The 92,870-nt window shown below is 36.5% G+C and carries 88 protein-coding genes and 1 pseudogene (1 of these 89 only partly in view); 13 read left to right on the forward strand and 76 right to left on the reverse strand.

What is annotated here, in order from left to right; genetic code table 11:
* Positions 1–500, reverse strand: the 5' portion of a protein-coding gene (locus TT13_RS04350; protein ID WP_052348535.1) for a lectin-like domain-containing protein. It extends 1,336 nt beyond the left edge of the window; the window shows 500 of its 1,836 coding nt (coding positions 1–500); its start codon is at positions 498–500; its stop codon lies off the left edge, out of view.
* Between the two features lie 283 nt (positions 501–783).
* On the opposite strand from TT13_RS04350, the gene TT13_RS04355 reads away from it, so the two are divergent.
* Both TT13_RS04355 and TT13_RS04360 read left to right on the forward strand, forming a co-directional pair.
* Positions 784–1,251, forward strand: coding sequence for a helix-turn-helix domain-containing protein (locus TT13_RS04355; protein WP_027698866.1), 468 nt, complete (start codon positions 784–786; stop codon positions 1,249–1,251).
* An 11-nt stretch (positions 1,252–1,262) separates the two neighbouring features.
* Entirely contained in the window at positions 1,263–2,129 is an 867-nt protein-coding gene (locus tag TT13_RS04360) for an IS3 family transposase (RefSeq protein ID WP_145912341.1), read from the forward strand.
* A gap of 26 nt (positions 2,130–2,155) precedes the next feature.
* Here the strand turns inward: TT13_RS04360 and TT13_RS04365 are convergent, their stop codons facing one another.
* The 16 genes from TT13_RS04365 to TT13_RS04445 all read right to left on the reverse strand — a co-directional run bounded on the left by TT13_RS04365 (position 2,156) and on the right by TT13_RS04445 (position 14,733).
* Entirely contained in the window at positions 2,156–2,812 is a 657-nt protein-coding gene (locus tag TT13_RS04365; protein WP_027698868.1) for an NAD(P)H-binding protein, read from the reverse strand.
* 30 nt (positions 2,813–2,842) lie between these two features.
* Positions 2,843–3,241 (reverse strand): MerR family transcriptional regulator, encoded by a 399-nt coding sequence (locus tag TT13_RS04370; RefSeq protein ID WP_027698869.1) that lies wholly within the window; start codon positions 3,239–3,241, stop codon positions 2,843–2,845.
* 12 nt (positions 3,242–3,253) lie between these two features.
* Entirely contained in the window at positions 3,254–4,105 is an 852-nt protein-coding gene (locus TT13_RS04375) for an aldo/keto reductase (protein ID WP_027698870.1), read from the reverse strand.
* Between the two features lie 76 nt (positions 4,106–4,181).
* A complete protein-coding gene (locus TT13_RS04380) occupies positions 4,182–5,501 on the reverse strand; it encodes an MFS transporter (RefSeq protein WP_027698871.1) in 1,320 nt (439 codons plus the stop codon).
* A gap of 49 nt (positions 5,502–5,550) precedes the next feature.
* A complete protein-coding gene (locus TT13_RS04385; protein WP_045476621.1) occupies positions 5,551–6,003 on the reverse strand; it encodes a flavodoxin in 453 nt (150 codons plus the stop codon).
* A 316-nt stretch (positions 6,004–6,319) separates the two neighbouring features.
* Entirely contained in the window at positions 6,320–6,619 is a 300-nt protein-coding gene (locus TT13_RS04390) for a hypothetical protein (protein WP_190279620.1), read from the reverse strand.
* Positions 6,612–7,940: a Y-family DNA polymerase gene (locus TT13_RS04395; RefSeq protein WP_027698872.1), complete on the reverse strand. Its 1,329-nt coding sequence runs from the start codon at positions 7,938–7,940 to the stop codon at positions 6,612–6,614. The genes TT13_RS04390 and TT13_RS04395 overlap by 8 nt, the downstream gene beginning before the upstream one ends.
* A gap of 252 nt (positions 7,941–8,192) precedes the next feature.
* Positions 8,193–8,564 carry a DUF4176 domain-containing protein gene (locus TT13_RS04400; protein WP_052348537.1) on the reverse strand — a complete coding sequence of 124 codons (372 nt, stop codon included), beginning with the start codon at positions 8,562–8,564 and terminating at the stop codon, positions 8,193–8,195.
* Positions 8,557–9,054 (reverse strand): hypothetical protein, encoded by a 498-nt coding sequence (locus TT13_RS04405; RefSeq protein WP_027698873.1) that lies wholly within the window; start codon positions 9,052–9,054, stop codon positions 8,557–8,559. Before TT13_RS04405 ends, TT13_RS04400 begins: the two co-directional genes overlap by 8 nt.
* Positions 9,055–9,165: 111 nt before the next feature.
* Complete coding sequence (locus TT13_RS04410) at positions 9,166–9,684, reverse strand: hypothetical protein (protein WP_027698874.1); 519 nt, start codon at positions 9,682–9,684, stop codon at positions 9,166–9,168.
* Positions 9,684–10,859, reverse strand: coding sequence for a T7SS effector LXG polymorphic toxin (locus TT13_RS04415; RefSeq protein WP_027698875.1), 1,176 nt, complete (start codon positions 10,857–10,859; stop codon positions 9,684–9,686). Before TT13_RS04415 ends, TT13_RS04410 begins: the two co-directional genes overlap by 1 nt.
* Before the next feature lie 756 nt (positions 10,860–11,615).
* Positions 11,616–12,506, reverse strand: a complete 891-nt coding sequence (locus tag TT13_RS04425) for an SDR family oxidoreductase (RefSeq protein ID WP_027698877.1) — start codon at positions 12,504–12,506, stop codon at positions 11,616–11,618.
* Positions 12,507–12,551: 45 nt separating this feature from the next.
* Entirely contained in the window at positions 12,552–12,971 is a 420-nt protein-coding gene (locus TT13_RS11725; RefSeq protein WP_052348538.1) for an IS3 family transposase, read from the reverse strand.
* A gap of 238 nt (positions 12,972–13,209) precedes the next feature.
* Positions 13,210–13,392, reverse strand: coding sequence for a hypothetical protein (locus tag TT13_RS04435; RefSeq protein ID WP_027698878.1), 183 nt, complete (start codon positions 13,390–13,392; stop codon positions 13,210–13,212).
* Positions 13,393–13,400: 8 nt separating this feature from the next.
* Entirely contained in the window at positions 13,401–13,781 is a 381-nt protein-coding gene (locus TT13_RS04440) for a hypothetical protein (protein ID WP_145912342.1), read from the reverse strand.
* 55 nt (positions 13,782–13,836) lie between these two features.
* Positions 13,837–14,733: a LysR family transcriptional regulator gene (locus tag TT13_RS04445; protein WP_027698880.1), complete on the reverse strand. Its 897-nt coding sequence runs from the start codon at positions 14,731–14,733 to the stop codon at positions 13,837–13,839.
* Between the two features lie 112 nt (positions 14,734–14,845).
* Between TT13_RS04445 and TT13_RS04450 the strand changes: the two genes are divergently transcribed.
* On the forward strand, positions 14,846–15,805 hold the full coding sequence (locus tag TT13_RS04450; protein ID WP_027698881.1) for an NmrA family NAD(P)-binding protein: 960 nt from the start codon (positions 14,846–14,848) through the stop codon (positions 15,803–15,805).
* A gap of 177 nt (positions 15,806–15,982) precedes the next feature.
* Here TT13_RS04450 and TT13_RS04455 read toward each other — a convergent pair whose 3' ends face one another.
* From TT13_RS04455 to TT13_RS04465, 3 genes are all read right to left on the reverse strand, one after another.
* On the reverse strand, positions 15,983–16,399 hold the full coding sequence (locus tag TT13_RS04455; RefSeq protein WP_145912343.1) for a hypothetical protein: 417 nt from the start codon (positions 16,397–16,399) through the stop codon (positions 15,983–15,985).
* Between the two features lie 22 nt (positions 16,400–16,421).
* On the reverse strand, positions 16,422–16,736 hold the full coding sequence (locus tag TT13_RS04460) for a DUF1310 family protein (protein ID WP_045476628.1): 315 nt from the start codon (positions 16,734–16,736) through the stop codon (positions 16,422–16,424).
* Positions 16,737–17,382: 646 nt separating this feature from the next.
* Positions 17,383–18,687 (reverse strand): hypothetical protein, encoded by a 1,305-nt coding sequence (locus TT13_RS04465; protein ID WP_027698883.1) that lies wholly within the window; start codon positions 18,685–18,687, stop codon positions 17,383–17,385.
* 93 nt (positions 18,688–18,780) lie between these two features.
* Between TT13_RS04465 and TT13_RS04470 the strand changes: the two genes are divergently transcribed.
* Entirely contained in the window at positions 18,781–19,215 is a 435-nt protein-coding gene (locus tag TT13_RS04470; RefSeq protein WP_027698884.1) for a MarR family winged helix-turn-helix transcriptional regulator, read from the forward strand.
* A gap of 808 nt (positions 19,216–20,023) precedes the next feature.
* Here the strand turns inward: TT13_RS04470 and TT13_RS04475 are convergent.
* From TT13_RS04475 to TT13_RS04525, 11 genes and pseudogenes are all read right to left on the reverse strand, one after another.
* On the reverse strand, positions 20,024–20,824 hold the full coding sequence (locus TT13_RS04475; RefSeq protein ID WP_027698885.1) for an alpha/beta hydrolase: 801 nt from the start codon (positions 20,822–20,824) through the stop codon (positions 20,024–20,026).
* A gap of 410 nt (positions 20,825–21,234) precedes the next feature.
* Positions 21,235–21,423 carry a hypothetical protein gene (locus tag TT13_RS04480; RefSeq protein ID WP_027698886.1) on the reverse strand — a complete coding sequence of 63 codons (189 nt, stop codon included), beginning with the start codon at positions 21,421–21,423 and terminating at the stop codon, positions 21,235–21,237.
* Between the two features lie 119 nt (positions 21,424–21,542).
* On the reverse strand, positions 21,543–21,806 hold the full coding sequence (locus TT13_RS04485) for an ATP-binding domain-containing protein (RefSeq protein WP_190279621.1): 264 nt from the start codon (positions 21,804–21,806) through the stop codon (positions 21,543–21,545).
* A gap of 97 nt (positions 21,807–21,903) precedes the next feature.
* On the reverse strand, positions 21,904–22,839 hold the full coding sequence (locus tag TT13_RS04490) for an AAA family ATPase (RefSeq protein WP_027698888.1): 936 nt from the start codon (positions 22,837–22,839) through the stop codon (positions 21,904–21,906).
* 23 nt (positions 22,840–22,862) lie between these two features.
* Positions 22,863–23,285: a hypothetical protein gene (locus TT13_RS04495; protein WP_027698889.1), complete on the reverse strand. Its 423-nt coding sequence runs from the start codon at positions 23,283–23,285 to the stop codon at positions 22,863–22,865.
* A 524-nt stretch (positions 23,286–23,809) separates the two neighbouring features.
* A complete protein-coding gene (locus tag TT13_RS04500) occupies positions 23,810–24,106 on the reverse strand; it encodes a DUF1310 family protein (RefSeq protein ID WP_027698890.1) in 297 nt (98 codons plus the stop codon).
* Positions 24,107–24,636: 530 nt separating this feature from the next.
* Positions 24,637–25,395, reverse strand: a complete 759-nt coding sequence (locus TT13_RS11165) for an MFS transporter (protein ID WP_082816177.1) — start codon at positions 25,393–25,395, stop codon at positions 24,637–24,639.
* Between the two features lie 136 nt (positions 25,396–25,531).
* A pseudogene (locus TT13_RS04510) lies at positions 25,532–26,280 on the reverse strand (SDR family oxidoreductase).
* 20 nt (positions 26,281–26,300) lie between these two features.
* The gene (locus TT13_RS04515) at positions 26,301–26,705 is read right to left on the reverse strand and encodes a cupin domain-containing protein (RefSeq protein WP_027698891.1); all 405 of its coding nucleotides are present in this window, start codon (positions 26,703–26,705) and stop codon (positions 26,301–26,303) included.
* On the reverse strand, positions 26,698–27,036 hold the full coding sequence (locus TT13_RS04520) for a carboxymuconolactone decarboxylase family protein (RefSeq protein ID WP_027698892.1): 339 nt from the start codon (positions 27,034–27,036) through the stop codon (positions 26,698–26,700). The genes TT13_RS04515 and TT13_RS04520 overlap by 8 nt, the downstream gene beginning before the upstream one ends.
* 8 nt (positions 27,037–27,044) lie before the next feature.
* A complete protein-coding gene (locus TT13_RS04525) occupies positions 27,045–27,425 on the reverse strand; it encodes a DUF2255 family protein (protein ID WP_027698893.1) in 381 nt (126 codons plus the stop codon).
* 100 nt (positions 27,426–27,525) lie between these two features.
* Here TT13_RS04525 and TT13_RS04530 point away from each other — a divergent pair, with 100 nt between their 5' ends.
* Positions 27,526–28,401: a LysR family transcriptional regulator gene (locus TT13_RS04530; protein WP_027698894.1), complete on the forward strand. Its 876-nt coding sequence runs from the start codon at positions 27,526–27,528 to the stop codon at positions 28,399–28,401.
* 331 nt (positions 28,402–28,732) lie between these two features.
* On the opposite strand, the gene TT13_RS04535 is transcribed toward TT13_RS04530, so the two are convergent.
* The 11 genes from TT13_RS04535 to citC form a co-directional block, all read right to left on the reverse strand.
* The gene (locus TT13_RS04535; protein WP_027698895.1) at positions 28,733–29,596 is read right to left on the reverse strand and encodes a helix-turn-helix domain-containing protein; all 864 of its coding nucleotides are present in this window, start codon (positions 29,594–29,596) and stop codon (positions 28,733–28,735) included.
* Between the two features lie 117 nt (positions 29,597–29,713).
* Complete coding sequence (locus TT13_RS04540) at positions 29,714–30,700, reverse strand: electron transfer flavoprotein subunit alpha/FixB family protein (RefSeq protein ID WP_027698896.1); 987 nt, start codon at positions 30,698–30,700, stop codon at positions 29,714–29,716.
* Entirely contained in the window at positions 30,700–31,482 is a 783-nt protein-coding gene (locus TT13_RS04545) for an electron transfer flavoprotein subunit beta/FixA family protein (RefSeq protein ID WP_027698897.1), read from the reverse strand. Before TT13_RS04545 ends, TT13_RS04540 begins: the two co-directional genes overlap by 1 nt.
* Positions 31,482–32,594, reverse strand: a complete 1,113-nt coding sequence (locus TT13_RS04550) for an acyl-CoA dehydrogenase family protein (protein ID WP_242868519.1) — start codon at positions 32,592–32,594, stop codon at positions 31,482–31,484. Before TT13_RS04550 ends, TT13_RS04545 begins: the two co-directional genes overlap by 1 nt.
* A gap of 252 nt (positions 32,595–32,846) precedes the next feature.
* Positions 32,847–33,638, reverse strand: a complete 792-nt coding sequence (locus TT13_RS04555) for an alpha/beta fold hydrolase (RefSeq protein WP_027698899.1) — start codon at positions 33,636–33,638, stop codon at positions 32,847–32,849.
* Entirely contained in the window at positions 33,638–34,489 is an 852-nt protein-coding gene (gene citG / locus TT13_RS04560) for a triphosphoribosyl-dephospho-CoA synthase CitG (RefSeq protein WP_027698900.1), read from the reverse strand. The genes TT13_RS04555 and citG overlap by 1 nt, the downstream gene beginning before the upstream one ends.
* Before the next feature lie 2 nt (positions 34,490–34,491).
* Positions 34,492–35,031, reverse strand: a complete 540-nt coding sequence (citX, locus tag TT13_RS04565; protein ID WP_027698901.1) for a citrate lyase holo-[acyl-carrier protein] synthase — start codon at positions 35,029–35,031, stop codon at positions 34,492–34,494.
* A 67-nt stretch (positions 35,032–35,098) separates the two neighbouring features.
* Positions 35,099–36,637 (reverse strand): citrate lyase subunit alpha, encoded by a 1,539-nt coding sequence (gene citF / locus TT13_RS04570; RefSeq protein ID WP_027698902.1) that lies wholly within the window; start codon positions 36,635–36,637, stop codon positions 35,099–35,101.
* Positions 36,627–37,538 (reverse strand): citrate (pro-3S)-lyase subunit beta, encoded by a 912-nt coding sequence (citE, locus tag TT13_RS04575; RefSeq protein WP_027698903.1) that lies wholly within the window; start codon positions 37,536–37,538, stop codon positions 36,627–36,629. Before citE ends, citF begins: the two co-directional genes overlap by 11 nt.
* On the reverse strand, positions 37,538–37,831 hold the full coding sequence (citD, locus tag TT13_RS04580; protein ID WP_027698904.1) for a citrate lyase acyl carrier protein: 294 nt from the start codon (positions 37,829–37,831) through the stop codon (positions 37,538–37,540). The genes citE and citD overlap by 1 nt, the downstream gene beginning before the upstream one ends.
* Positions 37,821–38,873, reverse strand: coding sequence for a [citrate (pro-3S)-lyase] ligase (gene citC, locus TT13_RS04585; RefSeq protein WP_045476634.1), 1,053 nt, complete (start codon positions 38,871–38,873; stop codon positions 37,821–37,823). The genes citD and citC overlap by 11 nt, the downstream gene beginning before the upstream one ends.
* 218 nt (positions 38,874–39,091) lie before the next feature.
* Between citC and TT13_RS04590 the strand changes: the two genes are divergently transcribed.
* Positions 39,092–40,024 carry a sugar-binding transcriptional regulator gene (locus TT13_RS04590; protein ID WP_027698906.1) on the forward strand — a complete coding sequence of 311 codons (933 nt, stop codon included), beginning with the start codon at positions 39,092–39,094 and terminating at the stop codon, positions 40,022–40,024.
* A gap of 39 nt (positions 40,025–40,063) precedes the next feature.
* Here TT13_RS04590 and TT13_RS04595 read toward each other — a convergent pair whose 3' ends face one another.
* The 4 genes from TT13_RS04595 to TT13_RS04610 all read right to left on the reverse strand — a co-directional run bounded on the left by TT13_RS04595 (position 40,064) and on the right by TT13_RS04610 (position 45,593).
* A complete protein-coding gene (locus TT13_RS04595; RefSeq protein ID WP_027698907.1) occupies positions 40,064–41,080 on the reverse strand; it encodes an AEC family transporter in 1,017 nt (338 codons plus the stop codon).
* 11 nt (positions 41,081–41,091) lie between these two features.
* Positions 41,092–42,246, reverse strand: a complete 1,155-nt coding sequence (locus TT13_RS04600) for an NAD(P)-dependent malic enzyme (protein ID WP_027698908.1) — start codon at positions 42,244–42,246, stop codon at positions 41,092–41,094.
* A 585-nt stretch (positions 42,247–42,831) separates the two neighbouring features.
* Entirely contained in the window at positions 42,832–43,728 is an 897-nt protein-coding gene (locus TT13_RS04605) for a metal ABC transporter solute-binding protein, Zn/Mn family (RefSeq protein ID WP_027698909.1), read from the reverse strand.
* A 359-nt stretch (positions 43,729–44,087) separates the two neighbouring features.
* Positions 44,088–45,593 carry an ArnT family glycosyltransferase gene (locus TT13_RS04610; RefSeq protein ID WP_145912344.1) on the reverse strand — a complete coding sequence of 502 codons (1,506 nt, stop codon included), beginning with the start codon at positions 45,591–45,593 and terminating at the stop codon, positions 44,088–44,090.
* A gap of 133 nt (positions 45,594–45,726) precedes the next feature.
* Here TT13_RS04610 and TT13_RS04615 point away from each other — a divergent pair, with 133 nt between their 5' ends.
* Positions 45,727–46,959, forward strand: coding sequence for a hypothetical protein (locus tag TT13_RS04615; protein ID WP_027698911.1), 1,233 nt, complete (start codon positions 45,727–45,729; stop codon positions 46,957–46,959).
* A 425-nt stretch (positions 46,960–47,384) separates the two neighbouring features.
* Here TT13_RS04615 and TT13_RS04620 read toward each other — a convergent pair whose 3' ends face one another.
* The 12 genes from TT13_RS04620 to TT13_RS04670 all read right to left on the reverse strand — a co-directional run bounded on the left by TT13_RS04620 (position 47,385) and on the right by TT13_RS04670 (position 63,522).
* Positions 47,385–48,824 carry a catalase gene (locus tag TT13_RS04620; RefSeq protein WP_027698912.1) on the reverse strand — a complete coding sequence of 480 codons (1,440 nt, stop codon included), beginning with the start codon at positions 48,822–48,824 and terminating at the stop codon, positions 47,385–47,387.
* A 286-nt stretch (positions 48,825–49,110) separates the two neighbouring features.
* The gene (locus TT13_RS04625; protein ID WP_027698913.1) at positions 49,111–49,398 is read right to left on the reverse strand and encodes a hypothetical protein; all 288 of its coding nucleotides are present in this window, start codon (positions 49,396–49,398) and stop codon (positions 49,111–49,113) included.
* 256 nt (positions 49,399–49,654) lie between these two features.
* Entirely contained in the window at positions 49,655–50,674 is a 1,020-nt protein-coding gene (locus tag TT13_RS04630; protein ID WP_027698914.1) for a glycosyltransferase, read from the reverse strand.
* A gap of 375 nt (positions 50,675–51,049) precedes the next feature.
* The gene (locus TT13_RS04635) at positions 51,050–51,739 is read right to left on the reverse strand and encodes a Fic family protein (protein WP_027698915.1); all 690 of its coding nucleotides are present in this window, start codon (positions 51,737–51,739) and stop codon (positions 51,050–51,052) included.
* Positions 51,740–52,078: 339 nt separating this feature from the next.
* On the reverse strand, positions 52,079–52,201 hold the full coding sequence (locus TT13_RS11610; RefSeq protein ID WP_278279336.1) for a hypothetical protein: 123 nt from the start codon (positions 52,199–52,201) through the stop codon (positions 52,079–52,081).
* Between the two features lie 135 nt (positions 52,202–52,336).
* Complete coding sequence (locus TT13_RS04640) at positions 52,337–54,421, reverse strand: InlB B-repeat-containing protein (protein WP_082816179.1); 2,085 nt, start codon at positions 54,419–54,421, stop codon at positions 52,337–52,339.
* 771 nt (positions 54,422–55,192) lie between these two features.
* Positions 55,193–55,702 carry a sugar O-acetyltransferase gene (locus TT13_RS04645; protein WP_027698917.1) on the reverse strand — a complete coding sequence of 170 codons (510 nt, stop codon included), beginning with the start codon at positions 55,700–55,702 and terminating at the stop codon, positions 55,193–55,195.
* A 509-nt stretch (positions 55,703–56,211) separates the two neighbouring features.
* Positions 56,212–57,477: a glycosyltransferase family 2 protein gene (locus TT13_RS04650; protein ID WP_242868520.1), complete on the reverse strand. Its 1,266-nt coding sequence runs from the start codon at positions 57,475–57,477 to the stop codon at positions 56,212–56,214.
* Positions 57,470–57,952 carry a hypothetical protein gene (locus TT13_RS04655; protein WP_045476637.1) on the reverse strand — a complete coding sequence of 161 codons (483 nt, stop codon included), beginning with the start codon at positions 57,950–57,952 and terminating at the stop codon, positions 57,470–57,472. The genes TT13_RS04650 and TT13_RS04655 overlap by 8 nt, the downstream gene beginning before the upstream one ends.
* Positions 57,953–58,197: 245 nt before the next feature.
* Complete coding sequence (locus TT13_RS04660; RefSeq protein WP_027698920.1) at positions 58,198–60,297, reverse strand: cation:proton antiporter; 2,100 nt, start codon at positions 60,295–60,297, stop codon at positions 58,198–58,200.
* A 310-nt stretch (positions 60,298–60,607) separates the two neighbouring features.
* Positions 60,608–61,978, reverse strand: coding sequence for an FAD-dependent oxidoreductase (locus TT13_RS04665; RefSeq protein ID WP_027698921.1), 1,371 nt, complete (start codon positions 61,976–61,978; stop codon positions 60,608–60,610).
* Between the two features lie 161 nt (positions 61,979–62,139).
* On the reverse strand, positions 62,140–63,522 hold the full coding sequence (locus TT13_RS04670) for a Na+/H+ antiporter NhaC family protein (RefSeq protein WP_027698922.1): 1,383 nt from the start codon (positions 63,520–63,522) through the stop codon (positions 62,140–62,142).
* Between the two features lie 508 nt (positions 63,523–64,030).
* On the opposite strand from TT13_RS04670, the gene TT13_RS04675 reads away from it, so the two are divergent.
* Complete coding sequence (locus TT13_RS04675) at positions 64,031–64,585, forward strand: TMEM175 family protein (RefSeq protein ID WP_027698923.1); 555 nt, start codon at positions 64,031–64,033, stop codon at positions 64,583–64,585.
* Positions 64,586–64,669: 84 nt separating this feature from the next.
* Here the strand turns inward: TT13_RS04675 and TT13_RS04680 are convergent, their stop codons facing one another.
* The 6 genes from TT13_RS04680 to TT13_RS04700 form a co-directional block, all read right to left on the reverse strand.
* Positions 64,670–65,614 carry a zinc-binding dehydrogenase gene (locus TT13_RS04680; RefSeq protein WP_027698924.1) on the reverse strand — a complete coding sequence of 315 codons (945 nt, stop codon included), beginning with the start codon at positions 65,612–65,614 and terminating at the stop codon, positions 64,670–64,672.
* Positions 65,615–65,753: 139 nt separating this feature from the next.
* Complete coding sequence (locus TT13_RS11170) at positions 65,754–65,894, reverse strand: LPXTG cell wall anchor domain-containing protein (protein ID WP_145912346.1); 141 nt, start codon at positions 65,892–65,894, stop codon at positions 65,754–65,756.
* Between the two features lie 11 nt (positions 65,895–65,905).
* Positions 65,906–71,989 carry a beta strand repeat-containing protein gene (locus TT13_RS04685; RefSeq protein WP_027698925.1) on the reverse strand — a complete coding sequence of 2,028 codons (6,084 nt, stop codon included), beginning with the start codon at positions 71,987–71,989 and terminating at the stop codon, positions 65,906–65,908.
* A gap of 447 nt (positions 71,990–72,436) precedes the next feature.
* On the reverse strand, positions 72,437–74,242 hold the full coding sequence (locus TT13_RS04690; protein WP_027698926.1) for an adhesive domain-containing protein: 1,806 nt from the start codon (positions 74,240–74,242) through the stop codon (positions 72,437–72,439).
* Positions 74,243–75,011: 769 nt separating this feature from the next.
* Complete coding sequence (locus TT13_RS04695; RefSeq protein ID WP_027698927.1) at positions 75,012–75,266, reverse strand: hypothetical protein; 255 nt, start codon at positions 75,264–75,266, stop codon at positions 75,012–75,014.
* 711 nt (positions 75,267–75,977) lie between these two features.
* On the reverse strand, positions 75,978–76,166 hold the full coding sequence (locus TT13_RS04700; RefSeq protein ID WP_027698928.1) for a hypothetical protein: 189 nt from the start codon (positions 76,164–76,166) through the stop codon (positions 75,978–75,980).
* Positions 76,167–76,492: 326 nt separating this feature from the next.
* Here TT13_RS04700 and TT13_RS04705 point away from each other — a divergent pair, with 326 nt between their 5' ends.
* Both TT13_RS04705 and TT13_RS04710 read left to right on the forward strand, forming a co-directional pair.
* A complete protein-coding gene (locus TT13_RS04705) occupies positions 76,493–77,914 on the forward strand; it encodes a C69 family dipeptidase (RefSeq protein WP_045476638.1) in 1,422 nt (473 codons plus the stop codon).
* 20 nt (positions 77,915–77,934) lie between these two features.
* Positions 77,935–78,510: a TMEM175 family protein gene (locus TT13_RS04710; RefSeq protein ID WP_027698930.1), complete on the forward strand. Its 576-nt coding sequence runs from the start codon at positions 77,935–77,937 to the stop codon at positions 78,508–78,510.
* Positions 78,511–78,574: 64 nt separating this feature from the next.
* Here TT13_RS04710 and TT13_RS04715 read toward each other — a convergent pair whose 3' ends face one another.
* From TT13_RS04715 to TT13_RS04725, 3 genes are read right to left on the reverse strand one after another with little or no spacing between them, the layout of a single operon-like run.
* Positions 78,575–79,285: a B3/B4 domain-containing protein gene (locus tag TT13_RS04715; protein ID WP_027698931.1), complete on the reverse strand. Its 711-nt coding sequence runs from the start codon at positions 79,283–79,285 to the stop codon at positions 78,575–78,577.
* Entirely contained in the window at positions 79,282–79,818 is a 537-nt protein-coding gene (locus tag TT13_RS04720; protein WP_027698932.1) for a GNAT family N-acetyltransferase, read from the reverse strand. Before TT13_RS04720 ends, TT13_RS04715 begins: the two co-directional genes overlap by 4 nt.
* Positions 79,819–79,827: 9 nt before the next feature.
* Positions 79,828–80,280 (reverse strand): MarR family winged helix-turn-helix transcriptional regulator, encoded by a 453-nt coding sequence (locus TT13_RS04725; protein ID WP_027698933.1) that lies wholly within the window; start codon positions 80,278–80,280, stop codon positions 79,828–79,830.
* A 189-nt stretch (positions 80,281–80,469) separates the two neighbouring features.
* Here TT13_RS04725 and TT13_RS04730 point away from each other — a divergent pair, with 189 nt between their 5' ends.
* Complete coding sequence (locus tag TT13_RS04730) at positions 80,470–81,255, forward strand: VOC family protein (RefSeq protein WP_027698934.1); 786 nt, start codon at positions 80,470–80,472, stop codon at positions 81,253–81,255.
* Between the two features lie 88 nt (positions 81,256–81,343).
* On the opposite strand, the gene TT13_RS04735 is transcribed toward TT13_RS04730, so the two are convergent.
* Genes TT13_RS04735 through rbsK form a run of 3 tightly spaced genes read right to left on the reverse strand, consistent with a single transcriptional unit; the run spans position 81,344 to position 83,655 of the window.
* Positions 81,344–82,258 carry a GRP family sugar transporter gene (locus TT13_RS04735; RefSeq protein WP_027698935.1) on the reverse strand — a complete coding sequence of 305 codons (915 nt, stop codon included), beginning with the start codon at positions 82,256–82,258 and terminating at the stop codon, positions 81,344–81,346.
* A 20-nt stretch (positions 82,259–82,278) separates the two neighbouring features.
* Positions 82,279–82,701, reverse strand: coding sequence for a D-ribose pyranase (rbsD, locus tag TT13_RS04740; protein ID WP_027698936.1), 423 nt, complete (start codon positions 82,699–82,701; stop codon positions 82,279–82,281).
* 18 nt (positions 82,702–82,719) lie between these two features.
* Positions 82,720–83,655, reverse strand: coding sequence for a ribokinase (rbsK, locus tag TT13_RS04745; RefSeq protein WP_027698937.1), 936 nt, complete (start codon positions 83,653–83,655; stop codon positions 82,720–82,722).
* 597 nt (positions 83,656–84,252) lie between these two features.
* On the opposite strand from rbsK, the gene TT13_RS04750 reads away from it, so the two are divergent.
* A complete protein-coding gene (locus tag TT13_RS04750; RefSeq protein ID WP_027698938.1) occupies positions 84,253–85,278 on the forward strand; it encodes a baeRF6 domain-containing protein in 1,026 nt (341 codons plus the stop codon).
* Between the two features lie 150 nt (positions 85,279–85,428).
* Here TT13_RS04750 and TT13_RS04755 read toward each other — a convergent pair whose 3' ends face one another.
* A complete protein-coding gene (locus tag TT13_RS04755) occupies positions 85,429–85,914 on the reverse strand; it encodes a phosphatidylglycerophosphatase A (protein WP_045476641.1) in 486 nt (161 codons plus the stop codon).
* Between the two features lie 384 nt (positions 85,915–86,298).
* On the opposite strand from TT13_RS04755, the gene TT13_RS04760 reads away from it, so the two are divergent.
* The gene (locus TT13_RS04760) at positions 86,299–86,514 is read left to right on the forward strand and encodes a hypothetical protein (RefSeq protein ID WP_027698940.1); all 216 of its coding nucleotides are present in this window, start codon (positions 86,299–86,301) and stop codon (positions 86,512–86,514) included.
* Between the two features lie 1,009 nt (positions 86,515–87,523).
* On the opposite strand, the gene TT13_RS04765 is transcribed toward TT13_RS04760, so the two are convergent.
* The 5 genes from TT13_RS04765 to TT13_RS11615 all read right to left on the reverse strand — a co-directional run.
* Entirely contained in the window at positions 87,524–88,000 is a 477-nt protein-coding gene (locus TT13_RS04765) for a universal stress protein (protein WP_027698941.1), read from the reverse strand.
* Between the two features lie 20 nt (positions 88,001–88,020).
* Positions 88,021–89,403: an Nramp family divalent metal transporter gene (locus TT13_RS04770; RefSeq protein ID WP_027698942.1), complete on the reverse strand. Its 1,383-nt coding sequence runs from the start codon at positions 89,401–89,403 to the stop codon at positions 88,021–88,023.
* Positions 89,404–89,707: 304 nt separating this feature from the next.
* Positions 89,708–89,872 (reverse strand): type II toxin-antitoxin system RelB/DinJ family antitoxin, encoded by a 165-nt coding sequence (locus TT13_RS04775; protein ID WP_027698943.1) that lies wholly within the window; start codon positions 89,870–89,872, stop codon positions 89,708–89,710.
* A gap of 252 nt (positions 89,873–90,124) precedes the next feature.
* On the reverse strand, positions 90,125–91,261 hold the full coding sequence (locus tag TT13_RS04780) for an MFS transporter (protein WP_027698944.1): 1,137 nt from the start codon (positions 91,259–91,261) through the stop codon (positions 90,125–90,127).
* 372 nt (positions 91,262–91,633) lie between these two features.
* A partial coding sequence (locus TT13_RS11615; protein WP_027698945.1) for a hypothetical protein occupies positions 91,634–92,870 on the reverse strand: 1,237 nt, incomplete at its 5' end.

A 92,870-nucleotide genomic window follows, 5' to 3' on the forward strand; every position in this document is an offset into this window, starting at 1 on the left:
AATTGTGTCGGATCTGGAGAATAATATTTGTCTGAATCACTATTATAATATGTATCTAATTTAAAGCCAAAAGCTCCTTTAACACCACCTATTCCCATAGAATTTCCGCCGAGGCCAATAACATTGGTATCACCAGGTTGGAAAACAAAACCAATACCGTCTCCACCCCCATAACCTCCACCTTTATTGCCCAAATTTATTTTTCCATTTAGGGTAAAGGATTGTGACATGTCAATTTTAGTATTTAACAAAGTATTCCCAATTTGACCCACAGAATCGTTTGTTAATGTGACCATATTACCGGAAATTGTAGCATTGTGGTTAGCCGTAAAAAATCTGCTAAAATCGTTACCATTAATAGTCACTATTCTCGAATGACTATTCAAATTTTTTATAATTGTGGCATCTGCAACTTCTGATGTCACAAAAAGATTAGCTCCCCCAGTTACTCCAAATACTAAACTTGCTAGAATTAGGTATTTCCCATAATTAACTCTCATTATCTATCTCCCCATGATAAAGATGTCTTATTCCACGTTTAACTTAAGTAAATTATATCATGTTAAAACTACATACAAATGTGAAAATATCTTAATTTAATTCTCTATCTATGATTAAAATCATTTAAATGTCTTGCATACCAAATTGAGCTAACATAATGATTGTTACAAACACCTGCCTATATACTAATGTTTGTGAATTCATCCAAGTTCACAAAGTCTTCTGATGCTGACGTGTACCCCAAAAGTTGTAGTAAATTCTACAAACATTGGAGTATTTACTATGACAAAACATTCAGGACAAGAAAAAAAAGATGTCGTTCATGAATATTTAGAGCACCATAGCACTCTTACAAGTTTATCAAAAAAACATCACATAAGTACTGAATTAATAAAATTATATGTGGCTGTATATAAAGGTCACGGTGACATCGGGTTGATTTGTCCTCCAAAGATTACGCCCAGTCTACGGTTGAAAATTACAGAATGGGCAATTGAAAATGATGCATCATCAGAAAAAATTGCAGAATATTTTGGATATACTGGTTTTGGAACAGTTTCTAAGTGGAAAGCTAAATACCATAAAGACGGTACTGATGGATTGATGAGAAAACAAATAGGTATTAAGAAGGAAATTATGAAATCTAACAAACAAGTTTTTCAAAGTAACGAAGTAACTAAATTAAAAGTGGAAAATACACGTTTAAAAATTCAAAACGAAGCTTTAAAATTACTCGCCTCGATGAACTAAGCAATAAACAGATGGCAAAAATTGTTTACCAACTCGAGGCTCAATTTAAATTGAAAGATTTATTAGACACCTTGCCTATAAGCACTCAAACATACTTTTATTGGAAGAGAAAATTTAAAAGTACTGACCCAAATAATCAGTTGAAAGAACTGATCAAAACAATATGTGGACGGGATATTCATTTAGGTGTAAGGAGAGTTTATTTAATACTACGAAACCAATTTAATCTAAAAGTGAATCATAAAAAAGTGCAAAAAATTATGCACGACCTTAATATAAAAGGTCAAGGCTATTCTAAAAACAAAAGAAAGTATAGTTCGTTTAAAGGACCAGCTGGCCAAACAAATAGGAACCGAATCAATAGACGTTTCTCAACTGACAGACCATGGCAAAAATTAGTTTCAGATATTACTGAATTTAAAGTGCCTCGTTCAAACGAAAAGGTTTATTTAGAACCAATTATGGACCTTTATAACAACGAAATATTGGCTTACGAAATTACTGCTAAAGGGCCTAATCTTTCATTTGCTTTATCTCCTCTAAAAAAGTTAGTAAATAAAATGCCCACTATGCCTTACAGAACTACATTGCATACTGATCGTGGCTGGCAGTATCGGCATAAATCTTGGCGACAATTTTTAAGAAAAAACAAACTAATCCCTAGTATGTCTCATAAAGTAAGATGTTTAGATAACGCCTGTATTGAGAGCTTTTTTAACAAGCTAAAGGTAGAAATTAATGATTTGAAAAAGTACCCAAGTTCTCAGGAATTAATAGAAGACATAAGGAACTGGATTGATTACTATAATAATGATCGAGTACAAGTAAGATTGAATGGCTTTTCTCCAATAGACTATAAAAGAGCAGAGACACATTAATATCTCTACTCTTATTTACTAGGTAATTAATATACTGGTCGGTTTTCCCCCTCAGTATTTGAATCGGCAATACCAACACTATCGTTATTTAAGAAGGTGTTATCTTCGATAATTCGAAGTACAACATCCGCGATACTTTTACGAGATCCTGACACTCCAAGATACTTTTCATCTTTGTGTGTAATTTCGTACTTGATCTCATCACGATCATTCAACCATGGAAGCCGTAATGTTGTGTAATCCAGCTCAGAGTGTTCCATGATTTGGTCTGATTTCAAGGCAGATGGTAGTCCGCTACCAATCATCTCCTTATTCCATGTACCAAATTCTCCAGGAACCTCATTATAAATGCCTAACACATTAGTATAAACTAGACGGTTTACACCAGCTCTTTTCATTGCATTAACAACGTTAGTTGTTTGATGATTATCATTTGTGTGATCGACAACGCCAACAAATACAAGATCTTGATTGAGTACAGCGTCATTTACGTCCTTAATGTTATCTAAACTTCCCTCTATTAAAGTCACCCGTGAATTATTCGCAAGATTCGATAATTGATTTTTTTGCCGTAAGAATAATGTTAGATGAACATCCTTAAACTTGCTTTCATTTAAAATTTGATTCACGATTAATTGTGATATTTGACCGTTAGCTGCCATAATTAAAACATTTTTTGTCATTTTTGAGGATCCCATCCTAACTTCTAATAATTATTTCTGTGGCTTCTGTTCCAATTCGTGTAATTCATCTTCAGTTTGCCGCATATGATCATCATAATGTTCTAGTTTGTAATTTAAATGGTTGATTGCAAACTGAATATCATCACGTCGTTCTTCCATATCTGCAATTTGATCACGTAAAATACTTTTTTGTCTTTCTGAGTTATCATCGGCATCATCAACTAAATCAATATATTCCTTTAATGATTTTACCGATATTCCAGCCGCACGCATTTGTTTAGCAAATGTAATTCTACGGATAATTTTCTCGTCAATTTCTCGATTACCAGAATCATTTCGCTCGATTAATGGAATCAATCCTTCTTTTTCATAGTATCGAATTGTATCTGTCGATACGCCGGTTAACACGCTCGCTTCTTTAACATTCATATTCCTAACCTGCTACTTTTCAACGTGACGGTGTGCCATCCATTTGATCATCTCTGGATCTTCGTGTGAGAAAAATTGGCTTGTATTGGTGTCTAGTGACTTAATTTCTTCCATTTCTTCTTTGGTGAGTTCAAAATCAAGCACATCAAGATTTTGTAACATGCGTTCAATCTTTGTAGATTTTGCCACAACAACAATATTGCGTTGTACTAACCAATGAAGAACTACTTGAGCAATTGACTTATCATGTTTTTCAGCAATCGCTTTGAGCGTAGGGTTTGTAAACAATCCATTCTTTCCTTCTGCGAAAGGAGCCCAAGCTTCAACTTTTACGCCATATTCTTGAAAATATTCTACTGCCTCAGTGTTTTGATTAAAAGGATTAACTTCGATTTGGTTGATCTCTGGTTTGATTCCAGTAAATTCTGCTAGGTTTGTTAGCTGAGCAATCGAGAAATTTGAAACACCAATTGACTTAATCATGCCGGCATCTTTTGCTTCATTCATTGCACGCCATGATCCAAAAATATCCCCGTAAGGTTGGTGAATCAAATACAAGTCGAGATAATCAAGTTGCAAACGTTCAAGAGAGTCTTTGATTGCTTGCTTCGTTGCTTCGTAACCAGTATCTTCAACCCACAACTTCGTTGTGATAAACAATTCTTCTCGTGGGACATTTACTTCTTGAAGTGCTTCACCAACAGCACGTTCGTTACCATAACTAGCAGCGGTATCAATCAAGCGATAACCTTGTTCAATTGCATCAATTACGGCTTGTTTAGCTTCATTTTGATCAGTTACTTGAAATACACCAAATCCTAACATAGGCATTACATTGTTATTGTTTAATAGTGTGGTATTCATAAATCTTTCCTCCAATATTTAATATACTTTTATTCTAGACCTTGGTCTGAACTCCAAGTCAACTACTTTGTTTGAATTAATTTTTACGGTTGTTAATTAGTAGGATAATTAAGCCTACAAACAAGAAACTACTAATAAAACTCATCACTGATTGGTAATAATTTGATAAATCAACAATGTTTGAAGTAAATAATACGACAATTGATAAACCTACCGGTCCGCCCAACTGATGCATAACATTTGTCATTCCAGAAGCAGCTCCAGCTTCTTCCGGTGCTACGCCTGTGATTCCGGCAGCTGTTAGAGGTGCCAGAAGCCAACCTTGTCCGGCGCCAATCAAGATCATTGGTAATCCCATAGTGAATAGATAGCCTGAATGTGGATTAACTAAAGTTGATATAACTACACCTAGTAATAGAATACTTTGTCCTAAGATCATAACTTTACCATTGCCATACTTAACCGTTAACTTAGGCAAATAAAGTGCTGCTGCAAAGTTAACAATAGTCAATGGTATGAAGCCCATACCTGATTGTAAAGGTGTAAAGTGGTACATGTGTTGCATAATCTGTGGCAAAATGAACCAATAAGTTAACATTGCCATCATAAAAATGAAGCGAACAATGTATGAGCTAGAGCGAATCCTGTTCCTAAACAGGCTCATTGGAATTAGTGGGAAATCAATCTTGCGCTCGTAATATACAAACCCCGCACCAATAAGGATTGATAAGAGAATTAGCACTAAATTACTAATTGTAATTCCATATACAAAGATAATTGACATAACAACGGATAACACAGCACCTAGATAATCAACGCGTTGCTTGGTAACTGATGTAACTTTAATGCTGAACAACGACAGTACAAGCAGAAATAGTGCGAAAGGTACATTAATTAAGAAACCAGCTCTCCAAGAGATAGCACTTGTTAACCAGCCACCTAATAGCAAACCAAAACTAGAACCAATACCAGCAGTAGCGCCATAATAAGCAATAGCCTTACTACGCATTTCTCCAGCGTAGTTATCCATCAATAATGCTAGAGATGTTGGCGCAATAATTGCGGATCCGATTCCCTGAATTGCACGTGCAATAATTATCATCGGCGCAGAATTAGATAGACCTACAAACAAACTAGATATTCCAAAAATCAGTAATCCAGTGATAAAAATCTTCTTCCTTCCGATTAAATCTCCCAAGCGTCCTGCTAATAGTAGAAAGCCACCAAAGGTGATTGTATAAGCGTTTGAAACCCACGCTAGCGTTGCTTGATTCATGTCAAGATCATTTGCAATCTTGACAGTACTTGTGAAAATAATTGAGTTATCCATTAAAATCAAGAAATATGAAAATAAAATAATGAATAAAGTTACGCCGAACTTTTTCTTGTTAGTCATTTTGTTTACTCCGCTTTCGAGATGAAACTCTTTATATTGTGGCAAAGAGTTAAATATATTTTTGTAATTGTCTCTTTAAATCTTGTGGTGTGTACCTAAATCCATCTTCCACAATAACTGTTGAATCTAACAGTAACTTTCTAATCATTGCAGTTGAACTGTTAATATCCGTACTCATACTAGTAGTAAACGGAATGATTTTCTTATTCGAAAGATTCATTTGTAATAAACGATGAATAATCATTGGTGGTTGCTGATACCAAGTTGGAAACCCTATAAAGATCGTATCGTAATCCTCTAAGCTGGAGATGTTGTTTTCAATCTTCGCAATTATCTGATGATCAAATTCACTTTTAGCAACTGCTACGTAAGATTCATAATCAGCAGGATATGGATTTAAAGGAACAATTTCGACTAGGTCGCCGCCTACTTGCTTTTGTATGCTTTCAGCAGCTTTCTTAGTTGTGCCGCTCATCGAAAAAAATATTGTTAATGGCTTCATTTTTTAACCCCTTATTTAATTTATGAACTTAGTATATTCTTTGGTGTGGACTCCAAGGCAAGCACTTTTTTGGACAAATTTTTTTAAGTGTCTTGAATAAACCTTCAGAATACAAAAAAAGAGCAAGTAAATTGCTCTTTTTTCGTTAATATATACCAATTATTTGTTAAACTAAAATCACTACAACTTTTAGGGTACACGTCATATAGACCATTGAAAATCTAATCAATTTCACAATCTATACCATTATTTTAAACTAGCCCACATTAACCTTTCAAAGTTAACTGAACTATCTCCAACATACACGTTTTCTTCGTCAAAGCCAAGTACTAATCCTTCTATAATTGGTAGATTCATTCCAGTAATTGTCTTGGACCTGCACCTGGGTATGTTTTGCATATGCTTCAAACAAGATTTTACTAACTTCTTCTAAAGTCATTTCAGGCATAGCTTTCTGTTGCATCTGAGCAGCCCGCTTAGCTGAATATTTACTAACGTCTTCAGTGTGGTCAGATAAATAATAACCTTGCCATTTCACCATGCCACGATCATGATAATCGTGCTCAAAGTAATATTTAGCTCGCTCGAAAGTAAACTGTTCCTCGTCATTATCCATAAGCGTTACCGTCATTGTGTCCACCAACAAGTCCAGCACGATTAATCATCGTACCACCCCGGCCCAAAGAAGATAATTTTACCAATGAGGTAACACCATACTTAGCTCTAATTTCATCAATAGTCTTCTCTAATAAACTAGCTTCAACTTGCTTTTTAGGTGCCACAAATAAATCCATTTGTTCATGGCCGTCAGGCGATAACTTTCCAGCTGATACTCCAAGGTTTCTGACTACTTCATTATCATAATGTGCATCAAATATTTGCCATAGTGCTTGCACAATTGGTTGCGACCTATTGGTGCTTTCTATCTTCATTTGTGCACTGAAGCCTGAACGATTACTATCCTCACTAGCTGCATAAGAAAAACCAACATAAAGCGACACAACACTAGTATTCTTATGCTTGGCTCTCAATCTTGATGCTACTTGTTCTCCAATCTCACGAATAACATTTTCAATTTCTGCACGTTTAGCATAATCCCGTGGTAGGACCTGACTATTAGAAATATTACCATCTTTAACATGGTATTTTTTAGCTACGACACTCCGATCAACACCCCAGGCGAGTGCAAATAATTCTTCACCTCGAATACCTAATTCTTTCTTTAAGTAGTATGGATTCATTTGGGCTAAATCTCTCATACTGAAGACTCCTAGTTTGTTAAGGGTTTTAGCAGTACGTCTACCAATACTCCAAACCTCGTCTATCTCATTTATTGGCCAGAGTTTTGTTGGTAGGTCTTCAAACGCCCATTCACCGATTAAAGAATGATTGTGTTTAGATTCAATATCCAACGCCATCTTAGCCATCGCAACGCTATCACCAATCCCGACCGTAAGGTATAACCCAAGTTCTCTCTTCACATGAAGCTGAATAATGCGGGCTAACTTGTGCATGGTTAAATCATTACCAAATTTAGATTTTAAGTAAGTCCAACTAGGGGTTAAGTCCAATATTGATTCATCAATGGAGTATAACTGTAGATCGTCTTCAGCTACATACTGCCGAAAAATATCATTAACTTTCTTATTCATTGCAATATATAAATTCATACGCGGATTTACAATAATTAGACGTGGGTCTTTTGGTACGTCACGTTGCCGCATTACGTTCTTAACGCCTAACTCTTTTTTGGCTCTAGGAGAAGCTGCTAAGACAAGGCCACCATTTGTATTTTCTTGCCGACTCATAACAACTAAGAATGATTTTAGTGGATTAAGGCCTAGTGACACACTTTCAACACTAGCGTAAAAACTTTTTGAATCAATTAGCATTATTTTACGTCTTTTTTCATTTTGTACTACGTTCAAAAAATCCATAATGCTACCGCCTTAATTAGTTTTAAATTAATAAAACAAGTATAAATCAAATTAAAACGCTAATTCAAGGGTTACATTTTGGAAAAATTATGTTAAACATATTGTGTTCTAGAATAAAGCCTTTGCATTTGAGAGATACTGAACGAATAAAAAAACACTAACAAATTTGTTAGCGTTACTATCACAATATTAAATAATTAATCAACAATTTTTTACTTATTAATTTTCAAAATTTATTAAAAACAAAATTTATTAAAAACCAAATGGTCCCGTTTCAACTTCGTTATTAGTTTCTGCCTTATTATCGTCTAGATCATCAGAATTCGTATCCTCATCAATAATCCCTCTCTTGAACTCAGTGTTATTTTTCAACCAGTCTTGTACACCTTGATTATATTCCACTGTATCATTACCAGCTAAACCATGAAAAATAACATAATTAATATCGTCACTGTTGAAAAAAATACCTTTTTCTGTTGATATACCTTGCGGTAACACTGCTGCTTGGTAATCGAAGTATACAGTTTCACCATTTTGCTCAACTAAAGGTAGTCTAGCGATAATTAAAAAATTATTTTCAACTCCTTTTAATTTTACTATTGCTCCATTTGGTAAATTATTCATTTTTCTTATCTGCCTTTTTTATAGTGTTTAATTCTAATTTTTTACCATATAAATATACTAAATATGACGCCCAAAGAAGTAGAGCTAGCGATAAAATATAGCCCATGGCAATAATAATTACAAAGTTGCTTATACTCTCTTTAATATCTGAGAACATGCCAATAGGAAGAAAATTAATCGCCAAAAGTCCACCATTATAACCAATCTTGAAAAAAGCAGTCACTAAATTATTAGCATCGTCACTTTTCAAAAATTCTGGTGCAGCGATTCCTGATTTTTTATACTTAGCAATTTTTCCCAAATCAAATCCATACTTTGCACCTCTTAGATATAAAAAATACATCATAATAAAACTAATTAATAGGAATCCTGGATACATTAATAAATCGATTATTCCGCTAGAAGAGAGCTTATTTAAAATTCCTGAAATGATTATTGTCACTGATTGAGCTAATATTGCTAAAAAAACTAATATACTTATTTTTTTCATTGTTATTTCCAAACTATTACGGGATACCCTCATTTAGGGTACTAGAAAGCACTATTGTATTTAGCTATTAGAATAGTTCTTTTACGTTTAGCAATCAGGCCCTTTAATAAGTTATTCGTAGCCTTTCTCCTTCATAATCTTATGTGCCTGGACACTAAATTTTTTTGCGCATATAGATACTAAATAACTCGCGAATATTATACAAATACCAGTTAAAATCAAGCCCATCCAAATAATGGTACTGATCAGTATGCTATTTGGTAGTAATCTTGCATCATAATAAGCACCTGCTAATACAATAATAAACACCACAGAACCAAAAATTAATGTAATATAATAACCTATCTTATAGAATGCTGTAGTTATTTTATTGGCTTCTTCATTTTTAGTCCAACTTGGAGCAGACAAAGCTGACTTACTAAGTTTGGCTAATATTGTTAAATCAAAGTCATATTTTGAAAACTGCAAAAAAATTGCGTAAAGTACGGATTGAGCAACTAATAAAAATAATGGAATCAAAAATAACTCCACATTTAGGCTCTCATTTTCCACTAATTGCAATGAAACAATAACCATAGCTATTTCTTGAATTAAGTACCCTGTTATCATTAAACTAATTATTTTTTTCATCAGGAATTCCACACAATCACTGGATATCTTACTGTGCTTTTAAAGCCAACAAGCCAAGCTATATTAAATGTTTGTTCACCTGTATACCAACTAAAATTAGCATTAATTTTATCTGCCTTTTTGAAGTCGTATACATCACCAATAGACGCTTGCGGACCATAACCCGCCTCTACAGTTGCACCCCAATACTTATTTATATTTCCACCAACGGTAAATTTCCCAGCGTAACCAATTGCTTTTGCCTTTAAACCAAATTTAAATTCTTTTCTTGTTTTAAAGGCATCCAAATCTACGATAACTTTGCCAGCCTCACCTGAAAATGCAACATAAAAACTTTTACCGATAATCGCATCTAATCCAATTTCAGTTGTACTATTTTCTGACTTAATGCCTACAAAATCTTTTCCCCAACCAACTTTATTAGTTATTGAACCAACAGCAACTTTTGCAGCTCCATGTAAAAATTCAGAACTGCCATTGTTAGCATCTAATGCGCCATTTTTAAAATCAAAGGAATAACTTTCCCTCTTTTTTGGAATACTGTACGTTCCTGTCCCACTATTTACAACTACACTATTCAAAGTTGTTACAGCACGCATAGCTGATGCTAATTCTTTGAGATTATGATCAAATAATTTACTAGTTGCTTCTGAAAATTGACGTAACTTTTTAATCTTTTTCTCAATCTTCTTAACCTCGTCCTGGTAGCTTTCCGCTACATTTTGCATCTGCTTAGCCTGGCTCTTAAACATACCAGCCCCCATATCCAAAACAGGTAGATGCTCAATTGATTTAGCAAAATCAGCATACATATTAGACATTGAGTGAGCTGAGTCAGCTAATGAACGTTTAATTTGCCGTTCTTGCATCAAAATATCTTCATCTAATAAAGCCTCACCACTAACAATATGTTCCTGTGATTCATATTGTTGTAGATCGCTTTCAACATTATCAAGTGCATTTGAAACCCTAGTAATGGTTGGAATTATCAAATCCCTAAATAACCCTTGACCAGCTGTATAGGCTGCGCCCGACAATGTATGACCATCAACTGCATTGACTAGCCGATTACTACCATTTTTTAATTCTTGAATAACCTCACGCCCTTGCTGCAAGCTTCTTTTCAAGTTGTTCTTCATACCTGCTGAATCCGAACTAAGGTACCTTAAACCCATAACCAATTTTCCTCTCTTTTGTTAAGTGGGTACTCCCCTTCAGTTCCCAATTTTGCCATTCTAAATAACTGCGTAGTTTTGTAACACGTAAGCACGAACATATTTTTAAAAATTGTGATAATCTTAACATACTTTAATTTGTGAAACAATATGATAGCTCATTAATTTCTTAGCATTTTTAATATTAAAATTCAGCCGTTTACAATAACAATCATGTTAAGAGTACAGCTAAAGTTACCAAACAAAAAAAGCAACTAATTAAGTTTCACCACCTAATTAGTTGCTTTTTGTACTGAACATAGTAATTTTACTTATCTGCTTTTTTAAGAAAAGTAATTATAACAATAAGCATAATTATTATTATAACTAATAGTATATTTATGCTAAATAAATTACCTATGGCTGTAGTAGCTAAGCCTGTAGTTTCAAAAGAAGTTGCTATCTTTTTACCCACAAATACGACCGATTTTGTTCGTCTTTGTTAATTTTAGTATAGGAGCACTTTTAATTAGGTATTAAATAACTATTTCATTGTCTAATTTATCCACAGATTTGCGATTATGCCCATTAGACCATGCGCCTATGATTCTATCCTCATTCTCAGACAAGAAGTGAAGAGCCACTGACTTGACATTAAGTTTTTTGATATACAACAAGGCATCAAATTTCGACTCAAATTGTTTTACTTTGACCAGATCTTTATTAAAATAGTCTGTATAATTAACCAGATATTTCCTCATATATTTAGAACCTCTTTTAATTAATTGCTTGACCACCCGTCACGCCATAGATTTGCCCCGTTACATAGCTAGCTTTATTTGATGTCAAGAATACATAAATATGAGCTAATTCAGCTGGTTGTCCAGCTCTACCAATCAAAGAATCTTGTCCAAAATCTGTAATCGCATCGTTTGGTTGCCCGTGATCTAACTGCAGCGGAGTCCAAATTGGACCTGGAGCGACTCCATTCACACGAACACCCTTTTTAGCCATAATCTGTGAAAGATTAATTGTATAGTTAGAAATTGCAGCTTTGGTTGCCGCATAGTCCAATAAATGAGGACTAGGGTTATAGGCCTGGACGGAAGTAGTATTTATAATTGTTGCCCCTGGTTCAAAATATGGATTGGCCGCTTTGACCAGCTCCATCATAGAAAATATGTTGACCGCAAACGTATCCCGAATTTGTTCCAGCGTTAACTCTTGTAAATTATCAACAGAAATTTGTTGTGCAGCGTTCAGAACTAAACCATCTACACCGCCAAATTGAGTGATAACTTGGTCAATTATTTTTTTAGGAGCAGTTTCATCCCGCAAATCAAATGGAAGTAAGAGAGCCTCCCTGCCAGTCTCTTCAATGTATTCTTTTACTTCTATCGCATCGGCTTCCTCACCTGGTAGAAACTGAATAGCAACGTCGGCTCCTTCTCGGGCGAAGGCAATTGCGACCGCACGACCAATACCAGAGTCACCGCCAGTAATTAGAACTTTACGACCCAATAATTCATCATGACCAGTGTAAGAATCTTCACCACAATCAGGCTTTGGCTCCATATTACGCTGTAAAGCTGGTGTATCTTGGTCTTGTTTTGGAAATTTTTCTGAATAGAACATATCTTTAGGGTTCACTAAATTTTCTTTACTCATATATACCTCCATATACCAATTATTAAAACGTTTACATTGTTAATGTTAATAGGGTTTTATGAATGTCATATCACTAGTCCACTTGTGATTGGGTTGTTCAGTAAAAAACTGTTGAGCTAGGATATTTGGTAGTTGTTGATTCTCAAAATTTTTACGGTATCTAAATTTGGGTTTTAGAGTAATCATTTGAGGAAGGTTCATAGATTTCATGAGCCTATAGACGCAACCTGGAGAAATGGCATAGCCATATTCACTGTTTAAGATATGAGTCATTTTAGTGGAGCCAATACGAAAATCTACTTGATAATAAATATCAAAAATAATTTTTCTTATTTTCTGATTCTCAAGAACTTTAGGAGCAACCTTACCATCAAAACACTTATAATAGCTGCTTCGATTAATATTTAAAACATGACATAGTTTAGTGATTGAATGTTCAAAGCGTAAAGATCGAATGGCATTCAAACGTTCTATTCGTGGGGCGTGAATATGGCAATGGCTTTTTTAAATATTAAATTTTCTTCCTCCAACATGGCATTCGCTTCTGAAGTTTTTAAACCTGCTGTGCAGTGAGAACTTGATTATCATCTAGTTTCACCTCAGAGAATTGACGAATCCATTTGGACAATGCCACAGATGAAACGCCATACTCTTTAGTAATTTCAGCTTGAGTTCTACCAGAATTGTCCAAGTTAACTAAATTTTATTTAAATTCATTCGTCACACCGATTACAAGTTCCCATAAAAAGCCTCCGTTTTTGTGCCTACATAAATAATAAAAATGAAACAAAAAATTGTCCACTAAATTAATATAGATCCAATGTAGCTCTTCATCATAAGTATATACATCTCTTGAAATTTCATTCATCGATTCTTCTGTAAACATTTTTCCACCTAATCTACAGTTGTATAATAAATAACATTATATTTATCTAAATTAATATCTTTAACTGGAATACGCTTATCACGTTTCATAGCATTAGATAGTGACGTTTCCTCAATAACATCGTCACCATCGGCAAACCTACCCTTGTCTACACCTTGACCATAGTTATTATAGCCAAGGCTTACTTTATCATCGTTCACACGTAGTTCATACTGACCCATTGCTTCATCACTACTTACACGAGTAAATTCAATTTTTTTAATCCCGTCATATTCAGATATTAATTTTTTAGCAATCTTTTGTTCATTTACGATTACATTGTGTTTAATTGTTTCATTATCCATGTGTTTTTTAACCCCAAATCCTACAACCAATACTAGGATAACCACAATAGCTATCCACCAATTTCTACTAATTTTCACTGCTCCATCCAATCTTTACTACCTAAATTAAAACTGCTCCACTATTGACAATCTCTTTAATTATATCTAACAAACCATGTAACTCTTCGTGATCATTATCAGTCAAATATGCAATTCCATATGTAATTTTCGCACTATAATCCAAAGGAATTGCTATAATTTCAGAATCAGTTCTATCGACAACAAAACTCGGTAAAATACCGACCCCCTGCTTGCCCTTTATTAGAGTAATTAAAATTGCAACTGTGTCAGCTGTAGTTTCTCGTCCCTTTTTAATATGAATACTTAATTCTCTTTGTAATCTATCAATAGCTGGTGGAGATTGCCTTGGATTAAATAATATAATGTCAGTATCACTTAAATCATTAATATCTAGATGGGACCGATTCGCTAATGCACTTGATTTTGTAACTAAGGCTACAAATTTCGAGTCAAATAATGAGTCAAATGTAATTGCTGGATTACCGGCAACGTTCCCCGATGTTGTTAATATAAGATCAAATCGATGACTAATTATGTCATCGATACCAGCGTTTAAATTAAAATTTTTAAGAACAATTTTCAAATTGGGCTCTCTCGTGGACACTTGTTCGAGAATTTTGGGTAAGAAAAGTTCTTCGAAAGGTGTATTAGTATAACCCAACCTAATTGAAGACAAAAAATTATGACTTTTAATCTGTACTATCAATTGCTCAATATTTGACATAATATCACTCATATGTTGATAAAAATACAGCCCTTCATTCGTAAGACTAACTCCCTTTTTCCCCCTATTAAACAATTTTATAGCCAATTCTGATTCAAGTTGCTGGATATTTTTTGTGACTGCAGGTTGCGTCATATGCAGATTTTTTGCTGTTTTAGATAAGTTCAATGTTTCTGAGACATTTAAAAAGACATTTATTTGGATAAAATTCATTCTTTTTCTCCTTATTCTTTTTAGTAATCAGCTATAACTTTTTATGATGTTTTAACATGATTGCATTGTGATAACCTTAATTTGTAAATATAAAATTAAAGAGGTGTTCCATATGCGTTATATTGTTACAGGTGTTGATGGCAAGCTATCAAGTCGAGTTGCTGAGCTTATGTTAGAAAATGTGCCTGGTAATGAGCTTACATTTACTTGTTATAAAATTGATCGTCTACCAATAGATAAGCGTAAGCGTTGGGAAAACGAAGGTGTTCGAATTGTTGAAGCTGATTACAATAATAAAGAATCACTTGTAAAGGCTTTTGAGGGTGGTGACAGATTGTTTTTGATTTCTGGCCTTGATGTTGGAAAACGTGTAGAGCAACATAAAAACGCCATTGACGCGGCAATTGAAAATGGTGTCCAGCATATCACATATACCTCATTCATTGGAGCGACAGATCCTGCATATGAGCATGTATTTGTGACTCCTGATCATACTGCTACCGAAAAATATTTGGAATCAACAGGCATCAAATATGCAGCGCTTCGCAATAACCTATATCTTGAAACCTTTATGACCATGCGAGCAATGCTTGCATTTATGTCAGATGGTAAGTGGGTTACTACAGCTGGCGAAGGCAAAGCAACTTTAGTTCATAAAGATGATTGCGCTGCCGCCGCCGCTGCTGCACTATTAGGCAAGGGTGGTGACCGAAAGGTATTTAACATTGTGGGATCTCAAGCTATTTCGGTACGTGAGATTAGTGAAATAATTTCTAAACGCTCTGGTATTAATCTTGAGTACATTCCAGCTACGCAAGAAGAATATTATGCTTACTTAGAAAAATTAAATATCCCGCATGATATGAGCGGTGATTTCTCGAAGTCTCCAGCCCCATTTAGTGCAAATGATGTCGTAGACAATGATCAAGCTGTTGGTGATGGCCTATTTAATGTTGAATCAAATGACATAGAATTCCTAACAGGACATAAACCAAAAACCGCATTAGATATTGCTAGTAATTTTGATTACATTTGGCAAAATCACATTACTAATTGGCGTCAGATAAAGTAATACAACATTAATAATAATTTTTAAAACTCCGTGAAACGTATGTATACTGTTCCGGAGCTTTTTCATTATAATAAGTTTTTCTCTTATCAATGTCTTCTACTGATTAACACAATCTGTTTAATCTGTCGTCGTAAGAATATATAATTTCTATCCTTAAACATATTATAAAGTCCCCAACTAATCTACAACAGTATAATAAAATACATCATATTTATTGAGGCCCATATCAGATTCTTTTAGCTTATGAGGTCGCTCTTTACCATCAGCAAGGACACTTCCTTCATACATGTTCATAGAACCAGCAAGCTTACCATCATCTATTCCTTGTCCATAATTATTAAATGCTGCTTTTAAAGTATCATTTACGGTAAATTGATATTGCGATGAACCTGTTTCTGAATTTAAACTTACTCGAGTAAACTTAATCTTTTTAATCCCGTCATATTCAGATATTAATTTTTTAGCAATCTTTTGTTCATTTACGATTACATTGTGTTTAATTGTTTCATTATCCATGTGTTTTTTAACCCCAAATCCTACAACCAATACTAAGATAACCACTATAGCTATCCACCAATTTCTACTTATTTTCACTACTCCACCCAATCTTTTCTACCTAAATTGGAACTACACCGCTCTCTAAGAATTTACACAAACGTGCTCTAGGAGTGATATTCGTTCCAATATATTTATTTTCTTCTATGTTTATTCCAGCATTAAAGTTCAAGGCCTCATCATCGTTAATAAATCCTTCAAATAAAACACCACCCGAAAGACTCTTATGTACGGTTTTATCAATAATTTGTATTTTATTGATTTTATGGTTAGGGTCATTTTTAGCCAACTGAGACAGTATAATCTTTTCCGCTTCTTTGCTATTTGCAATCCTTACCATCTCAGTCTGCAGGCTTGCACCTTCCACTTCTATCATCTAAATTTCTTCTCCTAAAACGCAATCAATTAAAATCATAAAGTTAGCTCTATTTTAAGCACACTAGATTGTGATAACTTTAACATTATAAACGATACTACAAAATTAAGCTAGTAAGATATTCATTTACTGTCCAATATATTGTAAAAAAGCATAAAGATATAAATATCCTTATGCCTGTCTTAGTCTATTAATAATGTGGTAATATCAAAAAAATTTCGTCCGGAACAAGTTGCATGTAGCGCTCTCGCTTTCCCTCCATGAGTACAACCTGAGTCGATTCGAGGTAATAAAATAATGGTTGTCCAAATGCAGGTAAAAACTCTATGTTAATGATTTCTTCATACTCTTTTTTTTAAGATTCATGATTATCTTTGTAAGTAAGAACCCATCTTACACGTGCTTGGGTAATAGCTATAAGTTCTAAATTATTATTAAATTGAAACGGTATGTCACCTTTAAAAACTTTATCATCATTTAACTCTTGGTTTATATCATGCAACTATATTCATCCTTCATTTACAGTATTTTATTTAGAAATAAAATTTCGGGAAATTATATTCTAAACAAATAAAAAGTTGCATTTTAAAATGCAACTTTTTATTAACTGTGATATGGACATCATGAACCAGATTAGCTAACCACATTAATTTGCCAAGAAATTCTGTGTGCTTAGACCCCCCTTTTCAATTTTTACGGGTTGCGAATTTATCCCCTTTGCATCAACAGTGCCGCTAACTTCAAGATGATGGACAATACCGCCATTTTCAACAATATAGGTCGTAACATTTGAACCATGGGTTATTAGGCTACCATTAATTTCAATATCATCAACTTCACCAGCATTTTTAATACTTATGGCATAAGCTGGCAACAAAATATTTACTCCCTTAACCAAAGAGTTTCCCAAACCTCCATGAGTTGTTATGTCGTTCTTAATTACAATACTACCAACTTTTTTAGATATTTGAATTCCAATTGAACCATCACCATAAGTGGATATTGAATCAAAAATTCCGTTTTTCAATGTTCCATCGTATTGATTATATCCACGAGCACCTTGACCAAATGTTTTTAATGGTGCATGCATAATAAAGTTATTTACTATACCAAAATTAACAAATCCAATTCCCGATGGACCATAGGAGATGACTTGATCATTACTTTCCCAAGTATCAACTTTACCCCATGTATCTAGAACCATGTCATTAACCCCATAGGTTGCTATTTCGCCATTGTGTGTAATACTTTTAGCAAATGTTCCGTTCACAATAAATACTGCGGCAGTAATAAAATCGGACACACCAACAGGAATTTTCCCATTAGAATATACAGCTTTTGTTTCAAGAGTTGAAACTTCGGTTCGCCCACCTTCATCTCCGAAACCGGCAATGAAAATTCCCGATCCAATAACTGGAGCATTTCGACGACCAATTGATACATTCTTTGCAGCCAGATTGATTTTACTATTCTCATTTGAATTAAAATTATACACAGTCAAAGCCCCTTGTAGAACGTTGACACCATACTTTTGTGGTTGTTCCAAATATCTACGAGCATCTGCTGCTATAATATCAATACCATCGATTTCAACATCAGCTTTCTCAAAATTATTGCGTGCGATAAAAGAAAACTGTCCTGTAAGCATCAAATTTTTAAAAGTAAACTTTCCTAAGTCACCTGATTTATTAGTTAAAAAAATCGCCCGATTTTCAATTGAGGTCTGAATATTCAAATCAGCAATGGTGTTGTTTTTTGTTAGACCTAATCCATCGTTATTTTGGAAAGACAACAGTGGTAATGCACCATCTTCTTGCGCCTTGCCACTAATTGAAACACCTTCAGGTAAGATAACAGGATAAGGAATCAAAAAACTACGCGTAATAGAAATTTTTTCCTCCCTTACCTCGATAGCATTAATAAACTCTTCAAAATTTTTTACACTAACCATAGAACTGCCCCCTCTGATAAAATGTTAATGATACATCTATTATTATACCCAAACTGGTGGACATGTCTACTAGTTTGAAAGAAGGACATTATAATGAATTATTTTTATCTAAGTAAGTTTATTGCTGGAATATATCGCCAAACTAAAAACGATTTTAACAAAGAAATATCCGGCCTTAATGTACGGGCAACAGAAAGTGATTTACTACTATTTATCACTGAACATCCCAATTTAAGTCAACAAGAATTATCTGTACAAATGGTTCTCGATAAAAGTCTTCTAGCAAAGAATTTAAAAATTCTGCAGAAAAAAGAATTAATAAAAAGATGTTCAGATTCATCTGATGGTCGCATTCACAAAATTGTAGCTACAGATGCAGGGCAAGAAACCGCAATTCATCTAAAAATGGTAATGAACGAATGGTGGGAAAAAATCTTCAAGGATAATACCGAGTTGGATCCTCAAATTTTTTACCAACAGCTAGAACTTGGTTATAATCTAATTACTCAAACTAAAATTCAAAATTAATCTGTGAAATATGCTAGATTTCTAAAAACTTTGGTTAGCTCTTAAAATGAGTAATAATACCTTTAAGATTTGGAACCAATATTACAATACTAGAATCAACTATATTATATTTAAATTACTAATAATGCTATCCTATGTTAATTTCACATCAATAAATGTGGTAAAAATAAAAAGACTAGGAATCATAAAGTTCATTACCATTAAACTTTATGATTCCTAGTCTTTTTTCCTACATATTCTACGAGCATGACCATAATACTGCTATTATTGCTATATCTAATGCATTAATCTGAAACCGTACGTTTATTATCAGGTCAATCTATACTATCTCTCCCATTAAAGCCCAACTTTTTTGTTCTGGAATAGTTACTGCTAATTTATTATATATAACATTAGTTTATAGGAGTTCTAAACAGTCTTATAACAAGTCGCTTCCTAGTGTTTGTCAATATTTTTAAAGCTGCCTTGATAAAAGATTTTAGCTAAAGTAAATTAATTAAAGAACTATATATACTGACAGTCAAAACGATAAAAAAAGTCCTTTACTTTGTACCTAGCTAAGGGACTTCTTTTAAATTTTATATCGATTTATTGAACCCATTTATAGCTACATTCTAAAATACTTCATTTAACGTGCAAATAGTGTTAAAACACTAAGCCTTTGAGTGACTTAGTCACTTTAACACTTGCAATTTACGTACTTGTACATGATTATTTACTTATTACCCTCGTAACTACCGATTATTTTTTAACGAACTAGCTCAACCATTATAAAAATCTCTACTTCATTAAATTCAAGTTCAAAAAGTTAATCCGTAAAGTGATCATCAAAAAATGCAAGCATACCAGCCTGCGTATGATTAGCATATACACGCCCATGCCCGTGTCCTTTAATGATTTGTAAGACTGATTCAACACCTGCATCTGTAAGTTCTTTTTGAAGACGTAATACCCCTTCCGTGGGGACAATTTCATCCATTGAATTAGCAATAAACATTGGTCCTGCATTCTTAGTTATCCGATTAAGCAGCGATGCTTGCTTAAGTAAAGCTAAATCATTATTAACATAATTTAAAACAAACCATTTATAATATTCGTTGTTACTACCGGTTTGATCAATTTTCTTTACTGGTGTACCAAAGATTGGAGCTGTCGCATTAGAAGCTACAACTTCTGGATGTGCTGCAATCCAAGTATCCAAATCAATAATTCCAGATAGTGAAGCAATTGGAATGCCCGTACGTAAACTAAGCTCAATCGCTAAGTTTCCACCTGAAGACATTCCAACTGCACCAATTTTATTGCGATCAAATTGGTAATCTGATTGTTTCATCCAATCATAAAGATTAACCAAATCTTCAATTGGAGCTGGATATAGATATTTTGGTGCTAATCTATAATTTGGCACGAAGACTATATAACCAGCTTCAGCAAAACTAGTTGCCCAAGATTTCTCCCCCTCTTTGTTTCCTAACCACCAACCCCCGCCATGAATATCAATTAATGCCCGACGATTGTCATTAACATTATCAAAATCTTGGTAGATATCTACCTTAAGACCATACTTCACATCGTAGTTGACATCACTTTCTACATTGATATTTGTCATTATATCCCCCTTTATCAAAGAAAATAGTGTGCACACTATAATTCAAACCATTTTCATTGAAATTTTATTACTATTGACCCAAACTGTAAAATCAAAAGTTATACAGTCAATATTAACGCACTCTTATTAAAAATATGATTATTCTTTGCAACTTTTATTGCCATCACGAAATAATTTCCAAAGTCACATTAAATTATATTTTTGAGTTTTCTTAGCTACTAGTAAAGTAATCCCTTATTTAACAAAAACCATGGACTGTAAGTAATTTATTTTCTCTTTAAGTAAGTGCGATAATTCCCAGTCGATTATTGATACTATACAGGCTCTCATAAATGCATATTAATATTCATCATTCAAATTACTGACATCCAATAAATGATTACCAGTTCCTTGATTAGAGATCTATAATTTCAGCCTTTGCCAATTGAACTACCCTTACAATCCATAGGAATAATCGTAAAGATATTTAGCACACCCACAGCTAGTTCTAATGTTGCATTAAGATTTTCAGCAACTGCTGTAACATCGTCCAAAACCCAACCAGCTGAAATAGGACATGCAAAAATTGTTAAACCCGGTGGCGGGTATATCTTCGCCATCTTAATCAGTTGTCATAATCACTACATTGTTGCTCTTCTTTGATGTATTACCAAGTGAAACATCAGCATAAAAAAGAAGCAGTCTTGTAAATTATGAATTACTGAACTGCCCTTCAAAATTAAATTTTCTTATTTAACACAGCCCGAAGTAATACGGGCTTAACAATTAATTGAATTGATTTTTTTGCTCGAGTAATACCACTATAAATCAGATTACGATTTAAATGCGGATAATTTTTGTCTATATAGAAAAAAACATTATCAATCGACAATCCTTGAACTTTATTTACTGTAGCTGTATAACCCAGTTCTAAATCCCGATATAATTCGTGAATATCTGGACTATACATACCAGCATTATAACCTGATGATGATTTTTCCATCAGATCAACAATTAGCAATCTATTATCTAAGTCAGGCACGCGAATTTGTATCTTATAAGCATAGGTGGTTGGGGAATACTTTCAAAGATAACCCTATTTAAAGGTTCACCATTTTCATCATTAGGAAACAAGTCAACAATTTCAATTCGAGTTGCACCTCGCAAGTGAAAAGTATCTTTACTTGGGCGACCAGTTGTCCAATCATGGACCAATTGAGGAGATTCATAACCATTACTATTTCACCAGTATGGAGGGTAATTTTTTTGTCCGCGGATAGTCTAAGTTTCTGAGATGTTGGGAATAATAATTGATATTTTATTTGAATTTTTTCTGCAAGGACTCGACGCATCTCATTTGTTGGAACCAAAAGAATACTATCCAATCCGTGATTATTGGATATCTCAACAAATCTTTGTGCTAAATACTCTTCCACCTCATCCTCATTAAGAAAATCATCTTGCGATAAGAGCGCTACCGGCAAAAGCGTTGTCCTAGGTAATGAATAATGTTTTTTATATTCATTGGGGTCATTATTTAAGATTGCTCGTGAGAAATGAATAATATCATTTGAACCAGTTCTCTGTATAATTTCTAATTGTTTACTATCAAACAATATGTTTGCCTGTCGTAATAAATTGAAAAGTCGTTGTGGGGGATTTTGAATAGCTGGTAATTGGTTTGGATCACCAATAAGAATAACTGGTGTTAAAGTTTCCAATGCAAACAGCGCAACATCCAGAAGCGCAATTGCATTTGCCGCAAAAGACTCATCCACTACAATCAAATCATAGTGAGGAATCGTTTGTTGTTCATTATTAATGAGTCGTCCAAATTGAGCAATTTCTAAAGAATCTGCTGCCATTCGAAACATCCAACTGGTCAGGGTACTAACAGTAATCATATCGTCTCGATTACTTGATTGCAGTTTGTTGGCGGTCATGTCTTGATCAAATCGGGTTTCTCGCACTTGGTCAATCAATTGGTTAATATTTGTACTCGCTACATGAGTAGGCGTCAGTACAGCAGTTTGCAACTGATTATCTACTAGATGTTTAATTAATTCGCTGTTAAATATGATTTCCCGCTACCAGCTTGCCCAGTAATTGTTGCAAATAAGAATTGTTCTCCTGCTAATTGATTAAATATTAATTGCTGACTCCCGGTTAATGCTGGATCTTTTGATAAGTTTTGATAAACATAATGAATGTTGTTTTTACTTTCATTTTTAAAATCTATGTTGGCTAAAAGTAACTCTAATCTTTTCAACCAAGCATCTTTACGAGGAATTGTTAAATCGATTTTTGGACTATTCTTAGTATCTTGCATGGCAAGTCTATAAAAATCACTTTGCTTGTTCATACTAGATAGAAGTTCTTGATAACTAACAATGTCAAATAGGTCACGTTTCATCTTATGATGAAAGAATGCTAGATTTTTTTCTGCATCCGTAAATAGCTCTGTATTTAATTTATTTCCCATGTTCTAAATTATATCACCTAACTCTAATCCGCTATAATCAAGATAATGATAAGTCACTATAACTCATTATCAGTAAACTTCACAATATATTAAGTTAGCTATGTTCATTAAAAGTAAAGCAATGTACATCAAATACTTACATTTCTAACTTTATAGCTGAGAAGCGCCGACCGCCTATATTAATTACCAATTATATATATCCTTGAAATCAGGACTCAAATAGCTGATATTCTTAGTATTATTAAATTTTTCATCAGATTGTTCAAATGATTTCAGCCTGTTTTGAAAACTTTCTAAATATCATTTTTTTCATGATTTTATTCTTGTAATCGGCTCGTTCTTATGCATAAAGATCTTTTTATTAGGCATAATTTTTTCTTACTCATTTTTCTTGATTGATTGTTATCCCGTTCTTCAATAATCTTAGCAATTTGAGGAAACTTATTAGGTGCAATCTTACGTATTTCTTATAGCTCGCTTCTTTTATCCATTTATGATTTATTACCCAAATTCGAACCATACCATTACTCTAAGAATTTACACAAACGCGCTCTAGGAGTGATATTCGTTCCAATATATTTGTTTTCTTCTTTATTTATTCCAGCATTAAAGTTTAAGGCCTCGTCATCGTTGATAAATCCTTCAAATAAAACGCCGCCTGCGGGACTCTTATGTACAGTTTTATCAATAATTTGTATTTTATTGATTTTATGGTTAGGGTCACCTTTTGCTAAATGAGATAATATAACATTTTCTGTTTCTTTGCTATTTGCAACTTTTATCATCTCAGTCTGTAGGCGTGCACCTTCTGCTTCTATCATCTAAGTTTCTTCTCCTAAAACACAACCAATTAAAAGCACAAAGTTAACTCCAGTTTAAGTATTTGAAATTGTGATAATTTTAACATTATAAACTATAATACAAAATTATGCTAGTAAGATATTCATCGACTGTCCAATATATATTGTAAAAAGAATAAAGATATAAATATTCTTATACTTGTTTCAGTTTATTAATAATGCGGTTACCGTAGTCAATAATTATCATTTAATTGTAATTTCAGATGAAGTTGACAGTGCTTCCTTTTTTAGAGCTTCTTGCTCTTCAAAACAATAGTTATATCTAACATCAAGCTAAACATTAGTAAACTAATATTTTACTTAGCTTTGCCAAATAATTTTAAAATAGTTTATCTACCAATCTCATAAACTATGAGATGAGTAATCTGCAAAATAATAACTAACTAAAGAGTTGCTTAACTTTAAATCAAAATGTGATTTGAAGTTAAGTAGCTCTTTTAGACTACATTTTAAGTATTAGTTACTAATCAAATAATTTCAAAATTTAAATATCATTTTCGACGCTTGATTCCTAATAATACTAACAACAGAAATAATTCACCAAGCATCTGTACTGATTCATTATTCAACATACCAGTATCTGGTAATGAATCATTATGTGGAAAATTACTCCAATCATTGTTTGAGTCTGAGATTGAATCATTATCTGAGCTTGATTCACTTGCTGAATCAGAATGAAATTCACTAGCTAAAATTGAGTTTGAATCAGATTCTGATTCAGACTCAACATCTGGTAAAGTGCCTAATTCAATTCTATATTCGTCCCCTGAAATCCCACTCTTTAACCACCCTCCAAGCAATAAGCCAAAACTAGACCCAATTCCAGCGGTAGCCCCATAATAAGCAATTGCCCTGCTACGCATTTCGCCAGTATAGTTATCCATTAATAATGCGAGCGAAGTTGGTGCTATTATTGCTGAACCAATTCCTTGAATCGCCCGGGCAACAATTATCATGACAGCTGAATTAGACAGACCAACAAACAAACTAGCCATGCCAAAAATTAGTAGTCCTGTAATAAAAATCTTTTTTCTACCAATTAAGTCTCCCAGCCGGCCAGCCAATAGCAAAAAGCCACCAAATGTAATGGTATAAGCATTTGACACCCAGGCTAATATTGCTTGACTCATATTAAGATCATTGGCAATCTTAACGGTACTTGTGAAAATAATAGAATTATCCATTAAAATTAAAAAATATGAAAATAGAATAATGAATAAAGTTACTCCAAACTTTTGTTTGTTAATCATTTACTCGTCCCCTTAAACAAATTATGAGCTTAGTATATTCTTTGATGTGAACTCCAAGGCAAGCTTTTTTATTATTTCCATAAAAAAACGAGCAACTCATTTGCTCGTTTTCAGATAATTATTAATAAACTAATTATTACCAAGGTTGTGCTGTCGGTCCAACCGTAAATTCACTCACATTGGTATCCTCAGGCTGATCAATCGCAAAGGCAATGACACTTGCAATTCGATCTGCCGAAATACCGTATTGGTCATACACTGCATTCATCCCTTTTGCTGCCTCTTTTGAAGTAATCGTATCTAGTAACTCAGTGTTAATTGCTGCTGGATAAATGGTCGCAGTCCGAATATTATTTCCTTCAAGGGCTGATTCCATGCGAAGGGTCTCCATTAAATCACGTACAGCCCATTTCGTTGCGCCATAAACAGCTCTCCAGCCGGATAAGCCTTTAACCCTGCAACAGATGATGTAGCAATTACTTGACCGCTCTTTTGCTTAATGAATGCTGGTAGGGCAGCAGCGATACCATTTAGCACTCCTTTCAAATTTACATCAACCATTTGATTCCACTCTTCAACTTTTAACTCAGATAAATTTGAACTTGGCATCAAACCAGCGTTAAGAAAAATAACATCAAATCTTCCAAACTCGCTTTTAGCCAAATCAACTAAATGCTGACTATCTTCAGCTTTTGTAACATCAGTGATTGCATATACTGCTTGACCACCAGCATTTCGAATTTCATCAACTAATTTTACTAATTTACCTTCTCGCCGAGCGCCTAAGACAAGTTTGGCTCCTCTGTTAGCTAATAACTTTGCCGTGGCAGCTCCAATACCTGATGACGCCCCAGTAATTACCACTACTTTATTTTTAATTGTCATGTTTCATTACTCCAAATATCCTATAGTTTATTATAAACACTATCGGTTACCGCTTCTAACCATTCAGGTTCCCCAGTTGTGATTGCGATGTGCTCAAACCAACTATCCTTTTTCGCACCATGCCAGTGCTTTATACCATCATTTGTCAGAACCTTATCGCCCTTTTTTAAAGAAATCGCTGTTTTTCCTTCTTCTTGATACCAACCTTCGCCACCTGTTACTAACAATATTTGATACCCATTGTGATGAATATGCCAGTTATTACGAGAACCCGGTTCAAAAGTTACTACACCCACCGATAAAGAATCATCTGGGGATGAAATTAACCCATTTAAAAGTGTCACGCCCGTGAAATATTGACTATAAGGATTCGGCACGCCTGGTCCAAAAATTGTTCCGTTTTGAATTTCACTATACTTACTCATCTTTTGTTACCTCTTCATTAAAAATTGCTTTTGAGATGTTAAAGGCCGACCACGCTTTAGGCCAACCAACATAAAATGCTAAATGCGTAATAACTTCTGCAACATCGCTGGCGGTTAGTCCATTATCCTTACCTTTTTTAATATGAAATGGAAGCTGTTCAAATGCTCCTGTCGCAATTAGGGCTGTTATTGTTATCAGGCTACGGTCTCTTGATGATAATTCTACTTCTCGCGACCAGACTTGACCAAATAATACATCATCATTTAGCTCAGCAAATTTTGGCGCAAAATCACCTAGTGCGTCATGTCCAGCTGTTACTTTATTTTCCATAATCACTCCTACCTTTGAATTATTACTCTAAGCGTTGCATTTTGTGGCCCCTCAGCAATCATCGGCGGCATATACACGCTATCTTGATATTTAGCTTTATATGCCTTATCAATTTTGTGAATCAAACTTTGCTCTGTGCTTGCATCAATATATGTAAAATTCACAGCATATTTTTGACCGTCGATTTGAATTTGACCATTACCTTGACTTAGTGCAGATTTAAACCACCGCGAGTTTTGACCATTCCAAGCTCGAATATAAATATCACGCTCTACCACAACAGACCAAATCCACGTTGGTGTACCCAATGTCTTTTCATCTTGATAGTAAGGTGAAACGTAACAATCATCAGCTTTTGAAAATCTTTCAATTTCTGTATCAAATAGCATCGTTTGCTCCTTCTTTTTGAATATTTTTAATTTAATACAGTCAAACAACCATTACAATTCATTTGATGTAATAGTAAACTATTACACGAGGTAATGCTTTATGGAAATTAGAATGATGAAATATTTTTTAGCTGTTGCTACCACAGGGACGCTTACTGCAGCTGCTAAGAAATTAAACTTGACTCAGCCAGCTCTCTCACGCCAAATCCAAGTTTTAGAAACCGAACTTGGCGTGCAACTACTTGATCGGTCAAAAAAGCCATTACAGCTTACTGGTGAAGGAATCTATTTTGCAAAGCAAGCTGAAAGTATTTTGAATTTAACTGAAAAAACAAGTCAAAATTTGAAACAGAGAAATATTATTGCTGGCCAAATTACAATTGGTGCAGCTGAAACCTCACTATTTACAGTGATTTTAGCAGGAATCAGCAATTTGCAAGATCAATATCCAGATGTGACCATCCATTTAATCTCTGGTAGTTTGAGCGATATGCTTGATAGCCTTGACCAAGGGTTAATTGATTTTCTATTTGCCCTAGATTTTAATTTGAAAGGGCAATATGACTACATTGATTTAAAAAGCACTGACACGCGCGGTGTTTATCTCAATGAAAAACACGTACTCGCAAATCAAAAAGAACTTACCGGTGAGCAAATAGCTAATTATCCAATCGTTATTTCTAGAAACCCGATATGGTTGGACTATCTTAGCTCAATTACGCATATGCCAACTGAAAATCTCAATATCCGGATGACATTTAACTTAATTGGTAATGCGAGTTTATATCCGATTTTCAATCAAGAGATTTTATTAATTGGTATCGAGGGCTTACCAATTAGTTCCGCGGTTAAATTCATACCTATAGCTCCGCAGATTCATTCTCATGCCACATTATTGTGGAAAAAAACTCAATTTCTATCTTCTCTGCATGAAGAATTTTTATATTTTATCAATCACGCAATTCTTGATAACTAATCAAAAAAACGATGTGAGTTTAAAAAGTCACATCGTTTTTTACTATCATTCATTAACAGTTTTTTATTGGCATAAGTAATTATGATACTTAGTAGTCAAAATTAAATGGTCATTCTTTTTTCAATTCAGAACCGCTCCACTAAAGTGAATGATTGTTCAGTAATGGATTTAGAGTTCGAAAATGCTTACGTACCTAGTGGATAATATTCTTTTCATCAGTCACTTAAATTTATTATAGAATCAAGCTAGTTGCTCTGTTGTTCCTTAATTTCCCAATGAAAATACATTAAATAAAAAGAAGGTTGAAACATAATTATTTCAACCTTCTTTATTATTTGCTAAAGGTGCGTTCTGTCAATAAACGTTTTATTGCTGCTATTTCCACAATGTTTCGATTAATTTTTGAAAAGGCATACGCATCCCTAAGTAATTCATTAATCTCATCAACTGATACATTCCGCTTAATTGCGTTTTGTGCCTGTAAATAAACTGCTCTTGCCAGATAGTAAGTTACATGTTGCTCACTAACTAAATCAATTAACGCGTTTAATAGAATGTCACTTGTCTCCAGATCGTGTTCTGAAAAGAATTCGGCTGTATAAAATAAAATTGATAATTTTCGCCAGATTGTTCGTGCATGGTCATTTTTTAAACTCATTACATTTTCAAAGCTTTGCTCAAAATATTGCTCGGCTAGTTCCTCATTACCTTGTCGAGCATAAGCCATGCCAAGACCAGTATAGGCCAGATATAGATAGATTTCAGCATGTTTTGCCGGCTCAAGTACAATTGAATTCAACCGTAATATTGCCTGATTAACATCTTTTTCACTACAAATATCAACATATGACCGAACAAAGACATACCAATCATGTAAATCAGCTTGTTCTATTTTTGTTACATCAAGTTCATTCAAAATCGTATCGGCTGCTGCATACTCAGAAACAATTAACTTATATTCAGCGGCCGCTAATTTAGTTCGAATTATCTTTTCAGTTGAGGTCTCTTCGACTACAAATAAATCAGCCAAACTGATATCTAATCGATTGACCAGTTTGGTCAATATCTTAATGCTCGGAATTTTACCACCTGATTCAAACCGGCTAAGTGTTGCTTGTGTTGCAATCCCCTGAGCCAATTCATCTTGGGTTAATCCTGCTGCTAACCGAGCATCAATAAAGCTCTGAATATTCATGCGTACAGACCTCCCACCAATTAAAAAGTTGTTGTTTAAAAACAAACTACTTTTCATTGCTTTATTTAACCTAGTTAATCCTATTTTACCAAATAACCGACCTAAATCTATAAGTAATCATTTATCCAGTAATTTAGCATGTAAGTCATCAATAAAGCTCAGTGCATCACCAACTTTAACAAAATCAGATTGTTCAAAAACCGGTGCATTTTCATTGGTATTAATCGAAATAACTTGTTTTGCTCCCTTGATTCCGGCAACGTATTGCATGGAGCCGGAGATTCCTAAGTTAATTAATAATTTTGGACTAACCATTGAACCTGATTGACCAATCTGATCACTATGATCAAATCCCGGCTTCTCAGCCATTGGTCGGGTAGCACCCACTGCTGCACCTAAATAGTGAGCAATTTCATGCAACTTGGCTATACTTCGCTCTTTTTTCACGCCGCGACCAACTGCAAAAATCAAGTCGGCGGTGGTAACTGATTGCTTCGTAGCTACGTTTTTAGTCACTATACTCTCAATAAATTGGCTTTTTGGTTCAATTAAATCTGCTACTTTGATCTTCCGAATATCCTTTGTAGGCTCATCTACTGTTACCGCTTCAAATGTACCCGGACGTGCCGTTGCCATTTGCGGGCGCGCTGTCGGTGATACAATTTCCGCTAGGATTTTATCCCCATAAGATGGTTTTACCTGTACCAGTAAACTATCTTCATAATAAAAATCTAAGGCATCCGCAGTCAATGCCGTTTGTAAATTATACTGCAACTTTGGTGCCCATGAACGAGCTAAGGGTGTTGCTGAAAATAAGATTGTATCTGGTTGCTCGGTTTTCGCTAATGTCGTCAAAGTGTTACTTAAAATATAATCATCGGCATTAATTGCTTCTGGACTAGTTAGATATATCACTTCATCAGCACCAAAGTATTGAGCTGATTGATAGTCGTTAATTTTTAAATCATCACCAAGGGGGATAATTGCTACAACTTTGTGGTCAGCGTTCTTTATCTGTCGTGCTTTAGTAATTAATTGGCCCAACCCATTATCTAATTTACCAACAAGGACTTCCCCGATGACCCATATTTTCTTATCTGCCATTATCTGATCATCCCTTCACTCTTTAAAATTGCTAACACTTGCTCGACTGCCGAAGCAGCTTCAATCACCTTGCCTTGACGACCGGCTTCTTTTGGCTCGACAATTGCTCGTACCGCTGACGGCGAACCCGCTAACCCAATGCGTTCATCCTCAGCTGCCAGTTTCTCAGCATTCCAAGTTATTATTGCATCATCAGCCATTGTCATTAAGCGATGAGCTGATAAATAACGGGGCTCATTCGCCAAATCAGAAATAGTCAAAACTGCAGGGTAATTGGCTGTAATCGTTTGTGACACGGGGCCTAAGTTACGTTTTGCGGTAATCTCTTCTGCATCAACTGCCATAATTTCATAAAGATATGTTAATTGTGGCCAGGCTAATTGGGTGGCAACCAATGGACCAACCTGTCCGGTATCGGCATCAATCGCCTGCTGTCCAAAAATTACTAACCGCACATCTGTCAGCTTAGCGATAGCTTTCGCCAGTACATAGGCAGTCGCTAAAGTATCTGCACCAGCAAATTTTCGGTCAGATAATAAGATACCCTTACTTGCACCCATTGCAATTGCCTCAGCTAGGACTTCCTTTGCTTGATTTGGCCCCATTGAAATTGCAACCACTTCATCATCATTTTTAGCGGCTATTTCAAAGGCGGTTTCCAGGGCGTGTTTATCGTATTTATTCATCTTGTTATCATTTGATCGAACTAAGTTGTGCGTGATTGGATCAATTGCTACATTGTCAGTATTTGGGACCTGTTTTACTGCTACTACAATTTTCATTAACGTTGTGCCTCAAATTTCGTAATCTCTGTACGCATTTTTTCAACTGAGCCTTCCGCAAATTCAAGCGCTCGTGCATCACGAATCAAATGAGCAATTGGGAACTCCGCTGAAAATCCATAGGCTCCCATTGCTTGCATTGCATCATCACCAACTGTAACTGCTGTTCTTGAACCGTATGCTTTGGCCATCGTTGAAAGGAGGAAATACTCTGGATTGTCCAAATCACGTTTCAAAGCCGCATCCTGATACAATAGCCGAGTCGTCTGATAACCGATTGAAATATCTGCAATCTTGCGTTGAATCGTTTGTAATTCCCAAAGCTTTTGCGCACCTGCTTTACGTTCTTTAGCGTAATCAAGTACTTCGTTTAAGGCATGTTGCTGAATGCCGGCCAACACTGCCCCCATCATTACACGAGCATCGGCATGCGCTGAATCACCAATTGTCAAACTAGGATAATTGATTGGATTTAGCCGATGATAATCTGGCACAAAAATATTTTCCATTGCAATTCCACCAACCGGCGTCCCAGTTAAACCAATAAACTCCTCAGCCTCGGTATAACTGAATCCCGCCATTTTCTCATCAACAACGTAAAATGATAAGGTTTCATCCTCATCTTTAGCCATTACTACATATACATCAGCTAAACCACCATTAGTAATCATAATTTTTGACCCATTAATGATATAACCACCATCAACCTTGCGCGCGGTCGAATTAATATAACTTGGATTCGTTCCACCCGTAGATTCAGTCATTGAAAAAGCAAAAATCGACTTAAGTGCCGCTGGAAAGTAGTGTTGCAACAATCGCTCATTACCATAGCGCAATAGTTGGTATACCGTCTTCATGTGTCCTTCTAGAATTACTGCCAGTGATGCATTTGCAGTAGCAATGATTTCTAGTGTTTTTGCAATTGTTACAAGTGATAGATTCGCTCCACCATATTCAAAGGGTAAATTCATCCCCAAAAACTCAGCTTTTACCATCTTCTCGTATAATGAATCGGGAATTTTACGATTCTTATCGATGTCCATATCCAATGGAGCAACCTCTTGATCAGCAAAATCTTGTACCATTCTCAAAAATAACGCATCTTTATCCATAGTTTTTCTCCTTGTTAAATTCATCACTATATTACTGCCATTTCATCAATTTGTAAATAATTTTATGACTTTTTTTATATAATATTTTTTATAATTAAACAAAAAGAAGCTCCTAAATCTTATTTAGGAGCTTTCCGCTTATGTGTATTAATTTGTGTATGTTGCTAGTATCATTCGGTAAATAATAACTAATCCAAGCAAATTCTTATCTACAGTAACGAAAATTATAGTTACTTCAAAAACATTAGGCCACTAACTATTTTGTAACCAATGCCCGACAACTTCATTAAATTCCTGACTCGCTTCCAAATGTGCTAAATGCCCAACCCGCTCGAAAATATAGCTTTCACCATAACCATCCTGTACTAACGCCTTGCAAAAGGCAGTGTGGTCAGATGACCAAATTGGCGAGTTAGCTCCTGCCAAAAAAAGTTGTGGGATTTGAGCATAGCGTAAAACATCGCGCCAATCCTGGCGCAAATTATCAAGCAAGAGTGGTTTATTTTGTAGGAAATCAAATGGTTGTTCCTCTTGTGCTTGGCGTAACTTTTCATGCAAATCCGTATCGACAGCACCAACCGTATATTTTAGATTAGCAATCCGATTTACATCGGCCGCTAACCGTGCTTCGGTTATATGTAAGGCCCCAAATCGCCAGTTATCGTCATCTAATCCATAAGGTGATTGGTCAATACTAACAACACCTCGGACGTTTTGTGTTCCAAATAATGACAGATAGGACCAAATAACCCCGGCGCCCATTGAACTACCAATCATAACTACCTGGCTTAGTTTTAATCTCTCGATTAAATTAGCTAAATCCATACTCAATCTTGCGATTCGCAATCCACGATTTGTTCGGGCTGATTGCCCATGGTTCCGATAGTCCATCGTTATTGTTCGATAACCCGCCGCATTAAAAAAGTTTTTCTGTTTTGCCCACTCAATTGAATTACCGCCAAAACCACTAAGGAAAATTAATGGTATTCCCTGACCACTATCTGCATAGTAAAGTCGCACGTTATCATTAGTCTTAAAGAACACTAAATAACCTCCTCAAGGAGGGCCAAATAAGTCGTTAAAATTAAAAGGTCAGCCGAACCACCCAAACTCAAATTGCGCTCAATAAATACCTGATCAAGCTTTTCTAAAAATTCCATCCCGACTTTTGTCTTACTACCACCAAGTTTAAAGTATTGGTCAATTTGTGGTTTAAGCCAGTCAATAACTGTTGGCGTACCCGCCCGTTTAATTAAATTAGAGTCTTCTGTGCCACTCGCAATAAATAGCAGCGTATCTAATAATCGTTGGTTTCGCGTTCCAGTCGCTTTACGTAAAAAAGGCAAGCCTAATTCAGCCACCGTCGGAAAACCAGCCTCGGCTTCACCACGAATCCCCATCTTACCAAACTTGAGGAATTGTCGCTCACCGGCCGTTTGTTGACCGACCTGCTTCGCACTGAGCTTTGCAAAATCTGTCTGCGTAAGGTTAATCAACATTTCCTTAACCGTAGTTAAAATCCCGGCCGTGCTTTGCCGGTTGTACCGATGCTCATAGCCGGTTGCCGCCAGTAAAATTCCCAATGAGAAAATCGCTCCCTTGTGGGTATTTACTCCGTTAGTCGCTTGGAACATAGTTTCTTCGGCAGTTTTCCCAGCCACTCTAAGGGTTTGAAAAATTGATACTAAATCATCTGTATCAGCTTTTAATCCAATTTGATAAGCTTGCTCAAAATAAGGCTGTAAACTAACTGCGCTATCAATAAAAGTGAACACATCCATATCTGTATGCGCCCCTTGGCTAACTGGATCAACCAAACCCGGTTTCGGATTAACCGTCACCTCATATAAAACAGCTCGTAATGCCATTTGCACCGTTGATGTCATCTTATCCATTCTTATTCTCCAAAATACGCTGTTACTAGCTTATCAATTGCTGCTGTAATTTCAGCCTTACTATGCCTTTGCAGACGTGCACATTCTTTGGCCGGCAAATCACATATAAAACACTGCCTAACTGGTAAGTTCAGCTTAGTTCGTGATATTTGTCCGGCAGCTTGCGCCTGTTTACTCATCACATCAACGTCAAACAACCGACCAAGTGGCCAGGCTTGTTCAAACTCAACACTCGCAACCTTCGCTGCCCGCAAACCTGCTAAAACCACAATAAAGCCCTCTGGACCAGTTTCTCGCTGTAAAAATAACTTTGTTGATTGGCTCTGTTGGTCGAACTTTTTCAGTAGTTTATTCCAACCTTCCGTAAAAATCTGTTCGATTACTTGGTTGTTCTTAACCTTACCGGGGATGTTTAGTTTGACTGCTAAAATCGTTGCCGCTGGATATTGTTCCATTAACGCAGTTTGAAATTGTGCCCGCCAGTCCTTATTTGCCAAAATTGATGTTATATCTTGTTCAATTCCACTCGCAAATACTTGCATCCTCATCACCTCTTTTATGTATGAAAGCACACGTTTTTATCACGTGTGCTTTCTAAACTACTTAAAATTAATCTTTAACTTCATTAATAACATCAATAATTGTACCATCACGGTATTCCACCATTGCTACAACTCGATCAGTAAATTCGAGTGGCGTTGGTGTGCCAACTTTATGTTCCGCCATGGCTTGAAGTTCCTCGATTGTATAAACCGGTACGCCTGGAATATTGCTCAATTCATTTAGCAAATCTTGACGCTTAGGGTTAATTGCAATTCCAACCTCAGTTACCAAGACATCAATTGAATCACCAGGTGTTACCACCGTGGTTACATCTGGAACAATCGTTGCAATCCGGCCACGCACCAAGGGTGCCGAAATAATTGTCAACTTGGCAGTTGCAGCATCTTGGTGACCACCAATCGCACCACGAATCACGCCATCTGAACCAGACATAACGTTGACGTTATATTTGGTATCAATTTCTAAGGCTGATAAGATTACAACATCAAGCTTATCAACCATTGCCCCCTTGTTGGCTGGGTCAGCATACCAAGAAGCGTCAATTTCTTGTTGGTTTTTGTTCAAGTGCATTGAATCAGCAGCGCCACGATCGAAATCTTGCACATCCATAACTTTTTCAACTAAGCCTTCATCCAAAAGATCAATTGTGGGTTTTGTGATTCCCCCCAAAGCGAATGATGCCTTGATTTGATTATCCAACATTGATTGGCGCAAGAAACGCGTAACTGCTAATGCAGCCCCACCAGAACCAGTCTGGAATGAGAAGCCATCTTTGAAGTAACTAGAATTTGTGATAACTTCATTAACCGTCTTGGCAATCTTTAATTCTTTTGGATCCTTGGTGAAACGAGTTGCACCAGAACCAATTTTATCTGGATTACCAACAGCATCAACCTTTACAACGTAATCAACTTGCGTTTGCTTAATTGAAGCAGGTGTATTGGGGTAAGGCTTTAAGTTGTCAGTGATTAGCACTACTTTATCGGCGTATTGAGCATCCATTAAGGCATAGCCCAAAGAACCAAAAGCAGTTTCGCCATCCATTCCATTAGCATTTCCCATTTCATCAGCATTAGGTACACCTAAGAAGGCAATATCAATCTTGATTTCGCCACTTTCAATCGCGCGTGCACGGTTTCCATGTGAACGGAATACTACAGGGTTCGCCAAGGCACCATGTGAAACAGCCTCACCTAAAGTACCACGCATCCCAGATGAAGTAATATTTGTAACCGTACCTTTTTCAATTGCTTCAACAACGATGTCATTCATTACATTGGTCAATGAGGATGGGGCCAAGGCAAGATCTTTATAACCAGCATCAATGATAATCCGCATTACTTGGTTAAAAACATAATCACCTTCACGGAAATGATGATGAAATGAGATTGTCATACCATCTTGTAAGTTTTCATGAATCAAGGTCTCTAGTGAATCAACTACCTTGCTTGGTCCTACGCTTGCGCGCACCTTAGGCGCAACCCGTTGAATCTCTCGATTACCATATTCAACCGTCTTAAAAGGTTGGTAGTTCAATTGTTCCATTAATTCGTCTGGTAATTGACGCGCTACATTATTTTCCAAGATAATTTCCCTCCTCATCAACAAGGTTTGCTGCTTTAGCTAAACGCATCACACGTTGTGCGCGTAACACAACTGGTCGATCAACCATTTGACCATTCATTGAAATAACACCAGAGCCCTTTTGACGGGCTTCTTCGATTGCTTCAATTACGTTTTGTGCATTTAGAATCTCTTTTTCACTTGGTTGGTAAACCTTGTTTACCATCTCAATCTGACGTGGGTTTACTAGTGACTTACCGTCAAAGCCAAGTTGATGGATCAACTCTGTTTCACGATAGAAACCAGCTTCATCATCCATATTGGTAAAGACTGTATCGAAAGCTGCAATTCCAGCGGCCCGCGCTGCATGCAAAATTACATTCCGTGCGTATAATAATTCTTGACCATCAGGATAACGGTGGGTCTTCATATCGGTTGTATAGTCTTCAGCTGATAGTGCGATTCCAATCATCCGATCTGATGCACTGGCAATCTCATAGGCATTCACAACTCCCAAGGCTGATTCAATTGCTGCCATTACTTTGGTTGAACCAACTTCACGACCAAACTCTTTTTCAGCCTTTTCAACTGCCACAACCAACTGCTTAATCATCGCTGCAGATTCAGTTTTTGGCAGGCGAATTACATCAACGTTTGCCTTAACCATCATCTTAATGTCATTTTCGAAAAATGGTGTATCAAGCCCATTGACGCGGACTACTAACTCAGCGTCACCATAATCAACCGTCTGTAAAGCTTCGTAAATTAGGTAGCGAGCTGCATCTTTTTCGGCCAAAGACACAGCGTCCTCTAAATCAAACATGATTGAGTCAGCACCGTAAATTCCAGCATCCTTAATCATCGCCGGATTATTACCAGGTACGAACATCATTGTACGACGTAAACGTTCTTCTGTAGCCATTAGAGTACCTCCCAAGTTGGTTGATCTACAATATCCAAGGCTCGTTGTACTGCTGCAATGGTTCGTGCCTTGATTACCATATCAAGAGCCCCTTTATCAACAACTTGAATATTTGCTTGCTCAATATCATAGCTTTGCAAAACTTCCATAATTGTCGCCTTAATTTGGGCACCAAATTGTTTTTTAACATCAGACTCTAAGTCAATCTGAATTCCTTTATCGCCTTTTGTTATCATCACTTGTAAATCTGATGATTCCAGGGTACCTGCTAAGGCAGTTTGCTTAATTTCCATCAATTTTTTGTCCTTCCTTAATTCGTTCCAATAAAATTGTTTGGTGCTGCTTAATAAATGAATATGTACTCGATGGTACCAAAGCTTGGGTTGCCTCAATATCGCCTTGTGCAATCATTTCCCTAACTATTCGAGCCGAATAAACTTCGCCATCTGGCTGACGTTTACGGTCGATAATCTCTACATTGATTTCACTAGCTAATTCGCGTTGTAAAACCTGATTATAGATATTAGTTGTGTGCGATAATGGCTCACTGCCTAAATAACGTTTATTAATTCTTAAAGCGGGGACAATCCAATTACCAAATATTCTTGCATCCAAGGTCGTTTGATAGTCAATTACCTGGTCTTGGCTTTTAATAAAGTAAGCCGGAAACGTTGCATAGCTAACCATATAAGCACCACCAGATAAAACAACTACATTCTCCAAGTCCTTAGTGCCAGCCTTAACCAAGCCTAATCTTTCTTGGCTAGAAAAAAGGGCCTGATTCTCACTAACTACAAAAACATAGACTAAATCATTTTCCTTGGCAGCTTTCTCAACCAAGTACCGATGTCCTAGTGTAAACGGATTAGCATTCATTACAATTGCGGCAACTTTTTTGTCTGAAGGTCGCGGCTTTTTTATTTGTGCTAAATAATCTTGGATTGCCGGACTACCAACTTCTAGCAATGCCCCATTTGTTGATTGGGCCAGTAGCGTAAAGCCTACATGCTCAAAAGATTGAATGTATTGCGGTTTTGTGAAAACAAAGGCATGATAAATTCCCCTTTGCCTTAAACGGTTAATTAACTCACTTACAATTTGGTTAAATAAACTAGCACTATTGGCTGATTCACTTGAAGCAGCAATATATTTAAGGACATTGCCAGCCAAAGATCCTGTAGCAACCAAATGATTATCAGCAAATATACCGATTACCTCATCAATTGGTAATAATTCACTATCATCAAAACTATCAATACCCATCTTTATAAGAAAACTTTGCCAATCTTTCCTCACACGGGGTATTCGCAAAAATAAATCTTGTATTTGTTCCATCGCGGACCCTCTTTAATAAGAATCAATTAATAACAGTTCTCATTTTAGTGCTCAATTTAACAAAAGTAAAGTATATTTTTGAAATTTATAAAAATATTCTTGTTGTTTTTTACAAAAATAAACTGTTTTTTTAATCAAAAATCGTAAAAGCAAAATATATTTTTAAATTTTTAAAACAAGTGCTATAATTTTAAAAAACATTTGATTGGAGTTTAACGATGGAAAACCGCGAACTTCTTGCCAATATCTCACAAGATTTTTACTTTAATGAATTAACCATTGGCGACCTCGCTGATAAATACCAGCTGAGTCGCTACCTAGTTAATAAATATTTAGATGATGCCAGAAAATATGGCATTGTTACCATCAATATCGCTACACCAACTGCGCGCGACAATGAATTAGAACAGCAATTTAAAGAGATTTTTAGTATTCCCAACATTTACGTTGTGAAAGAAAATGAGCTTGTCGAAGGCAGTCATGAAAACTTTATTAAATTTGCGGCCGAAAAAATTGAAGCTGCAATTAAGGATAGCTCAATTGTTGGAACAACCTGGGGTGGAACAATCTTTAACTTAATCGAACACTTCAATGACTTAAGTCTCCCCCAGTTAGCCTTCACTCAATTTGTTGGTGAAAATCGTAAATATAACTCAGCTGCTGGTTCAATGCGCATGGTTGAGAAAGTTGCCAATAAATTTTCAGCTAGATACGTTACTCTATCTGGACCCCTATATATTATTAATGACACTGTGCGCCGTGGTTTAAAAAATGAAATCTCTTCTTTAGAGGCATTTGAGAACAGTCGCCAAATGGATCTAATTTTTTCCAGTCTAGGAACATTGGCATCAATCAATTCGATTGATACTTGGCGTCAAAATATCAATGATATCTTCCCAGACATTAACTTCGGTGATATTGCCGGCTTGGCATATGGTCGGGCTTATGATGTTCATGGCCACTTCTTAAACCATGATCACGATCGAGTTTTTGGCCAAGATCTCGAAACAATTTTGGCTACCCCCAAGCGGATCGTTGTGGTTAAAAGTAAGTTTAAAACACAAGCTACATTAGGCGCTTTACGTGGTGGACTATTTACAGACTATATCATTACCGAATCGATTGCGCGTCGTATTTTATCTGAATTATAGAAAAAGGGTCACGACATTTAGTCGCGACCCTTTTTTATTCTAAAGATTTTGCAAAAGCATAATAACTGGAACCACAACCACGAAGAACACCGAAGCAATTGCTACAATGTTTGTGGCAAATTTAACGTCACTATGATATTCATTCGCTAGAATTGGTAAAACAGCAAACGATGGCGTTGCTGCTTGAATAACCAAAGTCTTTTGGAATAATGAGGCCAAGTGAATTCCAAAGACATTTGTTCCAACGGCGATAATGAGCAACATAATAATTGGTGAAACCACAAATCGTCCAATGATTGTAACTACTGTATGGAAATCGATCCGCATTGAACGAAGTCCAAAGTTACTCAACATAATTCCAATGTAAATCAATGAAAGTGGCGTAACTAAGCCACCCATGGCTGGAATTACTCCATTAGTTGTATATGTTGCCGTTGCTGCAGTATATCCTGAAAGGAATGGCAAGCTATTGTAAAGATGCAACAACGTTGAGCTATATACAAATGGCAAAGCAATGATGAATCCCCACAAAGGAATTGGCAATAGGTGCGCTAAATCAAACTTAACTTTGGCGTTCCCCTCACCAACAGTTGGATCATCAGATGCGATAATCCATACACCAAAGGTCCATAATAATGCTGTGTTGACAATATAATAAACCAAAACATATGGTACAGAAACGGCACCAAACAATGCTTGATTCAAAGGCATTCCAATAAAGACCGTGTTTGCGAAATTAATTGCCGCAATCATTAGCCCACGCCGCCCCTTTGGCACTCGCAAAACGCGAACAACACCAAAGGCAATCGCGTAACCAATTAAGATTGAAAAAATAACATAAATAACTCCAGCACCCAGTTTTGCCATCATGGCTGGCTGGAAGTGTGAAATCATCGAGCTAAACACTGATAAAGGCAAAGCAACTCGCATAATCAACTTTGAGAGAGCTCCAGAGAACTTCTCGTCAAACCACCCCTTGTTATTGGCAAAATAGCCAATTGCAATCATCAAAACAATCATTAAGACCGATTGAACTGATGTCCAAAATACTGTCATTTTATTTTCCCCTATTTCAAAACTTTCTTACTGTAGTTTTCCACAGCTGTTGCAACAACATCCACCACACCATCATCAAAGACACCGGGAACGATTTTTTCTTGACTTGGTTGCGTAATCATTGCTGCCAAGCCCTGAGCAACCTGAACCTGTAGCTGCATATCAACCGACTTCAAACCACTTGCTAATAACCCCTTAAACAATCCTGGGAAGGCCAAGATATTATTGACCTGATTAGCCCATTGTGATGAACCAGTTGCTACCACCATGGCACCAGCTGCTTTTGCATCATCTGGGTTAATTTCTGGCACTGGATTGGCTAATGCGAAGATGATTGGCTTAGCTGCCATGCGCTTTACTTGCTCAACCGACAAAACATTGGCATCTGAAAGACCAATAAATACATCTTGATTTGCAATCACTTCGTCTAAGTTTTGACCAGCTTGTTGCGTTACTTGTTCAGCCAAGGCTAATTGATAGCTATTGTAATTAGTCATTCCAGCCTGTACCTTACCATTAATATCAATCAAAGTAATATGCTTGATACCGACGGCGAGTAATAACTTTGCAGTTGCAACTCCAGATGCCCCAACGCCATTCAAAACAATTTTCAAATCCTGCAAAGGCTTGTCAACAACCTTGGCGGCGTTAATTAAACCAGCTAGGACAACAATCGCTGTCCCGGTTTGGTCATCATGATATACCGGAATTGATAACTCTTTTGCTAGGCGCTCCTCAATTTCAAAAACTTTCGGCGCTGCAATATCTTCTAAATGAATACCAGCAAAAGACGTTGCCATATTTTTGACCGTTGTAACAAATTCATCGACGCTGACCTGATTCAAAGCCAAAGGAATTGCATCAACTCCAGCAAATGTCTTATACAAAAGTGCCTTTCCTTCGATAATTGGCAGACTAGCCGCTGGCCCAACATTTCCCAAACCAAGCACTGCTGATCCGTCAGAAATAATTGCAACTAATTTACCACTAACTGTGTACTTATCTTTGTCACTAGGGTTAGCTTCAATCATTTTAGAAAGCTTAGCAACTCCTGGCGTATATGCTTCCCCAAGCTCATCAGGGTTAGTTACATCAAAACTACCCTTGATTTCTAACACACCCTTTTTTGCTGCATGTAATGCTAAAACCTTATCCATATCAACCATGTGATTTTCCTTTCAAGTAAATTCAATTCAATTAATGCTCACTTATTAACAATGAGAATTTTAGTCTATTTTTGATAAAATGTAAAGTGGATATTTTATATTTGTTAAATTGCGTTTAATATTTTTTATATTTTTAAAAATCAAAACGATTTAATATTTTTAAAAATTTATACATCTTCCAATCACAGTAAACTATTTCATACCCTTTAAATTTACCAATGAAGATGCAAGCCGGATGGAACATCTATGTATGTTTAGCATATATGTTTTCTTAGAAGTAACAAAAAACCCCCGAAATTAAAATTCGGAGGTGAAGATGTCATATTAAAAATTTAAATGCTAAGTTAGTGATAGGCTATTCTAACCTTTGATAACATAGACAATTGAAATAGTAAAACTATAGTCATCGCTAGGAAGCACATCTGTATCCTTCTACTAGCAACTTCATGCGAACTTATTAGCACTCAATCACATAAACTATCAACTTAAATATTTAGAATCACTGCCCCTAATAAAGACTACGATATTGATTACCTTAGATGATATTTGGAATATGTCTTACAATTAAATATAGTTTTATCCAAATTATTTAACCGCTTTCAAGACCTGCTTTAATTGATCAATTTGCCAATCTTTGTAATTTTGACCCTTCGGTTTCGTTTCTGTAACATTAATAACTGGTACTTTATGTTCCTTAGCATATTGAACAGCTTGTTTTGCTAAAGTACTCGTATTTTGTGGATTATTAATCACAAATTGAACGCTACCATTGTCTATATCGTTATGCCAATCGGTAATATCCTTAGCAGTTGGGTCATCACCCTCATCAACTGCTTGTTCAAAACTCATTGACAAACTTTCAGCCCCAAGCGCTTGCAAAGTATTATCATAAACAGGTTCTGTTGCAAGATATTTCTTATCCTTTAATGCAGTCTTTGCCTCATTTTGTAAGTCGGTTAATGGCTTTAATGAAGTTAAGTAATTTTGTGCATTCTTTTTAAAATATTCTTTTTTCGCTGGCTTTAGCTCTGTTAGTTCATCGCTAAGTTCATTAACTAGCTTGCTTGGTGTTTCTAATTTATACCACAAATGTTCATTTTGACCTTCTTTATAATTGGTCAAACTAGCAACATTAATACTCTTAGCTTTGGTATTTTGCTTAGCAAATTTAGTACTCCATGTATCATAGCCTCCACCATTAGAAACAATCAGATTCGCACTCGAATATAATTTTGCTACATCAGATGTTGGCTCATAATCATGTGGGTCAACACTAGTATCTTTAACAATTGAATGCACTTCTGCTTGATCTCCAGCCACTGCTTTAGCCATTTCACCGTAAAAATCCAAGCTTGAAACAAGTTGAATTTTATTATTAGTTACTACTTTGCTGGTGTTTTGTGAGATACCTTTATACATAATAATGGCAAGTAACCCCAGTACAATAAACAATGGTAATATAAACTTTATACTTTTCTTCATTTTCCAAAAACCTCATATTAGATAAATTAACTACTACGATTTTCTTTTATTATCTTATTTATCGAATAAATTCAACTGCACAAAAAGGCTTGAAATCTTCAGTCAGTCATATGGTAATAATAAATTTTTCTAGCATAAGTCATCCCCTCTAAATGCTGAGTCGAAACATTAACCGGTTAATATTCAACTGGTTAATTAAATCATTGATTAATCAATCTGTCAAGTTCACAAATAGAAATTAGCTTTATATTTAGTCTTATAAAAAAGTGCTGACCTTGGTCAGCACTTTCTTTCATCCGTCTTTAATTATTATTTGTAAATAAAATTCAGCGAGACCACTTTGTTTAATTGGCACACTTTTATTTCTCAGTAACGACAATGTACTGGCCAAACTCCTTAACGGTCTTATTTGAAGGCACTGATTTTTTTAAATACTTCGGCATAATCATTGGCTTTTTATCAGCATAATTTGCTTGCTTGCTAAAATTATAATTAGTAAACGATTTTATCTGTATAAATTCAAATTGGCCTTCTACAATTTTTACAGTTCTTAAAAATTCTTGTGGCGGTATTTGATCGTAGAATAAAATCAAAGAGTATCTTTGATTCCTTGGTTCAATGATATCAACTTTTCCTTTGAAGCCTTGAACTTTTTTTGCATAAGTAAGGGCCTTATCAAAACCTTGGTTAAAAGTTGCGCTAACACTCGGTTCATTATTGAAAGTTGTGAAATACTTATAAATAAAAATTACATTTGGTAAAGCTAATATGCTGGAAATAAAAACTATCCCCACCTTCTTTGCAAAACCACTCTCTTTTAAGGCAAATTCAAATACATAGTCAACCCCGATTGCAACAAAGGCCAACATTACTAGCCAAATTACATTGTAACGATTTACATTTCCACTAACTGCTATGATAAGTGGAATTGCACTTAAAAGCCAAATAACTGGTAAATATTTTTTTTGTTTGATTGATCGAATGAAACCAATCAAAGCTAAGGGTAGTGATACCACATAACCAATAGATGATTCAACAGTTCCGTTTTGAAGATAACCATCAAATTGTGTGACAACAACTCTTAGATTAGTACCTAAATCGCCGCCAAAAGTTTGACGAATCATTGAAAATTTCTCTACTGAGAAAAAGCCAAAATCAAAAGGTGCTAAGCCAAATAAATTAACAAGAAACCATAATATCATTGGTAGTGCTACTAGTAAGAACACAAAAGCTGCATAAGTAGCTCTTGGAATTGATAAGTTCCCTTTTAAAATCTCAGTTAAGTAGAGTGCTGCAAGCATAAAAGGCAATACTAGTAAAATTGTTGAATATGCATAAATAGCAAGTGCAAAAAAAAGTGCTGCTAGTATATATTTCTTGTATGCAAACAACACCATTGCGCTCAAAATAATTGCTGGAAGTAAATTTGACTCTAATCCTTGGCGCGCTATTGATATTGCCCAAGGATTAAAGGTAATTAATATTAGACCAATCCAAGCAACTTTTTCTGAATAAATTTTTTTCAAAAAAAGAAAAAACAATGGTAATAATGCAGTTCCGGCAATTAGATTAGGTAAACGTTCAAAAAATATATTCAGTGAAAATATTTTGATAAAGGGAATTGCAAGATATTCGTACAAGGCATTCATACCGCTTCCCCAAGCCGCTAAATACCAAGGGAAATGATGCCCCCACATATCAATTTTGTAATTTGCTAAAGTCCAAGCATTATAACCAGTCATAGCCTCATCTGTAGTAATCCCTTGTGGGACGCTACTAAACAAGAAGCAACGTAAACATATTCCAATCCCTAATATTCCAAATATCAAGGCCATTTTTTTCATGTGTAATCTATTCTTATCCATAATAGCTATAGTATATCAAATATTTATCGTGTAAAATGTTTTTGTAAGTCGTTTTAATGCGATATTTATTATTGAAAGGAAATTAGCTAGTTAAGTCATCTAGAGCCATTTAACTTAGTTATTGATTATATAAATGCGAAAAATAAACAGAACCAAGCAATTGTTAATGGGTCTCATCTTAGTAATTTGGTTGATTATGATTGCTGCTCAATGGAATACACTTCCTTTGTCACATCATGCAGATTTATATCATTTTCAACTACCATGGTGGAACTACTTAAGCGAACATGGTTTCAAGGGAATTGCTACGATTAACCAAGACATAAACGGCAATTATGGACCAATTTGGTATTTCATAATTGTCCTTTTTAATAAAATCGGTTTATATCCAGCCCTTACGGTTGAACATTGTATCAAGCTAATGACTAGTATTTTAATTTTAATCTGTAGCCTCGTCGCTATGAGAATTGTTGCAATTAATAGCAAAGACAAGCAGCATTTTAATGATATCCTTGCATTTGCAATTGTCATCTTCAGTCCCACCCTTTTTGGTGATTTATTTAAGACTAATTTACCTGATAGTTTTTATTATCTCTTTGCACTTTTGGCAATTTTATCAGTTATCAAAAAATTGGATTGGCTGGGATGGTTATTCATGGGGGTTGCCATTTCATTTAAAGCAATGGGCATGTACATCTTACCAACCTTGTTTTTTATTTATTTAATACGATTTAACCAGTACAAATTAGTCAATAAACTTGCACCATTGTTTTCAATTATAGGTATGTTTATCTGTGCCATACCTGGTATTGTATTTGGAATGAAGCCACTCGAAGCTCTACTTGGTAACATAATTTCGCGTAGTAGCAAAACGCTCTCAATAAAATTTGGCTTCTGGCGAATCTTTGATGGACAATCTTGGATTTGGTGGCCAACATTAAATAGCTATCAACAACAACAGATGTATGGATTTGGGTTAGCAATTCTCGCAATTGTATTCTTAGGTCTGTATATTCTAATCTATGCCACTAAAAATGAGTCAGACCAATACTTAAGTCTATGGTACCTATTAGTGCTCTCACCCTTACTCTTCTGGTTCTTTTTACCAGCCCAACATGAAACCTATTTTGGTCTGAGTCCCCTACTTTCCTCACTATTGTTTGCGCAATTTCCTAATCGACGTAACCTGGTTATTCTACTTATCGCTAACTTCTTTATATGGGAGGGATACCATGGCTTTCAGCAAATCTTCACACCCATCACTTATTTCTATCTAATCTTGCTTCTTGTTGCTTACCTTATATACGAGATTATTAAGCTTTCGAAAATCAAACGTTTTTTCTTGGCTGGACCAAATCTTGGTTGACTTAGTGGATGTAATTTTGAAAGCACTAAGTTTAGCAATTAAACTTAGTAAAAGGCTAATTGGCCTTTTTTTTTGCAAATAATTTTAAATTTTGTTTCATTAAATGCCCTAACCGATACCTTCCAGATTGGATGTTATCAAGCAAAGCAGCGACGGTTGTTTTTGACACTAAGTTGTTATGTCAGTTTGCTTTATTACCTATGAGAATGAAACAATAGACTTTCGCCTATAAAGCAAAATAGTAAGTTTACCTATAGTAATCACAGGCACCCAAGCATGTGTTAAAACTAATAAACAATTTTAGTTAATTTTTAAAATTAAAAAACTCAGGTCCTCTAAACAAAGAAGGCCTGAGCTAAGTTATTTCTAAATTATATTTGAAGCGAACGTATTACTACGCTAAGAAAATACTCTTAAACTACGTCTTAATTTGTTAAATGTATCTTCTTAGCAACTCGTTGTCCATAATCCGCATCTGCCGCTGTAAATTGCGCTACTGCCAATTTCTTGTTTTCCTCTGAGTCAATAGTACCTAATGATTCGGCAATTGCATCGGTCAACAATTCTTTTTGGTGCTCATCCATTAACCGATATAAGGCGCCAGGCTGACTAGTATAGTCAGGATCATACGCTGGATAATTTCCAGTTTCACCAGTTAATTTCACATTCGCAACTTTAGCCTCTGGATCAGCCATTGGTCCGCCCTTACTGTTAGGCTCATAATTAACCTCATCAGCTCCGTTTGCCCCGCTAGCCATAAAGCCATCACGTTCATAAGTATGAACTGGTACTCCTGGGCGGTTGACTTCAATATCTTGATAATTTGCACCTAAACGATAGCGTTGTGCATCATTATATGCAAATAGTCGTCCTTGCAAAACTTTATCCTCTGATGGCTCAATTCCTGGCACCATATTAGCTGGTGAGAAGGCCGCCTCTTCAACATCTGCAAAGAAATTATCTGGATTCCGATTAAGTACGAACTGACCCACTTCAATTAATGGATAATCTTTTTGTGAAATTACCTTAGTAACATCGAAGATATCATATTTATACCTTAGCCCCTCTTCATATGGAATGATTTGAACTTCTAGGGTCCAGGCAGGGAAATCACCCTTTTCGATATCATCAAACATGGTTTCACGATACCAGTTTGTATTTGAACCTGCTAGCGCCTGCGCATCATGTGGTGTAAGATTTTTTATACCATGATTTGTCCTGAAGTGATACTTAACCCAGAATTGCTCATTATCAGCATTAACCCATTTAAAGGTATGCGAACCATATCCGTGCATATGGCTAAAGCTATATGGCAATCCACGATCAGAGAACAGGATTGTTACTTGATGCAGACTTTCTGGTGAATGTGAAAAGTAGTCCCATTGCATATTAGCATCTCGCAAACCAGTTTGTGGGTCGCGCTTTTGTGAGTGGATAAAGTCTGGGAACTTTAATGGATCATTAAGGAAAAATACCGGCGTATTATTACCCACGATATCATATAAACCGTCCTCAGTATAAAAACGGGTTGCAAAGCCATGAACATCCCGTAATGTATCAGGATAGCCCTTTTCTCCCGCTACACTAGAAAATCTGGCCATAACCCTTGTTGTCTTTCCTACACCATTAAACACTTTGGCTTTGGTGTAAGCGGACATATCATTAGTTAATTTGAAATACCCCATCGCACCTGATCCGTTTGCATGAACCACACGCTCAGGAATTCTTTCACGATTAAAATGTGCCAACTTCTCAATCAATTGATAATCTTGCAGCAATAAAGGACCACGCTCACCAGCTGATAATGAGTGTTCATTATCGGCAAAAGGCTGTCCACTCTTAGTTGTTAGTTTTTCATTTACCATATTTTTCCCCCTCTTCGAAAATAGCATGGCATAACATAGATAACAAATATTTATCCTTACAATCTAATTGTATCACTATATAAAATATTCAAAATGACTTTTATCAAGAGATTTTATATTCTAAAACTTGAATCAATCAAAAGCAGCAATATATGCCCAATCAAAGCTTTTTATTCGGTATTTTTAAGGCCTTAATCAAAAAATGAGCCCTAGGTTTAAGAAAATTTTCTTAAACCTAGGGCTCATTTTGAACTAAGTAAAAAGGTAATTATTACTAACATTACACTTAATCTGTGTAGTAGATAATTATCCTCTGGTCATCATAATTAAAAGCAAAGCCAATTCGATATTCAGTAACAACATTAGTTACCAATTCAACCTCACTACTTAATGGTAGCTCTAAAGTTGCTTGATTTCTCTCATTAGGCCATTCCAATTTAAGCATTTTTTTCTGACTATTTACCGTCGTTATAACTACACTACGAACTGTTTCTTTATCCTTAACAACGATATTAGAAAAATGCGTCCCATCCTGAAGTCCCAAATCCTTAATTTTAATCATGTTCTTCTGCATGAATTTCCCCACCTAAACTCACAAGATAAAACCATTATATAACGAATTTTCAATGATTTATATTTTACACTAATATATAAGGCACTAATTCCCACTAGCTATTTTATATACCCTTAACTCATCAATAAAAATAATTAAACTAGTCAATATACATACAATATTTTTAAGGCCACTCTTCTTTTTTCTTTACTAAAAGCTATTCAAAAAACGAAAATTATCCTTACTTTCGAAGTGCTTTATATTACTAACCGCATTCTTAATCTACTTCTAACATATGAATTGCTTTTAATAAGGCAAGCTTTGTAAAGTTTCCGTTTTTAAGGGCCGTTTGGATTGGCTTTACATGCTTAAGCATAGTTACATATTCATCTGCAGTTAAATGCTTAATTTTTTCTGCTAACTCTTCAAAAGAATCAATCGCAAAGCCAATATTCTTTTGAGTGACGTATTCAGCTTGCGCTGAATCCTTTCCAACAATCACTGGTAATCCCGCTGCCAAATAAAACGATAGTTTAAAGGGGCTATTTAATGTACCATAAAAATTCCAGTCATCTGCCAAATTAATTCCACCAGTCAGACTAACTAATCCAAAGCCACCATCAAATTGTGTTAATAACTCTTCTTCTGTTTTGAATCCATTGTAAGAAATATTACTTTTTGCTGGTTCGTTGTCACTCCCATAAATTTCAATCAATAGGTCAACGTTTTCATTGATTTTTTTTAATGGGCGTCCGCTAACTATATATATCTTTTTGCTGAGTTCTTTGTTTTTCATGGGTATATTATGTGGAAAATCAAATAAACCAAGTGACACCATTTTGACGTTCACTTCATCATGTTGTAAGCGCTTTAGCATACTATCATTATGAACTATTAGTAAATCAAATCGTCTTAACTGTTCCAACCAAAAATCACTTTTGACCCTATTCTCATCACTTATATCAAGATCTTTTGCAAAATATGTCGGTACATCATGAATAAAAGCAATAAGTTTGACGTTTGGAATTTTCCGTAAAAATCCAATGACTCTGGGTAAATATTCATAATTATAGACTCGATCAGGAAATTGAAGTACTACAACATCACCTGCTTGGACCGTCCCGAACCAACTTTCAATATAAAAATCCATAATCTCATAAGTTGGAAACAAATCTCTTGCATAATGATAGTTAATCGTTTTAAACCCAATTTTTTGAGCTTCATCCGCAACAATCTGGTTCGGCCGATAAAGTGCCCCAGAAACCGCATCTGTTTCCATTCTTGTTATCCAATACATAATATTAATTCCTTTAACGTTTCTGTTATAAATTTATTCAGTCAATATCAATGCTTTTAATAATTAATGCCATGAACCATTTGATAAAAATATTTGACTTAATTTAGAAAATGCAACTCTGTGTCTTAAGTAAGCTACCGATTTCAATACTAATTTTTGCACTTACCTTAATATTTCAAACTAAATCTTCTGGCAACTAGTTGAATTAAACTTGCATAAATGATTAAAGTATCATACACAAATATACAATAAACTAAACATTTACCCTAATGTAATATACTACATTGGTTTTACGTTATCATTATTAAAAAGTAAGTTACGTTCAAATTACACCCAAAAATTACAAATTGGCTTACTTTAAACTCACCATGAAATCTAAAAAGCAGCCTTATCTTGCGTTGTTAAATCGATTATTTTACCGAATGGTCGAGTAATTTCAAGATTGTTAAGCTTTCTTACGTAAGTTCCATAATAGCTACCAAATTCAGTCAACGTCACTTTGTTAGCTATAAAATCTTCTAAATTCGCCATAAATTTTTGATACTCGCTATCGGTGTAAGGAATTAAAAGTACCTCATCATCTGCTAATAACAACCGATTGACCACGATAATTGCAGTTTGCTTATTGCCCGTCGTAAAAGGATGTAATTTTACAATCGTAGCAAATAATCTAGCAGCTTTTTCATATAAGTTGGCTCCACCACTGAGAGCCTCAGCAATTTTTTCGGCAAATAACGTTTCTGATACAATTGCTTTTACATTTTTCATAGTTTTATTATGTGTTGCTGTCTGTACTTCAGTCACTTCTAAAATACCTTTAGGCATTAGTAAATTAGTGTGTACCTTTTCAAAATCCGCAACCGTCACTTTGCCATCATTAGGCTCAATTGCACACCAAGCAGCCTTTAAAGCATAAATTATTGTCATATCAATTTGACTTGGCAAAACTACTGTATTGTTTGCTTTAACAAAATCAATCGTAGAACCTGCATCGGCTTGCAACCCTTCAAAACGTCCAACACTATAAAACAATAAGCCCATTTTCTTGTCATTAATTTGTTGCATCTTTAATTACTCCCCTTTTTCATCTCTTTAAAATTAATCTAATTGCACAGTACTTTTAGAGAAGCAAAATCTTACAATAATTGTAGATAATTACAGCTTTTTCCTAACCATCTAGCCTTTATTCTGAATTTCAAATAATTACATATACCACAAAATCAAATAAAAATTAATATTGCTATATTAACAGTAAATTTAATTTATGTTAAGACCATTTAATTCGATATATTTATATAGATAAATACGCATAACCAAAATGTATTAAATAGAAAATTTAACGGCATTACTTAAAACTCACTTCTTTTTGCACATGAAAGCTTCACTTTAGTCGCTATCTAAATCTCAAAAGAACCGTTGACTCTCATCAGCCATGTAGATATAGTAGCTGTCAGAACCGGAGAAGTATGACGTGCCGATATCTAGCAACTTATACCAACTAAAATTAATACTAAACTTTTTAACCATGCAACTTCTGATATGAAGGCTAGTCTAATTGCTTTGATCATTGTTGAATTAATTGCAAACAGCGAAAAAAACATTATCAAGCGTTCCCTTGCTAAAAGCGACCTGATAAATTATCAGGTCGCTCTTATAATCTTCTTATGGCTTTTCTTTACGCTGCTTTATGGTTTGATAAAATAATCCACTCGCTACTATTCCAGCTAACCCTAATAATTCTAACAAGCCAATATCTTGAAAGTCTGCCTTGGGCAAAACATTATTGGCTAACTGTGTCATTGGTTGTGATTGACCAGTTACATTAGTAATTTGAATAAGCTCGTTTAACTTTGACTCATCAAGCTCCTCAGTCGACTGATTATCCTCAACAACTAAATTACCTGAACCATTCGTATCACCCGGACCAGGTGTTATATCGTCTGCAATCCATTTAGCATAGAGCCAAAAAGTACCATCTATAAGACTATTAGGAATTTGATCATTAACAAAATCCCAAGCATTTGTCAGGTCTGAATCACTAAACCAGCCCGCAAATGTGTAACCAGCTCTCACCGGTACGGCTGGCTCTTTAATGATTTCACCAATATACCCGTTAAAATCAGGCACAACTGACCCGCCATTACTATTAAAACTCACTCTAGCAGCTGTCACTGTATCACCGTAGTATTGAATATCATAATTGTTATAAGGTGATGTTAGCGCGGAGGTCGCGGTAACTCCCGCTACATTAGGACTATTTGCTAATGCCTGGTCAGCAGGTGCTAATTCCATTAAAGTGCTAGCCGAATTATTAGTGAAACTTGTACCTACTCGACTGACAGCTGGAATATTAACCTTACTTAGGTAGGCATTCGCATTATTCGCTGCCGTATTATCCACTGGTACTTGATTATTATAAAAACCAATTGCCCCGCCATTTGCAGCTGTATTATTTGAGAATGTACAGTTATTTAGCGTCGTTTTGGTGCTACCAATATCCACGCCAAGCGCACCACCATTTTGCGTTGAGCTATTATTAGTAAATTGCGAGTTACTAATTTCCAAAGTCCCTTGCTTCATCATAAAAACACCACCAGGAAACTGAGCTTGATTGTTTTCAAAAGTACAGCTACCAATTGACATCAAGGTATTGGCTCCTAAGTAGGCTAAAACTGAACCGTATTTAGCTGAATTATTACTGAAGGTTGCCCGCGCGATTCTGGTTGTTCCGGTATTAGTACCTTGCGCTTGCAAACATTCAATCGCTGCAGCTGTATGACCGGAAAAAGTCCCGCCAGTTAGATTAATGGGATTAAGAGATAAAATACCAATCGTATTATTTTTAAATGAAGCATTATCATACATGTAAATATATACGGTCGGTGCATCCGCAGCTGCCGAATAAATACCATAATAGCAATCCTGGAAACTTGCATTACCTAACATGACTAAGCGATGATTCGCGGCTGTGGCCAACCCACTTGGAATATAGGCTTGCGCCCAATTAGTAATTGTGGCGTTATCTTGTATTTGTACTTGTGAAATTCCCATCGCAATAATCGCATAATGAAAGTCATCACTCGGGCCACCGGCGGTCCAAGTTCCTTTCAAGGTTGTTGACCCAGTTAGTTTAAGTGTAGCTGTCCCACCCGCATTGCCCGTAAAAACCCCTTGCGGTGCATTCACCGAATCATCAATAAATACATCATTAACCGTGAAATTTGCATTACCATTTAAGTTAAACGATACTACCCCTTGACCGATTGCAGTACCACTACCAACAATCTGCCCACCAGTCAATGTTATGTTAGTACCACTTGGAACACTAATATTAGCTGTACCCGTCAGCGTGCCATCAATTTCAATTGTATAGCTTGTACCATCTGTAGGAGCTGCCGCAATAGCACTAACTAGCGCTGTCAGATTACTGACTTGAACATCAATGGTTGCCGTAACTTCATCTTCTGCCATTGAATCATTATTTATTGACTCAGCTTCGATCATTTCTGAGCCACTTGTTACGTTATCTTGGCCGTTCTCCAATGATGATAATGAATCCCCCGGTGCGGCCAACAGATTCTCATTTATTCTTGCATTTAATTGGCTTTCATCAGCCTTAACTACGCTATTGTTCATCATAAGCAAACCACTAGTTGCTAAATTTCCTGCCACAAAAGTTATCAGTCCCATAGCATAGACCCATTTTTTGCCATTCTTATACATACGATACGATTTTATTTCTCTCATTATGTCTGTCCTCTCAACCTAAATTATGTATTGCCTTCAAAATAAATTTCTACAATTACATAGTAACTAAGATATATTTTGTATTTAAAAAGGAAGTTAGACTTTTATATGAGTAAGTATCACATTTTGCTTATTATTGTTTTGATTTAGTGTATGGATACATCTTCACTTTGCCATACTAACTTGTTGATTATCATAATATCTAAGCATTTAAGCTCTTATATGAAGCAATATGCTCGGTACATTTTGGCTCCCACAGATAATCTCATCTTAATTTAATTACAAAAAAACATCTAACAAAAGTTAGATGCCTCGATATATTTCTTGCTGGAATTGAACTAGCGACTTTATATTTAGTTAATACAATGCTAATACTCTAAACAGCTGCGTTAAAGGAATAGCATTTATTAATTCAGTCAATGATAATCTAGGGCTTAGAACAGAGAGAAAGACGATAAAAATTGTTAATCAGCAAACTATTTAATTGTTGCACAAAATTAAAACGCCTGAATTTAATCAGGCGTTTTAACCTATTTAGTTACTCTCTGATAAGTCGTAAAAATTCAAAACTATCAACTATGACCTCAGCCATCAATCGATTTCATATTAAATTTTATCTCAGGTAATCATGCTTTTGCATCTACTAAAAAAGAGCCAATATTACTATCAGCTCCTTGTTATTCAATTTTTGAGCAATATCAAAATATAATAGATTTGCTCCACCATGCCTATAATAGAATTCCAGTCATCTGTAATTCAGAAAACTTTAAATTAGATATGTTTCTTTACAACTGCGGGATTCCCTGCAGCTAATACATTTGCCGGTATCGATTTTGTGACAACGCTGCCTGATCCAATTACAGTGTTGTCCCCAATTGTCACACCTGGGTTAATGATTACTCCACCACCTATCCAAACATTTTCACCAATAGTAACCTGTTCAGCTATAACTAACCCAGTTTCTATACGTTCTTTTGCATTAACTGGATGGGTAGCCGTATATATTTGTACCCGAGGACCTAATGTAACATTATTTCCAAAAAAAATGTCACCAGTATCTATAAAGATGCATCCAGTATTCGCATAGAATTTTTCCCCAAAGTGAACATTACTTCCATAATCAATATAAAAAGGCGGTTCAATATACACATTCTGCCTTACTTCCAGATTGAACAGCTCGCTCTCCGCTGCCTTTAAGCTTGCTCCTGAATAAATACCATTATTTATCTCTTGTACTTTTTCTCTTTTAACATTACGTTGTTGCCTATCTCTAACGGCCATTCTCCCACCCCTTGAGCTAAAATTTAAAATACCTTTTGATTATACAGTAAATTTAATTATTGGGCAAAAGCCATACAAAAGCCTTGTTTTCACCAAGTTAGTTAAATTATTTCTATTATGAAGCGCATCATTAACATTTCATTCTTAATGATTTCCATTTTTTTCATAAAAGTTGATTCAGTGTAAAAATAATCGGCATAATTAATAACTTTATATCAGCACAAAGGCTGTAACTTATCTTCTATATCTTGCAATTTTTTCCATGTTAAAAAACCTAAAATTTTTTAAATGCCTTTACTTTATCCATTTTGAAGTAAAGATTTTATATGCACTTTTCAAAAGGCATCAATTTTAAAAATGTTAATTATCTCAATAATTTTTCTACAAATTAACTTCGGAAACATTAGTTATCCAATGTTTTTCTGCTTTATAAGTTGAGCCCCTACTTAAATACTTGGCTACTTCAAAAACCTATTTTTCCCCTCTGTAAAAGTAATCAGCAAAAAAGTTTACCTTTTAGGACTCACCCAGGTGCCGGATCCCCGACCAACGATTGTCTTAAATGCCGGTATAAAGGTTGTTACAATAGTTACTGCATTGATAATCCAGTAAAAAAGCATATACAGTGGTGCAAACATTAAATATTTGATTTTGCGACTGCTATCATCAACAATCAAGGCTGTAATCAGCTGAATTAACCCCGCAATCATTTCAAATGATATAAAAATCAATGAAAGCGTTAAGGTGTAATAAAGTGATTGCCAATCCTGTCCGAAAATTTGTACGATAAATAACGCCAGAAAAAATAGGCTACTCAACCAGAAGAAAAACGACCATAAAATACTAAAAGTTTGGTCAATAAACATCACCGTTAAGCCAATTCTTTTAAAGGGGTGACGCAAAATTTTTGTAAAATTAGTAAACCAAACCTCTGTCCCACCTTTAGCCCAACGTTTCCGTTGCCTATATAAATCCGGAATTGTTTCAGGGACTTGCATATAAAAGACAATCTCCGGCGCAAAAATTGATAACCATGACTTTTCTTGATGGTCCCATGCAATACTAATATCTTCGGTCGCTCGATCTTGGCGGAAAAGGCCCACGTCAATTAAAGCTGCCTTACGATACATCGTATTAGCACCGCTATAGGCATAGATACCCCCAAAAACCCCAGCTTGCGTTCGCTTAATTATGCCGACAATGCTCGAAAATTCAACTGTTTGTGACTTACCAATTAATTTACTTCGATTATTAACGTCCATATTTGCTGTAATGGCTGCAATATTATTTGACTCCGGGCTTAAAAAGTAACTAACATATTTCTTTAAGGCATATGGTTCTGGTAATGTGTCTGCATCGTTACTGAGAATTAGCCGTCCCTTGGTAAAAGCTAAACCAACATTAAACGCATGGGCTTTTCCTTTATTTTTTTCAATTCTTAGAACTCTTAAGCGTGCTATTTTTTCTTGCAAGGTAGCTAAAATTTCTGGCGTTCGATCAGTTGATCCATCATCCATCACTAAAATTTCATAATTTGTATAAACTATTTTACTGGCCAAATAATTAATAGTCCGTTCAATTACGACCTCTTCATTATGTGCCGGCACCATAATTGTTATAAATGGTTCGATTTTTTCATCAATGTTCAACCAAGCTTGCTGTTTATATTTAAATAAAAAGTTATAACAAATTACGCCAATTGACCATTTAAGGGCGCCAATAATTGGATAAGACACAAAAGCAATAAAGGCAATTCCTAAAATTGTTCTAATCATAAGCCTTGTCCTCGCCATTTTGATAGAGCTTTTTAATCTCATCAGTAGCAATATTTTGCTCCTCTTTTACCAGATAATATCTAACCTTGTATCTAATCTCTCTGTCACCAAATTTTTGGTCATAGTAACTTTTCAAAAGACGCTTTTTACGTTCAACTTCTGCCTCGTTAAAGGCATTTTTACGTTCGTAAATCCGTCTAAAGTCACGATTATTGAGTTTGGTTAAAATAATATAACTGAGCGTCAATAAGAGCATAATACTAAAGAAAAATAGACTTAAAAAGCGGATTAAGCTTGTTTCCATATATAACATCTCAGACGGTAACGTTTTAAAGTATAAGGACAGTCCCACCCAAATAAAGGGGAACAATAATACCAGCCAGGCCAAAATTGCTACCAAAGTTTGGCCCACTTTTAAGGCTGACCAGCCTCTTTGAAAATACGCATCTTCATTTGTCACATTGTATGATTTCATCACAATCCCTCGATTCTAAAAAAGTCGCTTTTATGTTTTAAACACATCCCCAATCAATATACCTTCACGATAACAGAAATAGATGTTATTTCTGCTGTTTTTTTGCACTAATTTATTGAGGAAAATGAAGCATTAATGAACAACTTTCCCTATCAAAGATTTGAAAAAAAAAATAAAGCTTGATTAACTCAAGCTCTACCATATTTTTTATAAATTTTAATCCTGACCAACTTTTAAAACCATTATCAGGCGGTAATTGCCAATACTTGTTGAACCCGCTGTAACTGTAAGGTTTGCGCCTGATTTATTTCATCGTACAAGACTGCCGCCATTGCTGGTGAAATATACCCACTGTTAATACCCCGTTGAATAAAATTATATTCTTGCTGAAAGGCTTGAATATAATAGTTACTGTCAACGTAAACAGTATTTTTGCTATAATCATGGCGAATTTGCATTGAATACTTATTAATTGCTTGCCGTACAAAATTAATATGATCATTATCGCTTAGTTTATTCACTAAGCGTGCTCTCAACACATCATCAATGTATAAATCAGAGGCATTTATAACTTCCGTGTTAAGTTCCAGTAAGGCATCACGAATATCACGTCGCTTGGCTAAGACTTCGACCGATTGGTTTGCTAACCAAGCTTTACGCGCTGATTTACGTTGGTGCGGTGTTATCTGACCGTTCTGAATATGCCACATTGCGTGCTTATATTCATGATGCAGCTTCTCACCGTACTTATGCATTGCAAAACTAAGGTATTTAATCAAATGAACTTTCCGATTTGAAAAGCCAATTTCATAGCAATCAAGGACCTTTTCATAGATATTAACAACTTCGGCGCTATACTTTTGACTAATCGAAGGCCCGTGAATATATGTCAACATAAAGTCTTTTGTTTCGTATAATAGCCGTTGATAAGCTCTAAAATCCTCAACTTGATTAATATGATTACCCTTTTGCGATTGTAATTGCTCCGTTAAGGCATCCCTTACATCGTGCTCACTAATCAAATCACGGATTTGCAAAGTTGCAAAATCAACCATTTTATTTCGAATGTGATTAATATCAGCTAAGGAATAAGTAGTTTCCTTTGCAGGCAAAATTATTGGCAACACCACGGCACTAACTAACATACTAATTAAAATAACTAGTGTTGCGATAATAATTAGTTCCTCACGGAAAGGAAAACTATGACCAGCGATTTCACTTGGTAAAGAAAAAGCCATTGCCAAAGTTACGGTACCATGTACCCCACTAATTGCAAAAATACTTGCAAAAAAACGATGCTGTTTTGCATCATGTGCCCCCAAGAGATTATCATTGGTACTTCTCGACTGACGTACCGACCACAAAAAGCGGACAGACAACATCGCTAGATAAATTAATAAACTCACGCCAACAATTTGTATAATCTTAGCTGTTCCGATAATCTGCATTGCCTTCCAAACAGCTGGTAATGATACCCCCAAAATTAAAAATACGATACTATTTAAGACATTTGAAATTGTCTCCCAAATTGTTGTCGAAGTTAATTGTACTCGGGTTGACGTTAGCCTTAACCGACTGGTTTCCCAATTATGAACAATGCCCGTGGCAACAACGGCAATAATTCCAGACACGCCAAGTCTTTCCGCCAGTAGGTAGACAATGAATGGTGTTAAAAGACTAATCGGAATAACCGTTGTTTCAGGATTTTTTGTTCGTAGATTCAAATTAACGCGGAGTGAGACAATCAAAAAGCCGGCAATAATACCAACTAAAACTCCACCTGCCGCAACAAAAAGAAAATGTACTAATCCATCAAGCAGAGAGAACCGTCCCTTTGATAGAACAGCTAATGCTAAGTCCAGAATGACTAATCCGGTTGCATCATTAAATAATGATTCTAACTCCAAAGCTTCACCAACAGTACCTGGCATATCAGTATTACCAGTTAAAGATTTTACCGCTACCGCATCGGTTGGTGTTACAATCGCTGCTAACGCAATGGCAAGCGGTAGAGTCCAACCAGTTTCAAAAATATTAGTCAATAAGCCGAAAATTAAAGTACTAACTAAAGCTAGGATAACCGATAGCAAGAATATCACGCTAAAGCGTTGTTTAATTTTTGTAAAAGACTGTTTTTGACCATCAATAAACATAATTGGCGCAATAATTACTAAAAGAAAAAACTCTGGCTGCAACTCAAAATTTTTAAAGAAGGGTGTTAATGAAAGCATTACCCCAATCGTAATTAGAATAAACGCCTCTGGAATTTTTGGCAAAAACTGCTTAATAATATTGGTTAAGATTATACCAACTAATAGCAGTGCCACTGTATAAAATGTTTGCAATTTTCTCCCCCATTTCTCTGAAATTATACTTGTAAAATTTAATAATAATAATAATTTATGTAGGATTCAGTTAGCTAAAAAAAGAATTACACTCAGTATTTTACATTAGATGCCTTTGATATATATTATAATTCTAAGAAATAATCATATTTTAGCCTATGACATTGTAACAAATAATATGTCTTTGGCAAACACTTTTTTTGATTTTCTGTTTCGGCTTTAATCAATAAAACCTATGTTATTTTTACTCAGCATAGCAATAAAAAAACCAAGAATGAATTAACTCATTCTTGGCCAAATATTTAATTATTTACTTTGTAAAGGGTGCATAACCAAGCGCTTTTTGAGCAGCCAAATTTAAGCTACTCCACTGTCGATCGAAGCCAGGTTGGAAGAAAAAGTCAGCCTCAGCTAAGTCTTCCAATGTCAACCTTTGCATAATTGCAAGTGCAAGCGTATTACCATGCGGTGTAATGTCATGATTTTTCGCCATAACTGCCCCACCTAGAATTACGTGGGTCAGCGGATCGAAGGCTAAACGAATGATAACATCACCATTACCCGCTTCAGCAGGTACGAAAGCTGGTTGTCGCGTATCGGTATAAGTAATTGATTCAATCGCTACATTTGCCCGTTTAGCAGTTGCTTCATTCAAGCCGGCTGTAGCAAAAGAATAGCCGAAGATTTCCAAGGCTGATGAACCAACAATTCCCCTGAAGGGACGAATATTATTAGAAAAGATCGTCTGTGCAACATATTGCGCTTCACGCCGTGCAGTTGTTGCTAAAGCAACGGGTAGCGGCTTCTTTGCAGGGATATTATATGGTAGGATTGCATCCCCAATTGCAAAAATATCTGCTTGATTTGTTCGCAAATACTTATCCGTTTTAATCCAGCCACGCTCATCTAGAGCAACCACATCACTTAACCAAGCCGTATTAGGCTTTACACCAACACCTTCGATTACCAAGTCTGCTGGATAACTGCCCTGGTCGGTCTTAACTGCTGAGACATTTTGCCCATCATCAGAGCGATATTCAACTAATTGCTCACCAACTGCCACGGTCACATTATTTGCAATCAATTCCTTAGTGATTAATTCCGTCATATCAGCATCAAGGTATGAAGCTAAGACACGGTCCTGCAAATCAAGCACGGTTACATGCTTACCAGCTTTAGCAAAGGCCTCAATTGCTTCAATTCCAATGTATCCGGCACCAACGACGACGACATCTTTAACAGTTGGGTCCTCTAGTTTCTTTTTAAGCGCTAATGCCCAATCATGACCGCGCATTAGATAAATATTATTTAGCTGCTTACCTGGTAAATTCAATTGAACCGGTGAGACACCGACACTCAAAATCAATTTATCATAATCATCAACTTGTTTATTACCATCATGGTCAGTAAAGGTTAATTGATGCTGATCCGCATCAATTGCTGTGACTTCACTATTTGCTAGGACCTTACCACCTAATTTTTCAAGGTCTGCGGCTTTAAAATTCCGAACGGTTGTATCGTCTTCAACCTTATTCATCAAATAGAGCTGCATTCCACAAGACATAAAGGAAATAAAATCACTAGCTTCATAAATTGTTACTTCCACATCTTTATTCTGTGTCAAAAGTTCCAAAGCTGCCTCATGACCACCATGTGACGCACCAATAATTGCAATTCTCATATTCTCTCCCCCTCTTGAAGATGTTTAAAATAAGTAAACCACTTACCAGTATCGATGGATTCACACATAATAGCGGAGCACCCCTCCATACAAATTAATTGTAAGTCTTGAAGAAGTAAAATACAATTGCACCCCTTTGGCTGAGCAACTAACTACTTAACTTATTTTTCAATCTGCTGAGTGTTACCAACTGTATTTTTCTTTATACCAAGCCCGGTCCAAGCGGAAATTAAAGAGAACACAGGTGATAGCAATGAAAAAAATACAAATGGTGCAAAATTAGTTACTGGAACGCCTAGAGTCTGTGCAGCAAAGCTACCAGCCACCCCCCAAGGAACTAGATAATTAATTACCGTCCCACCATCTTCAATCACACGGCTAAGACTTAAACGTGAAAGGCCCTTTTTATCAAAACTAGTTTTCCACAACTGGCCTGGGAGAATGGTTGCTAAAAATTGTTCACCAATCATAAAATTAGCGCCAATACCAGTTAATAGAGTTCCCATTACAAGCCCGCTAACGGTTTTTATCCGCTTAATTACTGGTTCCATAACCACTTGCATAATTTTTTGTTCAGTCAACAATCCGCCCAACGCTAATGCAAACATAATAATTATAACTGTCGGCATCATTGACATCATTCCACCCCGATTCAACAAGTTACTCAATAATTCATTTTGTTCAGGCGTTTTGAAGCCATTGATTAATGTTTCGCTCAAATTTTGTAAATTATTATGCGTTAAAAATAAAACACTTGATACCGCAACATTAACAAGCAAAGTTGGAATTGCTGGGATTTTTAACCAAATCATCCCAACTAATAAACTCAGGGGTAAAACTGCCCACCAAGTTGGTGATAAAAGATTGCTTAAGCCTTCTAAATCAGCTACCGACCCATGATGATTGCCTAGACCGATAATCGTGAAAATAAGCAACGAACTAACCAAGGCTGGTAAAGTCGTCCACATCAAATTTTTAATATGGTCAAATAAATCAACCTCAGCAATTGATGCCGCTAAGCTAGTTGATTCTGATAATGGTGAATTTTTATCTCCAAAAATTGCCCCAGATAAAATTGCCCCAGCAACTAGCGCCGGGTTAAAACCAAGTGCAGTGCCAACCCCCATTAAGGCCACACCAACAGTCGCTAAGGTAGTAAAAGCCGAACCAATCATTGACCCCACCATTGCCGCAATGATTAAAGCCGTTGGTAAAAACCAGTTTACATTGGCGATTTTAAAGCCTAACCAGAGCATGGTTGGAATTACATTCACAGCCATCCATAGAGCAATTAACATACCAATCAGCAAAAATAAAAATAATGGTCCTAGGGCTGTTGAAATTCCTGCTAAAATTTGTTCTTGTATCTGTGACCAACTAGTCCGATTAATTTTAGCAAAGGCGGTCATTATAACCAGGCTAAGTAACAAGGGGACGACTGGGCTAAGCTTAAAGCCAATAATTCCAAAGCCAAAAACACTGACTAGTAGCACCACTAAAATCAATGCCTGGATAAAGCTTGGTGTCTTCACGTTATCTGTCATATTTTTCTCCTAAATATTAATACTGGTGTCATAGTGCTAGTCCAGTATCAATATCGGCTAAGCCCCCCAAAGGAAGTTTTAATTTTGATCTTTGATAAACCCATTTTGCTTCCTCCTCGTAAACTTGTTTGCCTGTTTATTCCATAAAAAAATCCCAGCAGCGTTAATAAACACTGCTGGGACGAATTAAAATCCGCGGTACCACCCACAATTATTCCTAATAACTAGGAACCACTCAATTAATTTATTTTATCTATCGCTTATATCTCTTAGTAGTTCGTTTTTACTAGTCTGCGCTATTCACAGCAACCATAGCTTCTCTTACATATAACTAGTAAATCTATTGTTAGCTATGTTACTTGCCTTGAAAACAAAAGTCAATCACCTAAATTCAGGTTGTTTATAAGTTATTTTTATCACAAATTTCAAACACTCAATTTTATTTAGGCAAATTGCTAAATACTTGGTAAACTTATTTAGACTATCTAAATAAGAAAGAGGCAATTCAATGGGGAAAGCAAGATTTGAAGCTTTTACTGACGCAGTGTTAGCAATTATTTTAACAATTTTAGTTTTAGAGCTTCATTTAAATCAGAATGATCATTCAGTTAAGGCAATTATCACTATTTTACCGGAGTTTTTAGCCTATGCGGTTTCTTTTATCGTCATTTCGGTTATGTGGGTTAATCATCATTATCTCTTTTTAAAGGTTAAAACTATTAATCATCAGATTATTTTCACAAACATCGGGTTACTTTTTATTGCCAGCCTCTTGCCAGTTACCACTGCTTGGATTGGTTCTGATATCAATGCCCGCGTACCGGCCCTCCTATATGCCATCAATGTTATCTTATACAACCTTGCCTTTTCCGCTTTACGTAATGAGATAATTAAAGTGCAAACGTCTGCGTCACATAAAATGACCCTTGAAATTGTCTCAGCTTGTATCAACGGAGCTGCGCTCATTCTGGTTTTCTTCTGGCCACCTTTTGTCTTCATCAGTCTCCTACTTGATGTTTTACTTTGGGGCATTCAGCCAATTAGGGCTATGAAACACGTTTAATCTGCTTATAAGTATAAAGCCCGAACGTTAAAATAACTTTCGGGCTTTCTTATATCCTAAATTTTAAAAAGATTGGGTAAATACCTATATTTCGACAATAATTTTTCCATTCGCTTGTCCACTATCTAATAATTCATGTGCGGCAACAATTTCTGTAAAGGGGAACACAGCACCGATTGGGAAGTGCAAGTCATTATCCGCAATTAATTTCACTAGTTCCTCTAACCAGGTACGATTAACCAGTGTCGATTGGAAATTAGTCAAATAAGAGCCCATTGGAATCATAAAGGCTGAAAAATCTTTCATTGACCATTCATCAGCCAATTCACCGGTAACTGTAATGTAACCGCCCAAACTTTTTAGATGGCCTAATGAGTCGACTAAAGATTTTGAACCTACAAAATCAATAATTGCATCATAGTGGTCACTAGTTTGCAACAGTCCATCTTGGTCTAAGATTGCTTCGTCTGCCCCTTCGGCCTGCAAAAAGGCTAATTTTTCAAACCTGCGGGTTGAGGAAGCAACCCGCACGTGCAAAGCCTTCAAAATTTTAAGAGCTGCTAACCCCACGCTACTCGTACCACCCCGTATTAAAACATGTTGCCCGGCTTTAATCTTACTTAATTTAATTGAACCATAGGCCGTATAACCACTTTCTGGAATTGTCGCCAGTTGTGTCCAGGGTAAATCAATCTCTAGCGGATAAATTTGTTCATTAGGGATTAGCCCGTATTCAGCGTAGCTGCCATCAAATTGCCGACCCATTTCACCCATGAGAGTCATAACTTTCATCGCAACCGGCAAAGCTTCACTGGTTGAATCAGCGATTACGCCAACCGCTTCAATCCCAATCACACGGGGAAACTTCACCGCGGGCGAGCCACCAGCTCTGGTGATTGATTCAGCATGGTTTAAACCAAAAGCTTTAAATTTAATTAGTGACCAGCCAGCCTTTACCACAGGTAAAGGCCTTTCTTCATAGGTTAGCTTACTTGGACCACCAGCTTCTTTTACAACAATTGCTTGCATCACTACCACCACTTTCTTTTTTAATCATCTAATTATATCTTTTAAGCTAATTTTATCAGGGTTAGCCTAAAGCATTAATAACTAATCACAAAAAAATCCAGCTGTGACAAGTCATCAACTGGATTTTAATTCTCAAAACTTACTTCTTTCGATAGCGCGTAAATAAGACAAAGCCTAACGTAACGGCGAACAAATCCAATCCAGCCGCAGCCAAAGGATTGTTGTCATTTTCTACGATATTTGTTTCTGGCAAAGCGACCATTGGGTCATGATTTACCACTTTAGCCGTAGCTAATCTAATGGTTGCACCACTCCTTGCGCGTTTGTTACAGCAGCCGGACTAGGTGCTGTTGCCGCTTTAGCCGGCGTAGCAACTGGTGTACTAGTACTACTTTCATCAGTTTTAGCACTAGCTGAACTTGTAGTTTCAGGAGCACTCACTGGTGGTGGCGTGACTGGTAATGCTGTTACCACGATGTGGTCAAACACCGTTGTAATCACAGTGCCATCAGCTGCTAGATAACTCACTGGTACATCATAAGTTCCTAAGGTTGTCAAACCACTGACATTGACATTGCCTTCTGTATCCGCTGTAACAGTCACATTAGTCAGGTCAACCACATTACCAAGTTGGTCAAGTGCTGTAATCGTGCCAATCGTCGTATCAGTAACTGACTGATCATCAGTTGGCGTTACTGTATTGGTCAAACTTGCACTTGCTGCACTTGGATTGGCCTGATCAATCTTTACCTGCGTGCTTGCTCCACCACTTACATTAATTGTATCTGGCACAATAAAGACATTCCCGGCATTATCGGTGTAAGCCACATCAATCACGTAAGTTCCCGGCGTTGTTAACGTTGGCACATGCACATTACCAACTGTATCTACGGTTATATCGCCCGCTTGCAGTGTTGACCCGGCTGGCGTAGTTATATCTGTAACCTTAGCAATTACAACATTGTTACCTGTAATTGGTGTGAGTTGATTTTGCAAAGTCGTTAACGTTTCATCAGTTGTTGTTGCAACTGTCTGTCCGGCACTAATGTTGAAAACATCAATCACTGTATAGGTTTCTCCCATACTATCGGTATAAGTCACTGGAACGCTATAAATCCCCACTGCTAATTGGGTCGTATCCAAGGTTACCGGTAACGTGTACTGATTTGGATTAGTACCATCAAGCGCAGTTGTCACCAAACTACTTGGATAAGTGTTCCCATTGGCATCCGTAACCATTCCCACCGAAGCACCAGTAATGGCAACGCCTGGAATCAAGGTTGGAATATTCTCCAACTCAGTGGGCTTGCTAGTTGTTCCAGTCGTAGTCGTTCCCTCATTCACGAGGTACTGGTCAACCACCGTAACCGCATTACCACTTGAATCAGTGTAGGTTACATTTACCAAATAGATTCCTGGTGTCGTTTGTTCGTTAAGCACCACTTTACCAGCTGCATCAGCAGTCGCATCACTTGGTGAAAGAAGCCCATTGGGACCTGAAATGCTATTAATTGTCACATCACTCGGAATAATACCGATTGGCATCAAATTATTTTGAATTGTCGTGGTTTCCGTTGTGACCGTTGTCATTGTTGCACTACCAAGCGTACCAATCCCAGCCGCCACATTAATTACATCGGTCACCGGAATCACATTGCCATTGGTATCTGTGTAAACCAAATCAATCGTGTAAGTTCCTGGTACCGTTTGAGCGGGCACCATGACCTGAGTTGGATTAGTTAGGTTAAAAGTAATATCACCAGCTTGGAGCGTTGAACCAATTGGTCCTTGTATGTCCGTCACGGTTGGTTGATTTAGCCCTGCACCAACTGCCGCGTAGACCGGATTGTTTGTCACAATCGGTACATTGACAATCGTCGTCGTGGTTGTCCCATCACTGACAGAAATAATATCAGTTACCGGAATCACATTACCATTACTATCAGTATAATTCACATTAATTGTGTAATCACCTGGCGTTGTCTGCGGTGCTAAGGTGACATTACCATTATTGTCAACGCTGATTGCGCTAGCTGGAATTGGATTACCTGCCAGATTAGTCCCAGTCACACTCGTACTAGTAAGGACGACTCCCGGCGTAATCGGATTATTAACCGAGGTCGCCGTTCCGGCAGTGGTCGTTATTGTAGCAGTAGTTCCGGTTACCTCATCATTGACAACCGTTACCGTATCTACAACTTTAGTTGTATTACCTGCATTATCAAGATAAGTAATTGGAATTGTGTAAGTCCCTGGTGTATTCAGACCAGTGACGGTGACTGTTCCATCCGGATTTGCCGTTACTTGAGCCGTACCTGGTACTGGGCTACCATCACCACTAGTGATTGTACCCACAGTTACCGTGCTAATCGTATTACCCGGAATTACTGAGAGCGTATTCGTTAATTGAGCAGTATCATCAGCCCCAATTACGGTGCTCGTACCAGTTGAAACAGCAATTACATCCGTTGCATTCGCAGTATTACCACCGGCATCGGTATAACTGACATCAATTGTATAAATGCCTGCATTTGGTTGCCCCGTCAAGGTAACAGCACCAGTTTTATTTACGCTAACATCACTTAATGGTACAGCATCCCCATCTTGATTTGTTGCGCTAGTTACGGTAACCGCAACGGCTGGAGTACCAGCATTAATCGTGTTATTAACCGTCACTTCTGTATCTGTGTTGGTCACAACGCCAGCCGAACTAGCGACCGTGATTGGTGGTGTAACCGTAATTACATCTTGAACCTGGAAGCTGTTACCAACACTATCGGTATAAGTTACTGGAATTGTATAGACACCCGGCGTTGGGTTGCCAACAAAATTGACCGTACCATCAGTGCCCACCGTAACTTGTGCGCCCTTAGCAGTCGGATTGTTACTTGTCGCAGCAACCGATACATCAGGTGCATAAAGAATCGTGCCAACCGTTGCCGTTGCAATGGTTGCAGTATTCATCGTAACTGAACCATCAGGATTAGTTGTAGTACTTACCGTTGGGGTTAACGTATTGACAAGCACCGTGCTTGTATTACTTGGCACAGTCACCTGCGCTCCATTACTGACGGAAACCGCATTATAAATGGTAGTTTGATTCCCCGTCGTATCAGTATAGGTAACGGGTATCAAATATACACCTGGTGTTGCTTGGCCAGCCAAGGTGATTGACCCATCGGCATTGATTGTAGTCGCGCTAGCTGGCAATGTTCCACCATTTGAACTAGTCACCGTCCCAATTGTTGCTGTTGAAACATCTTCAATTGGCACGATACTTTGAATCGTCGCTGGTGTGTTTGTCGTCTGCACAACTGATTGACCATTCAGTACATACACCGTATCAACTGTATTAGCAGCCACGGTAATTGGCAACACAGTTAAATAAGTTTGGGTCGTTCCCGAACTGATATTAATCGTATAAGCCCCCGGCGTTGTTTGTCCGGATAAAGTTACCGCCCCATTACTATTTACCGTCGCCGCGCTGGTTGGAATTGAACTGCCATCAGGACCAATAATTGACGTAATCGTTGGCGTAACGGTCGAAGTTAGCCCGCCAGCCTGCAAATCAGTACTTGGCATTGCTGAAAGTTCATTATTCATTGACACACTATTACCAACATTAGTGATTGCTGTGTTCCCTCGTTGCACAATAAAATAATCAGTCACTGTAACCGGATACTGAATCCCCAAAGCATTGGTAACAGTATAAGTCAAGTTAACAACATAGGCGCCCGGAATTGATTGCCCAAGTAAGGTTGCTGATTGGTCAGCTAAACTTATCGTTACATTATTTATTGGTAGTGAAACTGGCGTACTACCATAAGTTCCCGTAATGCCCGTGCCACTGCCATTATCGCTGTACTGCTGTACCGAGTTAACGACAATACTATTAACCGTAGTGCCAATTACATCGTAGGTATATTCAGCCGTTGCCGCTGCATTGACCTGCGTAGTGATTACATAGGTATCCGGGGCAACATTGACCGTATCTTGAACAGTGACGCTAGCTCCCGTACTGTCGGTATAAGTTACCGGGAAGGTATAAACCCCGGCCGTTGACTGCCCCGGAAAGACTACCTGACCATTCGGATTGGTCGTTACCGTATTGGGATTAATACCACTGGCTACGACAATTCCGTTTGTACCATTGGCCCCAGTACCAGCATTAAAGGCAATGTTACCCACGCTGACATTTGTAATCGTTGCGCCAGTTGTTGGTGTAACCGTGTTGGTTAGGTTAGCACTACTATTTGCCCCAGCGATCACAGAAGTACCAGTTGCCGCAATTGGTACGGTAACGTTCAAATTCGTGGTACTTTGTGCTGACCCGTTACCACTTGTGTAATTATATTGAATCGTATAATTACCACTCATTGTTGGCGTAAAGGAAGTTGCCCCGGCTGGAATTGTGACAGTCGTTCCGTTAGGTGCCGTAATTGTAACGGACACTGGTGAACTAGCTGAATTGTAGTTTACCGTGGTGCCATTATCATTTCCGGTAACCATACCGCCCTGTGTTAAATCAAAGGGCGTATTAATTGAACCATTGGCACTGGCTGGTGCATCCAAATTTGGTGCGCTTGCCGTTATAATCACCGGAATCGTTACAATCGTTGCACTATTAGTCGCAGGTGTACTTGGCGCAGTATAAACTGCCGCTGCAACCGGCGTGATAACCGTTTCCTCGGTTTCGGTCGTACTAAATGGGGATGTCTCTAACATGAACATCAAATGATTTTGTTGCATGGAAGTCGGAATCGTTTGAGTGTTCGTCACGTCACCAAAATAGAACGTTGGTGCAGTGGTATTAAAGCCCGTAAATGACGTTCCGTACAGATAAGCATAATTATTATAGTTATTATCATTAGCTGCCGTGGTCCACTTAGTCGACTCAAAAATTGTATTAACACCAGTAGGCAGACCTAAATTAGTCCCGGTAACCGCCACTGGGCTGACATTAGTTGGATATGTCTTATTTGACGAAACAATCGCATCTTTAGCCGTATTAGTTGTCGTGTATTCATAACCACCATTTGATGAATACTGATTCAAATCGCTCAATGAACCAACTAACATCGCTAGTTTATTAATATCAGCCAAACTAAGCGCTGTTCCATCAGCATAAGTATATGTCACCGTAAAATGACCATTGAACCCATTCGCAGTAATAAAGGTCGTAATATTATCTGATATTACCATGCTAGCGTTTGAGCTACCTTGAATTTTATCAACCGTAAAACTAATTTGCGCATTAATGGTCTTACCATCTAACGTCCCAATATTAGCATAGTTCTTTTGTACAACTGTTCCGGCCTTAATCCCCGTTGCCACATAGGCTGCAGGTGTTGCTAGTGAATTGGCTGACCCCCAATTTGCTGGATAAGCACTCCCATTTGAAGTAACCGTAACCTGCGTCCCTGAGGCAACTGAATTAGCATAGCTAGCCGTCATAATTGCTCCCGAACCAGCAGTGATTACTGCGGCTGTCGAATCAATTTCGGTTGGGTTAGATACAAAGCCAGATGTTGCCGTCCCGGTCCCAATCATGGCTGGTGAATTAAGCAGGGTAAATCCAGCAACTGAACTTGGGGCTAGTGATTGAACCGTTGCCGCAATCGAACTCGCTTGGCTCGTTGCCACTGAATTTGCTGAGGCGACTGCCGAACTATAAATTGACGCATTAGCAGTTGCGGCGCTGGCAATTTGATCAGCCGTTGCTCCTAAACTAAGGGTCACATAACTTGGCGTTACCGCCGCTGAAACTACAGTAATCGTTGCTGAATTGATGCTACCAAGCGAGGCAGCTAGTGAACTCATGGCATTACTTTGGGCGGCACTTGCTTGGCTAGCGGCCGACAAAGCAGCACTATTAGCACTGTCAATCGCTGAACTAACCGCTGCATAATTTGACTGTGCAGCATAAGCTGAACTGGCCAAAGATGACAACATTGCTGTTTCACTAGCAAGCATTGCTGCAATTGAACTAGCAACTGAGGCAGCATAAGCACTACCTTGGGCCAAAGATATTGTAACAGCACTACCAACTGATGAACTAACCGTAATGCCAGCAGCTGAAGCTTGTGAAGCGGCTGAGCTTAGAGTACTTGTGGCTGGAGCAGTTACTGCACTAACTGATGAAGATAAGGCTGTTGCAGCCGGACTATTTGCCGCTGCACTTGCGCTATCGGTTGAATTACTCGCCGTTACGGTTGCTGCATAAGCACCGATTTGACTTGGCGGTAAAATTTGACTAGCTATCCCGCCACCAAGGGCCGCGGTAAAGACGCTTGCACTATATAGCCAAGCTTTTTCTGATTTCCATGCTCTAAAGTGTGTTACTTTTTCTTGAGCACTTTTTTCTTGTTTAAACAACTAAATCACATCCTTTTCTCGCTGTGATATCATTTGCCGAGCAATTAAAATACTTAAGCATTAATATAAATAAAAGTAGCATATTATTTTTGTCACATTTCATCCGGTCTAATTAAGCTAAATTAAATTTTCCGCCTAAGTTACCTTAACCCAACCTTTTATGATATTAATATTATATCATTACTCATCTAATAATTAGTACTGAATTAAAGAATTAATTTTTTTGTGATAAACCATAAATTTTTAATCGTCTAACCCTTTATGAACCTTTTATTCAAAGCACAATTAAACAACATCAAATTATTTTAATATATACTTCATCCAAACCGCTAATCAGCATACACCTCATTTGAAAAATATACTATTTTAATGCTCAATCCCAGAAAAAAAGCAACTCATTATCAGATGATCTGCTAATGAGTTACTCCTAACTTAATTATCGTTGATTTAATCAATACTTTCTTTACTATTTGGTGTAAGTGCTACATTCCACTGTAAGGTTGTCTGATATGCGCCTGGTGTTTTATTAGTTGCGCCGTCAACCGTTAAACTAACCGCACTGCTCCCACTGGTTTGATCAGTTCCAAATTGGACATACCAGCTGCCATTACCATGGCCACTCTGACTAGTTGCCACAACTTGGCTTACACCACTGCTCAATGTAAAACTATCACTTACCGTTGGTGCCTGACTCTCAGTACCACCGACTGAATATGCATTTGTTTTCGTAAACTTTAGATTACTTTGTTTGAGACTAGCTTGCGCTGCATTTTGAAAATCAGCTAATTGTTTAACATTAAGCGTCCAGCCACGATTCTGCCAAGTATTAGCTGTTATTTGCACATAATTAGGCACCGCTGTATCGCCCCGTTTTGCTAATTCAGCATAATACTGTTTCGTTTGACCAGAAATCTTTTGGTTTGCAAAACTTAATGGTGCTACATAATCAATACTTAACGTCCCTGGATTAACTGGGTCAGCTGGTGTAGTGAAATCGGTCGCCTTACTTACATTACCCGCACCATCTTGTGCCGTGGCTTTTAACGCAACTTTCTCACCAATTGAACCTGGTAAATTAAGCGTATATGTGCCTGAACTTGTGGCCGTTGTCCGACCTATGATTGTCCCACTAGCGTTGGTAATTACAATCAACGCATTTGCCTCAGTCGTCCCCGTAACGATATAGCCACTAGCTGAATTACCGGTTATTTGCACAATCGGTGCATCTGGTGGCGTAACATCTTGGTCTAGTCCTTTCAAATAGACATAACTCTCACTAGTTGCGCTATTTAAAAGTCCAATATCCAAAGTATTAGTCCGTACCACGCTCCCCACAAAGCGCCCATCTAAATCATGTGCTAAGTTACTGGGACTTTTTATGTTAGTCGGAATTGTAACCTCAGTGTGCCCAAGAACCGCCAAATTAATCAAGTCACTCGTTAGCGGACTGGTACCCGCAACCAATGGCGATAAGACAAGATCGATTGCTGCAACGGCCGCTGCTTTTAGTGGAGCTAATGTAGTATTAATCAGCGTCGCTAACGTTGAACCCAAAACATTATTCGCACTAGCATGCAGGTTATTAACAGCTGTTTTTAACGACTGTAAATCAGTCGTTAAATCAGCCGTTAATATTTTACCGAGTTCATCATCAAGTGGAACTGTAATCAGCTGACCATCTGTACTAAGCTGGCCAGTCTTGCTAAAAGTCTTTTCATCTAAAACTTGAGCCGTTTGAAATTTTTTAAGTGCTGCTACTAATTCAGCATCGCTCAATGTAACATTTGTTAGAGCACCTAAAGATCCATTAATGATTTCATCAACCTTGGTCAACAAAGTCGTCACAGTTGTTATTACGTCCTTTAAACCACTGACTGCGCGATAATCAATATTCAGCTTAGTTTTGACCGTTGCCGAACCATTTAGACTAACTGCACTACTCAATTGTGCTGGAATCGTCAAAGTCGCATTACGTGGTCCAGTTAGCACTGAAGCATTTACCAATTGATCACCTGTAATCTTAAAATTTACAGCTTTTTGGCTCCCTAAAGGTTGACGATTCGTTGTACTAGTCCCACTATCATTGCTACTTTGAATATTTCCCAAAACTTCAATCCCCATTAAAGCTGCTTGTCCACTACTACTAATTACTATCCCACCTAATAAAAAGCACAGACTAAACATTACAAACCATTTAAACGGTTTGTGTTTCCGCAGATTAGGTATCACTTGCTTACTTGTTTCTTCCTCCATAAGCTTAACCCCACATTATTCCCCTAGTGTATCGGCTATTTAAATTAAGGATAACTGATTCATTAATCTTTATTGTGATTTTATCCGGAATTTTTTGTAAAGGTCACTGTACTTTTTTAAATCATCATATGCCTCATGCTCCGAGTAAACACCAAAAAAGCCTTACTCAAACTGGCTAGGAAACTCCGTCAGCCTAATAAATCACTTTGCAAAGTACTGCTTCGCCAGACAATAAGCTTCACGTCAAAAAAGGCATCCAACAAAAGTTGAATACCCTAGGTAAAAAATTATGCTACCAACCAGATTAGTATATAAACGGTAGCAAAGTCTCTACTCGGATTTGCACCGAGATTTCTGGAAATAATCCTGTGTTCTGCCTTTTTAAACTATAAAGACTTGAATGTTACAAACAAACATAATCATTGTCTTGCTAATAAGATTCTTTATGTAATTACGTCATTACGTCATTACGTCATTACGTATTTACGATAGGGCGCCCACCATAAATCAAACTAAAAGCATGCAAACACCTTCGAAAATTTTACTGAACAAAATATAACAATATGTTTAAATCATTTCACTAAGTCATAGTATCAAAGCAAATTATAAAATACAATAGCCAGTTATTTTATTGTGTTTTAAATAGTTACTACTTATGGTTCAACTAAGAACCTGCTTTGTCCTAGCTAGCCTAATTATGATTATTTAATAAGTGTCTCCAAGCGATTTAAAAACAACAGGCAGCTAACTCATGTCAACTGCCTGTTATTTAATCTTCTTGTGCATAATCCGTTACGAATAAATGATTTAAAAAGTCTTGTGCATCTAACGGATTCGTCGTTTTATTTTCAATTTCTCTTGCTACTGCTGCTTCAATCTGTTTACGTGCCTCTGCTGATTCTCCATCCCCAACAATGACGTGGACACGATGAATTTCATCATTCCAGTTCACTTCAGTTGGCCCCCATGAATCCAAATTAAGCGCATGCACCCAATCCATAATACTATCTCTTGAATAAGCCATGATCATACCACCTCTACATAATATTGACTATCTCCCCAAAAGCTCAAGTATACTCGAGTTAAAGCAAGATTTCTTGACTAATTTATCGCAGTAAACTATACCCATAAATAATACAGCTTGACAACATCATACAATTAGTAAGTAATATAATTTTAACAAATTACTTTCAAAATAAAAAGGTAACAATCATTAGATTATTACCTCTACTGTTCCCAGTTCTTAATGAACCTATGCTACTGTACAATCCCCAGCTAACTTAGTGAAACATCAATTAAAGTTAATCGGTAAGTAAATTAATCAGAGCTTTGATAAACCCTTGTCATCAATAGCTTGTTAGCTAGTTAATTCTATTTTTACAAAGTACTTAGTCATCAAAAGCAATACCAATTGAACGACTAATTACTTTGTTCATTTTAACGAACACAAGCCATTTAATATATGGTATAATAATTGTGAAAATATTAACAGAAAGAATTTCATGTTTGTAAGCACTAACTTTGGTTAGTGCTTTTTTGTGTGCCAACCTAATGTTTAGTTTCAAATGTCCTCTGTTGATAAATTATTCTATTTCAATTACGTATGCCCAGTAAAAAAGTATCCAAAACACTATGATTAGTAAAAATATTTACCCACTTTTAAATAATATTGAAAGGTAGTAATTCCAAAAAGCTTATTACCCTACCAATTCTTTAACGTACTTACTTGTGTTCTTTATCTAATCTGCTTTAAATCAACCAAATTCATGTAGTCATCATAAAGTACTTGATAATAGTGGCCAAGTACTTGCACATACCAACCTAAGGCCATGCTAAATTGCCAAATCACTGCTGTGCTAGGATTTTTAATCTCAAGTAAATCTAAAATATTCATATTAAGTGGTTTAACAGTATTTGCATCCATAATTTCATGCTCCTCAAATTGAATTTATAAGTAAGTATGCCCAAAATTTTTGAATAATTTAGCCATTAAACGCGATTAATTTATGTAAATTAACAGAAAATTCTAATTATATCTTACATTAAAGTTCTGCCTTATCATAAGAAGCCTAGTTTAATCTAGGGTTAAAATTCAAAAATATCCGCACTTAAAATTTGCATGTGCCTAGACTAGCAATTGCGATATTCAAGTCGCACTGTGCCTTAATAAATTTTGCCAACCATTTTATTTAGTTAGTGCTAGACTTATATAATCAAGGTTAAATATGAAAGGAAGCATAGGTGTTATTTATGTTTACAAATGAAAATTACCAAAAAGTTCGTAAAACTTGTACTACAATCTTAGTTGGTAAAAAGGCCTCAATTGACGGTTCCACCATGATTGCCCGTAATGAGGACGGTGGTGAAGAACCTAATCCACAACGTTTTGTTATTATCACCCCTGACCAACAACCTCGACACTATCAATCATCGCTTAACGCCCTAAGCTTGGATTTGCCAGATAATCCCTTACAGTATAGTTCAACTCCTGATGCTAGTTCTAATGATGGCATTTGGGCAGCTGGCGGAATTAATAGTGCCAATGTGGCAATGACGGCAACCGAAACCAGCACTACTAATCCGCAGATTCTAGCCCTTGATCCGTTCGTTGAAGACGGGCTTGGCGAAGCTGATATCACAACCCTAGTATTACCATATATTTATTCAGCTCGAGCTGGTGTGGAACGCTTAGGCGCCTTGCTTGAAGAATTTGGTACCTATGAATCTAACGGTATTGCGTTTTCAGATCAAGATGAAGTTTGGTATTTCGAGACAATTGGTGGTCATCACTGGGCTGCCATCAAAATTCCGGATGACGCCTATGTAATTGCGCCAAACCGTTTTAACATCGATTCTTTTGATTTGGCGGCTGAAGACACCTTATACTCTGCCGACCTAAAGACTTTTGTTACTGATAATAATCTTAATCCTGACACTAATGCCTTTAATCTACGACACATTTTTGGTAGCTCTAGCGATAAAGATATTCGCTATAACAATCCACGTGCATGGTACGTTCAAAAATATCTAACTCCTGAAATCAAACAACTTCCTGAAGACCAAGATTTACCTTTTATCAACCACAGTCAGCGTAAAATTTCACCAGCTGATATTAAATACTTACTTAGTTCACACTATCAAAATACGCCTTACGACCCATATGAAGATGCGGTTGAAGCAAATAAATATCGTTCCATTGGTTTAAATCGTAATCAAGAGGTGCATATCTTACAACTGCGTCCCTTATCCATCCCTGCACTGGTAGCTGTGCACTGGTTAGCTTATGGACCAAATCCTTTCAATGAATTGGTTCCATTTTATGCTAGCGTTACTGATACTCCATTACCTTATCGTGATACTTCAGCTGACTTTAGTACTGACGATGTTTACTGGTTAGTAAGAATCATTGCTGTCATTGGTGACAGTAATTATGCCCTCTATCATGATATGATTGAGCAGTTTGCTATGGAAACCTTAACTGCTTGCTTGAAATTGCGTAATGAAAGTGACCAGGCCATCATACAAACTGCCGGTGCTAATTCAGACCAAATTTTAGCTGATACGAATACTGCAATGGCTGCCCTCTATCTAAAAAATACACGCCACTTACTCAATAAAATGGTCAAATTAGCTTCGGCGAAAATGAAACTACATTTTAATTTGAATGATTGAACAATCGAAAGGAGTTTTTTATGTCAAAGGCACGCCTAGAAGCCTTTAGTGATGGTATTTTTGCCATTATTATTACAATAATGGTTCTTGATATTCATATTCCAGCTAATGGCCACTGGACTGCTTTATTAGCGCCCAACTTTTATCATCCAGTGTTAGCTTACTGCATTAGTTTCCTGCTAGTAACTAGTTTTTGGATTAGTCATCATAGTATGCTCCTACCGTTAAAAAAGGTCGATCGCACAATTCTTTGGGTCAATATCTTAGCTCTGTTTCCAATTTCATTAATTCCACTTGCTACAGACTGGTTTGGTGAGTTTCCAAGTGCAATCGCCCCAAGCATTATTTATGGCATAATTTATATGGCAACTATTTTAGCCCTTTATTTGTTAAGCCATATAATTACTAAGCGCATTAGCGATATTGATATTCAAAAACATATGTACAAAACTAATCACGTTCGCTTATATTTTTTACTCTTCGGTGCTTTAGGAATCGCTGGTTCTTTTTTTCTACCCTACCTAATTGGTCTTGTAATTCTAATCATTACTATAACTTGGTTAGCCTGGACGATTTGGATAGCTAAACCCGACTAAAAAATAAATTAAAAAAGGTCAGTCCACTAATTATAAAAATTGGTGAACTGACCTTTTTCTTGTTTTATAAAGTAGTTGTCTTTGCTTCAATCGTTATACGGTGAGCATCCCCGGTAGTTCCAAATTCACTCAGTGCTGCTGCTTGTAATGCTACTAGTGCTGCTTGAGCACGCGTTTGTTGCTCTTCATTTAATGCTTCCAAAACCAACACAACATTCTTAGTGTCTTCCGTCAACATTGTGCGTTGTGCCTCTCGCCAATTAAAGCAACGGCATACAGCGCCACTATTGTCATAGTAAATCACTTCACCCGGCAATGCTGGCTCGTCTGCTTCAGCCCCAAGTGGTAAGAAGGACTCACCACCCTGAGCCACTCCTAAATGTAAGTCACCATCAAGCTTATCAATATCCTCTCCACCGGCAGGTAGGGCAAAAGATAACGAAATACTATTATAAATATCAACTAGGGGGTTAATTGTTCCTAAGAGCTTGCCTTGGTCAATTCGCTTCAACAATGCTTCAATTGATGAGCGTGCCCCCTTCTTAGTCTTAAATTTAGTATAGGCTGCCCGCCACTCAGCAATCACTTGGTTTTGACTAAAGACATCTTCGGTCAAAAAGGTTTTAGCCGTTTTTTGCGCCTCAGCTAACAAGCCAGCAAAATGTGCATCTTTGCTAGGATCAACTTCATTTTTAATATCCTTTAATACAAGTAAATTAATCGTTGCTTCTGGAAACAGCGCCCAAAATTCATCATCAACAGTAACATTTTTCATAACGTTTTTACTCCTTCGTCTAATTCGATGGCCATAATCAAGTCACGTTGTTGTGAGCCACCAAGTGTAAATACATGTTCAGAAATAGGCTGGTAGCCCATTGACGCATAAAAAGCCAATGCCCCCTTATTATGCTCCCAAACACCTAACCATAATTTTTTGAGTTGCGCGGCCCGGGCATAGGCAAAAGCATAGTCCATTAAAGCTTTGCCAAGCCCCAAGCGTTTAAAGCGCTCCAATATATAAATTCGTTCAACTTCTAAATAATCGGCTGACATCGGTTCTGACTGCGCCTTCCCGCGGTTTAACTTTAGATAACCAGCTAAATTTTGCTCATGGTAGATAAAAAAGAAATCACTATCAGCTTGTGCCAACTCTTGAAGCAATTTTGGTTGATTATACCGTGCCTCATTGTGTTTTTGTATATCAGATTCACTGTTAAAAGGGGCAAACGTTTCCGTAAACGTCCTCACACTAATCGCTTGTAATTGAGCAACCATGCTTGCATCTACTGGCACAATCTCGCTTGTCATCTCGACCTCCTAATATTTACGTACTTGGCCTTTTTTTACCGCACGCCAATCAGCATAAACGTTCGCATCCATACGTTCCAACAAACTATTCAGGGTTGCGATTTCTTCGGTTGAAAAGCCGGTCAATGCAACCGCCGTTGAATAATCATTTTCCCGTAAAATAACTTGGGCAAATGTTTCGCCGGCCGCTGTGATATAAAGATGCTTTATTTTTTGATTATTTAAGTCATCCACTTTTGTAACTAAGCCGTTTTTAACCAATTTTTGTATGGCGCGATTGCTTGTTGTTCGATCAACCGCAATCATCTCAGCCAAACGTTCCTGGATTATCCCCGGGTTTTCTAAAATTCGCACTAAATATAAATACTGCCCTTTAGCTAAATCAAATTTTTTGAATTCTACATTTGCAATCGAGTCTAAAGCCCGACCGATATTGCCAATAATACGTAAAGTATTTGCCAAATTTGTCCCCCTCTTAACATTACTATCTAATGATTATTGCACAATAATGATGTAAATACAACATTATTCCGACGATAAATTTTTTAACTAATGAGTTGCTTAAACAGCATTCCAACAGTAATTTTATGGTACAATCTAGCTGTTGAATACGTTTTCATTAATTTTCAATATTGAGAGGAAGATAACACGATGACAGTTGAACAAAACCAAGGCCTCCCTGCTTGGGTTGACCTATTTGTTGATGATATTGATAAAGCTCGCACCTTTTATGAAGAATTATTTGGCTGGAAAATCCAAGCCATAACCAATTCTGACTCAGACGAACCTTTTTATCTAATTAGTAACCAAGGTGCTAGTCTAGGTGGCTTGATGCATAAAATGAACCCTTATCAACCAGCTGCTTGGCAAACTTATTTCAAAACTGCTGATATTGAGCAAAGTATCGAAACTGTCCAGAGCGCTGGTGGACGTATCTATATGCCGGCCACTGAAATGCCTGGTGGCTTCTTTACCTTTGCTTCAGGTCTAGCTGATGAACCGTTTGGAATCGTAGAAACCGAAAATACTTTTGCAGCCCTCAATCGTAATTTACCTGGCGATCTTTGCTGGTTTGAATTAGAAGTAAATAAAAACTTTTCAGAAGTGGCCAACTTTTATACAACCGTCTTTGATTTTCAATATACTAAATCAGCTGATACTGATGATTTCCGCTACTATACTTTTGGCCCAGATGCTAAAAAACAAGCTGGCGGCCTCTTTGATAGTAGTAAAGACTTCCCAGCCTACTTAAATGGTTTTGCTCAATGGGCAGTAACCTTTGCCGTTGCTGATGTTCATACCTTCGCTACCGAAGTCACCCGACTAGGCGGTTCTGTTGAAGCAACAAGTTTTGATACTCCATATGGTGATTTTGCGATGGTTCGTGACCCACAAGGTGCTTTCTTTGTCGCAATGCGGCCTGAACCCGCTCAATAGGTAATCTATTAGACAAAAAAACCGAAAGTTCACACTTTCGGTTTTTATTTATTCTTAAAGCACTTTTATGTGCCGAGAATATTTTATTTTACTTCAAGAATGCCGTTACTGAAGCTGAAATCACGATTGCAACTAAGCCAAGTGAGATAACAGCCCATTCCTTCTTAGTTTTGAAGATTCGCATAACCACGATTCCTGAAACGGTTGCACCGACGATTGATACTTGTGAAAGTACGAAGCCGGTTGCCAAGCCAAGCATTTCTGGTTGTGCAGACACTAGGTATCCTAGAGCGGCCATCGCAAAGAAGAAACCAGAGAAGATTTGCTTATAAGTTGTAGCTTGCTTAAAGATGTTGTTATGGTTTTTAACTGTTTCATAAATACCCAACAACAAACCAAAGGTTGCCATACCAATTGCTTGTGGCAAGAACATATGCAAACCATCGACCCCATTACTGGTATATTGTGGCAAAATTCCATACAAAGAATAACCAATTTGTGCAATTAGCAATAGGCCAACTGCCTTAATCAACAATTCCTTGTTTCCAGCCGTCTTCTTTTCTTGATAGGTCGTCAAGTAAGCTCCTAGCAAGATAACGATAACTGCAATTCCACCATAAATCTTTGAAGTTGGTGTACTCCAGTTACCTAGCATGATTACACCCCAAAGAACATTGGCTGTAATTTGGAAAGCAGTTGAAATTGGCATCGCTTTAGCTGAACCAAGTACATTTCCATCCGCATCCTTCATTCCAAAGGCAACAATTGTCAAAACATTTCCAAAGGCCCAGGCAGCTCCAGAAGCAAATGAAAGCCAAAAATCGCTGCCACCAGGAATTGACATCCCATTAACTAAAACTAAAACAATCGCAACAATTAAGGTTCCCCAAGTGGCTCCAAAAATACCTTGCACTGGCTTACCGCCAAAAACTGAAACTAGTGTTGGATAGGCACTCCATCCAATAATTGCAAGTGCTGCAAATAATAATCCTACAATATTCATTTTTCCCCTTGTACCCTAACTTACTTGATTGCTTCCCCAACAAAATCAACATTTGACTCCAAAACAATGTTTGAGAATGGTGTCGTTTCACCAGTCCGTACTGTCGCAATATTATTCTCATCACGACTCATTGCCTTTAGTTCATTATGTGAAATCCAAACAATTTCAACATCTGAATCTAATAGCGCCTCAATTGCGGCTAATTGACTTGGATTCTCTGTCTTGATTTCTTCGGCCAAATAAACTTTTTGCACTTTCATTTCTGAAAGTGTTGCTGCCAATACATCAATAAATAGCGGCAAGCCACGAACAACTGCCAAATCAATTTTCCGACCGTCATCTTTAACTGGCAGACCAGAATCACCAATTGTTAGCCATTGGGTATGTCCAATTTCTGAAATAACATTTGACAACTTAGTATTAAGCAAATTAGTTTTCCGCATAATAATTAGCCTCCTAGACTACTTGTGTGCATTCAAGACAGACAAAACTTCAGCTTCAAGTGGAATACTTGGTTGTGCTCCAGCACGTGAAACAGTCAATGATGATGCAGCTGCACCATAGCGCATTGCTTCAGCCAAGTTATCCAAAGCCGGATTCAAACGAGTTGATGTAGCACCAATAAATGTATCACCCGCAGCCGTAGTATCAACAGCGTTTGTCTTAAAGGCTGGTACAATTCCCTCATCACCATTCTTACGCATGAAGAAAGCACCCTCTGAACCAACAGTAATGATTACTGTGTCCACACCACGTTCGAAATAATACTGAGCATTCTCAATCATTGAGTGCTCATCAGTAATTTCAATCTCAGTTAATAGGAAAGTTTCATGCTCATTTGGTGCAATGATGTCAGTCAAAGCTAATAATTCTGCTGGTAAACCACCAACTTCTGGCATTGGAGCAGGATTCAAAATTGTCTTAACACCATTTTCGTGAGCAATTTTAAAGGCTTCAATTACTGTTTCCATTGATGTTTCAAGTTGGGCAATTACAAATTCTGATTCAGCAATTGCTGAGGTGTGCTCACGCACATCAGCTGCTGTCATATCCGCATTGGCACCACCATAAATATAAATCAAGTTATCACCAGTCTCAGCTGATACTGTGATATATGCTTGACCAGTTTCTTCAGTAGCAGACCGCATTACATGATCTGTCATTAGATTTGCAACATTCATGTTCTTTGCAATGTCAAATTCTTGACCAACTTTAGTAATCATATTAGTTTTCACACCTGAACGAGCAACGGCAACCCCCTGGTTCAAGCCCTTGCCACCCATTGCTTCAACTAAATGATTAGGCGTGTGAATAGTTTCACCACTATTCCCAAAACGAGGGACAGCCACTACCTTATCAATATTGGTTGACCCTAAAACTGTAATAACATTTGCCATAATAAAATATTCCTCATCTAAAATTTTTATGCGTTTTGAACTCCCCAAAACTTGTGGGTCAAATTTCTTTAAACCCATCTAGCAACTTGTATAGTATAGTATGCTAACTAACATTTGTAAATATAGTAAAACAAAGTTTCTAAACATTGATAAAAAAAGATGTAAAACGTTTTCTTGTTTTAAGGTAAAACGTTTTTTTGAAATTGGTTATTTATATATTTTTTGCCTAGTTATTATATTTATTTAAAATATAACAATATTAGCTAATGCAAGGGTTATTTTGCCCAAAATTTTCATCATCATTACCATTACGACACCATTTTTTTTAGTTTATTTAGTTCAAACTCGTTTACTACTGAACAAATTTGGCAAAAATGTGAAATTTTTACTTATTTCTATATTAATACATCAAAATTTCTTAGATCACTTAATTAAAGATAGCTAGTCACCAATAAAAATCACGTAAATTCATCCGCAAAAAAATTAATCTTTCGACATAATTAATCCTTACATTCCTTTTATCATGTAAGTAGTGATAGGCAGAACTTATTACTAACTAACAAAAATATATATCGGGACACGCTAAGGAGGCAGCTTATGCAAAAGAATATCTTAACTACCCTATTAAATGACATGGTTTCTGAAAAGGGACACGTAACAACCATTTACTATACTGCTGGTGATAATCATCAGCAAAATACAAGCAACTTGGAAAAAATCCAAAAGACTTTGGCTGACAAGCCAACAATTTTAGCGCAATTGAATAAAGTGATTAATGAACAAAAGATTAATGAGTTGCGCCAAGTAACAGTCGCAATCTTTATCACCGATTCAAATAACTATTTTTATCAATTTGATCGCTTAGACATTGATTCCTATGTTGCTAAGGATACCCTTCCTGTACTCCTACCTTTATTGGAACTAAAGCAATCAGTTCCTGAGCGCATCATTGTAAACTTGGCTTATGACCAAGTTGATGTCTACCATGTAACCGAAAACTCAATTGAATTATTAGAAGCAGCTGAGCCGCTTAATATTTCAACAATTCTTGGTGACCAATTCCGAGCTGGTGAGACAAACAGTCGTAGTATGGGTGATAAGCAACTCGCTGTGCATGGTCATAATGCTTCAAGAGAAAAGAAAGCAGCTGAGCATGAACGTTTCTATCGCAATGTCGATGCCGCAGTTTATGCTTTAATTCAGGAAGAGCATGCTGATTTACCAATCATCTTGGCTGGTACTCCAGATAATATTAGTCAATATGAAGATGTCAGCAAGCAAGTTAGTCGTAATATCGATCATAATTTTCAAATTCGTAATCAACATAATAATATGCAAGACCTCTACCGCGCTTATAAGGAAGCTACCGGTCAGGTTAATCAACAAACTGCTAAGTACATCCTCACAAAGGCTAACCCTAAAAACGTTATCAATGCAGACTATACCAAGGAGTTAGCTTTGGGTGACAAGCAGATTCTAATCATTCGGAAAAATTATTTCACACTACCAGCTGAACAAATCCTAGCATTAAGCGAGTTAGGCATCAGCGCTTACAAGCTAAAGTTGCCAATTTACTTTATTGATACAATGGATGCATCAGCCAACATGATTCAGGTTGATTAATCAAAGCTGGTAAAACAATAACTGGCCAGATGACTTTTAGTATTAAAACTAAAAGTCATCTGGCCAGTTATTTCTTTTATCTCTGTCTATGTTAAGCCCTAGAGCCAACAATAATATACTAGCTCTAGGAGCTTAATAATTTATTTTTTACTAATCATGTGCAATACGAGCTTCGGCTGCGGCTGCAATTGCAGCAACAATATCGTCGATAAAAGTATTAACCCTTCCGCCTAAACGTTGCTCATCATTTAATTTACCAACTATTCCGGGCTTTAACTTATCTAGATAACCAAAATTAGTCCAAGAAATAGTACCATAAACCCCTAAAATTGACATAACCAATTGTTCATCGATTCCATAAGTACTTGCGTCTTCAACGATTCGTGTAAGGATTGGTTCTGGTAACTGTTTAGCATCTGCTAAGTCGTCCAATGCTAGACCCGTCATTATTGCATCTTGCACCTCTGTCTTGTGCAACACCTTATTGACAGAATATAGAGCCGTTTCTTGAGACAAGTCTGGCAGGCGATCACGTTGCCCAAAAATAACTAACTCAGCAATTTGACTTAATTCAACTCCCCGCTCCAACAATTGATCAACAACGTCTGTATAATGATCAGTATTTCCAATAACCATACTATTCACCGCCACCTATTCTTTTTTGGTTATCATAACATATGCAAAAAGCACTGTAAAAAAAATTATTAACAGTAACCGAGTTTTCATAATCGTTACGTTACAGGTACAAAATTTAAATACTTTGAACTCACAGAGCAGTCTATAAAAGGCCTTTTAAGCGTTGAATAGTAGTTTAGCTGTAAGAGGCTATCAAATAGCTTACAGAAGAATCTATGACACTCTAAGAGCCTTCTCAACATAACTACTATAACTTATGAACTTTTGATGAAGTTATTGCTAAAAAAGTTCATATTACTATCAAATAATATCAATAATTTTAAAGTAAATTAATTAACTGTAATATTCAATTTAGAGAGAGTTGATTGTTGGGGGTTATATTTAATGAGTAAGTTTAAGTTTTTTTCCTTTAATATTTTTGCGGGCGCTTTAATTATCGTAATTCCAATTTTACTTTTTTCACATCCTGGTCCTAAAGCTGAAGGTTTCCATTTTGAAAATAATAAAATGATAAAATTAGTACCCACTCAAAATAAAAGTTATTTTATTAATTCCATTTCAAAAAGTGTGAGCGATGAAATAACCAATTTAATATATTAAATCTTAAGAAGTCCTACTAAACAGCAGTTAAACTGCCGGTAGGACTTTTCATAAGTTAAAAATAATCTATGAATCATGCTATTTAATTTTTAAATCCATAAATAAGTTCTTAGCTATTAAAACAGCTATATAATATGTCCACTTGCTAGTATTATTAGATTATTTCCAACTACGGCTATGCACTATATTAAAAATATAGTAGAATATTTTAGGCACTTTATATATATATAATATAACAAAGTTGTTTTTATTGATGATAGTACATCTTATATGTTGCAAATCGTTTTTTGAAAAAATATTGATACAAAACTTCAATAAACTAGTACATTAACCTTACTATTACATCTAATTCAAAAATATTTGTTTGAGGGGGTATTCATTTTGCACAATTGGACTATATATACACTCCTTAGTTGGTGCTCATTTTTTTTGAGTGATATCTTAGGCTTGTTCACTTTTTTATATTACCCAACGAGCGAAAAAATTATGTTCTTGTTAATGCTGATTGCCCTATTTAATGGCATCCTGTGTTCATTAATTAGAATTGCTCAGTTAGAAAAATTAATTCGTCAAAGTGCCCGATAATCGTCAAAAACATAGGCAGCTGTCGATATTAAAAGACCATAATAATAAAAATGCTAGGTAGAATTTGAATCATCTACCCAGCATTTTTATTTTTGAATCCTCCAGTGACTAAGGTCACTGGATTTGGCGACTCTAATTGCTGAATAGTAATTCTAAGCCACCAAGATATTTAAAATAAGATATTACTAGCTAGTGTTTTCCATAATGGAACTCAATTATCCAAATTACAGTCATTTTATAAACTCAGACTGATGCTTAAATGGCTAACTCTGCTAGTTTCTATGGAGGACAAGGCTCTGTCTCACCCATAATTCCCAATTTTTATAGCTTAACCTGGAATCTTTTGAATGCCTTTCAACTTGATACTAAAGTACCAAGTTGAAACCTTACCTATGAGTGAAAAATTGGATTGCCACATTATAAACTAATCTTCTGATGCTTGTCGCGCAATCATTGAAGAAATAGTTGCATTCCGTGCGATGTAGACAGCTTGTGAACCTAGTTTCCCCCAGAAGCCTTCATGTGAGTGCGCCCCCACGATAATTAGGTCCGCTTTAACCGCCGGGACAATCTCTTGTAACAAAACTTCGCCTGCGCTACCACCGGTTCCAAGTTTTACAGTTACATCAGTTAGTCCCTTACTAAGGGCATACTTACGATACCTTGCAAGGTTGCTCTCTAACTCGGCCTGTTTATCACGGATTACTGGTAAGTTTAAGGCATCAATCGTTGATAAATCACCGATCTCTAAAATAGTTGCAATTGTTAGTTCCGCACCATCTTCTTGAGCTTGATGAATCGCATTTGCTAAAGCAACGTGACCTTGTTCAGATTCATCAACTCCTACTAAAATTGACTTAAATTGCCGTGGTTCAAAAACAAACTTTAATAAATCATTCATCTTAGCTTCCTCCCATTTAACTAAATGCCAATAATTTCACCAATTAATTGAATATTCAAAATAGTCAATACGGCAAAAACGCCCCAAGCCAAAATAGTCATCCACTTTGGATTTGCAAAAGTTTCACCCATCTTCTTTTTCGATGAAGTAAAGATAATCAAAGGCGCCATTGCGAATGGCAAGGCCACTGACAAGAATACCTGTGAATAAACTAATAACTGATCTAGCTTTGTCTCATTTCCCCCATAAATAAGTGTAAAAGCAACTACGGGAATTAAAGCAAATCCACGCGTAATAACACGTCTTAACCACATTGGAATTTTTAAGCGTAAGAATCCCGCCATAACAATTTCACCAGTCAATGTACCAGTAATCGTTGAATTTTGACCAGATGCTAATAAAGCAACAGCAAAAAGTGTCGACAAAACTGGTGAGGCAATTGCTCCAGCAATCGTATTATCCTTCAGTGCGTCATACATTGCACCAAAAGTTCCCACTGAATCAGCATGGCCAAAAAACATTGCTGCTCCCAATATCAATAGCATTGAATTGATAACAAAAGCCATTGTCAACTGAATATTTGAATCCCATGTCATGAAACGTACAGCTTCTTTGAGTTCTTTTTTATTCTCACGGTTGACTTTCCGTGTTTGTGAAATTGATGAGTGTAAGTATAAATTATGTGGCATAACCGTAGCCCCAATAATTCCAAGACTCATCACTAAAGGCGAGTCAGCACCATGAATTCCAGTTGAACTTACTGCTTGTAGTTGAGGTAAATAGCCTCCCAACATACCAACAATATTGGGTTGCGAAAGAATTACTAAATAACTAAAAATCATTAAAATCGTTAGGATTAAGGTGATAACAATCGCCTCAATCTTTCTAAAGCCAAATTTCATCAATAACAACAGTAAGACAACATCAAAAGCTGTCGTCAAAACCGAAGCAATCATCGACCAACCAAACAATAGATGCAGAGCAATTGCTCCTCCAATAACTTCAGCAATATCAGTTGCCATTAGGGCCAATTCTGTAATAATCCAAAGAATGAACCCGCCTGAGCGACTTGTATGCTTCCGAGTAGCCTGTGCTAAATCTTGGTGTGTAACCATGCCAAGCTTACCGGCCATATACTGCAACATCATCGCAATCAGCGAAGAAATCAAAACAACTGATAGTAAGGTGTATTGATAAGTTGCTCCTCCTTTTACAGAAGTGACCCAATTACCTGGATCCATATACCCAACTGCAACTAGCGCCCCTGGCCCTGAAAAGGCTAGTAGTTTACGCCAAAAAGAACCTGTAACTGGCGCTTCAATTGAGCCATTCACGTCTCCTAGACTATCATCCATCGCAGTCCCTTGTACGAGACTGCTTTTTGTCACTTTTTGTTCATCCATGACAAACCCTCCAAGCAAAATTTTGCTGGGATATATCCAAGTAAATATTCAATTTAAAATTAGCTAGATAAATTTCATAAAGATTTTCATTCAACAGCTATCTGTTAAAAGCTTATGACTTTCATTTAGCCGGGATATACTCCCAAGCAAAAATAGTTTAACAGACTAGCCACTACCTGTCTACTAAGCTTTTTCGAAATAATATAGTATTTACGTAAATTCCTTATAAGAACAGCAGTCGAACGCCTTCAATTACGCATAATTGTATAAAAAAAGAGTTGCATTAACAACTCTTTTTTTACGATTACCGTGTAAATAACTCAGCAAATGGACCATTATTATTATTAACTACTTGCGTCAAAAAAATTTTAATTGCATTTTGCGTCGTTAGTCCTTGTTTTGCAAAAATTTCATCAGATTTTGTCTTAATTTCACTTTCAACTCTTAACTGAATTAATTTTTCCGCCATGTGAAAAGACCTACCTTTCTTAAAATTCAATCAACTCACATTTCTCTATCTCTTAAAATAGTTAGGTACAATAATAACATTAATTCGATTAAAAACAACCAGTGCTCTGATAATTTACTGGACAATAAGTATATTTATCTACTGTATTAATAGTCCCACTGATATAAAATAGCAAGTAAAAATAAAATAAGCAATCTTATTACTACAGTTATTATTTATGCCTTCTTCTTTTCATAGTAAGCTATTTATACTCTATGCTAATTTTTTGGAACGAAACAGTAAAAAGTAAACAAAAATAACTGCTAGCATAACCCCAGCTGCTAAATAATAAATATGGCGGTAACCTAATACTGGAATTAACAAGCCTAAAATTAATGGTCCAATCCCTACACCAACATCCATAAAACCATAAAATGTTGAGGTAGCTGCCCCAATCCGATCCACAGTTACGTTACTGATAGCAATCGTTTGCCCGAAGGGGGTAAAACTACCATAGCCTAAACCAACTAGAGCTGCTGCCAATAACAGGGTAACAGTTGTAGTTGCTGCGCCCGTAAGTACTAATCCTAAGGCGAACAAAACGAAAGCTGGATACATAATTGCACTAGCTCCTCGTCGATCAAAAATCCGTCCAGTAAAGGGCCTAGAAATTAAAGCAAATATTGCATAGATAATATAATAAACCGAGCCTGCTAATAATAAGTTTAGATGCGCAGTATAAGTCGCTAAGAATGTCACAATCGTTGCATACGCAAAACCAACTAATAGGCCAATAAAAGTGATTGGTAAAGCCGTACGTTCAAATAATTTGCTCAACTTAAATGAAGTATCTGACAACTTTTTTTCAACTACAATTGGTTCAACCTGCAAGGCCAAAGCTGCGAAAACTGCGAGCAACAACAATATTGTTGCGCTGTATAAAATATAGAAGTAACCCAGGGTTTGATATAGCAAAATTGCTAAAAATGGTCCAGTTGCAGAAGCAAGGGTCAATGATAAAGCATAATAGCCAATTCCCTCACCACGCCTTTCAATTGGTACAGTGCTTCCAACAATTGTACCTGACGCAGTGGCAGCAACACCAAAACCGATTCCATGAATAAAACGTAATGCAAAGTAACAGATAGTCGTTAATAAATAATAAATTACTGCTATTATTAACATTTTTTTCTGGCCCACTTGGCTAACTTTATTTCCAGCCCATAAACGACCAGCAAAGCCACCTACAATAAAGATACCTGACATTAAACCAGCAATACCGGCACTGACATGATACTGATTAAGGGCCACAGAACCCATAATTACGGTCAATAAATAAAAAACTACGTATAAGACAAAATTGATAAACATATTTAATGTGAATGTTTTAGTCCATAAGCCATTATGCATACTTAATCTCCTTTAAAAATTAAACTAACCTTAAAACTCTACCACAATTCTCATCAAAAGCCTAACAATGTTTTTAATATATATATACTAGTTTTAGCATCTATCTAACATTAATAATTAAATTTCATATGGAGATTTAAAAATTCTATACCAGATGCCTTAGTTTTATGATTCTAATCAATTAAGTTATTTAATCACTGTAATATAAATTCTTATCTGCCAAGCATTAAGTATGAGTAATAACTTATCCCCCTTTCAATGATGCATATAAAAAGGGCGACACCTTATCTTTGAAATAAGGTGTCGTCCTTTTTACTTTCTTAAACGCTAAAAATAATTACATATTTTAGTATTTTCCCCAAATAGTAAGACTTACTTATTATTTTTTCTACGCTTAATTCCTAATAATGCCAACAATAGAATCAACTCGCCAAACATCTGCACTGATTCACCATTTACCATACCAGTATCTGGTAATGAATCATTATGTGGCAAATTGTTTGAACCATTGTTTGTATCTGACGTTGAATTGCTGTCTGATGTTGAATCACTATCTGAAATCGAGTCGCTCGTTGAATCTGACATTGAATCACTCATTGAGTCGGACGTTGAATCGCTGTCTGAAATTGAGTCACTTGTCGAGTCTGATGTTGAATCTGATATGCTATCTGATTCTGAATCACTCATTGAATCTGAAATTGAGTCGCTGTCTGAAATTGAGTCACTCATTGAATCGGACGTTGAATCGCTGTCTGAAATTGAATCACTATCTGAAATTGAATCTGATGTTGAATCTGATACACTATCTGATTCTGAGTCACTGATTGAATCTGGTGTAGATTCACTATCTGAAATTGAGTCACTCATTGAATCGGATCCACTTTCAGAATCACTGTCTGAGATTGAGTCACTCGTTGAATCGGACGTTGAGTCACTATCTGAAATTGAATCACTTAATGAGTCGGACGTTGAGTCACTATCTGAGATTGAATCACTTAGTGAATCTGATGTTGAATCGCTATCTGAGATTGAGTCACTCATTGAATCTGATGTTGAGTCACTATCTGAAATTGAATCTGACATTGAGTCTGAATCGCTGATTGAATCTGACGTTGAATCACTGTCTGAAATTGAGTCACTCATTGAATCTGACGTTGAATCACTATCTGAAATTGAGTCACTTAGTGAATCTGATGTTGAATCGCTATCTGATGTTGAGTCACTTAGTGAATCTGATGTTGAGTCACTGTCTGAGATTGAATCACTCATTGAATCGGACGTTGAATCACTATCTGAAATTGAATCACTCATTGAATCTGATGTTGAATCGCTATCTGAAATTGAGTCACTCATTGAATCTGATGTTGAATCGCTATCTGAAATTGAGTCACTCATTGAATCTGACGTTGAATCACTATCCGAGATTGAGTCACTCATTGAATCGGACGTTGAATCACTGTCGGAGATTGAGTCACTCATTGAATCTGACGTCGAATCACTGTCTGAGATTGAGTCACTCATTGAATCGGACGTTGAGTCACTGTCTGAAATTGAGTCACTCATTGAATCGGATGTTGAATCACTGTCTGAGATTGAGTCACTTAGTGAA

Source organism: Weissella oryzae SG25 (genome assembly GCF_000691805.2).
Lineage (GTDB): Bacteria > Bacillota > Bacilli > Lactobacillales > Lactobacillaceae > Weissella > Weissella oryzae.

Bases quoted from the DNA above. Each gene is read 5' to 3' on its own strand.
- TT13_RS04355 (WP_027698866.1), top strand. From the start codon at position 784: ATGACAAAACATTCAGGACAAGAAAAAAAAGATGTCGTTCATGAATAT.
- TT13_RS04360 (WP_145912341.1), top strand. From the start codon at position 1,263: ATGGCAAAAATTGTTTACCAACTCGAGGCTCAATTTAAATTGAAAGAT.
- TT13_RS04365 (WP_027698868.1), bottom strand. From the start codon at position 2,812: ATGACAAAAAATGTTTTAATTATGGCAGCTAACGGTCAAATATCACAA.
- TT13_RS04370 (WP_027698869.1), bottom strand. From the start codon at position 3,241: ATGAATGTTAAAGAAGCGAGCGTGTTAACCGGCGTATCGACAGATACA.
- TT13_RS04375 (WP_027698870.1), bottom strand. From the start codon at position 4,105: ATGAATACCACACTATTAAACAATAACAATGTAATGCCTATGTTAGGA.
- TT13_RS04380 (WP_027698871.1), bottom strand. From the start codon at position 5,501: ATGACTAACAAGAAAAAGTTCGGCGTAACTTTATTCATTATTTTATTT.
- TT13_RS04385 (WP_045476621.1), bottom strand. From the start codon at position 6,003: ATGAAGCCATTAACAATATTTTTTTCGATGAGCGGCACAACTAAGAAA.
- TT13_RS04390 (WP_190279620.1), bottom strand. From the start codon at position 6,619: ATGGATAATGACGAGGAACAGTTTACTTTCGAGCGAGCTAAATATTAC.
- TT13_RS04395 (WP_027698872.1), bottom strand. From the start codon at position 7,940: ATGGATTTTTTGAACGTAGTACAAAATGAAAAAAGACGTAAAATAATG.
- TT13_RS04400 (WP_052348537.1), bottom strand. From the start codon at position 8,564: ATGAATAATTTACCAAATGGAGCAATAGTAAAATTAAAAGGAGTTGAA.
- TT13_RS04405 (WP_027698873.1), bottom strand. From the start codon at position 9,054: ATGAAAAAAATAAGTATATTAGTTTTTTTAGCAATATTAGCTCAATCA.
- TT13_RS04410 (WP_027698874.1), bottom strand. From the start codon at position 9,684: ATGAAAAAAATAATTAGTTTAATGATAACAGGGTACTTAATTCAAGAA.
- TT13_RS04415 (WP_027698875.1), bottom strand. From the start codon at position 10,859: ATGGGTTTAAGGTACCTTAGTTCGGATTCAGCAGGTATGAAGAACAAC.
- TT13_RS04425 (WP_027698877.1), bottom strand. From the start codon at position 12,506: ATGAGTAAAGAAAATTTAGTGAACCCTAAAGATATGTTCTATTCAGAA.
- TT13_RS04435 (WP_027698878.1), bottom strand. From the start codon at position 13,392: ATGTTTACAGAAGAATCGATGAATGAAATTTCAAGAGATGTATATACT.
- TT13_RS04445 (WP_027698880.1), bottom strand. From the start codon at position 14,733: ATGAATTTTATCCAAATAAATGTCTTTTTAAATGTCTCAGAAACATTG.
- TT13_RS04450 (WP_027698881.1), top strand. From the start codon at position 14,846: ATGCGTTATATTGTTACAGGTGTTGATGGCAAGCTATCAAGTCGAGTT.
- TT13_RS04460 (WP_045476628.1), bottom strand. From the start codon at position 16,736: ATGATAGAAGTGGAAGGTGCAAGCCTGCAGACTGAGATGGTAAGGATT.
- TT13_RS04465 (WP_027698883.1), bottom strand. From the start codon at position 18,687: ATGGTTAGTGTAAAAAATTTTGAAGAGTTTATTAATGCTATCGAGGTA.
- TT13_RS04470 (WP_027698884.1), top strand. From the start codon at position 18,781: ATGAATTATTTTTATCTAAGTAAGTTTATTGCTGGAATATATCGCCAA.
- TT13_RS04475 (WP_027698885.1), bottom strand. From the start codon at position 20,824: ATGACAAATATCAATGTAGAAAGTGATGTCAACTACGATGTGAAGTAT.
- TT13_RS04480 (WP_027698886.1), bottom strand. From the start codon at position 21,423: ATGGCGAAGATATACCCGCCACCGGGTTTAACAATTTTTGCATGTCCT.
- TT13_RS04485 (WP_190279621.1), bottom strand. From the start codon at position 21,806: ATGGAAAAATCATCATCAGGTTATAATGCTGGTATGTATAGTCCAGAT.
- TT13_RS04495 (WP_027698889.1), bottom strand. From the start codon at position 23,285: ATGGGAAATAAATTAAATACAGAGCTATTTACGGATGCAGAAAAAAAT.
- TT13_RS04500 (WP_027698890.1), bottom strand. From the start codon at position 24,106: ATGATAGAAGCAGAAGGTGCACGCCTACAGACTGAGATGATAAAAGTT.
- TT13_RS11165 (WP_082816177.1), bottom strand. From the start codon at position 25,395: ATGATTAACAAACAAAAGTTTGGAGTAACTTTATTCATTATTCTATTT.
- TT13_RS04515 (WP_027698891.1), bottom strand. From the start codon at position 26,705: ATGAGTAAGTATAGTGAAATTCAAAACGGAACAATTTTTGGACCAGGC.
- TT13_RS04520 (WP_027698892.1), bottom strand. From the start codon at position 27,036: ATGGAAAATAAAGTAACAGCTGGACATGACGCACTAGGTGATTTTGCG.
- TT13_RS04525 (WP_027698893.1), bottom strand. From the start codon at position 27,425: ATGCTATTTGATACAGAAATTGAAAGATTTTCAAAAGCTGATGATTGT.
- TT13_RS04530 (WP_027698894.1), top strand. From the start codon at position 27,526: ATGGAAATTAGAATGATGAAATATTTTTTAGCTGTTGCTACCACAGGG.
- TT13_RS04535 (WP_027698895.1), bottom strand. From the start codon at position 29,596: ATGAATATTCAGAGCTTTATTGATGCTCGGTTAGCAGCAGGATTAACC.
- TT13_RS04540 (WP_027698896.1), bottom strand. From the start codon at position 30,700: ATGGCAGATAAGAAAATATGGGTCATCGGGGAAGTCCTTGTTGGTAAA.
- TT13_RS04545 (WP_027698897.1), bottom strand. From the start codon at position 31,482: ATGAAAATTGTAGTAGCAGTAAAACAGGTCCCAAATACTGACAATGTA.
- TT13_RS04550 (WP_242868519.1), bottom strand. From the start codon at position 32,594: ATGGATAAAGATGCGTTATTTTTGAGAATGGTACAAGATTTTGCTGAT.
- citG (WP_027698900.1), bottom strand. From the start codon at position 34,489: ATGGATAAGATGACATCAACGGTGCAAATGGCATTACGAGCTGTTTTA.
- citX (WP_027698901.1), bottom strand. From the start codon at position 35,031: ATGCAAGTATTTGCGAGTGGAATTGAACAAGATATAACATCAATTTTG.
- citE (WP_027698903.1), bottom strand. From the start codon at position 37,538: ATGGCTACAGAAGAACGTTTACGTCGTACAATGATGTTCGTACCTGGT.
- citD (WP_027698904.1), bottom strand. From the start codon at position 37,831: ATGGAAATTAAGCAAACTGCCTTAGCAGGTACCCTGGAATCATCAGAT.
- citC (WP_045476634.1), bottom strand. From the start codon at position 38,873: ATGGAACAAATACAAGATTTATTTTTGCGAATACCCCGTGTGAGGAAA.
- TT13_RS04590 (WP_027698906.1), top strand. From the start codon at position 39,092: ATGGAAAACCGCGAACTTCTTGCCAATATCTCACAAGATTTTTACTTT.
- TT13_RS04595 (WP_027698907.1), bottom strand. From the start codon at position 41,080: ATGACAGTATTTTGGACATCAGTTCAATCGGTCTTAATGATTGTTTTG.
- TT13_RS04600 (WP_027698908.1), bottom strand. From the start codon at position 42,246: ATGGTTGATATGGATAAGGTTTTAGCATTACATGCAGCAAAAAAGGGT.
- TT13_RS04605 (WP_027698909.1), bottom strand. From the start codon at position 43,728: ATGAAGAAAAGTATAAAGTTTATATTACCATTGTTTATTGTACTGGGG.
- TT13_RS04610 (WP_145912344.1), bottom strand. From the start codon at position 45,593: ATGGATAAGAATAGATTACACATGAAAAAAATGGCCTTGATATTTGGA.
- TT13_RS04615 (WP_027698911.1), top strand. From the start codon at position 45,727: ATGCGAAAAATAAACAGAACCAAGCAATTGTTAATGGGTCTCATCTTA.
- TT13_RS04620 (WP_027698912.1), bottom strand. From the start codon at position 48,824: ATGGTAAATGAAAAACTAACAACTAAGAGTGGACAGCCTTTTGCCGAT.
- TT13_RS04625 (WP_027698913.1), bottom strand. From the start codon at position 49,398: ATGCAGAAGAACATGATTAAAATTAAGGATTTGGGACTTCAGGATGGG.
- TT13_RS04630 (WP_027698914.1), bottom strand. From the start codon at position 50,674: ATGTATTGGATAACAAGAATGGAAACAGATGCGGTTTCTGGGGCACTT.
- TT13_RS04635 (WP_027698915.1), bottom strand. From the start codon at position 51,739: ATGCAACAAATTAATGACAAGAAAATGGGCTTATTGTTTTATAGTGTT.
- TT13_RS11610 (WP_278279336.1), bottom strand. From the start codon at position 52,201: ATGGTTAAAAAGTTTAGTATTAATTTTAGTTGGTATAAGTTGCTAGAT.
- TT13_RS04640 (WP_082816179.1), bottom strand. From the start codon at position 54,421: ATGAGAGAAATAAAATCGTATCGTATGTATAAGAATGGCAAAAAATGG.
- TT13_RS04645 (WP_027698917.1), bottom strand. From the start codon at position 55,702: ATGGCCGTTAGAGATAGGCAACAACGTAATGTTAAAAGAGAAAAAGTA.
- TT13_RS04650 (WP_242868520.1), bottom strand. From the start codon at position 57,477: ATGATTAGAACAATTTTAGGAATTGCCTTTATTGCTTTTGTGTCTTAT.
- TT13_RS04655 (WP_045476637.1), bottom strand. From the start codon at position 57,952: ATGAAATCATACAATGTGACAAATGAAGATGCGTATTTTCAAAGAGGC.
- TT13_RS04665 (WP_027698921.1), bottom strand. From the start codon at position 61,978: ATGAGAATTGCAATTATTGGTGCGTCACATGGTGGTCATGAGGCAGCT.
- TT13_RS04670 (WP_027698922.1), bottom strand. From the start codon at position 63,522: ATGACAGATAACGTGAAGACACCAAGCTTTATCCAGGCATTGATTTTA.
- TT13_RS04675 (WP_027698923.1), top strand. From the start codon at position 64,031: ATGGGGAAAGCAAGATTTGAAGCTTTTACTGACGCAGTGTTAGCAATT.
- TT13_RS04680 (WP_027698924.1), bottom strand. From the start codon at position 65,614: ATGCAAGCAATTGTTGTAAAAGAAGCTGGTGGTCCAAGTAAGCTAACC.
- TT13_RS04690 (WP_027698926.1), bottom strand. From the start codon at position 74,242: ATGGAGGAAGAAACAAGTAAGCAAGTGATACCTAATCTGCGGAAACAC.
- TT13_RS04695 (WP_027698927.1), bottom strand. From the start codon at position 75,266: ATGGCTTATTCAAGAGATAGTATTATGGATTGGGTGCATGCGCTTAAT.
- TT13_RS04700 (WP_027698928.1), bottom strand. From the start codon at position 76,166: ATGGATGCAAATACTGTTAAACCACTTAATATGAATATTTTAGATTTA.
- TT13_RS04705 (WP_045476638.1), top strand. From the start codon at position 76,493: ATGTTTACAAATGAAAATTACCAAAAAGTTCGTAAAACTTGTACTACA.
- TT13_RS04710 (WP_027698930.1), top strand. From the start codon at position 77,935: ATGTCAAAGGCACGCCTAGAAGCCTTTAGTGATGGTATTTTTGCCATT.
- TT13_RS04715 (WP_027698931.1), bottom strand. From the start codon at position 79,285: ATGAAAAATGTTACTGTTGATGATGAATTTTGGGCGCTGTTTCCAGAA.
- TT13_RS04720 (WP_027698932.1), bottom strand. From the start codon at position 79,818: ATGACAAGCGAGATTGTGCCAGTAGATGCAAGCATGGTTGCTCAATTA.
- TT13_RS04730 (WP_027698934.1), top strand. From the start codon at position 80,470: ATGACAGTTGAACAAAACCAAGGCCTCCCTGCTTGGGTTGACCTATTT.
- TT13_RS04735 (WP_027698935.1), bottom strand. From the start codon at position 82,258: ATGAATATTGTAGGATTATTATTTGCAGCACTTGCAATTATTGGATGG.
- rbsD (WP_027698936.1), bottom strand. From the start codon at position 82,701: ATGCGGAAAACTAATTTGCTTAATACTAAGTTGTCAAATGTTATTTCA.
- rbsK (WP_027698937.1), bottom strand. From the start codon at position 83,655: ATGGCAAATGTTATTACAGTTTTAGGGTCAACCAATATTGATAAGGTA.
- TT13_RS04750 (WP_027698938.1), top strand. From the start codon at position 84,253: ATGCAAAAGAATATCTTAACTACCCTATTAAATGACATGGTTTCTGAA.
- TT13_RS04755 (WP_045476641.1), bottom strand. From the start codon at position 85,914: ATGGTTATTGGAAATACTGATCATTATACAGACGTTGTTGATCAATTG.
- TT13_RS04760 (WP_027698940.1), top strand. From the start codon at position 86,299: ATGAGTAAGTTTAAGTTTTTTTCCTTTAATATTTTTGCGGGCGCTTTA.
- TT13_RS04765 (WP_027698941.1), bottom strand. From the start codon at position 88,000: ATGAATGATTTATTAAAGTTTGTTTTTGAACCACGGCAATTTAAGTCA.
- TT13_RS04770 (WP_027698942.1), bottom strand. From the start codon at position 89,403: ATGGATGAACAAAAAGTGACAAAAAGCAGTCTCGTACAAGGGACTGCG.
- TT13_RS04775 (WP_027698943.1), bottom strand. From the start codon at position 89,872: ATGGCGGAAAAATTAATTCAGTTAAGAGTTGAAAGTGAAATTAAGACA.
- TT13_RS04780 (WP_027698944.1), bottom strand. From the start codon at position 91,261: ATGCATAATGGCTTATGGACTAAAACATTCACATTAAATATGTTTATC.